The organism is Pseudoalteromonas sp. SWXJZ10B, from assembly GCF_015864475.1.
GTDB classification, from domain to species: Bacteria; Pseudomonadota; Gammaproteobacteria; order Enterobacterales; family Alteromonadaceae; genus Pseudoalteromonas; species Pseudoalteromonas arctica.
Window position 1 is genome coordinate 1 of sequence record NZ_JADYXD010000007.1, and the last position, 115,343, is coordinate 115,343.

At 39.3% G+C, this 115,343-nt stretch carries 108 protein-coding genes, 1 tRNA gene and 1 pseudogene (1 of these 110 running past the window's edge); 51 read left to right on the forward strand and 59 right to left on the reverse strand.

Features of this window, described 5'->3' with window-relative positions; translation table 11 throughout:
- Positions 1 to 245: 245 nt before the first annotated feature.
- The 8 genes and pseudogenes from I6F54_RS08345 to I6F54_RS08380 all read right to left on the reverse strand — a co-directional run bounded on the left by I6F54_RS08345 (position 246) and on the right by I6F54_RS08380 (position 8,149).
- Positions 246 to 1,079: pseudogene (locus tag I6F54_RS08345) on the reverse strand (sulfurtransferase).
- A gap of 3 nt (positions 1,080 to 1,082) precedes the next feature.
- A complete protein-coding gene (locus tag I6F54_RS08350) occupies positions 1,083 to 1,508 on the reverse strand; it encodes an adenylyltransferase/cytidyltransferase family protein (protein WP_004335499.1) in 426 nt (141 codons plus the stop codon).
- 76 nt (positions 1,509 to 1,584) lie between these two features.
- Positions 1,585 to 2,649, reverse strand: coding sequence for a CDP-glycerol glycerophosphotransferase family protein (locus I6F54_RS08355; protein WP_165727179.1), 1,065 nt, complete (start codon positions 2,647 to 2,649; stop codon positions 1,585 to 1,587).
- Between the two features lie 64 nt (positions 2,650 to 2,713).
- Positions 2,714 to 3,133 carry a group I truncated hemoglobin gene (locus tag I6F54_RS08360; protein WP_165727178.1) on the reverse strand — a complete coding sequence of 140 codons (420 nt, stop codon included), beginning with the start codon at positions 3,131 to 3,133 and terminating at the stop codon, positions 2,714 to 2,716.
- Positions 3,133 to 3,966, reverse strand: a complete 834-nt coding sequence (locus I6F54_RS08365) for a DUF3034 family protein (RefSeq protein ID WP_024606990.1) — start codon at positions 3,964 to 3,966, stop codon at positions 3,133 to 3,135. The genes I6F54_RS08360 and I6F54_RS08365 overlap by 1 nt, the downstream gene beginning before the upstream one ends.
- Positions 3,953 to 6,268, reverse strand: a complete 2,316-nt coding sequence (locus I6F54_RS08370; RefSeq protein WP_197140797.1) for a bifunctional diguanylate cyclase/phosphodiesterase — start codon at positions 6,266 to 6,268, stop codon at positions 3,953 to 3,955. Before I6F54_RS08370 ends, I6F54_RS08365 begins: the two co-directional genes overlap by 14 nt.
- Positions 6,261 to 6,923: a methylamine utilization protein gene (locus I6F54_RS08375; RefSeq protein WP_165727175.1), complete on the reverse strand. Its 663-nt coding sequence runs from the start codon at positions 6,921 to 6,923 to the stop codon at positions 6,261 to 6,263. The genes I6F54_RS08370 and I6F54_RS08375 overlap by 8 nt, the downstream gene beginning before the upstream one ends.
- Before the next feature lie 122 nt (positions 6,924 to 7,045).
- A complete protein-coding gene (locus tag I6F54_RS08380) occupies positions 7,046 to 8,149 on the reverse strand; it encodes a phosphoribosylaminoimidazolesuccinocarboxamide synthase (RefSeq protein WP_197140800.1) in 1,104 nt (367 codons plus the stop codon).
- A gap of 178 nt (positions 8,150 to 8,327) precedes the next feature.
- On the opposite strand from I6F54_RS08380, the gene I6F54_RS08385 reads away from it, so the two are divergent.
- Genes I6F54_RS08385 through I6F54_RS08400 form a run of 4 tightly spaced genes read left to right on the forward strand, consistent with a single transcriptional unit; the run spans position 8,328 to position 11,856 of the window.
- A complete protein-coding gene (locus I6F54_RS08385) occupies positions 8,328 to 9,401 on the forward strand; it encodes a CDP-glycerol glycerophosphotransferase family protein (RefSeq protein ID WP_197140805.1) in 1,074 nt (357 codons plus the stop codon).
- 9 nt (positions 9,402 to 9,410) lie between these two features.
- Positions 9,411 to 10,109, forward strand: coding sequence for an ABC transporter ATP-binding protein (locus I6F54_RS08390; RefSeq protein ID WP_197140808.1), 699 nt, complete (start codon positions 9,411 to 9,413; stop codon positions 10,107 to 10,109).
- Positions 10,106 to 11,341 (forward strand): ABC transporter permease, encoded by a 1,236-nt coding sequence (locus I6F54_RS08395; RefSeq protein ID WP_197140812.1) that lies wholly within the window; start codon positions 10,106 to 10,108, stop codon positions 11,339 to 11,341. Before I6F54_RS08390 ends, I6F54_RS08395 begins: the two co-directional genes overlap by 4 nt.
- Before the next feature lie 14 nt (positions 11,342 to 11,355).
- Positions 11,356 to 11,856: a DUF3299 domain-containing protein gene (locus tag I6F54_RS08400; RefSeq protein WP_007581943.1), complete on the forward strand. Its 501-nt coding sequence runs from the start codon at positions 11,356 to 11,358 to the stop codon at positions 11,854 to 11,856.
- A 77-nt stretch (positions 11,857 to 11,933) separates the two neighbouring features.
- Here the strand turns inward: I6F54_RS08400 and mutM are convergent, their stop codons facing one another.
- A complete protein-coding gene (mutM, locus tag I6F54_RS08405) occupies positions 11,934 to 12,743 on the reverse strand; it encodes a bifunctional DNA-formamidopyrimidine glycosylase/DNA-(apurinic or apyrimidinic site) lyase (protein ID WP_197140815.1) in 810 nt (269 codons plus the stop codon).
- Complete coding sequence (locus I6F54_RS08410; RefSeq protein WP_007581940.1) at positions 12,743 to 13,258, reverse strand: hypothetical protein; 516 nt, start codon at positions 13,256 to 13,258, stop codon at positions 12,743 to 12,745. Before I6F54_RS08410 ends, mutM begins: the two co-directional genes overlap by 1 nt.
- A gap of 118 nt (positions 13,259 to 13,376) precedes the next feature.
- On the opposite strand from I6F54_RS08410, the gene I6F54_RS08415 reads away from it, so the two are divergent.
- The gene (locus I6F54_RS08415; protein ID WP_024607080.1) at positions 13,377 to 14,303 is read left to right on the forward strand and encodes a manganese-dependent inorganic pyrophosphatase; all 927 of its coding nucleotides are present in this window, start codon (positions 13,377 to 13,379) and stop codon (positions 14,301 to 14,303) included.
- A gap of 135 nt (positions 14,304 to 14,438) precedes the next feature.
- On the opposite strand, the gene rpmG is transcribed toward I6F54_RS08415, so the two are convergent.
- From rpmG to radC, 3 genes are all read right to left on the reverse strand, one after another.
- Positions 14,439 to 14,594, reverse strand: coding sequence for a 50S ribosomal protein L33 (rpmG, locus tag I6F54_RS08420; protein ID WP_004335545.1), 156 nt, complete (start codon positions 14,592 to 14,594; stop codon positions 14,439 to 14,441).
- Positions 14,595 to 14,605: 11 nt separating this feature from the next.
- The gene (rpmB, locus tag I6F54_RS08425; protein ID WP_004335549.1) at positions 14,606 to 14,842 is read right to left on the reverse strand and encodes a 50S ribosomal protein L28; all 237 of its coding nucleotides are present in this window, start codon (positions 14,840 to 14,842) and stop codon (positions 14,606 to 14,608) included.
- Between the two features lie 274 nt (positions 14,843 to 15,116).
- On the reverse strand, positions 15,117 to 15,791 hold the full coding sequence (gene radC, locus I6F54_RS08430; protein WP_024598926.1) for a RadC family protein: 675 nt from the start codon (positions 15,789 to 15,791) through the stop codon (positions 15,117 to 15,119).
- Positions 15,792 to 15,935: 144 nt separating this feature from the next.
- Here radC and coaBC point away from each other — a divergent pair, with 144 nt between their 5' ends.
- The 3 genes from coaBC (at position 15,936) to I6F54_RS08445 (ending at position 20,736) form a co-directional block, all read left to right on the forward strand.
- Positions 15,936 to 17,129 carry a bifunctional phosphopantothenoylcysteine decarboxylase/phosphopantothenate--cysteine ligase CoaBC gene (coaBC, locus tag I6F54_RS08435; RefSeq protein WP_197140819.1) on the forward strand — a complete coding sequence of 398 codons (1,194 nt, stop codon included), beginning with the start codon at positions 15,936 to 15,938 and terminating at the stop codon, positions 17,127 to 17,129.
- Positions 17,130 to 17,239: 110 nt separating this feature from the next.
- Positions 17,240 to 17,827 (forward strand): nucleoid occlusion factor SlmA, encoded by a 588-nt coding sequence (gene slmA / locus I6F54_RS08440; protein WP_007581932.1) that lies wholly within the window; start codon positions 17,240 to 17,242, stop codon positions 17,825 to 17,827.
- A 140-nt stretch (positions 17,828 to 17,967) separates the two neighbouring features.
- On the forward strand, positions 17,968 to 20,736 hold the full coding sequence (locus tag I6F54_RS08445) for a S9 family peptidase (RefSeq protein ID WP_197140823.1): 2,769 nt from the start codon (positions 17,968 to 17,970) through the stop codon (positions 20,734 to 20,736).
- 69 nt (positions 20,737 to 20,805) lie between these two features.
- Here the strand turns inward: I6F54_RS08445 and I6F54_RS08450 are convergent, their stop codons facing one another.
- The 4 genes from I6F54_RS08450 to I6F54_RS20460 all read right to left on the reverse strand — a co-directional run bounded on the left by I6F54_RS08450 (position 20,806) and on the right by I6F54_RS20460 (position 27,508).
- A complete protein-coding gene (locus tag I6F54_RS08450) occupies positions 20,806 to 21,963 on the reverse strand; it encodes an ROK family transcriptional regulator (RefSeq protein ID WP_197140827.1) in 1,158 nt (385 codons plus the stop codon).
- Between the two features lie 74 nt (positions 21,964 to 22,037).
- Complete coding sequence (locus I6F54_RS08455; RefSeq protein WP_197140830.1) at positions 22,038 to 23,279, reverse strand: glycerate kinase type-2 family protein; 1,242 nt, start codon at positions 23,277 to 23,279, stop codon at positions 22,038 to 22,040.
- 10 nt (positions 23,280 to 23,289) lie between these two features.
- Positions 23,290 to 24,870 (reverse strand): sodium:solute symporter, encoded by a 1,581-nt coding sequence (locus tag I6F54_RS08460; RefSeq protein WP_197140834.1) that lies wholly within the window; start codon positions 24,868 to 24,870, stop codon positions 23,290 to 23,292.
- A 196-nt stretch (positions 24,871 to 25,066) separates the two neighbouring features.
- The gene (locus I6F54_RS20460; protein ID WP_166419670.1) at positions 25,067 to 27,508 is read right to left on the reverse strand and encodes a TonB-dependent receptor; all 2,442 of its coding nucleotides are present in this window, start codon (positions 27,506 to 27,508) and stop codon (positions 25,067 to 25,069) included.
- 196 nt (positions 27,509 to 27,704) lie between these two features.
- Here I6F54_RS20460 and I6F54_RS08470 point away from each other — a divergent pair, with 196 nt between their 5' ends.
- From I6F54_RS08470 to I6F54_RS08490, 5 genes are all read left to right on the forward strand, one after another.
- Entirely contained in the window at positions 27,705 to 29,006 is a 1,302-nt protein-coding gene (locus I6F54_RS08470; protein WP_166419669.1) for an MGH1-like glycoside hydrolase domain-containing protein, read from the forward strand.
- 16 nt (positions 29,007 to 29,022) lie between these two features.
- A complete protein-coding gene (locus tag I6F54_RS08475) occupies positions 29,023 to 30,000 on the forward strand; it encodes a carbohydrate kinase family protein (RefSeq protein ID WP_197140837.1) in 978 nt (325 codons plus the stop codon).
- Positions 29,997 to 31,196 (forward strand): AGE family epimerase/isomerase, encoded by a 1,200-nt coding sequence (locus tag I6F54_RS08480; RefSeq protein WP_197140839.1) that lies wholly within the window; start codon positions 29,997 to 29,999, stop codon positions 31,194 to 31,196. Before I6F54_RS08475 ends, I6F54_RS08480 begins: the two co-directional genes overlap by 4 nt.
- Positions 31,197 to 31,305: 109 nt before the next feature.
- Entirely contained in the window at positions 31,306 to 31,587 is a 282-nt protein-coding gene (locus tag I6F54_RS08485) for a hypothetical protein (protein WP_133120271.1), read from the forward strand.
- 45 nt (positions 31,588 to 31,632) lie between these two features.
- A complete protein-coding gene (locus tag I6F54_RS08490; protein ID WP_024608050.1) occupies positions 31,633 to 32,712 on the forward strand; it encodes a DUF4238 domain-containing protein in 1,080 nt (359 codons plus the stop codon).
- Positions 32,713 to 32,909: 197 nt separating this feature from the next.
- Here the strand turns inward: I6F54_RS08490 and I6F54_RS08495 are convergent, their stop codons facing one another.
- Complete coding sequence (locus I6F54_RS08495; RefSeq protein ID WP_197119674.1) at positions 32,910 to 34,094, reverse strand: NAD(P)/FAD-dependent oxidoreductase; 1,185 nt, start codon at positions 34,092 to 34,094, stop codon at positions 32,910 to 32,912.
- Between the two features lie 328 nt (positions 34,095 to 34,422).
- Between I6F54_RS08495 and I6F54_RS08500 the strand changes: the two genes are divergently transcribed.
- Complete coding sequence (locus tag I6F54_RS08500; protein WP_165727155.1) at positions 34,423 to 36,549, forward strand: S8 family peptidase; 2,127 nt, start codon at positions 34,423 to 34,425, stop codon at positions 36,547 to 36,549.
- Positions 36,550 to 36,653: 104 nt separating this feature from the next.
- Here I6F54_RS08500 and I6F54_RS08505 read toward each other — a convergent pair whose 3' ends face one another.
- The 7 genes from I6F54_RS08505 to rplU all read right to left on the reverse strand — a co-directional run bounded on the left by I6F54_RS08505 (position 36,654) and on the right by rplU (position 41,404).
- Positions 36,654 to 37,127: a peroxiredoxin gene (locus I6F54_RS08505; protein WP_197140844.1), complete on the reverse strand. Its 474-nt coding sequence runs from the start codon at positions 37,125 to 37,127 to the stop codon at positions 36,654 to 36,656.
- A 188-nt stretch (positions 37,128 to 37,315) separates the two neighbouring features.
- A complete protein-coding gene (gene galU / locus I6F54_RS08510; RefSeq protein WP_024593607.1) occupies positions 37,316 to 38,200 on the reverse strand; it encodes a UTP--glucose-1-phosphate uridylyltransferase GalU in 885 nt (294 codons plus the stop codon).
- A gap of 299 nt (positions 38,201 to 38,499) precedes the next feature.
- A complete protein-coding gene (locus tag I6F54_RS08515) occupies positions 38,500 to 38,877 on the reverse strand; it encodes a DUF3718 domain-containing protein (protein WP_007586082.1) in 378 nt (125 codons plus the stop codon).
- A 78-nt stretch (positions 38,878 to 38,955) separates the two neighbouring features.
- Positions 38,956 to 39,447 carry a type 3 dihydrofolate reductase gene (folA, locus tag I6F54_RS08520; protein WP_165727153.1) on the reverse strand — a complete coding sequence of 164 codons (492 nt, stop codon included), beginning with the start codon at positions 39,445 to 39,447 and terminating at the stop codon, positions 38,956 to 38,958.
- Positions 39,448 to 39,520: 73 nt separating this feature from the next.
- The gene (cgtA, locus tag I6F54_RS08525; RefSeq protein ID WP_007586086.1) at positions 39,521 to 40,678 is read right to left on the reverse strand and encodes an Obg family GTPase CgtA; all 1,158 of its coding nucleotides are present in this window, start codon (positions 40,676 to 40,678) and stop codon (positions 39,521 to 39,523) included.
- 140 nt (positions 40,679 to 40,818) lie between these two features.
- Positions 40,819 to 41,076: a 50S ribosomal protein L27 gene (rpmA, locus tag I6F54_RS08530; protein ID WP_002957747.1), complete on the reverse strand. Its 258-nt coding sequence runs from the start codon at positions 41,074 to 41,076 to the stop codon at positions 40,819 to 40,821.
- Between the two features lie 16 nt (positions 41,077 to 41,092).
- The gene (rplU, locus tag I6F54_RS08535; RefSeq protein ID WP_002957748.1) at positions 41,093 to 41,404 is read right to left on the reverse strand and encodes a 50S ribosomal protein L21; all 312 of its coding nucleotides are present in this window, start codon (positions 41,402 to 41,404) and stop codon (positions 41,093 to 41,095) included.
- 422 nt (positions 41,405 to 41,826) lie between these two features.
- On the opposite strand from rplU, the gene ispB reads away from it, so the two are divergent.
- A complete protein-coding gene (gene ispB, locus I6F54_RS08540) occupies positions 41,827 to 42,798 on the forward strand; it encodes an octaprenyl diphosphate synthase (protein ID WP_007586099.1) in 972 nt (323 codons plus the stop codon).
- A gap of 86 nt (positions 42,799 to 42,884) precedes the next feature.
- Here ispB and mdh read toward each other — a convergent pair whose 3' ends face one another.
- Positions 42,885 to 43,817 carry a malate dehydrogenase gene (mdh, locus tag I6F54_RS08545; protein WP_007586102.1) on the reverse strand — a complete coding sequence of 311 codons (933 nt, stop codon included), beginning with the start codon at positions 43,815 to 43,817 and terminating at the stop codon, positions 42,885 to 42,887.
- A 225-nt stretch (positions 43,818 to 44,042) separates the two neighbouring features.
- Between mdh and argR the strand changes: the two genes are divergently transcribed.
- Complete coding sequence (argR, locus tag I6F54_RS08550; protein ID WP_002957753.1) at positions 44,043 to 44,510, forward strand: transcriptional regulator ArgR; 468 nt, start codon at positions 44,043 to 44,045, stop codon at positions 44,508 to 44,510.
- Positions 44,511 to 44,517: 7 nt separating this feature from the next.
- On the opposite strand, the gene I6F54_RS08555 is transcribed toward argR, so the two are convergent.
- The 4 genes from I6F54_RS08555 to I6F54_RS08570 are packed head-to-tail and all read right to left on the reverse strand — an operon-like array spanning position 44,518 to position 49,151.
- A complete protein-coding gene (locus I6F54_RS08555; RefSeq protein WP_165727152.1) occupies positions 44,518 to 45,417 on the reverse strand; it encodes a Dyp-type peroxidase in 900 nt (299 codons plus the stop codon).
- Positions 45,418 to 45,465: 48 nt separating this feature from the next.
- The gene (locus I6F54_RS08560; protein WP_197140847.1) at positions 45,466 to 46,515 is read right to left on the reverse strand and encodes an ABC transporter ATP-binding protein; all 1,050 of its coding nucleotides are present in this window, start codon (positions 46,513 to 46,515) and stop codon (positions 45,466 to 45,468) included.
- Complete coding sequence (locus I6F54_RS08565) at positions 46,516 to 48,147, reverse strand: ABC transporter permease (RefSeq protein ID WP_197140851.1); 1,632 nt, start codon at positions 48,145 to 48,147, stop codon at positions 46,516 to 46,518.
- A complete protein-coding gene (locus tag I6F54_RS08570; RefSeq protein ID WP_197140854.1) occupies positions 48,147 to 49,151 on the reverse strand; it encodes a Fe(3+) ABC transporter substrate-binding protein in 1,005 nt (334 codons plus the stop codon). Before I6F54_RS08570 ends, I6F54_RS08565 begins: the two co-directional genes overlap by 1 nt.
- A 937-nt stretch (positions 49,152 to 50,088) precedes the next feature.
- Here I6F54_RS08570 and I6F54_RS08575 point away from each other — a divergent pair.
- Positions 50,089 to 50,604 carry a hypothetical protein gene (locus I6F54_RS08575; protein ID WP_165727149.1) on the forward strand — a complete coding sequence of 172 codons (516 nt, stop codon included), beginning with the start codon at positions 50,089 to 50,091 and terminating at the stop codon, positions 50,602 to 50,604.
- Between the two features lie 10 nt (positions 50,605 to 50,614).
- Here I6F54_RS08575 and I6F54_RS08580 read toward each other — a convergent pair whose 3' ends face one another.
- The 7 genes from I6F54_RS08580 to ampD all read right to left on the reverse strand — a co-directional run bounded on the left by I6F54_RS08580 (position 50,615) and on the right by ampD (position 60,427).
- Positions 50,615 to 51,295 (reverse strand): tRNA-uridine aminocarboxypropyltransferase, encoded by a 681-nt coding sequence (locus I6F54_RS08580; protein ID WP_024590630.1) that lies wholly within the window; start codon positions 51,293 to 51,295, stop codon positions 50,615 to 50,617.
- Positions 51,296 to 51,618: 323 nt separating this feature from the next.
- On the reverse strand, positions 51,619 to 53,043 hold the full coding sequence (gene lpdA / locus I6F54_RS08585) for a dihydrolipoyl dehydrogenase (RefSeq protein WP_007586124.1): 1,425 nt from the start codon (positions 53,041 to 53,043) through the stop codon (positions 51,619 to 51,621).
- Between the two features lie 175 nt (positions 53,044 to 53,218).
- Positions 53,219 to 55,138, reverse strand: coding sequence for a pyruvate dehydrogenase complex dihydrolipoyllysine-residue acetyltransferase (gene aceF, locus I6F54_RS08590; protein ID WP_197140863.1), 1,920 nt, complete (start codon positions 55,136 to 55,138; stop codon positions 53,219 to 53,221).
- Positions 55,139 to 55,148: 10 nt separating this feature from the next.
- Positions 55,149 to 57,815 (reverse strand): pyruvate dehydrogenase (acetyl-transferring), homodimeric type, encoded by a 2,667-nt coding sequence (gene aceE, locus I6F54_RS08595; protein ID WP_197140874.1) that lies wholly within the window; start codon positions 57,813 to 57,815, stop codon positions 55,149 to 55,151.
- Between the two features lie 90 nt (positions 57,816 to 57,905).
- On the reverse strand, positions 57,906 to 58,655 hold the full coding sequence (pdhR, locus tag I6F54_RS08600; RefSeq protein WP_008170672.1) for a pyruvate dehydrogenase complex transcriptional repressor PdhR: 750 nt from the start codon (positions 58,653 to 58,655) through the stop codon (positions 57,906 to 57,908).
- A 352-nt stretch (positions 58,656 to 59,007) separates the two neighbouring features.
- Positions 59,008 to 59,859 carry a beta-lactamase regulator AmpE gene (gene ampE / locus I6F54_RS08605; protein ID WP_197140883.1) on the reverse strand — a complete coding sequence of 284 codons (852 nt, stop codon included), beginning with the start codon at positions 59,857 to 59,859 and terminating at the stop codon, positions 59,008 to 59,010.
- A 13-nt stretch (positions 59,860 to 59,872) separates the two neighbouring features.
- A complete protein-coding gene (gene ampD, locus I6F54_RS08610; protein ID WP_165727145.1) occupies positions 59,873 to 60,427 on the reverse strand; it encodes a 1,6-anhydro-N-acetylmuramyl-L-alanine amidase AmpD in 555 nt (184 codons plus the stop codon).
- A gap of 421 nt (positions 60,428 to 60,848) precedes the next feature.
- Between ampD and nadC the strand changes: the two genes are divergently transcribed.
- From nadC to yacG, 8 genes are all read left to right on the forward strand, one after another.
- The gene (gene nadC, locus I6F54_RS08615) at positions 60,849 to 61,700 is read left to right on the forward strand and encodes a carboxylating nicotinate-nucleotide diphosphorylase (protein WP_197118238.1); all 852 of its coding nucleotides are present in this window, start codon (positions 60,849 to 60,851) and stop codon (positions 61,698 to 61,700) included.
- 483 nt (positions 61,701 to 62,183) lie between these two features.
- Positions 62,184 to 62,606: a pilin gene (locus tag I6F54_RS08620; protein WP_197140887.1), complete on the forward strand. Its 423-nt coding sequence runs from the start codon at positions 62,184 to 62,186 to the stop codon at positions 62,604 to 62,606.
- A gap of 210 nt (positions 62,607 to 62,816) precedes the next feature.
- Positions 62,817 to 64,013, forward strand: coding sequence for an O-antigen ligase family protein (locus tag I6F54_RS08625; protein ID WP_331458718.1), 1,197 nt, complete (start codon positions 62,817 to 62,819; stop codon positions 64,011 to 64,013).
- A gap of 86 nt (positions 64,014 to 64,099) precedes the next feature.
- A complete protein-coding gene (locus I6F54_RS08630; RefSeq protein WP_197140895.1) occupies positions 64,100 to 65,329 on the forward strand; it encodes a type II secretion system F family protein in 1,230 nt (409 codons plus the stop codon).
- Between the two features lie 536 nt (positions 65,330 to 65,865).
- Positions 65,866 to 66,759: a prepilin peptidase gene (locus tag I6F54_RS08635; protein WP_197140898.1), complete on the forward strand. Its 894-nt coding sequence runs from the start codon at positions 65,866 to 65,868 to the stop codon at positions 66,757 to 66,759.
- 1 nt (position 66,760) lies between these two features.
- Positions 66,761 to 67,402: a dephospho-CoA kinase gene (coaE, locus tag I6F54_RS08640; RefSeq protein ID WP_197140900.1), complete on the forward strand. Its 642-nt coding sequence runs from the start codon at positions 66,761 to 66,763 to the stop codon at positions 67,400 to 67,402.
- A 126-nt stretch (positions 67,403 to 67,528) separates the two neighbouring features.
- Positions 67,529 to 69,205, forward strand: a complete 1,677-nt coding sequence (gene pilB, locus I6F54_RS08645) for a type IV-A pilus assembly ATPase PilB (protein WP_197140903.1) — start codon at positions 67,529 to 67,531, stop codon at positions 69,203 to 69,205.
- A 59-nt stretch (positions 69,206 to 69,264) separates the two neighbouring features.
- Positions 69,265 to 69,495, forward strand: coding sequence for a DNA gyrase inhibitor YacG (yacG, locus tag I6F54_RS08650; RefSeq protein WP_076925028.1), 231 nt, complete (start codon positions 69,265 to 69,267; stop codon positions 69,493 to 69,495).
- A 75-nt stretch (positions 69,496 to 69,570) separates the two neighbouring features.
- Here the strand turns inward: yacG and I6F54_RS08655 are convergent, their stop codons facing one another.
- On the reverse strand, positions 69,571 to 70,062 hold the full coding sequence (locus I6F54_RS08655; protein ID WP_197140905.1) for a periplasmic heavy metal sensor: 492 nt from the start codon (positions 70,060 to 70,062) through the stop codon (positions 69,571 to 69,573).
- Between the two features lie 165 nt (positions 70,063 to 70,227).
- On the opposite strand from I6F54_RS08655, the gene I6F54_RS08660 reads away from it, so the two are divergent.
- Genes I6F54_RS08660 through I6F54_RS08670 form a run of 3 tightly spaced genes read left to right on the forward strand, consistent with a single transcriptional unit; the run spans position 70,228 to position 73,261 of the window.
- Positions 70,228 to 70,917, forward strand: a complete 690-nt coding sequence (locus I6F54_RS08660; RefSeq protein WP_101163286.1) for a response regulator — start codon at positions 70,228 to 70,230, stop codon at positions 70,915 to 70,917.
- Positions 70,895 to 72,310, forward strand: a complete 1,416-nt coding sequence (locus I6F54_RS08665; RefSeq protein ID WP_024590618.1) for an ATP-binding protein — start codon at positions 70,895 to 70,897, stop codon at positions 72,308 to 72,310. Before I6F54_RS08660 ends, I6F54_RS08665 begins: the two co-directional genes overlap by 23 nt.
- 3 nt (positions 72,311 to 72,313) lie before the next feature.
- On the forward strand, positions 72,314 to 73,261 hold the full coding sequence (locus tag I6F54_RS08670) for an alpha/beta fold hydrolase (RefSeq protein ID WP_166376415.1): 948 nt from the start codon (positions 72,314 to 72,316) through the stop codon (positions 73,259 to 73,261).
- On the opposite strand, the gene I6F54_RS08675 is transcribed toward I6F54_RS08670, so the two are convergent.
- Positions 73,221 to 74,087 carry a cation diffusion facilitator family transporter gene (locus tag I6F54_RS08675; protein WP_166376526.1) on the reverse strand — a complete coding sequence of 289 codons (867 nt, stop codon included), beginning with the start codon at positions 74,085 to 74,087 and terminating at the stop codon, positions 73,221 to 73,223. The two genes, I6F54_RS08670 and I6F54_RS08675, sit on opposite strands and share 41 nt — an antisense overlap.
- A 160-nt stretch (positions 74,088 to 74,247) precedes the next feature.
- Here I6F54_RS08675 and trmL point away from each other — a divergent pair, with 160 nt between their 5' ends.
- On the forward strand, positions 74,248 to 74,712 hold the full coding sequence (gene trmL, locus I6F54_RS08680; protein ID WP_007582820.1) for a tRNA (uridine(34)/cytosine(34)/5-carboxymethylaminomethyluridine(34)-2'-O)-methyltransferase TrmL: 465 nt from the start codon (positions 74,248 to 74,250) through the stop codon (positions 74,710 to 74,712).
- Between the two features lie 77 nt (positions 74,713 to 74,789).
- On the opposite strand, the gene gpsA is transcribed toward trmL, so the two are convergent.
- The 4 genes from gpsA to I6F54_RS08700 are packed head-to-tail and all read right to left on the reverse strand — an operon-like array spanning position 74,790 to position 77,041.
- Positions 74,790 to 75,797 carry an NAD(P)H-dependent glycerol-3-phosphate dehydrogenase gene (gene gpsA / locus I6F54_RS08685; protein WP_197140909.1) on the reverse strand — a complete coding sequence of 336 codons (1,008 nt, stop codon included), beginning with the start codon at positions 75,795 to 75,797 and terminating at the stop codon, positions 74,790 to 74,792.
- 3 nt (positions 75,798 to 75,800) lie between these two features.
- Entirely contained in the window at positions 75,801 to 76,286 is a 486-nt protein-coding gene (gene secB, locus I6F54_RS08690) for a protein-export chaperone SecB (RefSeq protein WP_166420933.1), read from the reverse strand.
- A 34-nt stretch (positions 76,287 to 76,320) separates the two neighbouring features.
- The gene (grxC, locus tag I6F54_RS08695; RefSeq protein ID WP_165740928.1) at positions 76,321 to 76,578 is read right to left on the reverse strand and encodes a glutaredoxin 3; all 258 of its coding nucleotides are present in this window, start codon (positions 76,576 to 76,578) and stop codon (positions 76,321 to 76,323) included.
- A gap of 31 nt (positions 76,579 to 76,609) precedes the next feature.
- Entirely contained in the window at positions 76,610 to 77,041 is a 432-nt protein-coding gene (locus I6F54_RS08700; RefSeq protein ID WP_007376037.1) for a rhodanese-like domain-containing protein, read from the reverse strand.
- Between the two features lie 279 nt (positions 77,042 to 77,320).
- Here I6F54_RS08700 and gpmM point away from each other — a divergent pair, with 279 nt between their 5' ends.
- From gpmM to I6F54_RS08725, 5 genes are all read left to right on the forward strand, one after another.
- The gene (gene gpmM, locus I6F54_RS08705) at positions 77,321 to 78,865 is read left to right on the forward strand and encodes a 2,3-bisphosphoglycerate-independent phosphoglycerate mutase (RefSeq protein ID WP_197140912.1); all 1,545 of its coding nucleotides are present in this window, start codon (positions 77,321 to 77,323) and stop codon (positions 78,863 to 78,865) included.
- A gap of 3 nt (positions 78,866 to 78,868) precedes the next feature.
- Entirely contained in the window at positions 78,869 to 80,008 is a 1,140-nt protein-coding gene (locus I6F54_RS08710) for a murein hydrolase activator EnvC family protein (protein ID WP_197140915.1), read from the forward strand.
- Positions 80,009 to 80,042: 34 nt separating this feature from the next.
- A complete protein-coding gene (locus I6F54_RS08715) occupies positions 80,043 to 81,308 on the forward strand; it encodes a S41 family peptidase (RefSeq protein WP_165741838.1) in 1,266 nt (421 codons plus the stop codon).
- A gap of 50 nt (positions 81,309 to 81,358) precedes the next feature.
- On the forward strand, positions 81,359 to 82,120 hold the full coding sequence (locus tag I6F54_RS08720) for a divergent polysaccharide deacetylase family protein (RefSeq protein ID WP_197140918.1): 762 nt from the start codon (positions 81,359 to 81,361) through the stop codon (positions 82,118 to 82,120).
- A gap of 145 nt (positions 82,121 to 82,265) precedes the next feature.
- On the forward strand, positions 82,266 to 82,829 hold the full coding sequence (locus I6F54_RS08725) for a hypothetical protein (protein WP_165741842.1): 564 nt from the start codon (positions 82,266 to 82,268) through the stop codon (positions 82,827 to 82,829).
- Between the two features lie 97 nt (positions 82,830 to 82,926).
- Here the strand turns inward: I6F54_RS08725 and rpoH are convergent, their stop codons facing one another.
- The 4 genes from rpoH to ftsY all read right to left on the reverse strand — a co-directional run bounded on the left by rpoH (position 82,927) and on the right by ftsY (position 88,054).
- On the reverse strand, positions 82,927 to 83,790 hold the full coding sequence (gene rpoH, locus I6F54_RS08730; RefSeq protein WP_007582838.1) for an RNA polymerase sigma factor RpoH: 864 nt from the start codon (positions 83,788 to 83,790) through the stop codon (positions 82,927 to 82,929).
- A gap of 314 nt (positions 83,791 to 84,104) precedes the next feature.
- Positions 84,105 to 85,091, reverse strand: a complete 987-nt coding sequence (gene ftsX / locus I6F54_RS08735; RefSeq protein ID WP_165727133.1) for a permease-like cell division protein FtsX — start codon at positions 85,089 to 85,091, stop codon at positions 84,105 to 84,107.
- On the reverse strand, positions 85,088 to 85,765 hold the full coding sequence (gene ftsE / locus I6F54_RS08740) for a cell division ATP-binding protein FtsE (RefSeq protein WP_007582842.1): 678 nt from the start codon (positions 85,763 to 85,765) through the stop codon (positions 85,088 to 85,090). The genes ftsX and ftsE overlap by 4 nt, the downstream gene beginning before the upstream one ends.
- A gap of 87 nt (positions 85,766 to 85,852) precedes the next feature.
- Complete coding sequence (gene ftsY, locus I6F54_RS08745) at positions 85,853 to 88,054, reverse strand: signal recognition particle-docking protein FtsY (RefSeq protein WP_442960971.1); 2,202 nt, start codon at positions 88,052 to 88,054, stop codon at positions 85,853 to 85,855.
- Positions 88,055 to 88,282: 228 nt separating this feature from the next.
- Between ftsY and rsmD the strand changes: the two genes are divergently transcribed.
- From rsmD to I6F54_RS08815, 14 genes are all read left to right on the forward strand, one after another.
- Positions 88,283 to 88,888, forward strand: coding sequence for a 16S rRNA (guanine(966)-N(2))-methyltransferase RsmD (rsmD, locus tag I6F54_RS08750; protein ID WP_166376409.1), 606 nt, complete (start codon positions 88,283 to 88,285; stop codon positions 88,886 to 88,888).
- Between the two features lie 145 nt (positions 88,889 to 89,033).
- Positions 89,034 to 89,249, forward strand: a complete 216-nt coding sequence (gene rpsU, locus I6F54_RS08755; RefSeq protein ID WP_002957797.1) for a 30S ribosomal protein S21 — start codon at positions 89,034 to 89,036, stop codon at positions 89,247 to 89,249.
- A gap of 19 nt (positions 89,250 to 89,268) precedes the next feature.
- Positions 89,269 to 89,715: a GatB/YqeY domain-containing protein gene (locus tag I6F54_RS08760; RefSeq protein WP_024590610.1), complete on the forward strand. Its 447-nt coding sequence runs from the start codon at positions 89,269 to 89,271 to the stop codon at positions 89,713 to 89,715.
- Positions 89,716 to 89,959: 244 nt separating this feature from the next.
- Positions 89,960 to 91,711: a DNA primase gene (dnaG, locus tag I6F54_RS08765; protein WP_007586534.1), complete on the forward strand. Its 1,752-nt coding sequence runs from the start codon at positions 89,960 to 89,962 to the stop codon at positions 91,709 to 91,711.
- 390 nt (positions 91,712 to 92,101) lie between these two features.
- Positions 92,102 to 93,949, forward strand: a complete 1,848-nt coding sequence (gene rpoD, locus I6F54_RS08770; protein WP_007586533.1) for an RNA polymerase sigma factor RpoD — start codon at positions 92,102 to 92,104, stop codon at positions 93,947 to 93,949.
- A gap of 67 nt (positions 93,950 to 94,016) precedes the next feature.
- Positions 94,017 to 94,898: a 50S ribosomal protein L11 methyltransferase gene (gene prmA / locus I6F54_RS08775; RefSeq protein ID WP_010553367.1), complete on the forward strand. Its 882-nt coding sequence runs from the start codon at positions 94,017 to 94,019 to the stop codon at positions 94,896 to 94,898.
- A 281-nt stretch (positions 94,899 to 95,179) separates the two neighbouring features.
- Positions 95,180 to 96,151: a tRNA dihydrouridine synthase DusB gene (gene dusB / locus I6F54_RS08780; RefSeq protein WP_010553368.1), complete on the forward strand. Its 972-nt coding sequence runs from the start codon at positions 95,180 to 95,182 to the stop codon at positions 96,149 to 96,151.
- A 19-nt stretch (positions 96,152 to 96,170) separates the two neighbouring features.
- The gene (gene fis, locus I6F54_RS08785) at positions 96,171 to 96,461 is read left to right on the forward strand and encodes a DNA-binding transcriptional regulator Fis (RefSeq protein ID WP_002957804.1); all 291 of its coding nucleotides are present in this window, start codon (positions 96,171 to 96,173) and stop codon (positions 96,459 to 96,461) included.
- Positions 96,462 to 96,652: 191 nt separating this feature from the next.
- On the forward strand, positions 96,653 to 98,239 hold the full coding sequence (gene purH / locus I6F54_RS08790; RefSeq protein WP_197140921.1) for a bifunctional phosphoribosylaminoimidazolecarboxamide formyltransferase/IMP cyclohydrolase: 1,587 nt from the start codon (positions 96,653 to 96,655) through the stop codon (positions 98,237 to 98,239).
- 106 nt (positions 98,240 to 98,345) lie between these two features.
- The gene (locus I6F54_RS08795; protein WP_007586523.1) at positions 98,346 to 99,167 is read left to right on the forward strand and encodes a class I SAM-dependent methyltransferase; all 822 of its coding nucleotides are present in this window, start codon (positions 98,346 to 98,348) and stop codon (positions 99,165 to 99,167) included.
- 15 nt (positions 99,168 to 99,182) lie between these two features.
- A complete protein-coding gene (purD, locus tag I6F54_RS08800) occupies positions 99,183 to 100,466 on the forward strand; it encodes a phosphoribosylamine--glycine ligase (protein ID WP_197119695.1) in 1,284 nt (427 codons plus the stop codon).
- 112 nt (positions 100,467 to 100,578) lie between these two features.
- Positions 100,579 to 103,119 (forward strand): EAL domain-containing protein, encoded by a 2,541-nt coding sequence (locus I6F54_RS08805; protein WP_197140924.1) that lies wholly within the window; start codon positions 100,579 to 100,581, stop codon positions 103,117 to 103,119.
- Between the two features lie 22 nt (positions 103,120 to 103,141).
- Positions 103,142 to 103,951, forward strand: a complete 810-nt coding sequence (locus tag I6F54_RS08810) for a DUF2797 domain-containing protein (protein ID WP_010553372.1) — start codon at positions 103,142 to 103,144, stop codon at positions 103,949 to 103,951.
- A 6-nt stretch (positions 103,952 to 103,957) separates the two neighbouring features.
- Entirely contained in the window at positions 103,958 to 104,251 is a 294-nt protein-coding gene (locus tag I6F54_RS08815; protein WP_007586512.1) for a hypothetical protein, read from the forward strand.
- A 13-nt stretch (positions 104,252 to 104,264) separates the two neighbouring features.
- On the opposite strand, the gene I6F54_RS08820 is transcribed toward I6F54_RS08815, so the two are convergent.
- The 6 genes from I6F54_RS08820 to I6F54_RS08845 all read right to left on the reverse strand — a co-directional run bounded on the left by I6F54_RS08820 (position 104,265) and on the right by I6F54_RS08845 (position 109,351).
- Complete coding sequence (locus I6F54_RS08820; protein ID WP_010553374.1) at positions 104,265 to 105,182, reverse strand: histone deacetylase family protein; 918 nt, start codon at positions 105,180 to 105,182, stop codon at positions 104,265 to 104,267.
- Between the two features lie 152 nt (positions 105,183 to 105,334).
- A complete protein-coding gene (locus I6F54_RS08825) occupies positions 105,335 to 106,876 on the reverse strand; it encodes a serine hydrolase (protein ID WP_165740632.1) in 1,542 nt (513 codons plus the stop codon).
- Positions 106,877 to 106,891: 15 nt separating this feature from the next.
- Positions 106,892 to 107,386 carry a gamma-glutamylcyclotransferase family protein gene (locus tag I6F54_RS08830; protein WP_007586500.1) on the reverse strand — a complete coding sequence of 165 codons (495 nt, stop codon included), beginning with the start codon at positions 107,384 to 107,386 and terminating at the stop codon, positions 106,892 to 106,894.
- 26 nt (positions 107,387 to 107,412) lie between these two features.
- Positions 107,413 to 108,051: a LysE family translocator gene (locus I6F54_RS08835; protein ID WP_197119700.1), complete on the reverse strand. Its 639-nt coding sequence runs from the start codon at positions 108,049 to 108,051 to the stop codon at positions 107,413 to 107,415.
- A gap of 11 nt (positions 108,052 to 108,062) precedes the next feature.
- Positions 108,063 to 108,836: a hypothetical protein gene (locus I6F54_RS08840; protein ID WP_007586497.1), complete on the reverse strand. Its 774-nt coding sequence runs from the start codon at positions 108,834 to 108,836 to the stop codon at positions 108,063 to 108,065.
- A 29-nt stretch (positions 108,837 to 108,865) separates the two neighbouring features.
- Complete coding sequence (locus tag I6F54_RS08845) at positions 108,866 to 109,351, reverse strand: CreA family protein (protein WP_165740633.1); 486 nt, start codon at positions 109,349 to 109,351, stop codon at positions 108,866 to 108,868.
- Between the two features lie 207 nt (positions 109,352 to 109,558).
- On the opposite strand from I6F54_RS08845, the gene I6F54_RS08850 reads away from it, so the two are divergent.
- On the forward strand, positions 109,559 to 109,888 hold the full coding sequence (locus tag I6F54_RS08850) for a 5-carboxymethyl-2-hydroxymuconate Delta-isomerase (RefSeq protein WP_002957818.1): 330 nt from the start codon (positions 109,559 to 109,561) through the stop codon (positions 109,886 to 109,888).
- Positions 109,889 to 110,198: 310 nt separating this feature from the next.
- Here I6F54_RS08850 and I6F54_RS08855 read toward each other — a convergent pair.
- The 4 genes from I6F54_RS08855 to I6F54_RS08870 form a co-directional block, all read right to left on the reverse strand.
- Positions 110,199 to 110,275 (reverse strand) — tRNA-Ile (locus I6F54_RS08855).
- A gap of 254 nt (positions 110,276 to 110,529) precedes the next feature.
- Positions 110,530 to 111,027 (reverse strand): hypothetical protein, encoded by a 498-nt coding sequence (locus I6F54_RS08860; protein WP_197119701.1) that lies wholly within the window; start codon positions 111,025 to 111,027, stop codon positions 110,530 to 110,532.
- Between the two features lie 378 nt (positions 111,028 to 111,405).
- On the reverse strand, positions 111,406 to 111,564 hold the full coding sequence (locus tag I6F54_RS08865; protein WP_002957822.1) for a YqaE/Pmp3 family membrane protein: 159 nt from the start codon (positions 111,562 to 111,564) through the stop codon (positions 111,406 to 111,408).
- Positions 111,565 to 111,636: 72 nt separating this feature from the next.
- The gene (locus I6F54_RS08870) at positions 111,637 to 112,203 is read right to left on the reverse strand and encodes a BON domain-containing protein (protein WP_007586486.1); all 567 of its coding nucleotides are present in this window, start codon (positions 112,201 to 112,203) and stop codon (positions 111,637 to 111,639) included.
- Between the two features lie 328 nt (positions 112,204 to 112,531).
- Here I6F54_RS08870 and I6F54_RS08875 point away from each other — a divergent pair, with 328 nt between their 5' ends.
- A complete protein-coding gene (locus I6F54_RS08875) occupies positions 112,532 to 113,200 on the forward strand; it encodes a LiaF domain-containing protein (protein WP_197140926.1) in 669 nt (222 codons plus the stop codon).
- Positions 113,201 to 113,238: 38 nt separating this feature from the next.
- Here I6F54_RS08875 and I6F54_RS08880 read toward each other — a convergent pair whose 3' ends face one another.
- The gene (locus I6F54_RS08880; RefSeq protein WP_165741552.1) at positions 113,239 to 113,655 is read right to left on the reverse strand and encodes a VOC family protein; all 417 of its coding nucleotides are present in this window, start codon (positions 113,653 to 113,655) and stop codon (positions 113,239 to 113,241) included.
- 276 nt (positions 113,656 to 113,931) lie between these two features.
- Here I6F54_RS08880 and suhB point away from each other — a divergent pair, with 276 nt between their 5' ends.
- A complete protein-coding gene (suhB, locus tag I6F54_RS08885) occupies positions 113,932 to 114,735 on the forward strand; it encodes an inositol-1-monophosphatase (protein WP_002957826.1) in 804 nt (267 codons plus the stop codon).
- A gap of 52 nt (positions 114,736 to 114,787) precedes the next feature.
- Here suhB and I6F54_RS08890 read toward each other — a convergent pair whose 3' ends face one another.
- Positions 114,788 to 115,343 carry the 3' portion of a substrate-binding periplasmic protein gene (locus tag I6F54_RS08890; RefSeq protein ID WP_166376400.1) on the reverse strand. 254 nt of this gene lie beyond the right edge of the window, so 556 of the gene's 810 nt are visible here — the last part of the coding sequence; its start codon lies beyond the right edge, outside the window; its stop codon occupies positions 114,788 to 114,790.

A 115,343-nucleotide genomic window follows, 5' to 3' on the forward strand; every position in this document is an offset into this window, starting at 1 on the left:
ATTCTGGTGTAAATCGACGTCTCATTTTATCTGCCTCTATTAAAAGTTAGAGGCGACAACTATCCTGACACAGGGGGCAAAGAGGTTTAGAGGCGCTGCGCTTTTAGAGTAAGCATTAGTTTTACCTTCTCATTTTCTTCTCTTTCACTTCTCCTTGTGAGTAATATTTTTAAATACTGTTATTCACAAAGAGGTTTAGAGACGCTGCGCTTTTAACGTGAGCAAGCTTTACATATCCAACACGTCTACTTTTCTCCCGTGGCGATGGGCAATGAATCACTTGCGCCCCACTCACTCCACGAACCATCATAAACGCTTAAATTACTGTAACCACACTCGGTAGCAAATCACGCTAAAACACAGGCTGTAATACCTGAGCCACAGCTAAATTGTAGCTGCTGCGCATCATCAACCACGTCATTAAATATCGCTTTAATTTCAGTAAGTGGTTTTGCTTCACCTTTATTGAGTAAATTCATAAAAGGTAACGAGCGACTATTTGGGATATGCCCGCTACGCATACCTTTTCGGGGTTCACTTTCTTCGCCTGTAAAACGCTTATAAGCACGTGCATCTAGCAATGCAGTGCTGGGCTCATCGATTACGTCAACCACTTGTTGGCTATTAATAAAATACGCAGAGTTATAGTTTGCCGTAAAATCACCTTTACCTGACGCTTTGCTATAACCTTGTTGTGTGGCGTAATCGCTCTCTAACCACTTTTTAAGGCCACCACTGAGTACTTTAACATTGTGATGCCCCATAGCTTTAAACATCCACCACGCTCTTGCTGCGCTAAATAAACCGCCATCTTCGTATACAACTATAAACGAGTCGTTATTTACACCTGCATTTTGCATCATGTGGGTAAACTGCTGCTCGCTGCATACCATACTTGGTAAGGGATTTGATCTATCGGCCAATTCGTTTTTTATGTCAAAACGTTTAGCGTTAGGCAGCATTGCTTGCGGCGAATAAGTACCCAAAACACCTGGGCGCAGCATACCTGCATCAAATATCACTAATGCAGGATTATTAAGTTGCTCGTGTAATTGCTGACAGCTAATTAGGTTTTTCATTAATTATTTAGCACTACATATTTTGTCTAATACGTTTCTTAATTTCGTACTAGATGTATGAGAGGTATAAGAGAAATAACATATTTCAACATTAAACTTTTTAAAGTCAGCTTCTATTTGGTTCCACTTATCGGTGCCCTTCCAATCATCACCCACGAACATTTTATCAAATTTTAAGTTGTTCCAGGCTTCTTCTTTGTCATAGTTAACCTGGGGAACAACTTCATCAACAAATTTTATTGCTTCAACTATTTCCATACGCTCCTGAAAAGGAATCACTGGCTCTTTATTTTTAGCTGACTTGCTTAACTCATCGGTAGTAATACCCACAATTAAGTAATCACACTCTAATTTGGCTCTTTTCAGAATATTTAAATGACCTATGTGGAATAAGTCAAAAACACCCGTTGTATATCCAATTTTTTTCATTTCTAAAGCCCAATTATAATTTAGAGTTTATAAATCCTTTTAGTAGTTCGATTACATCCAAATACTTTTGTAATAGTTATTTATTTTTTATTAAATATTGAACAATTCTGTTACTTGCTTTACCGTCCATTTTACCCGCTAACTTTTCTGATAAAGACAATCTAATATTAGCTAAGCTTTCTGGTTCAGCCAGTTGTTGTTCAACTAACTTTTTAAGGTTTTTATATTTTTTGGCGTGTATAGCAACATTCGCATACTCACCATAATCTTGATCCATTCGCTTTTTAAAACGATATGAAAATATTCCTTTGTATCCCCAACGCAACTTCAAAAAATCGCACCAAATGACCGGCTTGTTTAACAGAGCAAATTCAAATAAAGCTGATGATGCATCACTAATCAATAAATCTGCTTTATCTAAAAAAGGCACTAACGAATAATCTTCTACTTTTGCTAAATATACATTGGGATACGTTGACCAATGATCTAGCAATTTCACGTGTTTTTTGTAACGCTCTTTACTAATAGAAAAGTAATGAGGTTTTATTAAGATGTTGTAATCGCCAAAATGTTCCGGCCAATTTTCAGGAAATAACTCTAAGCTGCTTGGATAAAATGTAGGAGCGTATAAAATAGTTTGTTTTTTATTATCAAAGTTAGTTAATTCTAACGTGCCATCAATTTTTTCCTTATTGAAAATAGGGTCTAATTTGCAAAAGCCTACATCAACAAATTCATCATTTGGATACATTGATTTTAAACGGTTTAGTCTGTACTGACCTTCAACAAACCTAACTGTCATTGCTTGACTAGACTTAGTATAGTAACTTGATTTAGGGCCTATTCCATGTCCGAGCTGAGCGCTTTTAGATACTTTATGTAAGCGGTCTAGGTAACAAAAAGAGTTAGCAAAAAAAACCCAATCAGCTTTTTCATTTTCGTAATAAGCAATTGATTGTTGTTGTTCGTTAACCCAGATGTGCTCTAAGTCATAGTCATCTATAACACGCTGAATTAAATGTTCATGGCTATTTTTATAAAATACAAATTTACTTTTGATGCCATTTCTACATAATTCTTTATATACAGGGATATACTGAGGGAGATAGTAAAGGCTTTGTGTATCAAAAATTATATTCATATAGGATCACTATTATTTTTTCTTTATATTCTACCTTGAAAGGAGCATAACAAAAACAAAGTGATTACATTTTTATAATTTCACTACGAAGTGGCGCCATTCTAGAAAGAATATCGTTTTGTAAGCTATGGCTAATATTTTGCTCATTCATTGCATTTATAAGCAAATCAACAACATGATTAAAATCTTTCTCTGTAATATGCATACCAGTATGAATAGCCACCATAGAGTCGCCATCGTATGTACATGGGCCTTCTACTAACATGCACATATGAGTAATAAACCCTTGGCGAAAGTACGCTATATTACTGTGTTCAAAGTAATGAATTATCTGCTCGTCATTACCTATTTGATAGATAAAGCTATCAATAATTCTGCCTATCCCCGCTTTACCATCCAGCTTTTGATAAAGTGAGAGCTTAGTAGAGTTCGCGCACCCACTAAGCAACCCTAAACAAATCAAAAAAATACTAACGCTTTTCATTACCAATACCCTGTTACCGATAAATACCAACCTGTTTGATCGTCAGCCCCTGCAATGCTTCCTAAATCAAGGTAAGCCGCTGTCACACTTACGTGCTTATTAGGCATCCATGCTACAAATAAGTCTTTCCAATCTTGTTCGCCTAAGTTTAAGTTATTTGATTTTTGACGATACTCAACACCTACGGCTACTTCACGACTAAAAAATATAGCTGTGCTGCCTTCAAATAGCACTTTACCACTACCATTTTCTCCACCGTAGCCAAGCAAACCAAGTTGATTAGCTTCGCTGTATCGTGTAGTTACGTTCCAAAACCAGTTATAACCAGCAATAGCCCCTAAATGTAATTTACTAGCAGCAAGGTAGTAGTCAGTGCCGCTGGTATCTTCTGCGCCTACAAGCGTTGCAATACTGCCATCATCCAGTGATTTATGCTGAATACCTAAGCTAAGTTGTGGCCAATCACTGTAAACAATATCACCATATAAACGTATTTTAGCACCTGTAATTGATTGCTCTATTTCAGCATCAAGTGCTGGTACATCAAAGCGCTGTTGGGCATAACTAAGCTCAACACGATTAAATAAATTAAGTTGTGCACCACATACGTCAAGTGTGTAGTCGGTTACATCTGCGCGGCTACAAAAGCCATTTACCGAAAATTCATCATCACTTGCGTACCCAGCAAGTTGTGCCCACGGTACAATACCACCGCCGCCACTGCCTTCAATTTGAGAAACTCCCGGCGTAGCTAGCAGTTTTCCATTGCTTGCAATGCTCGGTACACTAATTATTAAAAACAAACTTGCTAATAAGTATTTAATTTTTTTCATAGTATTCCTCCAGCCATTCTTCTAATAGTTCTGCTTTTAAAGGCCTACTTAAGTAATAGCCTTGTGCATGGTCGCACTGCATACCTCTAAGTAAATTTAATGAGCCAAGTGTTTCAACCCCCTCAGCTACAACCGAGAAACCTAGCTGATGCCCCAACGTAATTGATGATTGCACTATAAATTGATCTTTTTGCGATTCATCAAGTTTTAGGATAAAGCACTTATCTAGCTTAAGCTCATCAATCGGTAACATTTTTAATCGACCAAGTGATGTTTGCCCTACACCATAATCATCTAATGATATTTTAACGCCAATTGCCTTTAGGTTTTCGAGCGCTTTAATACCTTTTTCTTCGTTTTCGATCATATCGCGCTCAGTAAGCTCAATAGTGATCAGCTTAGGGTCTACTTTGTACTTTTTAAGCGTACGAACTAATGCAGCATGAAAGCCCGGAAATGCTATATCTTGCGCAGATACATTTATTGCAGCCTGTAAGTTTATATTTTTAAACTGCCAATCAGCTACTTGTGCTACAACCGTATTAACAACCCACCCTGTAAGTTCAACAATAAGGCCCGACTGCTCAGCCAAGTCAATAAACAGTTCAGGATTAACCCAGCTACCATCTTTTCGCTGCCAGCGAATAAGCGACTCAACTTTATCTATTTTTTGCGTTTTCATGTGTAATTTTGGCTGATAGGTCATAAATAACTGACCATCATCATCACTAATAGCCTGCTTTAATTCATCAAGCATTATTAAGCGCTCTAAGTGCGCCTCGTCTTCACCATTTTGATAATAATGTATGCTCTCTTGTGTGTTTGCAGCACTTTCAACAGCAATTAGCACGCGGCGCATTAAGTCATCACTTGCAATTCCTTGCGTAGGATACTGCACAATGCCCGCACTAAAGCGTAAGTTAATTTTTAGTTTTTGAATGGTGTAGCACGCTTGTAATTGTGCCATTAAGCCAACAATACCGCTTTTGTGTTCGCGCGCTGCCGCAGTCGGAAACACAGTTAAAAACTCATCGCCGCCAATACGAGCATGAAAGCCCCCTAACTCATCCGAAAACTCACTTATCCTGCAAGCAACCGCCTTTAGGCAGTCATCACCAATGCGCGGACCGAGCTTATCGTTTATATGGCGAAGACCTTTGATGTCTATTGCAACGAGCGTGTACTCGGCTGATGAATCTAACTCTTCATCAAGCACCTCAAGCATGGCTGAGCGGTTATAAAAGCCTGTTAGGGAGTCGTGTCTGGCTTGAAAGCTAATTTGTTGCTCGCGCTGATTAATATCATTACCCATGCTATCAAACGCTGCGACTAGCGTGTCTATTTCGGTACTTTGCCTTCGCCCTTTAAATTCAAAAGCATAATTACCTTGTGCAAATTGCCTTGCTATTACAGCTAGTTGAGTAAGTGGCGTAGTTAAGTTATTTGCAAATATGCTGCTCGTAATAACACCTACAAACATAGTTAAAATAGCTAAAATAATAAGTGTAAAAAGAAGTTTTTCGAAGTCACTATAACTTTGTGTTAAATCGGCGCTCAGTAAAATAATTATAGGATGGGTCAACAACGATGGTAAATCTATATCTCGGTTACGATACACCAAATACTCACCAAAAAAACGCGATGTGGTTACGGTACTAAAATAGCTAACAGGTTCAAATTGCTCAGGGCGATTAGCTAATGAACTAATAACAATATCGTCAGCGCTACCTATAAAGCTCACATCCATGCCTGTTAAGCTTTTTAGTTCATGGGCTACATTGTCATCAATTTTAAAACCCACCAAACTATAGGCCACTGTACGTGGCGCTCTTACGGGTAATAAAATAATTTGGTAAAGCTCGTTATTTAGCACCACAAAACTAGACTCTTCTGGCGCACTTAAAAGCTCTTCCATTAACGGCTTTAAGTTATGTGCAAAAGCGTCTTCGTTAGTATTGGCGGAAATTAGCCTACCCGATAAATCAAGTAGCAGCATTAATTCGGCATCAATACGTTGGCTATGATTAAACAGCACACTGCTTATTGTCCCGGCATCCCGCGTTGCTACAGCTTGCTTAAAACCAAAGTCGGAGGTGAGTACTTTTGCTGCGGTTAGTAGTAGGCTTTCTTTTGATTTTAAATATTGCTTATAAACATTTTGCGCTACGGTAATGTCTTGATTTACTTTTTCTTCTTGAAACTTACTCGTAGACCACCAAAAACTAAACAAGCTGACCATAGTGGTTAATAACACTAAGCCAACACATAAAATGGTTATGCGATTTCGTAAACTATTAGTCATTACCAGCCTTAAACTTACTACCAAAGGTATTTCTAGGTGCTGGGGTCGATGTGTTTACTGTTATCTGTAACTGTTTTTGAGAACTAATTGTTATCATTTTTTTATTCTCCAATGGCGCTGTTTGTAAAGGGTGCCACACACTCACTTGTGCAGGCAGCGTATTAATAGGCAAACTAACATAGCCTTTTTTATCTGTTTTATATACGGATTCACTACTAGCTACATAGATATAGCCAACCATAGAGTCATGAATATTACACCCTAAAACAACAACCCCTTGTTGCTCAAACGTAATGGGCTCTTTTGGTTGCCCTGAATATAATCTTAGTTGAAAAGGCTTAGCTTGTGAAAAAGAATAAACATGATGGCGAATATTATCGCTGTTAGGAAAGTTAACTTTTTGACCCTGTTGTACAACTAATAATTCGGGTAAAAACTGCTTATGGACTTGATCCATTATAGCAATGGGCAAATTTGATGGTGTGGCTTGTTTGTCAGCAATATTAAGCTCAACCACTGCACCTGATAACTTTTGGCCGTGTTGATCTTCTATTACTAATTCAATATTAGCACTTAAAGCAAACTGACTAAAAAACAAACCTATAGCTAAAAAGTAACTGCTTTTTACAAATTTTTGCAATGCCCGCTCAAACATAACAACACCTAAATATTAATGTTAGGTTAAGTTAATTAGAGACGAGCACTAATTGCAAGAATTATAGCCCAGTAACTAAAAATAAAGACTTAGTTACTGGCTTTGTTAGCACTTAAGTGCTGCTATTTAACAATTAATCCGTAATCGTTATCTAAAATAGTAATTACTTCTTGGCGAGGATTCTCAGGGATCACAATATCTTTACCTACAATTTTACTCGCTATGCCAACATAGGTATTTGACACTTCAAGCATTACTGATTCAGGTAAAATATAATCTTTTGCTAACTGCTCACGCTCACTCATGCGATCTTTATTTAATAATACGTCGCTCTCTGGCACATTATTAATAAGTAATTGGCGAAAGCCTTCTTTAGAGTTTTCAACAATTTTACCGTTTTTGTATGCAGCTTCATCCCAAATACGCGATGAATCTGGCGTGCCTACTTCATCAATATAAATAAGTTGCTGTGCGCCATTTAAATCCTCTACATAACCAAACTCAAATTTTGTATCTACAAAAATCTGGTCAAGCTTAGCAAGTTCATCACTAATTAATTTAAAACCTTCAACTAACAGTTTTTCGTATTTTGTTACATCATCTGCCGATTTAAAGTTAAATACATCTAAGTTATTAGTAATGTTAGCGCGAGTAATATTTACATCATCAACGGCCGGAATATCGGCAACGCCTTCAATAATACCTTTTGTTGATGGCGTAATTAAAACGTTATCAAGCTTTTGGTTCGCTTTTAAATCCTCTGGCAAGTCAATACCACAAAAGTTACGTATGCCTTTGGCGTAATCGCGCCACATGCTACCCGTAATATATTGGCGAGCAATTGCCTCTACTTTTACTGTACTGGCTTTGCGTACAATCCACACATACGGATGCGGAATATCAACAATATGATTCCCCGCAAGGCCTGCCTTATCAAATAACTTAAACCAATGGGCTGCCACTGAGTTTAACGCTATACCTTTACCTGGTACGCCATTTAAACCATTTTCGCCTTGCCAAATGCAATCAAATGCAGAAATTCGGTCTGAAATAACCATAATCGCAAGCTCAGTACCTGTCGGTACTTGGTAGCCTTTGTCTTTAATTAATCGTGCGCTGTCTTCATCAGTTAACCAATAAACTGAACGAACTTTACCGCTGTGTACTTCACCTTTGGTACGAATGGGTAAATCATCGTTTACGTCTAAAACTTTATAGCTAGTCATGCTATCTCCGGGGTTAGGGATGCTCTTTGAGCAAAGTATGGTATGGGGTTATATGGGCTGTATAATAATCTAGCCAACCTCAAAGCTCAATCGGATGCTTAAAACAAATAAAGGCATATATTTATAAGCGAGTCGCAATGGGGTAAACTTAATGTGCCAACCAGCCTGAGGAGATAGCTTGAACTACTTAACTGCCACTAAAAATAAAAAATACTTGATGTATATTTCTCAAAATTATTCATATGCTATTTTGAGGCCTATTCAGGCTGCAATATTAGCTAATGGTGGTGAAGTGCGCTGGTTTTTACAAGGTTTGGCAGTCAATCCTAATTTTTTAAAAAAAGAAGAAAAACGGCTTAATACAATAGAAGATATTCACGAATGGAAACCCGATGCAACGTTTGCACCGGCTAATTTAATACCCACTTTTTTCCCTGGTATCAAAGTAGGTGTGTTTCATGGCTTTGATGCAGGTAAGCTAGATAAAAAAGGGAATAACGATCACCTTAAAGCTAGAGGTTGTTTCGACCTGTATTGTACGCAAGGCCCAAATACAACAATCCCATTTAAAGCCTTACAAAGAAAACTAGGCTATTTCAAGGTAACAGAAACTGGCTGGCCTCCTCTTGACCGATTATTTGATGGCATCACCGAAACGCCTTATACAAATAAATCAGACACCCGACCAACCTTATTAATCTGCTCTACATTTTCAAAGCGACTATCGCTTGCTCCAAAGCTATATGAGCAAATAAAACATTTTAGTGAAACCGGGAAATGGCGAATTTTAATGCAATTTCATCCAAAAATGCCAACTGAATTGGTGAACAAATATAAGGCATTAAGCAATCAAAATTTAACGTTTATTGAGACCGACGACGTAGTCCCTTTATTAAAATCAGCCGATGTTATGTTATGCGATACATCATCAGTACTTTTAATGTTTTTAGTCCAACGAAAACCTGTGGTCACCTTTTGTAATAATGCTCCTGAGGAACACCTACTTAATGTAACAGACCCTAATAAAGTTGAAGAAGCCTTAGAGCAGGCTTTCACGTACCCTAAAACACTTATGAAAAACATTGAAAACTATTGCCAAGAGCTTCATCCATATACTGATGGGCAGTCGAGTGAACGCGTAGTTGCTGCAACAAATGAGTTTTTATTAAGTGAAGATAAACTAAAACCTAAGCCATTTAATATTATTAGGCAATTTAAAACGCGCAGAAACCTCAATTATTGGAAATGGTAAAATAAAGTAATGATCAACCTAAAAAACGTAACTTTTAAGTGGCATAAAAGCGATAGCTCACCCACGCTCAACATAAAAGAGTTAGTTATAGAAAAAGGTGAGCATATTTTTTTACACGGTCCTAGTGGCTCAGGTAAATCGACATTGTTAGCGATTCTTGCTGGCATTAATACAGCCACCAGCGGTGAGGTATCAATTTTAGACCAAAACCTAACTACATTAAGCAATACTACCCGTGATATTTTTAGAGCGGATCACATTGGCTACATTTTTCAAAACTTTAACCTGCTTCCTTATTTAACCCCTATTGAAAATATAACGCTTGGGTGTGAGTTTTCAAAAAGCCGAAAACAAAAAATATTAAAGAAATCATCAAATAAAAACTCTGCCTTACAAAAAGAAGCGATGCGGTTATTAAATGCTTTAGGCCTTACTGAGCAGTATCACCATAAAGATGTAGCGACATTGAGTATTGGACAGCAACAGCGCGTTGCTGCAGCTCGCGCATTTATAGGCAGCCCTGAATTAATAATTGCTGATGAGCCCACATCTGCACTCGATACAAATAACCGTGAAAGCTTTATAAAGTTACTGTTTGAGCAGGCAAAGTTATCTAATAGTACGCTGGTATTTGTGAGCCACGATGAAACACTAAAGCCTTTATTTGACCGCTCCATTGACCTTATAAGCTTGCAGGAACAAGTATGATTCTCGCTAAACTTGCTTACAAAAGCTTATTAAACCGCCGCGCAAGTGTACTGCTTACATTATTTACTATCGCAATTAGTGTAACGCTACTTTTAAGTATTGAACGTGTACGAATTGATGCTAAAAGTAGTTTTAGTAATACTATTTCGGGCACTGATTTAATTGTTGGTGCACGTACCGGCGACATACAGTTGCTGCTTTCGTCAGTATTTAGAATCGGCCATACTAATAACGGCGTAAGCTGGAAAAGTTATGAATACATAACAAGTCAGCGAGGCGTAAAATGGAGCATACCTATAAGCCTAGGCGACAGCCATAAAGGCCAAGCGGTACTAGGCACAACACTTGATTACTTTAGCCATTATCGCTTTGCAAAAAAACAAAATTTAACCTTTAACAAAGGCCACCCTTTTGCTGCAATTAACGAAGTGGTGCTAGGTAGTGAAGTTGCAAATAAATTAGGTTATAAACTTAACGACTCTATTGTTATATCGCACGGTATGGGGAACACCAGCTTTCATCATCATGACGATAACCCATTTAAAGTCGTCGGTATTTTAAACCCTACTGGCACGCCTGTTGATAAAACGCTGCATATCCCTTTGGCTGCAATCGATTTAATTCACGGCGGTAAAGCGAGCCTTGAGCATGACGAACATAACAACCTAGTTGGGCATCCTAAACAAATTACAGCATTTTTAATGGGATTTAATTCGCCTTTGTACACACTACAAATTAGGCGCAATATAAATCAATATAAGCCAGAAGCCCTGCTTGGCATTATGCCAACCGTAACACTTAAAGAGTTATGGGAAATGCTCGCCATAGTAGAAAAGATACTGTTACTATTCTCAGCTGTTGTCGTGTTAGTAAGCCTACTTGGCATGCTAACGACATTGCTTGCAAATTTAAGTCAGCGTCGTCGCGAACTTGCTATATTACGTTCGGTAGGCGCTCGCCCTTGGCATTTATTTACACTTATAAGTATTGAGTCACTACTGACCACTTTACTTGGTTGCCTAGTAGGTAGTGTGCTTTACTATTTAGTTATTTTTTCAGCCGGCGGTTACTTACAAAGCCATGCCGGTATAAGCGTAAATATCACAATACTCTCTTACTATGAACTGGGCTTAATCGGCGTTATTATGGCAGCCGGTTTTATTATTGGCTTAATACCCGCTACTCGCGCTTATTTTTATTCACTCAGCGATGGTATGAGTATAAAAGCATAATTTTTAGGGATTTTATGACATTTTTTAAAACAGCTTTTCAGTACATTGCTGCTATTGGCTTATTATTTATAAGTGTAGCGAGTTATGCTAATCCACCAAAAGAAATTTTTTGGGAAGACTTAATCCCTAAAAACCACGTGCAAATAGACACTCAAGCACAAGCTAATCACGAAGGTAGTGATCAAAACTGGGTGCAACCCGATTTAGATGCACCAGTAGTAAAAGCACTTGATGGGCAATCGGTAAGCTTACCCGGCTTTGTTGTACCGCTTGAGGGCGATAGCGAAGTCATTACCGAGTTTTTACTCGTCCCTTATTTTGGCGCCTGTATACACGTACCACCACCACCGCCAAATCAAATAGTCCATGTAACAATTAAAGGTGGAGTACCAATAGATAGCCTATACGACGCAATTGTTGTAACTGGAATAATAAGTACTGAAACATGGTCGGGCGAAATAGCGCAGGTAGGATATAAAATGAAAGCGGTCGGTGTAGCACCGTTCGAGCTTTAAAATAAAGGGCCAGCTTTTAAAGCTGGCCCTTAAATATCATTAAATTTAGAATCGATAAAATTAAAATAACTAGATAACTACTTTTGGCAATTTGAGCAAAAAATAGTACTGCGCTGCCCCAATCTAATTTCTTCCAATTCGTTTTCACACGTCATACATGGCTTGCCTTTGCGCCCATATACTAATAACTCTTGAGCAAAATACCCTGGCTTACCATCACTTTGTGCAAAGTCTTTAAGCGTTGTACCGCCTTGCATAATGGCCGCAGCAAGCGTGTCTTTTATAATAGGGATAAGTGCTTGATAACGTTTGAGCGATACTTTTCCCGCTTCTCGCTTTGGATGTATACCCGCTTTAAATAACGATTCATTCGCGTAAATATTACCAACACCAACCACCACTGCGTTATCCATAATAAATTGCTTTACGGGTACTTTTTTATTGCGCGACTGTTCGTACACGCGTTTAGCAAAAAAGTCATCGGTAAGCGGCTCAGGACCAAGCTTAGAGAGTAGTTTATGCACTTCACCTGGCTCTTGCCATAAGCAGCAACCAAAGCGACGAGAATCATTTAAGCGCAGTGCTTTACAGTTACCAAAAATAAACTCTACGTGGTCATGCTTTTTAAGCGGCTCACTTTTATCTACAACACGTAAATTACCTGACATACCCAAATGTAAAATAGTGCTCCCAAGTTCACAGTGTAAAAGTAAGTATTTAGCTCGTCGTTCAATACTAGTAACAATTAGCCCTTCAAGTTGATACACGTCATCTGGCACTGGCCAGCGCATACTGGCATTGTAAATATTTACCTTTGTAACAACTTGGTTTTGTACGTGGGGAGTGATGCCCATTCGGCTCACTTCTACCTCTGGTAATTCAGGCATTAATTAGACTCACTTTGTGAAAAATCAAAACTAGGAAATAACTGCTGTGCAGTTTTTAAATCGAGTGCGAGTATTCGTTGGCTACTCTTTTCGAGTAAGTAATATTGCCCATCGCCTTTATAAAGCAAATAAACCCAAGGTAAACTCTCGCCAGCCAACTCAAATGTAGCAACATATAAAGGTGCATTAGGATTAAAAACAACAGATTCGTTAACACCCATTAACTGCGCGCTTTGCCATTGGTTAATTAAATCACTAAGTTGCTGCTCAGATGCTTGCCACACAAGCGGTATGTCTTTTTGTAGTGGGGTTGTACGCCAGCTTGTTCCTATTCGCTCAATTTTTTGATCAACAAATTGCAGTGTCAGTACAAAACTTTGCTGGGGGAGTACGGCTTGTAATGTTGGTTTATCCTCCCCTCCCAAAAGTTGCTTATGCCAGCCATTTAAGAAGAAGATCATAATCAACATCGAAAATATTATAACGTTGTTCCAACCTTTACGGCCCAGTCGCATATTAATACACCTAGTAAATTCAAGATTTTAAAGTGTAACTAAAACTTAATTGCGCTGTCTATATGTTAAAGGCCGCAGACTTTGTTAGAATATCGGCAAATTTAAAGGAGTTCCGTCAATGTCTATGTATGTAGTGGGCCATAAAATCCCAGATTCAGATTCTATTTGTGGTGCAATTGCACTGGCTTATTTAAAAAACCAAATCGATGAGCCTGCAATTCCAACTCGTCTTGGTGAAATTTCACCTGAAACTCAATTTATCCTTGATAAATTTGGCTTCGAAGCACCAGAGCTTAAATTAAGCTACGCGGGTGAAGATGTGTATATTGTAGATCACACAGAAAAAACACAAGCACCCGATGATATCGACCAAGCTCGCGTTGTTGGCGTGGTAGATCACCACAAATTAGGTGACTTAACATCATCTACCCCGCTTGAATGTTGGATTCGTCCTGTTGGTTGTTCAAACACCATTATTAAAATGATGTACGACTTCTACAGCGTAGAAATCCCTAAAGACATCGCGGGTATTATGATGTGTGCAATTTTAAGCGACACAGTCATATTTAAATCACCAACATGTACCACTGCCGATATTAAATGTGTTGAAGCGCTAGCTGAAATTGCAGGCGTAGAAGACTTTAAAGAACTGGGTATGGATATGTTCCGTGTTAAATCTGCGGTAGAAGACACACCAGCACGTGATTTAGTAATGCGTGACTTTAAAGATTTCAACATGAACGGTAACCTGGTAGGCATTGGCCAACTAGAAGTAATCGACCTTGCTGTTTTTGACGATATTAAAACAGACCTTGCAGCCGATATTGCTAAGCTAAAAGTTGAGGGCAACCGCCACTCGGTATTTTTACTGCTTACCGATATAATGAAAGAAGGCTCAGAAATGCTAATTGTATCTGACGATGCAAACTTAGTTGAGCAGGCTTACGGTGTAAAACCAGAGAATGATAAAGTATGGTTAGATGGTGTACTGAGCCGTAAAAAGCAAGTAGTACCACCACTACAAGATGCATTCACAAAAATATAATTGTGTTTTCATTTATTGATTTAAAAGCCTTGTTGGTTATGCCAACGAGGTTTTTTTATATCAATTCACTAATCATATTTTTAAAAACAAAAAACCCAGCCTAAGCTGGGTTTTTAAATTCTAAAAGAACTAAAATTACTTAATTTTAGCTTCTTTAAAAAGAACATGTTTACGAATCTTTGGATCAAACTTTTTGATTTCCATCTTCTCAGGCATGTTACGTTTGTTTTTGTCAGTAGTGTAGAAAAAACCAGTACCGGCAGTTGAAACTAAACGGATTTTATCGCGCATGATTCAGATCCTTAAACTTTAACGCCGCGAGCACGGATTTCTGTAAGAACCGTGTCGATGCCTTTTTTATCGATAATACGCATACCTTTAGTAGTAGTGCGTAATGTTACAAAACGTTTTTCACTTTCAACCCAAAAACGGTGTGTTTGTAGGTTAGGTAGGAAACGACGTCTAGTCGCGTTTCTCGCGTGTGAACGGTGATTACCAACCGCAGGACGCTTACCTGTAACTTGACATACTTTAGACATGTCTATATATCTCCAATAACTTCGCTCGAGCTTAATTTAATCTAAGGCCGTGTATTTCCGCCCTAGAGATAAATCGAAGGGCGCTCTTTATACAGCTTTTACAGGCAAAGATCAAACACTGATCTATCCAATCAGCTCATATATGTAAATTTGATAGCGGCTAATTATAAAGATCGAATGCCCTTAGGGAAAGTAAAAACTGCATTTAAATTAAACTAATTTGCCAAAACACGTTAAACAGCTCATTTTTAACACACTTCTGTATCTAACAAAGCTAAATCAGGCCTCGCTCGGCAAACGAAACACACGTTTCTCCGCCCACAATGATGTGATCGAGCACACTTATGTCGACCAATTGCAGTGCTTGCTGCAATTTATTAGTAATAAGTTTGTCTGCTTGGCTCGGTTCTGCAATACCACTTGGGTGATTATGTGCAAAAATAACAGCGGCTGCGTTATTTTTAAGCGCTGCTTTTACCACTTCACGCGGATACACACTGGCAGAATTAATAGTGCCATAAAAAAGTATCTCGTCTTTTACTAATCTATTTTGGCTATCTAGGTATAACACCATAAATACTTCTTGCTGCAAGCCTCGCATTTGAATTGTTAGGTAATCGTAAACTGAATTGGGTGAATTAAATACCGCGTCTCGTTGGCAACGCTCCTGCATATAACGCTGGCTTAGCTCTAACACAGCTTGTAGCTGTACATATTTAGCAGTCCCTAACCCCTTTTGAGAGCAAAACTCTTCAATACTGGCATTAAACAAATTATGCAGTGTTTTATTCTCGTTTAATAAATGCTGAGCCAACTCAATAACATTCATTCCCGGTAACCCTGTTCGTAAAAATATGGCAAGAAGCTCTGCATCGCTGAGCGCCTTAGCCCCTTTCGCGATCAATTTTTCACGAGGTCGCAGTGAGTTTGGTAGTGAAGTAAGTTGCATTATTCATCCTTGAGAGGCGAAAGTGTCTTATAAATGTAATGCAAATTTGAAATTTAGCCTGTTATTTCGAATTAAAAAACTTCGCTGTATGGGTAAAGATTTGTTATTTTAAGCCCAATATTTAATAAAAACTGATGAACATCCATGACTAACTTAACAAACAAAAAAATTGTACTAGGTATTACCGGCGGTATTGCAGCTTATAAATGTGCAGAACTCGTTAGGCGATTAAAAGACTCTGGTTGTGAAGTAAAAGTAGTTATGACTGAATCAGCTAAACACTTTATTACACCACTGACCATGCAAGCCGTTAGTGGAGAAACAGTCTCTGACTCATTACTAGACCCTTCTGCTGAAGCTTCAATGGGGCATATTGAATTTGCAAAATGGGCTGACTTAATTTTAGTTGCTCCAGCGACGTGTAATATTATTGCTAAAATGGCAGCCGGCATTGCTGACGACCTACTAACAACGTTACTGCTAGCAACGCCTGCAAAAGTAGCCGTTGCACCAGCAATGAACCAGCAAATGTATGCACACGCAGCTACACAAGCTAATTTGGCCACATTAAAAGCACGTAACGTACTTATTTGGGGCCCAGGTAAAGGTGAGCAAGCGTGTGGCGATGTAGGCGCTGGACGCATGTTAGAGCCACATGAGCTAGTTGCGCTATGTATAGCAAAAGAGCAACCGCTATTACTTGCAGGAAAAACAATTACAATAACGGCAGGCCCAACGCGAGAGCCTCTCGACCCGGTACGTTTTATATCAAATCACAGCTCTGGAAAAATGGGTTATGCACTGGCAGAAGCCGCTTTGCAACTCGGTGCAGAGGTTAATTTAATTTCAGGCCCTGTAAACATTAAAGCCCCTACTGGCGTAAACCTTATTAATATAGAAAGTGCAGAGCAGTTATTAACTGAGTCACTTACCTATGCACCACAATCAGATGCATTTATTGGCTGCGCTGCTGTAGCAGATTATCGAGCTGCAAACATTGCGACTCAAAAAATGAAAAAACAAGGCGACGAACTGACCCTTACTTTAACTAAAAACCCTGACGTAATTGCAGCTATTGCCAACCTTAAACAAAACCGTCCTTATACTGTGGGGTTTGCCGCCGAAACTCAAAATGTAGAAAGCTATGCTAAAGGTAAACTACAAAATAAAAATCTAGATATGATTTGCGCTAATGACGTATCAAAAAGTGGCTTAGGGTTTAATTCCGATCATAATGCTTTAACACTGTACTGGCATAATGAACAACTAGAATTACCAACAATAAGTAAAATAGAAATAGCTCGCAAGGTGATCGAACAGCTGGCTAAACATCTATAAAAGGCTGGAAACAAACTGAATAAAACATTAACATACGCCAATCATTTGAACAAAAAATGACTAGGGTTCTTAACTGCGCCACTAAGAATAACTAATAAAAAGGAATGTTCATGCCTGCGACAAAAAGAAGTAATCGCAAAGAGCAAATACTGCAAGCACTCGCACAAATGTTAGAAACTAATTTAGGACAACGTATCACCACAGCAAAACTAGCTGCTGAGGTGGGTGTGTCTGAAGCCGCGCTATACCGTCATTTTCCGAGCAAAGCGCGTATGTTTGAGGGCTTAATTGAGTTTATTGAAGATACCCTTTTATCTCGTATAAATATTATTATTGAAAACGAAAAAGAAAGCCAAACGCGCATTTATAACATTCTATTATTACTTCTAACCTTTGCTGAAAAAAATCCAGGCATTACTCGTATTTTAACTGGCGATGCTCTGCAAGGTGAGCAGGAACGTTTACGCGAGCGGGTACAAAGCTTGTTTGAAAAACTAGAAACTCAGTTTAAACAAGTACTTCGTGAGCGTAAATTACGTGAAGGTAAAAACTTTCAAAGTGATGAGCTTACACTTGCAAACTTTTTACTTGCCTACGTTGAAGGCAAAATGAATCAGTTTGTACGTAGCGACTTTAAAGCAAAGCCAAGTGTTCAATTTGAAAAACAATGGCTTGAGCTACAAAAAATTTGGCTGTAATGTTTGCTAAATTAATAAATTAAATACCAAAAAACGACCTACGGGTCGTTTTGTCGTATGTAGCTGCCATTTATCTGATCCGCTCGAATTGTGAGCCAAACTCGTTACAATGAAACAATGTCATAATACGAGAATCAATAATGAAAACAAAACTCACCTTATTAAGCACGGCACTCGTTGCCAGCTTAACTAGCACCGGCATACACGCCAAAGAATCGCTACAATTTAAAGACGTTTTTAGTTTTAAATCAGCTAAAAGCACGCAACTATCTGACAATGGTCAAGTACTCACTTTTAGTGCAACGCCGTATCGTGGAAATGCAACTGGCCAAGTTTACTCACTACAAAGCAATACTCTCATCGCAGAAGTAGAGCGCGGCACTAAACCTCATATTAATAAAGCCGCTAACTGGGTCGCTTTTACACAAGTACCTACATTACTTGAAAAAGAAACAACCAAAAAAAAAGACACACTTAAAAACAATCTGGTACTCGTAAACACACAATCAGGTGCCCAACAAAGCTTTGCTGATGTAAAAGATTACACATTATCTGATGACGGTATGTGGCTTGCTTATAGTTTAAATAAAAAAGACGATGACGCAAAAGTAGAAGATAAAACCGATAGCACTAAAAACGAAGTAGATAACGCTATCACGCCCGATAAAAAAGATAAGAGCTATGAGCTTGTTATCGTAAATTTATCTGATAAACGCACCCATACAATAGAAAACGTATTTAGCTATGCTGTTAACTCAGCTAACAGCCAGCTATTAGTGAGTCAAAGTTACAGCGATGGTAATAACAATCAAATAGCGTTAATTGAGCTAAGTGACTTTAATTGCAGCGTATTAATTGATGAACCAGGCGTAATCGCAAATAAAATAGCGTGGCACCCAACTGACAATATTGCAGCGTTTACATTGGGTAACTATGTAAATGATGACACGCGCCGTCGAAGCTACAGTTTACAGCTATATAAAAACGATAAACTTTCAACAATAGCCTCACCTGATAAAACATGGACCCTAGGTAAAACAGCATCCCTTAAATGGTCAGAAAATGGCGAGCGCTTATATTTTGAAAACCATCCAAAATTAGCAGCTAAAGTAAAAGCCAAAGAATATACCGACGAAGCCTCACTATACGATTTTGACACCATTCGTGAACACAAAGGTCTTAATGTATGGCACAACAACGATGCGCAAATAAAACCACGTGAAGAGCAGCAATGGAACGAAGTTAATAAAAATCGCCATTACAGTGCGGTGTATCACGTTAACTCGCAAAAAGTTGCGCAACTTAGTACACCAAACATGCCTGAGGTTGCACTAAACCCTCAGCGAGATGTGTCTTTACTTGGCTCATCTAACATCCCCTACCTAGAAAAAAAAATGTACGGCGGTTTTTTTGCTGATTACTTTGCAGTAAATATAAACACCGGTAAACAAACTCCAATTATTAGTAACTACCCGTTTAAACCGAGCCTTGCACCTAATGGTGAGTTTGCGGCTTATTTTAACGACAGCCAAATACAGTTAAAAGATTTAAAAAATAATAAAGTAACACCGCTTACAAAAGCGATTCAGGCAACCTTTGCTGATGATAAACACGACTACCCATCTACTCAACCTGGTTATGGTTTTGCAGGTTGGATGACCGATAGCAGCCAAGTGCTTGCTTATAGTAAATACGATATTTGGGCGTTTGATGTAAAAACTAAGCAAGCTAAACGCCTAACTAATGGTAAGCAAAGCAATACGCAGTACCGTGTTATTAAGCTTGATAAAACCCAAGTGGGCTTTAAAAAAGGCGATACATTACTTGTCTCTGCTATTAACTTACAAACTAAACAAAGCGAAGTTGCAAAGCTCGACTTAACCACTAACACACTAACTAAGGTGCTTAGCGGTAATAAACGCTTTGATATGGTTAAAAAAGCCAAAAAGGCTGACAAGTACTTATTTTCCTCGCAAACTTATAGCCAATTTCCTGATTACTACCAAACAGATTTTAGCTTTAGTTCACCAAAACAAGTGACCACCCTAAACCCACAAATTAGTAATTTTGCATGGGGCGAAAAGCCAGAACTAATAAGCTATAAAGGCTTTGACGGCGAAGATTTACAAGGCGTCCTAATAAAACCTGCGGGATATAAAAAAGGCGATAAAGTGCCTGTGGTTGTGTATTTTTACCGTTACATGAGCCAGCGTATGTTTGATTTTCCAAAAATGGAATTAAACCATCGCCCTAACTTCCCTATGTTTACCTCAAACGGTTATGCGGTATTTTTACCTGATATTCGTTTTGAAATAGGTCACCCGGGTAAATCGTCAACGCAAACCATGATAAACGCCACCCAAAAATTAATAGATTTAGGCATAGCCGACCCAGATAAAATAGGCTTACAAGGTCACTCTTGGGCAGGTTATCAAAGTGCGTTTATGATAACCCAAACAGATATGTTTAAAGCGGTTGTATCTGGCGCTCCAGTATCAAACATGACCAGTGCTTACAGTGGCATACGTTTAAAGTCAGGCCTTGCTCGTCAATTTCAATACGAAACAGGGCAAAGCCGTATTGGCAAAAACTTATTTGAAGCACCAGAGCTGTACATAGAAAACTCACCAGTATTTTTTGCAGACAAAGTTAATACGCCTATCTTAATAATGTCTGGCGACAAAGACGATGCAGTACCTTGGCATGAGAGCGTGCAGTACTACTTAGCTCTGCGCCGTGCAGGAAAAGATGCTACATTTTTACAATACGAGGGTGAACCACACCACTTGAAAAAGTTTCCTAATCAGGTCGATTTTTCAGTGCGTATGATGCAGTACTTTGATCATTACTTAAAAGGCAAACCGGTTGCTAAGTGGATGACACAAGGCGAGGCATTCGTTGAAGAGTAAATAACCCACACTAAAAAGCCGATATTGCATAAACAATATCGGCTTTTTTGTTTTTAAATTCCTCTTAAACTACAAACACAGCTCTCTAAATGGCAAAGTAGCTGCGCCAATTGATACCGGAAAATTATTAATATTAGATACCACCAACTTAGGCATTGGCCGCTTAGCGCCACGTCTAAATTGTGCATAAACCTCAGTACGTGCAATAACCTTTTCAGCCAATTCTTTTGGAATATGGCCACCAATAATAATCGCTTCAGCATCTAATAATGCAGAGCAACAAGTTGCCACTAAATCAAATGAGTCTTGAACTTTAAACAGCCACTCTTCAACGCCTGGCCAATCGGGGTCAAAGTTGTCGTGCAGATCGTAAATAGAAGTAACGGCTACGCCATTTTTTTTCAAAATACGTTTTAGTAATTCAAGATTAGGGTGCGCATACAATTTAGGCGGTAGCATGTCGCCAAGCTCACCTGCGTTTCCGTAGGTACCACGCAGTACATCGCCATTATTTACAATACCGCCACCAAATGCGGCCGATACAAACATATAAACAAAGTTTTTGTACTCACGACCAATACCAGCAACGCCCTCACCTGCAGCTGCGCCTGTTGCATCGTTAACAACCCAAGTAGGAAGCTGAAAATGCTGCGACACAATATCGATAATATCAACCTGCGACCACTCTTCTAGCATATGATGGGTATTCATTTTCCCATCCATTGAGCTAAAAAAGCCAGAGATACCCACGCCCATTCCTAGCACTTTTTCACTTGGGATTTCGCGCTCAGCGCTTATATCTTCCACCAGCTTTTTTGCACATTTAAGTACATTATTAATGCTCATATCCGACATTAGCTGCATATGGGTGTAAACCACCTTTCCCGTAAAATCCATTACGGCAATCGAAATAGCATCAAGCAAAATAGCTAAGCCAAAGGTAAATCCATAATCGGGGTTAAGGGCAATGCCAAACCCTGGCTTACCTTTTTTATTTGGAATTAGCGTATCGCTTTGCACAATTACGCCGTGCTGAGTTAACGACTTAAGTAAACGCGACACAGTTTGTTGTGGAATACGAGTGGCGCTCACAATATGGCTTTGTGTTACGCACTTCTCCCAAAACACCACTTTTATAATATCGCGCTCAATATCTTGAAATAGCTTTTCGCCTTTTCCAAGCTCAAAACCAGAGCGTAATAAGTTACTGTTGTTTAACGAAAACATAGGTATTAACCCTAACAAAATTGGAGCACAAGATTACGTGAAACCATTATAAAGAACAAGTAGGTAAACTGCGCCTATTCAATCACTATCACTCTAAAATCATTCACATTTGTGTTAGTTGGCCCAGTAATAATTAAATCATCAATTGCTTTAAAAAACTGATGGCTATTATGTCCTTCTAACTGTGCTTGAAGGCTCTCCCCAGCGTTTTGAGCGCGTGTAATTGTGGTGCTATTTATGTAAGCACCCGCTACATCTTTACTACCATCTACACCATCTGTATCACAAGCAAGTGCGTAAATACCAGCTTCGCCATTAAGTGCCTCAGCCAGCGCCATTAAGTATTCTTGATTTGGCCCGCCATCTCCATAAACATCAGCAACGGTGACGGTAAGCTCTCCACCGGAGAACAACATAACGCGCTTGCCTTGGGCTTTTTGCTCAAGAGCGATAGTCGCATGTTGCTTTGCAACTTCTTTAGCCTCGCCTTGAATATCATATCCTAGTACTTGGGTTTCCCAACCTTGATGCTGTGCAACACCTATAGCGCTATCAATAGCATGCTGCGCATTTGCAACAATAAAATACTCACCTGTAGTATCGGCAGCTCTTTCTTGCTCTGGTTTTAATAAATGCGCTTGAACCTCTTTAATTACCGGCCAATTGTACTTTTGTAAAATAGCCAGTGCATCGGCTTTTGTGCTGGCATCGCTAATAGTTGGGCCAGACGCTATATCACTTGGTTTATCCCCTACTACATCTGAAATAATGAGCGTAACGTAATCCGACTTAGCGGCCTGCGCTAACTTGCCGCCTTTAACAAGTGAGAGTTGTTTGCGCACAACATTAATTTCATCAACGCTTGCACCACTTCTCAGTAAAAATTGGTTAAGCTTTTGCTTTTGTGAAAAAGGTACATCATCAACAGGTAGGCACATCAACGACGAACCGCCCCCCGAAATAATAAACAAAATAGGAATATCAGCCGGATTATTTCTTACAAGCTCCAATAACTCTTTGCCAGCAGCTAAGCTGTTATCGTCTGGTGTTGGGTGGTTTGCACTAAGCACTTTAATTCGCCCAGTATCGCCGCTACTTTCGTATCCATAACGCGTTACCACTGCGCCAAAACATTTATCACCATAAAAGCGATTAACTTCGGCGGCCATTTCAGCGGCGGCTTTACCCGCCCCCACTACACACAACCCTTTGCTTGCATCTATATTTTCTAAATACTTACTCATGCAAGCACTCGGTTTACAGGCATTTACCGCAGTGGTAAATAAATCAATTAAAAACGACTTTTTAGAATCCATTAGTCACAGCTCACGAAAAAATTGAAGGAATAGCTAAACAAATTAATATCATCACAATAAACATGCTAAGTAGCATAACGATATCTTTGCCAGTTAAAATTGAGTTTGATACTGTCTCGGCATTTTGTACTTTTGTTACTTCGTTTACTTCTCGTGGAATTAAACGACTCGTAACATAAATAATCACAGTAGCGCTTACAAAACCGATAAAATTCCACCAAAACCAGAAAATATCAGGCGCAAATACCGACACCAACAAGTTAATTAATACACCACTAATTAAGCCAATATTGGCATGCAATGCAGCACTGCGTTTACTTAGTACAGCAACTAAAAATACCGCCAGTATTGGGCCATAAAATAACGAACCTACCTTGTTAATCGCTTCAATAATGGTTGGTGCAATATCGCCAGCAAAAAGTGATAGTACTAAGGTAATTGCGCCCCATGCTAAACCTAAGTATTTAGCTAACTTTAAGTAAGATGGTTGGTCGAGCTCTTTGTTAGATATACGGCTGTAGTCTTCAATACTTACGGCCGAAAGTGAATTAATCGCAGAGCTTAGTGACGACATCGCTGCCGACAAAATAGCAACAACTAACAAACCAATTAAGCCATGCGGTAGGTAATCTAAAATAAATATAGGCATCATCCAATCAGGGTTATCTGCTGGAATTTTTGCTAAAAATTCAGGGTTACTCATTGCCAGTGTGCCAACAATTAAACCCGACACACAATATAAAATGGTAATTGGGAAGCGCACTACGCCATTTGCTAAAATCATGTAGCGTAGGTTTTTAGGATCTTTTGCACTGAGCGCACGTTGCGCTTGCGTTTGGTCACACCCGTAGTAAGAGGCATAAAGTACCACACCACCAAAAATCATCGGTAAAAAGCCAAAGCCGTCACCGCTAAAACCAAATGAATCAAACTTAATCGCTTCTAATCGGCTCGAGTCAACATTACTAATAAACGAGTCAACGCCACCTAAGTGATAAAGCCCAAACCCTATACAAGCAATAGTCCCCAACACAATGATGATCATTTGAATCGCATCACCATATACTACGGCTTTCATCCCACCTTGCAGTGAATATAAAACAGTTATAACACCCGTTAGTACAATAGCTTGCCATGCTTCTATTCCCATGGTGCCTTGTAGAATAAGCGATACCGCGTAAATCATAATACCGGTGGCAAACGCACGACTAAATTGAAACACCACACTAATAAGTACACGAGTTGAGCGGCCAAAGCGCATCTCTAAATAATCGTAAATACTAACAATGCCGCTTTTATAAAGCTTGGGTAAAATAGTTGCTAAAATTAAAATCATCGCCAGCGGAACACCCAGCTCATACGAGAGCCATTGCATACCACCACCTTCACGCAAACCAACAAATGCAGGAGCCGAAATAAAACTAATAGCCGAAAGCTGAGTGGCCATTACCGACAAAGCCAAAGGTTTCCAACCTAAGCTTTTACCCCCTAAAAAGTAATCATTTTTATTGGTTTGTTCGCGTAGCATAAATCCCATTACCAATAAGGCACCAAGATAAAGAGCAACTATTGAAAAATCTAATATATTCATAATTAATTCGCGTATTCACAATATGAAAACACTGCGCCTTTTCAAAAATAAAATACCAAATGGCTACCTGCCCTTATCTTTTTAATAAACGAGCCTAGTCAAAAAGATAAACCTGTAGCTAACTTAGCTGAAAAATGCATCACAATGCAAAAAACCTATTAACCCCAAAGTGAGTTAATAGGCATAAAGCATTTATTTAAAAGTCGTATTTAACTCTTAAAGTAACGCGTCGTGGGAGAATCGGGCGACCTACAAAGTATGGATTATCTGCCGTTTGGCTATTGCCTAAACGTGGCGAACCTTCAGTAACACCGTCAGAATCAAACAGGTTAAATACCCCAACGCTTAAGCGGACTGTTTGCTCTGGTGCAACTTGCCAGTTATAACCTGCATCAAATCTAAATAAATGGAATGAATCAAGTTCTACAGAGTTTGCATCGTTAGCAAAGTTTTTACCTGTAAAGTTATGATAAATAGAAGCATCCCAGTCATCTGTGGTATAGCTTATAGATGTATTGAATAGTATTTTTGGTTTACGACGTAACTCGTTACCAATAATAGAAGGGTCTGAATCAAATTCAGTAAATTCGTGATCGGTGTAGGTCATGTTGGCATCAACAGCCCACTCATCGGTAATATCGTAACGACCTGTAAGCTCAACACCGGTTGCTTTAGTTGACTGCATAACTGGCAGCTCTAATACGCCACCATTACCATCGTTTACAAAGTCTACGCTGCGTCTATCTTTTAAGTCAGTTCTAAATAACGCAACACTGCCGCTAAAGTCGTTATCAAAAAACTTAACACCTAGTTCGCCCTGCTCTACAATTTCGGCTTCGTAGCTGGCAGGCTCGCCTAAGTCATTAAACTGAATACCTCTAATTTCTGGGAAGAAAAACCCGCGAGATGCATTGGCATATACATTTAAGTTATCTGTTAAGCGATATAACGCCGCACCCGATACAGCAAATTCAGACGTATCTACTTCACCGTAGGTCATTACACCACTACCGGTTGTGTTTACTTGTAAGTTAGATGCGAGTGATGGGTCATTATTTATTTGTACAACTTGGCTGCCTTCGCGGCTAATTTTGCCTTCAATTTCTTCGTAGCGAACACCAAAGTCAAAAATCCAATCGTCACTTTCCATTTGATCCGCTATATAAAGTGCACGGCGGGTAGCGCTAATGGTTTGGTTAGTATAAGAAATACCTGGCCCACTAATGCCATTTTGTGTGTATTGAATCTCGTCGCCATTAACATCGGTATACGTTAAGTCAATTAAGCGAGGGTTATTATTAAATTCACCTAAGTAAGTCGTAATAACGTTATCGTCGTCGGCTTCACTGTGAGAGAAAAATGTACCAACTGTAATATCATGGCTAAAATCACCTACATAAATACTTTTGATGATATTAAATTCTGCAGAAAAATCTTCAGCTGGGCGGTCGCGGTCTAAAATGCGGTTAGCAAATAGTAAGTCATCGCTTGCAAGTGCGATACCTGAATTAACATAAGAAAACTCAGCGCCGCTTGCATCACCTAAGCCACGGTTAGCTAAAAAGTCGTCTTGGCTTTCAGGTACATTAATAATACCGTCGCCATCTAAAAATAAATTAAATTCGTGTTGGTATTTAGCGTATTTACTGCGCATGTTGATAGCAAAATCGTTAGCGAGTTCTTTTTCAAACACCACTGAAACAGAGCCACCTTTAGTGACTACACCATCGCTGATTGGCGATTCATAACGACCATTTGCTGTATCGTACGTTAAGTTAGATACTTGCGCTGTTTGCAGTGATTCTACTTCACGACCATCGTTACCGATTAAGCGCTCACGGCTTTCGCCATCAAGTGGAATAGGTAAATAAAACTGAGCTTGGTCGTCAATGTACTGTCCGTAAACCGTAAATGAGCCAGAGCCATCATCAAATTCTTTACGAATATTACCACGTAACTGAGTACCTTTAGTCTCAAGGCCTGTATCTAAAGGGCCCTCGTCGTAGCGGTAAAAACCAGAAAGCGCATAATATAAGCCGTCTTCATTAAGTGGACCGCTCGTTGCAAAATCTAAGCGTGTACGCCCTTGGTCAGAAAGCTCCATTTGTACGGTACTTTGCGGATCGTCACTGCCCGTTTTAGAAATATAGTTAATAATGCCGGCCACAGAGCCTTGGCCAAATAAATTAGATACACCACCACGCACAAACTCTACGCGTTCAATACCCAGATCGTTACGGTAATACACATCAAACGCCGATGAGTTCAAACCAAAAACACTCAGTGTCGGTGAACCATCATACGACAGTGGCGTAAATTGAAACTGACCCGATGAAGGTAAGCCTCTTACTTGAAGGTTAGTAGCGACTTCACCGCCACCGCCTTCTACTTTAATACCCGGAATATAGCGAAGCACATCTGCTTGGCTACTTGAAGAAAGCTTTACCAGCTCGTCTTCGCTAATAGATGTTACTGATTGTGGAGTGTCTGAAATAACACGCCCTTTACTGGTACCAGAGACGATAATACGCTCAACGTTGTTAGCTTTTTTTGCTGTATCTGGTGCAGTTTCTTCTGCTGCATAAGCGCCCTGTGCAAGGCATAAAGATACAATAGAGGCGATCGTAGTTTTATTCACGGGTATTCTCCATTTGTGCTAGTTGTCTGTGTGTATTTACTTAGAGTGTGGCTAAGTAAAGCCGAAATAATCAAGTGAACATGTTAGTTTTTTGTTACTTCGAACAGGATTTAAGCACAGAAAAAAAACATTTACAACCCATAATGAGTGCTTTAATATTGTCCAAATCGAAAATAACACACAAAGAGCACCCAATATGACTACTATAAACAGCGGTAAAATTGACTCAGCAACGGCTTCATCGCTTGCAGACCTTGCTACTAAAACACTTATAGCAAACGACTTAGGTGGCTATACAGTACCAACACATGGCCTATACCCGTTTCAGTGGAACTGGGACTCAGCCATTACAGCGCTAGGTTGGATGAAGTCTGACGAAAGCCGCGCATGGCAAGAAATTGATGTGTTATTTTCAGGCCAATGGGATGATGGCATGGTGCCGCACATCTTGTTTCATAAAGATTCAGATACTTATTTTCCAGGTCCTGACGTATGGGGATCAGATAAAAAAATCAAAAGTACCTCTATTTCTCAGCCGCCAGTAGTTGCTACTGTAATGAAGGAGATGCTTGCCAGTGCGAAAGACAAAACACTTGCAGAACAAAAAGTTAAAGCATTATTTTCACAAGTAGTTGACTATCATTTATGGTGGTACAACGACCGAGATCCTGAAAGTACTGGTTTAGTAGTGACATATCACCCGTGGGAGTCGGGCATGGATAACAGCCCATCGTGGGATGACGCTCTTCAAGCTGTGCCATGTGTGGATTGGGAATATACGCGCCGTGATACAAGCCATGTAGACTCTTCTCAACGTCCACATAAAAGTGAATACGACCGCTTTTTATACCTTGTAGACTTTTTTAAACGCAACAACTTTGACAGTAAAGTAATTTACGAAACCAGCCCGTACAAAATGAATGACCTAGGTATTATTGCTATTTTGCACCGTGCAACCAAAGATTTACTCAAAATGGGTGAACAACTTGGTTTAAACGATGCCCGCACTGATTACTTAGCACAGCGTTTACAAAAAACAGAGCAAGCCATAAACACTTTATGGTGTGAGCAAAGTCAGTATTTTTATTGTCGTGATGTATTAACTAACAGCTTAGCGAAAGTTAAAACATCAGCCGCGCTATTAACTGTATATGCAGGCTTAACAAGCGATGAGCAAACTAAAATAATTAATACAGCCACTGAAGATTTTATTGAGTCGAGCCAATTTAGTGTGGCTTCTACCCACCCTAAAGAAGAAAAATACGAGCCACAACGCTACTGGCGCGGCCCTATTTGGTTACACATTAACTGGATGATAGCCACAGGCCTTAAAGAAGCCGGCTGTGTAACAACGGCTGAAAAAATTCAAGATGATACGCGCAACCTCGTTGTTAAGTCAGGCTACTACGAATACTTTAACCCAGAAACAGGCGCAGGCTGTGGTGGTAAAGACTTCTCGTGGACAGCTGCAATAGCATTACATTGGCTACTTGACTAACAACTAAGGCAAGATCATGAAACACACAATATGCTTTGGTGAAGTACTGGTTGATTTACTTTCAAATAAATTGAGCCAAAACAGCAACGAACACGAAGCGTTTACAAAGTTTGCAGGCGGTGCGCCTGCAAACGTAAGCGTAGCTATTGCAAAGCTAGGCGGTAATGCCTACTTTGCAGGAATGCTAAGCACTGATAGCTTTGGCGACTTTTTACATAACGCATTAAAAGAGCAAGGTGTAAAAACCGACTTTATGCGCTTTACTGATCATGCTAAAACGGCGCTTGCGTTTGTGTCACTTGATAACGACGGCGATCGTACGTTTGAGTTTTATCGTGATAACACCGCCGATCTGCACTTTAGTAATAATGACTTTAGTAGCGAATGGTTTGAGCAATGCGATATTTTTCATATTTGCTCAAACACGTTAACCGACGAAAACATCAGAAACACCACCGCTTACGGTGTTAAATTTGCAAAACAAAATAACTCAATTGTGAGCTTTGATATTAACTTGCGCCTTAATTTATGGCCTAGCAATGCCAACCCTCGCGAGCATATTTTACCGTTATTAAAAGACTGCTCAATAATTAAAGCCTCAAAAGAAGAGCTTGAATACCTTGCGGGTGAGCAATCGAGTGATGAATTTATTGCCCAAACACTGAGTAACGGCTGTGAGTTATTTGTAGTTACTGATGCAAGTAACCCAATGTATTGGTTTACTAAACACGGCAAACAAATGCTTATCCCTAAAAAAGTAACTATGGTTGATGCTACCGCCGCCGGCGATGCCTTTGTAGGTGGCCTATTATATCAGCTAGGCTTACAAGCACTTACACCTGTGAGCTTTAGTACGCTTTGTGAAAATAATTCAAAGCTAAATACTATTTTTGAATTTGCTTCATTATGTGGTGCCCACGCAGCATCTTACAAAGGGGCATTTAACTCCCTACCTAATGAAAAATCTCTAAATGATTTTAGGAGCGCACTATGAAAAGCACACCTGATAACTTTAAAAGCCATGAATTTTTAACGCAGCACATTAGCGACACGTTAGCGTTTTATGAGCCAAATATTGACGACGAACACGGTGGTTTTTACCAAAACTTTTCTGATAATGGTGAGGTGTTTGATAAACAAACGCGCCATTTAGTAAGCTCTACTCGTTTTGTATTTAACTATGCACGCGCGTATCAAACCTTTAATGACGAAAAGTATCTTAATCGTGTTAAGTCGGGGATTGAGTTTATTCGTAAGCATCACCTTGTTGAGCAAACTGGCGGCTACAACTGGTTATTAAAAATTGAAAACGGCCAAGCAACCGTACTTGATAACACTAACCATTGTTATGGCTTTGCGTTTGTTATTTTAGCGTACAGCTGGGCATACCGTGTGGGCGTTACAGAGGCGCGTGAATACCTCAACGATACATTTCAAACAATGGAAACACATTTTTGGGATGCAAAAGCCGGGTTATATAAAGATCAGCACAACAGCGACTTCACAAAGTGCGATTCATACCGTGGCCAGAACGCCAACATGCACACCTGCGAAGCACTTATTGCCGCCTATGAAGCCACAAAAGACGAGATATTTTTAAACCGTGCGCTTACTCTTGCCGACAACATGGTTAACCGCCAAGCTAATTTAATGGGCGGATTAATCTGGGAGCATTACGATATAAATTGGCAGGTCGATTTAGAGTACAACAAAAACGATCCTAAAAATTTATTTCGTCCGTGGGGCTTTCAGCCTGGTCATCAAACAGAGTGGTCAAAACTGCTTATGTTTTTAAATAAACATAAACCACAAAAATGGCTTATCGAGCGCGCTCAAGCATTATTTGATAACTCAATAGATGTAGCATGGGATAAAAAACACGGCGGTATTTGCTACGGTTTTGCACCTGATAAAACTATTTGCGATGACGATAAGTACTTTTGGGTTCAAGCCGAAACACTGTGCTGTGCAGCCTACCTTTATGAAACCACAGGTGATGAAAAATACCAGCAATGGTACGACAAAATTTGGCAGTATTCATGGCAGCATTTAGTTGATCATCAATACGGTGCTTGGTTTAGAATTTTAACCGTAGATAACAAAAAAATGGATACCGAGAAAAGCCCTATTGGTAAAACTGATTACCACACTATGGGTGCCTGCTTTGATGTGCTCGAACTATTAAAGTAACTATGTAGTTATAACTTTTACAGTATTGTGTAGACCTTTTAACCGCCAGTTTGGCGGTTTTTTTCTTAATGGGTGGCCAAAATCACTGTACCACTTGTATCTTGAGGTTTTGGATGCAATCTCATCAGAGAAACAAACTCAGGCTAAAAAAACTGGTAAGGCTCGTAAACGCTCTGTTAGCACTGACTTGGAGAGAATTAAAGAAGATAAATCAAAAGAAAAAAGGCTAAAAGATAAATACCGACATGAGTTAGATGTTGCTAATCAAAGGCTAGATGAAGCATATGCAGAGCAAACAATGCTGTTAACTGCGATGATGAATTTTCTAGATATAGAAGATAGAATTAGATTATTACGAGAATCAAAACCTAAGATCGTTAGCATTAAATAGCTAGAGGTTATTAATAATTGCCGCTACATTGTAGGGAAAATATAAATGAAAAAGATAACAAGGAAGCAGCACTTCGTACCCAGGTGTTTACTTAAAAACTTTAGCTATAACGATGGTGCTATTAATATATTCGATTCAACTAGGAATAAGTTACGGCCATCTAATGTTGGAGCTGAACTATTCGAGAATAACTTCTATGATAAAGACAACACGATCGAAAATTTTTTGCGTGATTATATTGAAGGGCCAGGCGCTCAGGCTTTAAAAATAATTACAAGGGAAGTTGATGGACAATTGGATTTTGAAGGGCGAGTAGACCTTCTTCGGTTTATTTTAGTTCAATTAAGCCGTACACCAAATGCATATTCTTCCTCGCTAGATAATATTGACAATTATTTTAATGAATTAATAAATCAATTAGGTCAATTAAATGGTTTTGATAAAGAAGCTCTAGACGGTATAAAAGTTTCTTTTGATAACCCAAAATATTTTCTTCAACTGCAAACACTGGAAGCAGCGCTCAAAGTGCCTCTTCTCTTAGATTTAGAGTGGCACATACTAATTAATGAAACAGCCACTGAGTTTGTGATATCAGATCATCCTGTGGTTCATTACAACTGGTATCTTCGTAACTTACACTCAATAGATATCAGTGGTTTGTCTAAATGTGGATTGCAAGTTTTCTTACCAATATCAAGCACTATTACCTTATGTTTATATGATAGTAAGATCTATAAAATGGGAGCTAAAAATAGTTCCTGTACCATAATTGAAAACTTACCAGATATACATCTGCTAAATGAACTTCAATTTAGGAGTCGAGGCTCATTTATTGTTTTTAGGTCTACAGATGACTCAAACTATGTTAAAAAAATGAGCGATAAGTTTCCAGCGAATAGCATTTATAGTAATACAGTAAAAGCCATAGCTCCCACAATTATTGGAAGGGAAGCTAAAAGTAAAATCACCCTCTGGCGTAAATCTTATATTTTTGATAGATGGTTGTCATTTTGCAAAGTTAAAAACAAGAAAAAAAGTCAGGATATAACCTGTTATGATCGAATACCTGAAGAATTAGCTAAACATGAACAATTCATTAAAGAAATGAGGTCAAAAAAAGAATAAAAATATGACTTATTTGCTTGTTTTTCAATCGCTATTTTATTGCTTTTATGACTTAAATTATGACTTTATTTTTAAGGAATAAAATACATTAAATTCAAGTGGTTAACTTTCAATCATATTTTAAATAATATTTTTTACCAAGGTTAAGGGGTGAAGCGATCACCCCAAGGTTACAAACTTTATTGTCTCTACACAACCTAAGCATACTGCCCACAAGCAAATCCACAGCTCCACGCATACTGAAAATTGTAGCCCCCTAACCAACCCGTTACATCGGTTACTTCGCCTATAAAGTATAGGCCTTTAGCTTTTTTAGCTTCAAAGGTTTTTGAGCTCAACTCGTCGGTATCTACACCGCCCAATGTTACTTCTGCTGTTCTATAACCTTCTGTGCCATTGGGTTTAATTTGCCACGCATGAATATAATTTACTAACTCATCTATTTGAGCATGTGTAAGCTGATTAATATTACAATCTGGTATCGCTTTGCTTTCGTGCAGTACTTCTATAAAGCGTTTAGGTAAAATAGTCGCAAGGCTATTTTTTAACGACTTTTGAGCTTGTGTTTCACGCCAATCAGCAAGTTGTTGCCTTAAATCTATTTCAGGTAATAGGTTTATAGTAACAGCCTGCCCTGCTCGCCAAAATGAGCTTATTTGTAATATTGCAGGGCCCGATAACCCTCGGTGAGTAAAGAGGATATTTTCTTTAAATACGGAGCCATCTTCGCTTGAAACTTCACATGGGATACTAATTCCCGAAAGTCCTTCAAAACGGTCTTTATCGTGCTGGTGCAAAGTAAATGGTACAAGTGCTGCCATGGTTGGTAATACATTTAACCCAAACTGCTCTGCAATTTTATAACCTATTGGTGTAGCCCCTAGTTTTGGCATGGTTAAGCCACCTGATGCTATAACTAACGACTCACAGCTTAAGGTTTCTTGCTCTGTGGTAACGCTATAGCCGGTTTCGGTTTTTGATACGCTGATCACTTCACTGCGTAGCTTTATATTTACTCCGGCCCACTCACATTCGGTTAGTAAAATATCAACAATGTCTTGTGCATTGTTATCGCAAAAAAGCTGGCCTAGTGTTTTATGGTGATACGCCAAGCCATGTCTGTCCACCAGCTCAATAAAGTCATGCTGTGTATAACGACTTAAGCATGATTTAACAAAATGAGAGTTTGTGCATAGGTAGTTATCCGGGGTTGCATTTTCATTTGTAAAATTGCAACGCCCACCACCACTTATTAAAATTTTACGACCTGGTTTTTTCCCCATATCAAGTACTGTAACGCTTCGGCCACGGTATCCAGCTTGCGCTGCACACATTAATCCTGCTGCTCCCGCACCTATTACAATTACATCTACTTGGGTCATTTATTTATCTCATTAAAAAATTTGCTCGATTATAGCAAAGTTTAATAGCTAACAACGCAGCATTTGAATTATTAGTAATAACACAACAAAAACACATCAGTAATAAGTGGGGAATAATTACCCTCACAATAAAACAATCCTTTATACTTATTTTTAATTTATATGACAAATACTAAACAACGAGTAAACCGCTAAAAACCTGGGTTATAACTAAATGAAAGAGGTACATAATAAATTGATATTTTAACCTGATTAACAGATCGTTTACTTTTGTTCCCGCATCGTGATCTTATATCACGAAATAATAAATAAAAATCTAGGGATAATTATGACAACTAGTAAAACTTTTAAAAGATGCGCAATTGCAATTACAGTTAGTACGCTTTTTGCAGCAACATCTGGCATGGCTCAATCAGTTTCAAGTTCAATGGCTGAAACATCGGCTAAACTACAAAGCCAAGGCAGTTTCGAAACTCAGTTCATTATTAAATATAAAAATAATAACGAAATGGCGAGCTTTTCAACTGCTGACGCAAACCCGTCTAGCATGAAAAAGCGCGCACAGAGCTTTGTTAAAAACTTCGCTTCTAAAAAAGGCAAAGTAAAAGCAAAATATATTCGTGCAATGGCACTTAATAACCACCACGTAATGCGTGCTGATAAAAAATTAAGTGCGGCAGAGGCCCAAGAGTTTATGCAAGAAATGGTTGATTCAGGCAATGTTGAATACATTGAAGTGGATCAAATGTTAAAGCCGTTTTCAACTCCTAACGATCCACGCTTTGATGACCAATGGCACTACTACGAGCAAGCCGGTGGTTTAAACTTACCTACTGCATGGGATACCGCAACGGGTAGCGGTGTAGTTGTAGCTGTACTAGATACGGGTTACCGCCCACATGCCGATTTAAATGCTAACATTTTACCGGGTTACGATATGATCTCTAACCTATCGGTAGCTAACGATGGCGGTGGTCGCGATAGCGATGCACGTGATCCTGGTGATGCAGTTGCTGCGAATGAATGTGGCACTAACGGTGCACAAAACTCTAGCTGGCACGGCACGCACGTAGCCGGCACAGTTGCTGCGGTAACCAATAACGGTGAAGGTGTTGCAGGCGTAGCTTATAACGCAAAAGTAGTGCCTGTTCGTGTACTTGGTAAGTGTGGTGGTTTAACCTCTGATATTGCAGATGGTATTATTTGGGCATCTGGCGGAAGTGTTTCAGGCATTCCTGCTAACTCAAACCCTGCAGATGTAATAAATATGAGTTTAGGTGGCAGCGGTTCATGTAGCTCTACAACTCAAAATGCAATTAACACCGCGCGTAGTAACGGCACTGTGGTAGTTATTGCTGCAGGTAACGATAACGATAACTCCGCAAACTACAACCCAGGTAACTGTAATGGTGTAGTAAACGTAGCATCAGTAGGTCGTAATGGCGGTCGAGCTTATTACTCAAACTACGGTAGCAATATTGATGTTGCAGCACCGGGTGGCGCGCAAAGTTTTGCAAACGACTCCGAGGGTGTTCTATCAACTTATAACTCAGGTTCGTCTACACCTTCAAGCGACAGCTACGGTTATTCGCAAGGTACATCAATGGCTGCGCCTCACGTAGCAGGTGTTGCGGCACTTATTAAGCAAGCAAAACCAGATGCAACGCCTGACGAAATAGAAAGTATTTTAAAATCAACAACCCGTTCGTTCCCTGCTACATGTACTAGCTGTGGTACGGGTATTGTTGATGCAGCCGCAGCTGTTGCAGCTGCAAGTGGCGGCACTACTCCGCCTACAGGCGGTGATAGCGAGCTTATTAATGGTGAAGCTAAAACAGGTTTAAGTGGGGCTGCAAATGCACAAGCGTTTTACACTATGACCGTACCAAGCGGTGCAACTAACGTAACATTCACTATGAGTGGTGGTACTGGTGATGCTGATTTATACGTACGTGCGGGCAGTAAACCTACAACTACTACCTATGACTGTCGCCCTTATAAAGGCGGTAATAGCGAAGAGTGTTCTATTGATAACCCTACTGCGGGAACTTACCACGTAATGCTTAACGGCTACTCTGCGTATTCAGCTGTGAGCTTGGTAGGTAATATTACTGGTGGTTCATCGTCTGGTGGCGGTACAGGCACTCCACAAGCAGGCGGCGGCACTATAAGCGATGTGACAGCCAATACTGGTCAGTGGAAACATTACACGTTAGATGTACCTGCAGGAATGAGTACGTTTACAGTAACAACGTCGGGTGGAAGTGGCGATGCAGACTTATTTGTAAAATATGGCAGCCAACCAACAACCACTACGTACGATTGTCGCCCTTATAAAAATGGCAACGCAGAAACATGTACATTTACCAATCCACAAGCAGGTACTTGGCACTTAAGCGTTAACGCCTATAGCACTTTCTCTGGTTTAACACTTAGCGGACAATACCAACCGTAATTTAAAATTTGAGCCGTAAATAAAAAACCGATGTTGTTTCCAACATCGGTTTTTAAATAGTAAGTAGCTGATTAATTAAAGCTAAAACCTACATTTTATTACTGTTATAGCTTCTCTAGTACTAATTCTGCACGGCTTACAACAAACTCTTTGTCTTGCTCTACAAATAAACCAGTTACTACTGCATTTTCAACAATCATAGCGTAACGCGTTGAACGTAAACCACCAAAACTAGCGGTATCTTTATCAAGCCCTAACGATTTAGTGAAACTTCCATCGCCATCAGCAAGCATTGTAATTTCTTGCGCGTTTTGCGAGTCGCCCCATGCTTTCATAACAAATGCGTCATTAACAGATACACAGTAAATAGCATCAACACCTTTTGCTTTAATTTTATCAGCAAGAGTAATAAATTCAGGTAGATGTGCATTTGAACACGTTGGTGTAAATGCACCTGGCACTGCAAATAACACGACTTTTTTACCTTCAAACAACTCTTTGTTTGTAAGAGATTGCATACCGTCGTCAGTTAATTGCGTTAACGTAACCGATGGTAATTCTTGGCATTGCTCAATCATGGTGGTTCCTTTAAAAGATCAATACAGAATAAGTAACAATCATACTACGTAACCTATTACAGTGTAGGTAAAGTGTAACTAACTTAGTAACCCAGAGTAGTCTAGCAAAGGTTTATAGACCGCGTTCACTACATTTTATGAAAACTATTTTAGCTTCTATAGTTTTCATAAAATTTATTGCTCTGTAGTTAAGGTAAATTCAAATCGTTTATAAAGCGAGAAAAGTCATTACCTAACTTTTTATCCCGCATGCTGTACTCGACAATTGCTTTTAAATAGCCTAACTTATCTCCGCAATCGTGAGAGCGACCACTCATATGGAATGCTTCAACAGTTTCTTGTGCCATTAATGCGTCAATAGAATCTGTAAGTTGTATTTCACCGCCAGCACCTACAGACGTTTTTGCAAGTAGAGGCCAAATATTCTTACTCAGTACATATCGCCCTACAACAGCAAGATTTGAAGGTGCTAAATCTGCATCAGGTTTTTCAACCATTGCTTTAATTGCAGCACTTTTACCTGGCATTAACTCAACACCGTTTATATCAGCAATACCATATTTACTAACGTCTTCTTTAGCTACTGGCTCAAGCATTATTTGGCTTGCTTGAGTTTCTTTAAAGCGTTTAATCATGGCCGCTAAGTTTTCAGTTTCTTGATCGGCAGTATAAGCATCAAGTATCACATCTGGCAGGAGCACTACAAAGTTATCGTCACCAACTATTGGCTTCGCACACAAAATAGCATGCCCTAGCCCTTTAGCTTCTCCTTGACGTACACTCATAATGGTGACATCAGGCGGACAAATAGAGCGAATCTCATCTAATAAAGCACGTTTAACACGTTTTTCAAGAGTAGCTTCTAGCTCGTAACTTGTATCAAAATGGTTTTCGATTGCATTTTTAGAGCTGTGTGTAACTAATACAATATCTTTAATACCGGCAGATACACATTCGCTGACAATATATTGAATTAGAGGTTTATCAACTATAGGGAGCATTTCTTTTGGAATAGCTTTTGTCATAGGGAGCATTCTCGTCCCTAAGCCTGCTACTGGAATTACAGCTTTCATATCTATCCTTAGTGATTAAGTTTGTAAATAAACTAGCAGATACAAAATAGATACCAGCTGAATAAAGTTACCTCTTTTGAAGGAGTAAATTTGAAGCTGCTTTTAAAGTGAAGACTCTACACTTTGGGAATATAAAATAGATAGGTAAATAGTGAACTTATTAATGATTTTGTTGGGGGGGGGGGGTGAGATTACATTAGCTAAATAAAAAAGCCTGAGATTGTTATTAATAACAACTTCAGACTAATCAATATTTAACAATACCTTACTGAAGGTAGAGTTATAAAACCTTTTTATAATTAAAGACCAGCGCGATCTTTAATCACTGCAATAAGTGGTGAGCTAGCAAAGTTGCCTTCAGCCCAAGCAATATCAGCACCATCTGTTAACGCACTTTTTGATAAGTTTTTAACTATATACTCACCAGTATCCACTGCATTACTAGCAACAGCATGACGTAATAAGTTATTACCATTACATTGTACTGCATCATAAATATTACGAATTTTTACACGAGAGCTTTTAAGCTTGCTGCGTAATCGGTTTTTATCGTCTGCCGCAATATATTCACAAATAGATACTGCTAATTGATCTTCAGCATTTGCAGGTGCTGTATACGAAAAAGAACTTACAGCGACAACAGCAGTAAGTGCAACTAGCTTTGGTAATTTAAACATGACAAACCCTTTATAATACTTTGTTCTTATATAGACTATCGAATATTATATCAATCTATCAAAAATTACGCAATAATGTTAATGTTCTTTATACAAAGTTACGAATTTATAACTAGATTTGTTTTTTTCATCAGGAAGGTTTTGTTGCTCTTCCTTCACGTTCCAATTAGCAACTTTATTGTAATCAGGAAACTGTGTATCGCCTTTAATATCTAAATCAATAAAGGTTAAATACAAGCGTTCTGCTTTTGGTAAAAATTGCTCATAAATATTACCGCCACCAATAATCATTACTTCTTCAACAGCACAAACTAGTTCTAGTGCGGCCTCTGGTGTGGTTACCACTTCAATACCCTGTGCAGTATATTCGCTGTTTCGAGTAATAATAATATTACGACGCCCGGGTAAAGGACGGCCTATTGACTCAAAAGTTTTACGACCCATGATCACAGGTTTACCCGTAGTTATTTTTTTAAAATGCTGAAGATCCGCAGGTAAATGCCATGGCATTTTATTATCTAGGCCAATTACACGGTTATTTGCCATTGCTGCAATCATTGAAATTATCATAATAAACACCTAGTACTTTATTCTTAAACAAAGAAAAAGGAGCATAAGCTCCTTTTTAATAAATTCTATTTAATTAACGCTCGTAGACAACTTCTACGTCGTAATCATCTTCATCCCAGTCGTCCCAATCATCATCATTGCCTTTACCTTTAGTGGCTTTTTCATGATAGGTATCCCACTTAAATTCAACTTCTTCATCTTCAACTTGTACAAACTTCTCTTTAGGCATGCTATCAAGTAGTGTCATTATGTTGTGGATTAAAGGTTGAGTATTAAGTTTATTAATTGCTGAAATGTGATAAATATTTTCAGTTTCGCCCAGCTCTTCTGCAATCGCTTCGCATAGCGCTTTTGCTTCATCTTCTGGTAATAAATCTATTTTATTAAACACTAACCAGCGTGGCTTTTCAGCTAATTTAGGGCTGTATTGGTGTAGCTCGTTAATAATCGAGAATGCATTATCAACAGGGTTTGAACCATCTACCGGCATTACATCAATAATGTGCAATAACACACGACAACGCTCTAAATGCTTCAAGAAGCGAATACCTAGGCCTGCACCATCAGATGCACCTTCAATTAGACCCGGAATATCGGCTATAACAAATGATTTATTTGCTTCTGGACGTACCACACCTAAATTAGGAATAAGCGTCGTGAATGGGTAATCAGCTACTTTTGGTCTTGCTGCAGATACACTGCGGATAAACGTAGATTTACCTGCATTTGGTAATCCTAGTAAGCCTACATCAGCTAATAATAGTAACTCTAACTTTAAGTTACGTACTTCACCGGGTGTGCCCAATGTTTTTTGACGAGGTGCTCGGTTAGTACTTGATTTAAAACGTGCATTCCCCAAGCCGTGGAAACCACCTTTTGCAACCAAAATTCGTTGACCATCTTGAGTTAAGTCGCCAAGTCCCTCTTGGGTATCAACATCCATGATGCGCGTGCCTACAGGCACCATAACAAATAAGTCATCGGCTTTTCGGCCTGTACAGTTACGGCTACGACCGTTAGTACCACGTTCAGCTCTATGAAAGCGCTCAAACTGATAATCAATTAGGGTATTTAAGTTTTCATCAGCTTGTAGATAAACACTACCACCGTCTCCACCGTCACCGCCGTCTGGTCCACCATCTGGAACATATTTTTCACGACGGAAAGACACGATGCCACTGCCACCGTCTCCAGCTTCTGCGCGAATTTCTACTTCATCTACAAACTTCATGATTACTCACTTTAGGGATTGGCTTGTTTAATAACTCTATTATATACCCAAGCCAACACAAATGCAGGCTTGGGTATATATTTTGACTGACTACAAAACAAAAAACCCCGCAAAGGCGGGGTTTTTAACTACCTTACTGATTACTCAGTTACGATAGTTACGTATTTACGGTTTAAAGGACCTTTTTGTTCAAACTGAACTTTACCATCTGCTTTTGCGAAGATAGTGTGGTCTTTACCGATACCTACGTTAGTACCAGGGTGGAAACGAGTTCCACGCTGACGAACAATGATGCTACCCGCTAGAACTGATTCGCCACCAAAACGCTTAACACCTAGGCGTTTGCTTTCTGAATCGCGACCGTTACGAGTACTACCAGCTGCTTTTTTATGTGCCATTTCTAAGTACCTCTAATTAAGCGCTAATGCTAGTGATTTTAACTTCAGTGAACCATTGACGATGGCCCATTTGCTTACGAGAATGCTTACGGCGTCTAAATTTAACAACCTTAATCTTCTCACCGCGACCATGTGAAACAACCTCAGCTGTTATCTTGCCACCGTTTACGAACGGTACACCGATCTCGATTTTCTCACCATCAGCAACTAAAAGTACTGAATCAAATTCTACTGCCGCACCAGTTTCAACGTCTAATTTTTCAAGACGAATCGTTTGACCTTCAGTCACACGATGCTGTTTACCACCACTTTGGAAAACCGCGTACATAATTAACTCCGTCTGTGCACCCTCAAATCGGCGCAACTAAAATATTCTTCGATAGGGCGCGAAGTTTACGCTAACGCGAAATAACTAGCAAGCCTATTTTGTAATTAAAATGAATAAAAAGTAGCTGCTTTGAGAGCAATTCAATATTTACCCCATTTTATATTAATTAGCCCTTTTGCCAAGCGCTTTTTAACTCTTAGTCGAAATAAATTAATGTACTCAAATATGACCCTCACAGCTTAATATCTAAGCACACCATAAACTGTATATTGATTATCAATTAATCAGTTATCTTGGCTAATTCAGTCTAAATTAAGTACTTTAATAGTGTTTTTTCAATCAATCGTCACAAAATATCGAGCTAGTGCATTTTTTGTTGTACAATCTGCGCCGTTCACACATAAAAATTGGCTCGGAGATCAATGGATATAAAAGCTATCCAGGCGTTAATCGAAAGCGATATGAATGACGTCAATCAACTTATACATGCGCAAATGCGCTCAGATGTGGCGTTAGTTAATCAGCTTGGTTTATATATAGTTAGCAGTGGCGGCAAACGCGTTCGTCCAATGCTGGCGATTTTAGCAGCCAAAGCGCTCGGTTATCAGGGTAAAGATCACATAACACTTGCAACAATTGTTGAGTTTATTCATACAGCAACGCTATTGCATGACGATGTTGTAGATGAATCAAACTTACGACGTGGCACACCTACAGCAAATGCTGAATTTGGTAATGCTGCTAGCGTATTGGTTGGTGACTTTATTTACACTCGTTCATTTCAGCTTATGGTTGGCCTTGGAAAAATGCAGGTTATGCAAGTACTTGCCGATGCAACAAACATTATTGCTGAAGGTGAAGTATTGCAGTTAATGAACTGCAACGACCCAGATACGACCGAAGCCAGTTATATGCAGGTTATTTACTCTAAAACAGCTAAGTTGTTTGAAGCAGCGACAGGCCTTGCTGCCATTATTACTGAGCAAGACCAAACTACGCTCGATGCACTAAACCTTTACGGTATGCATTTAGGGACTGCGTTTCAGCTAGTAGACGATGTACTTGATTACAATGCAGATGCTGAGCAGCTGGGTAAAAACATTGGTGATGATTTAGCTGAAGGCAAACCAACGCTTCCACTTATTTATGCTATGCAACATGGTAGCGAGCAGCAAACGCAGCTTATTCGTGATGCAATAGAGCACAGTAATGGTATGGAGCATTTAGAAGACATTCTATCGGCACTGAAGCAAACTAATGCGCTTGAATTTACAATGCAAAAAGCAGAGCTTGAAGCTGACAAAGCTATTGCCTGTTTAGACTTTTTAGCTGAGTCTGACTATAAGCAAGCACTCATAAGCCTTGCTCGTATTGCGGTTGACCGCGACCACTAGTTTTAACTAGTTACACAGTGTGACATTAATTCTGAGCAACAAAAAAGCCTGCAAATGCAGGCTTTTTTGTTATTCTACTTTGGCTATTACGCCATGAAATCAACACCTTCTTTGATGTCTTTTTTCAGTGTTTCAAGCATGTCATTTTTTGCTTTTGTTTCAAATGCGCTTAGTTCGCCGTAAGAAAGAATTTCTTCTACGCCGTTTTTACCTAAACGTACTGGGTGTGCAAAGTACTCTGCATCGCCATTTTCAACAGCAACGTAAGCGTAATCTACAACTTCTTCACCCTGTAGGCCTTTAACTAAAGACATACAAAAACGAGCAGCAGCTGCGCCCATTGATAATGTAGCTGAACCGCCACCGGCTTTAGCATTTACAACTTCAGTACCCGCATTTTGGATACGTGGAGTAAGTGCAGCAACTTCTTCATCAGTGAAAGAAACACCTTCAACTTGAGAAAGTAGAGGAAGAATGGTTGTGCCTGAGTGACCACCAATTACTGGTACTTTCACAGTTGCTACGTCTACGCCTTTAAGTTCAGCAACAAATGCTTCTGAACGAATAACGTCAAGCGTAGTAATACCGAATACGCGTTTAGCGTCGTAAGTACCTGCTTTTTTGAATACTTCAGCAACGATTGGAACTGTGCCATTTACTGGGTTAGTAATAATACCTACTAACGCTTTAGGACAGCTAGCAACAATGCCTTCTGCTAAAGTTTTGATGATACCAGCATTTACATTAAATAAATCAGCACGATCCATACCTGGTTTACGTGGCATACCCGCTGGGATAAGAACGATGTCAGAGCCTTCAAGCGCTTTGTTTAATTCGTCTGCGCCAAAGCCTGCTACTTTAACATCTGTTGGGATGTGAGAAAGGTCAACCGCAACACCTGGTACTACTGGTGCAACATCATAAAGTGATAATTCAGAGCCAGCTGGTAAGCCTGTTTTTAATAATAAAGACAACGCTTGGCCGATACCGCCTGCAGCACCTAATACAGCAACTTTCATTGGAATTCTCCGTAATTTGAGGTAGGAAACATTTGTGGCTCTTAAGATAATGAAATTAGCGACTAAAAACAAATTTATCCTGTCTATTTCAAGTATATTTTCGACCATAGTCGTAAACTTTTGTGATTTAACGCATCAAACTGGCAAGTTAACTAAACAACTGCTGCATAATTATTCATTTTTGTGTAGAATTTGCGGCATAAATAACAAAAACGAATAAAGACTATGCAACCACAAGATAAACAAGAAGCATTGGTAAAAGCATTTAAATCACTATTAAAAGAAGAAAATTTTGGCTCTCAAGGCGAAATAGTTGATGCATTAAAAGATCAAGGCTTTGACAATATAAGCCAAAGTAAAGTATCGCGCATGCTAAGTAAATTTGGTGCTGTACGCACACGTAACGCCAAACAAGAAATGGTTTACTGCTTACCAGCTGAAATGGGTGTACCTACGGCTAAAAGCCCATTACGCCAATTAGTAATCGACATTATGCACAACGAAATGATGATCATTATTCGTACCAGTCCAGGCGCCGCTCAGCTTATCGCGCGTTTATTAGATTCATTAGGTAAAGCAGATGGCGTACTAGGAACAATTGCAGGCGACGATACTATTTTTATCGCTCCTGCTAAAATATCTGAAATAGATGTAACACTTGAACGTGTTCGCATTTTATTTGATACGGTTTAATAGCAAACTAAATTTGTTTTAAAAACCCGACTGAAGGCGCAAAGAAAGCAGAACCCATATCGGCTTGAGTAAAATCAAGCCAGTGGTCGTAGCAATCACCTTCTCCTAAACGACTTTTAAGTACTTTTTCAAATGCAGTACCCGTACTAGCGCATGTAATTGATAACATTCCCTGCTCATACACATCGCCATAAGGCATGCTCTGATTTAATAATAGCGGTTGTCCGTCTTCGTCTTTTAGCTCACTACGTGAAGCATGGCTGGTTTCAATCGCGGGGATAATTAGTGTGTTATCAAGGCGCGTACGCCCCATTATTTGTTCTTGCTCACTCAATGATAAGTGCTGCCACATAGTTAAATCATGCTTATAACGCTGTACATGAATATAACTCCCCTGATCTTCAAAATTGCCAGGGTTACTAATTAAAGCCGTAGCGCGCTTTTTTCTTCCATGTGCGGTGTCGCCACCATAAATAAAACCATTAAAATCACGACCATCTAAAAAGCGAAAATTACGAATTTGCTCCACCAGCTCAACATCGGGGGCAAATAGTTTTAAAATTTGCAGCGCAAATAAATGGTTAACGTCTTCACGGTCAGAGCGAATTTGCACAAATAAATCGCACGGTTGTACGCTCATTTGATGATCGCTATGGTTTATATTAGGAAAGCTCTGTAATTCGCTTGGGATGTATTCAGGGAGGATATGCGGCCAATATTGCGCACCAATAGCAACCATACAAGAGAGCATTGATTCTGAAAATTGATCGCTAAATTCTTCTTCAATAGCGCTTACTTGTTTTAACTTTGCGCGAAGTGATTCATCTTGACCATCAAACACATTAAAAAATAAGTGCAAACCGTGTAAGTTTGCTTCAGCACAAATCCCTGATTGCGCTTGCGCCATTGTTATTCCTTAGTTTTATAGATAAAAACACAGCGAATAACAAATTAATTACGATTCGAAAAAATTCACCGTGTGAGGTTTTATTTTTATTATAACCTGCTCATTATTTTCAAATGACTGGCCATATTGTGCAGCAACTTCAATTTCTTGTTCATCAATAACAAGTGAATAAACATACGCCGAACCAATAAAGCGACGACTTATGATTGTAGCTCGCTTACTAAATTTGTCACTTTGGTTATCTGCCACTAATTCTATTTGATGGGGACGTACATATATAAGCCCTATGCTTACGTCATGCTTACTCTCAACATAAGATTCGACTAAACCAAATGGTGTTTTGTATTCAGTTGCTGTTAATACTTCTGCGCTCAAGTATATGCCTTGACCCAGAAACTCTGCAACCTCCTTTGAACATGGAGCTGCAAAAAGCTGCTCAGGCGTGCCTTGTTGCTCAATTTTACCGCGATGCATAATGGCAAGTGTATCTGAAAAGGCAAACGCCTCTTCTTTTGAATGTGTAACAAACACAGCAGATACTTGGGTTGCCTTAATAATTCGACGTATATCGGCAATTAATTCAAAGCGTACTTGTGTGTCGATATTTGAAAAGGGCTCATCAAGTAGCAATAAACTAGGCTTATAAGCTAATGCACGAGCAATAGCTACACGCTGCTGTTGGCCACCCGATAACTGATGCGGGAACCTGTCGGCACAGCCAATTAAATGTACCAGCTTAAGCATTTCATCTACGCGTTGCTGCTTTTGAGCTTTACTCATTTTACTAAGCCCAAATGCGATATTATTTGCCACCGTCAAATGCGGAAACAACGCATAGTCTTGAAACATCATGCCGATGTTACGGTGCTCAGGCGAGACAAACGATTGCTCATCACTCACTAATTTACCGTCTATAAAAATAGACCCTTGCTTAGCTTCAATTAAACCTGCAATCGCTTTTAACGTGGTCGTTTTGCCGCACCCACTCGCTCCGAGTAGACAAACAATTTCATCTTTACCCACTGTTAAATCTAAATCGTGAATAACCTTTGTACCGTTATAGTGATAGCTCACGCCTTGTAAAATTAAACTACTCATTTAACTACGCTGCTCCATAGAACGATTAATAAAATACAAAGGAATAAACCCAACAATAACAATAAATAATGCCGATATAGAAGCAAGCTCTAACTGCTCGTCACTCACATACTGAAATACATGAGTAGCTAAGCTTTCAAAATTAAACGGCCTGAGCAATAGCGCAGCCGGCAGTTCTTTCATGCACTCAATAAATACTAATAAAGCAGCAGTAAGCAATCCTCTTCGCAGTAAAGGTAGGTGCACTAAACGCAGTGTTTGTCCTTGGCTTTTACCCATTGATTGGCTTGCCATATCAAGTGATGGGCTAATACGTAAAAAACTCGACTCAATTGCTCCGTGTGCAATGGCGTAAAACCTAACAATATAAGCAATAATAATAGTAAGAATGCTACCTGTAAGCAGTAAGCCAATATCTAAATTATACGGCTCGAGCGCTGTGTTAATGGTGTTCTCTAATAATGTAAGTGGTAACAAAACCGCAATAGCGAGTACTGTGCCAGGCAACGCATATCCTGTGCTTGCTAAACGCCCAGGAATAAGCGGATACGTTTGCTTTGCCACACGCTGATAAAAAACGACAAAAATACTCAACGTAATCGTTATTAGGCTCACAACCCCAGCCACTTTTAAACTTTGCCAAGCGTAACTAAAAAACTCTACATTCCATGCTTTATCAAAGTAGGTAATGGCGTAATTTATAAGTACTGCAATAGGGATTACAAACGCGATAAATAAAATAAAGCTGCAAAATGCCGTTGCGAGCCAAGCTGACTTTCCTTTTAATACATAGAGAGATTCACTATTTACACTTGATTGGCGCTCAAATACCGCTTGGTTACGACGACTAAAGCGCTCTGCCATTAATGCTAAAAATAACAGTAATAACATCACACCCGATATTTTAGCTGCCGCTGTAAGTGAGTAATAACCAAACCACGTATCGTATACGGCAGTCGTTAATGTACTTACGGCAAAATAACTCACTGTTGCAAAGTCAGCCATGGTTTCCATACTTATAAGCGCAAGAGCCGCCACAATAGCCCCACGAGAGAGTACTAAGCTTACTTTAAAGAAACTTTGCCAAGGAGATAATCCCATTAACTGGCTAGCTTGTACTAATTTGAATGACTGCTCGCGAAGAGCCGTTTTAAAAATCAAAAATAAATACGGATAAAGCACCAAGGCAATCATAACGATGGCCCCGGGTAATGTACGTATATCAAAAAACCAATAGTCATTAGGCGATTGCCAGCCAAACCATTCTCTCAGCGCTATTTGCAGCGGGCCCGCATAATCTAATAAATCAGTGTATACATAGGCAATAATATAGGTGGGCATAGCAAGGGGCAGCATAAGTGCCCATTCAAACTGTTTTTTACCCGGGAAACTACAGTAAGCCGTTAGCCACCCAAGTGGCAAAGCTATGGCGCAGCTAAGGACGCAAACACCTAAAACAAGCAATACGGTATTGGTTATGTAATCCCAAAGCACGGTATCCCACAGGTGGGAAAACACCTCAGAGCTACCTTGTAGAGATTCAAAAAGAAGAAAAAACAACGGGGCCGATAGAATTAAGCCAGTCGACCACGCAAAGAGCTGCCATTTAGACAGCTTAAATTTATTAGTCATTAAAGATCGAACTTCACCTCATCAATTAGCTTAAGCGCTAACGGACGATATTTACTAATCTCATCAAGTGGCAAGCTGTCTTCTTTAAAACTCCCCCAAGAGGCAACCAAACTTGATAGTTCAACACCCGACTTAACTGGATACTCCATATTTAATGAGGCATACATGTTTTGTGCTTTGCTGTCGGTCATATATTCTATGAGCTTTAATGCATTTTCAGGGTTTTTAGCATATTTGGTAATAACCGCACCCGAAACATTTATGTGTGAGCCACGATTAGTTTGATTCGGAAAGTTAATATTTACGGCCTCAGCCCAACCTTTTTGCTCTTTATCTTCTAGCATTTTACCAAGGTAGTAACTATTACCTAATGCCAAGTTACATAAACCTTCTTTAACGGCTTTAACTTGAGCACGATCGTTACCTTGAGGTTTACGTGCTAAATTAACCTTAACATCTTCAAGCCACTCTTTAGTTTGCGCTTCACCATGATGTGCAATCATAGAAGCCACTAAACCTAAGTTATATGGATGTTTGCCTGATCGCGTACAAATTTGTCCTTTGTATTTAGGATCTGCTAAATCTTCATAAGTGAGCTTAGGTAACTCACCAACTCGCTCTTTTGATGAATACACATTACGCACTCGCTTAGTGAGCGCGACCCATTGGCCATCACCGTCACGAAAAGCTGCAGGCACGTTATTATTTACACTGTCACTTTTTATAGTTTGTGTTAATTTTAAATCTTCTAATTGAATAAGCGCACTAAAATTAGAGGTTAATACTAAATCGGCTTTACTGTGCTTACCTTCGCGTTTAACACGCTCAATTAACCCTTTTTTAGCAAAAACAACATTGGTTTTTATTCCCGTTTGTTTTGTAAAATCTTCTAAAATTGGCTGAATCAAAAACGGCTGACGAAAAGAATAGATATTAACAACGTCACTTGCAAAGGCTGGTGCCGATGCTGCTAATCCTAAAACAAGTGTAAATACTGTCTTCATTATTTCACCTAAATAATTGTTATTATCATTGAATTCTACCGCGCTCATTCAAAAAGTGCACACTTTAAATAAATGTAAATATGTAAATAACGCCCAAAAAGGAAATGCAGTGTAAGAGATGTCTCACGGATGTGACAGCTAATGAGTAAAAATCAAGATAAAAAACACACAAAAACAACCTAACAACCTGTATTAATTGAACTTTTACATTATTACTATTGCATAAATACTAATTGAATGTAGTTTTATCCCTATTTTAGTTGCTCTATTGCACTATAATTTACGCATCAACCAAGCAATGACGCTTATTGAGTAAAAGGAAATGGACTGCTTACTCAACCAACCAATGATTAGGTTACCAGGACAACACGGATTTTAGGACAGGCTCAGGATGAGTATCACAACGCGATGTTGTAAAAAGGACAGCGTCAGGAAGATGCGAAAAGGATAACAACACGGCTAAGTTGTTTAACAGGATGTTTAAGGAATAAATGGACAGGCCTTTAAGGCAACACAATGGATTGGTTAAAATAGGGATACACTAGGAAGTGTAATTAAGGATTTGGTAATAGTATTTACCCTACAGGATATTTAGGAATTTAAGGATACAGGCCCGGATGGTCTACATTACATAGAACTAAAAAGTAATATAGTAATAAACATGGATTAGTAAAAATTGGAGTTGATTAAGTTCAATTGCAGGATGCAGAAAATTAGAAGATTCCGCAAGCGCGCCTAGAGATAGAGCGCGCTTTTCTTTGCCTAAAATTTGGGTTTAGTAAAGCTCTAAGCAACTACCACTAACTTTTGCAGGGTAATACTGCATCCCAGCTAATCAATATTAATACCTTCAAATACTTTATTAATATTTTAAATTTCGCTAAGTTTTTCATTAATTGCGCCGATAACTAAGTAACGCAAGGATCATAAATACTCAATGGATATGAATTTTAAAACGCCGCAAAGCAATACCTTTTTATGTAAAGTATCAGACGCAAGTACAGCAAAACCAATTGGCGTTTTTAGTGCCCAAACTCCCAACGAAAATCCGTATAAAGCTTTATTTAGCCCCAAAGGTTATAACTTTTTAAATATGCCAATGAGTGAGTTTAAAAACATACTTAACGTAATTATCCAGTTAGAAAGCGATATTTCTATTAGTAAATGGGGTGAGGGTTCTCGACCTGATGAATTTAGTTATCAGCTTAATAGAATATCTAACGCTATTGCGACTACTCACTTTAAAGGAAAAACCGATATTAGCTGTTACTTTTTAAAGCGAGTCGAAGAGGCTAAGGATATGATTGGTGAGGACTGCACCTCGTTTATTCAGGCTCACAATAGCGTAAGCCAATTATATAATACGGTTTTACAATTAACATCTGAAGAAGGCTTCAGAGCAATTCAAAATAAAGCACTTGCTCACTTAAAAGAGCAGCAAGCTTTCGCTTAACTGCGTAAAACTACTCTTCTAGCGGTCGGCCTTTATTGCGCTTACCAAGCAAATACGCATCACGAAACTTAATAAAATGCTGTTCTAATTTAGAAGATGCATCCATTTCTCCCGCAAGCGCTAGCACCATAATAGCCACTTCAGCAGTGCCTAGTTGATGCGCATGAGGGGCAACACGTAATCGGTAATCAGATAGTTTATCAGCAGTAACAGAAAGTACAGGCAAGTTATCTAAGTATGGGCTTTTGCGAATCATTTTTTTAGCTTCACGCCAGGTACCATCTAAAAATATAAATAGCGGTTTTTTACCCTCTTCAATACTTATTTCGGTAATGGCCCTGCCCTCTTCTACATCTTCAGCAGGGAATACTACCATTGGCTGATATTGTGAATCGCTTATCAAAGCTAAAAGAGCGGGGTTAGGGTCTGTTCTATCCCATCTAAATGCGTGGTTATCTGGCACTATTTCAGCAATTAAGCGCCCAGTATTAGAAGGTTTAAAACTTTCATTGTGATACATTAATAAGCACACAGCTGCTTTACAATCTGCATGCTCAACACCTTTACAAATACAGTAGTGCTTAGCTATTAAGCATTGCTCACAGCGATCTAATTTACCGCCTCGAGCATTAAACTCTCGACGGGATTCACTTATTTGTTGAGCGCGTAATGCTAAAACTGAGTTTTTCACTGTATTTACCTTCAATTAATTAAGCGCGCATTGTAACGACTTATCGCTATTTAATCTTATATTTATAGTCATACCAACCTGCATAAATCTTTGATCAATTTAACGAATTAAATTGCACTATAACGTCGTTAAAAATTTTTTATTTAGAACAACTAGATACAAAAACTTTTGCCTAGTTCTAGCGTAATTTTCTTAACGTTAAATAGACCCCATATATAAGCAGATTGGTATCATTGAATTAATTCAACATCTCTTAAATTAAAAACCAGACATAAAAAACCCAACCGAAGTTGGGTTTTTCAAACAAATGCTAAAAAGTTAAATTACTTCTTTTTAACTGCTTTTTTGTTTGGTAAGTCAGTGATCGAACCTTCAAAAATTTCAGCTGCAAGGCCGATTGATTCATTCAATGTAGGGTGAGCATGAATAGTAAGCGCTAAGTCTTCACCATCAGCACCCATTTCAATACCTAAACCGATTTCGCCAAGCATTTCGCCCGCGTTAATACCGATCATAGCACCACCGATTATACGGCCACTTTCTTTATCAAAGATAAGTTTAGTAGAACCTTCAGTACGAGATGATGCAATAGCACGACCAGAAGCTGCCCACGGGAATACCGCAGTTTCAATTTTTAGGCCTTGCTCTTTTGCTTCTTTCTCAGTAACACCTACCCAAGCGATTTCTGGGTCAGTATACGCAATCGAAGGAATACATTTAGGGTCGAAGAAATGCTTCTGACCAGAAATAACTTCTGCAGCAACATGACCTTCATGAACCGCTTTATGCGCAAGCATAGGCTGGCCAACTAAGTCACCAATTGCAAAAATATGGCTTACGTTAGTACGTAATTGCTTATCAACATTAATAAAGCCACGCTCATCAACGTTTACGCCCGCTTTTTCAGCATCAAGTAAGTTACCGTTTGGAGTACGGCCAACTGCAACAAGCACTTTGTCGTAACGTACAGGTTCTGCTGGTGCGTTTTTACCTTCAAACGTTACGTATAAGCCATCTTTTTTAGCTTCAACACCAACAACTTTAGTTGAAAGCATTACGTTGAATTTTTTGCTTACGTATTTTTGGTAAATTTTGATAATGTCTTTATCAGCTGCTGGAACTAATTGGTCAGCAAATTCTACAACATCAATTGCAGAACCTAGTGCACGGTAAACCGTACCCATTTCAAGACCGATAATACCACCACCAAGTACAAGTAGTTTTTCTGGTACATCTTTAAGCTCTAGCGCGCCAGTTGAATCAATTACACGGTCATCTTGTGGGATGAAAGGTAAGTTAACTGGTTTAGAACCTGCTGCAATAATCGCGTTATCAAACGTGATAGTTGTAGAGTCTTTCTCGCCTTCAACTACTAAAGTATTGCTGCCAGTGAATTTGCCGTAACCAGATACAACTTTCACTTTACGCATTTTAGCCATGCCCTCTAGTCCACCAGTTAACTGGCCAACTACAGAATCTTTCCAAGTACGAACTTGGTCAAGATCGATCTTTGGTGCGCCAAAAGTAACACCATGAGATGACATTTCAGCTGCATCATCAATCACTTTAGCTACGTGTAAAAGTGCTTTTGAAGGAATACAACCAACATTAAGACATACACCGCCTAATGTTTCACGAGATTCTACCAATGTAACTTCTAAGCCCAAGTCAGCAGCGCGGAATGCCGCAGAGTAACCACCAGGACCACCGCCTAGTACAACAACTTGAGTTTTTAATTCGTTGCTCATGCTATTACCTTAATTGTTTGAACGGGACACTGCCCTAAAGTTTAACTGCCATGTTTCTGCAAGGCAGAAAGTGAGAGCAGATCACAAATTTGTGCAAAGATTGTATCATTGCAAATGGTAAAAATCCCAGCTAAAAACAACTGGCTGGGATTTGATTCTATTCATTGTCCAGCGATTACATCACCAATTGGCGAATATCGCTCATGTAACTTGCAAGAGTCACAGTAAAGCGTGCAGCTAAGGCTCCGTCAATAACCCTATGGTCGTATGACATAGACAGCGGAACCATTAGTTTTGGTTCAAACTCTTTGCCATTCCATTTAGGTTTCATTTCAGATTTAGACACACCTAAAATAGCCACTTCTGGTGCATTAACAATCGGCGTAAATGCCGTACCGCCAATACCGCCAAGGCTAGAAATAGTAAAACAACCACCTTGCATATCAGACGATGTAAGCTTACCGTCACGTGCTTTAACAGATACTTCCATTAATTCGCGTGATAGTTCAATAATGCCTTTTTTATCAACATCTTTAAACACTGGTACAACTAAACCGTTTGGCGTATCAACTGCAACACCAATGTTAATGTACTTTTTAAGAATTAAGCTTTCGCCGTCTGCAGAAAGCGATGAGTTGAATTTTGGAAATTCAGCAAGTGCTTTTGCAGCTGCTTTCATTACAAACACAAGCGGCGTAATTTTAACACCCAGCTTTTTCTTCTCGCTAAGCACATTTTGCTCTTTACGGAATACTTCAAGGCTTGTGATATCTGCTTCGTCAAACTGTGTAACATGTGGGATTTGCACCCAGTTACGGTGTAAGTTTTTGCCTGATAGCTTTTGAATACGAGACAGTTTTTGCTCTTCAATTTCGCCAAACTTAGCAAAATCAACTTTAGGCCATGGAATAAGACCAAGCTCGCTGCCACCAGCATTACTACCTGCAGATAATTGACCCGACTCAACTTGCTTAACTAGGTTTTTAACATAGTTTTGCACGTCTTCTTTAACTATACGGGCTTTACGACCAGTGCCTTTAACGTTAGCTAGGTTAATACCAAACTCACGCGCTAAACGGCGAACAACAGGTGATGCATGAGCATACGCGCTGTTTTCTGTGAAGCTTTCATTACTTGCTTTTGCAGGTGCTGCTTGAGCCGGTGCCGACTCAGTTTTAGCCGCAGCTGCAGGTGCTGATTTTTCAGCGGGTGCAGATACTGCTACTGGCGCGCTGCCTGCAACTTCAAATACAAAAATTAATGAGCCAGTCGATACTTTATCGCCAGCGGCTACTTTAATTTCTTTAACTGTACCTGCAAATGGAGCTGGTACTTCCATTGCAGCTTTGTCGCCTTCAACGTTTAAGATTGATTGATCTTCTTCAACCTTATCGCCAACTGCAACCATAATTTCAGTTACTTCAACTTCATCGCCACCAATATCAGGTACATTCACTTCTTTAGTACTTGGTGCTGCGTTTGCTGTTGAGCTAGCTGCTGGCGCTTCTACAGGAGCCGACTCTTTAGCCGGTGCTGCAGATTCACTTCCTGCTACTTCAAAAACAAACACTAATGAGCCTGTTTTAACTGTATCGCCAGCGGCGACTTTAATTTCTTTAACTATACCGGCAAATGGAGCTGGAACTTCCATTGCTGCCTTGTCGCCTTCAACGTTTAAGATAGATTGCTCTTCTGAAACGGTGTCGCCAACAGCAACCATGATTTCAGTTACTTCAACTTCATCATCGCCAATATCTGGTACGGTTACTTCTTTAGTTGAAGAACCTGTAGAAGCAGCAGGTGCTGCCTCTTCAGATTTAGCTGGAGCAGCGGCTGATGCTTTTTCTTCACCAGTGCTTTCACTCTCGCCTTCAAACAAAAATACTAAAGAGCCAGTTGTAACGGTGTCGCCAACGTTTACTTTAATTTCTTTAACTGTACCCGCTTGCGAAGCAGGTATTTCCATTGATGCTTTGTCGCCTTCAACATTTAATAATGATTGGTCCACATCTACTTTGTCGCCAACGCTTACTAATATTTCGGTTACTTCTACTTCATCGTCACCAATATCTGGTACTTTAATTTCAATACTCATTGCAAACCTCTTATGCGTACAGTGGGTTAAGTTTGTTAGTGTCGATGTTGAACTTTTTAAGTGCTTCAACAACTACTGACTTCTCAACTTCACCGCGTTTAGCAAGTTCAGATAACGTAGCAACAACAACGTAGCCCGCGTTAACTTCAAAGTGACGACGTAGGTTTTCACGGCTATCAGAACGACCGTAACCATCGGTACCTAACACTTTGTAGTTGCTGCTTGGAATGAATGAACGCGCTTGTTCTGCGTAGTTTTTCATGTAATCCGTTGCTGCAACAGTCACAGAGTCGTTTAATACGCTTGTGATGAATGCTGTTTTTTGCTCGCCTTCAGGATTAAGCATGTTGAAACGTTCAACATCTTGACCTTCACGCGTTAATTCGTTGAAAGACGTTACAGAGAACACGTCAGACGCAATGCCATACTCTTCGCTTAGAATCGTAGCGGCTTTACGCACTTCAGTCATAATAGTACCTGAGCTTAATAGCTGTACGTTGGCTTTTTTACCTTCGTAACTTTCAAGCTTGTAAATACCTTTACGGATACCTTCTTCAGCGCCTTCTGGCATAGCTGGCTGATGGTAGTTTTCGTTCATAAGCGTTAGGTAGTAGTAAATATTTTCTTGGTCATCACCGTACATACGACGAATACCGTCTTGTACAATAACAGCAACTTCAAACGCGTAAGTTGGGTCATATGAAATACAGTTAGGAACCGTATTAGCAAGAATATGACTGTGACCATCTTCGTGTTGCAAGCCTTCACCATTTAACGTTGTACGACCCGCAGTAGCACCTAATAAGAAACCACGTGCTTGTTGATCGCCCGCCATCCATGCCATGTCGCCAACGCGTTGGAAACCAAACATAGAGTAGTAAATGTAGAATGGGATCATTGGTAAATCGTTAGTGCTGTATGAAGTTGCAGCAGCAACCCATGACGACATTGCACCTAACTCATTAATACCTTCTTGAAGCACTTGCCCTGATACAGTTTCTTTGTAGTAAGAAACAATATCACGATCCTGTGGCGTATAGTTTTGGCCATGCGGATTGTAAATACCGATTTGACGGAATAAACCTTCCATACCAAATGTACGCGCTTCATCGGCAATAATTGGTACGATGTTTTTACCAATGCCTTTATCTTTTAATAAGATATTAAGTGCACGAACAAAACCCATAGTCGTAGAAATATCACGTTTTTGTTCTTCAAGTAGCGGCTTAAATGCGTCTACTTCTGGCAACGCAAGTTTTTCACTAAAACGTGGAATACGCTTAGGTGTATAACCTTTAAGTTCATCACGACGAGCATGTAGGTATTTATACTCAGGTGAACCTTCTTCAAGTTCTAAATAAGGTAGTTCTGCAAGTTGCTCTTCAGATACTAAATCATCAAGACCAAGGCGTGAACGTAAATGCGCAACATGCGACATGTCCATTTTTTTCACTTGGTGCGCAATGTTTTTACCTTCCGCTGCTTCACCCATGCCGTAACCTTTTACAGTTTTAGCAAGAATTACAGTTGGACGGCCTTTAGTGTCTTCTGCTTTTTTAAATGCAGCAAATAATTTTGATGACTCATGACCACCACGCTTAAGCGCGAAAATTTCGTCATCTGTCATGTCAGCAACAAGTGCAGCTGTTTCTGGGTAACGACCAAAGAAGTTTTCGCGTACGTACGCGCCATCTTTAGCTTTATATGTTTGGTAATCGCCATCAACAGTTTCGTTCATTAACTGTAGTAATTTACCCGTTGTGTCTTTAGCTAGAAGAATATCCCAACCGCTGCCCCACACTAGTTTAATTACGTTCCAGCCAGCGCCTTTAAACAAGCCTTCTAGCTCTTGAATAATTTTACCGTTACCCATAACTGGGCCGTCTAAACGCTGTAAGTTACAGTTAACTAAGTAACAAAGGTTATCTAATTTTTCACGTGCAGCAAAAGAGATTGCACCGCGTGATTCTGGCTCATCCATTTCACCGTCACCTAAAAACGCGTATACACGTTGGTTTTTAGTATCTTTTAAGCCACGACCATCTAAGTATTTTAAGAAGCGTGCTTGGTAAATAGACGAAATAGGACCTAAGCCCATTGATACCGTAGGGAACTGCCAAAATTCAGGCATTAACTTAGGGTGTGGGTACGATGGTAAGCCTTCGCCATCAACTTCTTGGCGGAAGTTATCTAGTTGTGCAGCAGATAAACGACCTTCAACAAATGCACGTGCATAAATACCAGGAGAAATATGACCTTGGTAATAAACTAAGTCACCACCGTCTACATCATTTGGTGCTTTAAAAAAGTGGTTAAAACACACTTCATAAAATGCAGCAGATGATTGGTAAGACGCCATATGGCCGCCTAAGTCGAGATCTTTTTTAGATGCACGTAGAACGATCATAATCGCGTTCCAACGTATAATTGAACGAATACGACGCTCAAGATTTACATCACCCGGGTAAGCAGGTTCTTGATCTACAGGAATAGTATTAACGTAGTTCGTGGTAATACCCGTTGGCATATCAACGCCGTCTAAACGGGCTTGCTCTAATACTTGCTCAAGTAAAAACTGAGCTCGTTCAACACCTTCTTCGCGCACAACTGATTCAAGAGCTTGTAACCACTCTTGTGTTTCTAGCGCGTCTACGTCAATTTTATTGACTTCAGACATATGGAGGTTTCCTTATGTTTAAAATACGAATATTGTTAATTTAATATCACAGCTACTTAATTTGTGTGTTCAAAGTAGTTATGTACTAACTTAATTTTGTTTAGTGCGTCTTAAACTACGTTCAATTCGCGAATGTTCTTTGCCTGCTTCAAGTAGTGCTTCTTCGATAAATGCTAAGTGCGCATTACTTGCTAAACGGGCTTGTTCTGGATTACCGTCAATAACGGCATCCATTAATAAACGCCTGTGCTCGGCTAACTGACTGCTAATATCTGACTTTTTTAATAAAACAGTTAAATTTTGCAATACATTTTGCTCAAGCAGCGCTTTCATGCCTCTTACTAAATGCAGTAACACCACATTATGCGAAGCTTCTGCCACGCTAAAGTGAAATGCATTAATTGCTTTTGCTTTTTGCTGTAAATCATCATTAACTAGGGCAATTTTATCAAAGCTTTCTTTCACTTTGCTAAAATCGTTGCTGGTCCCGCGCAGTGCCGCGTAGTAAGCAGCAATCCCTTCTAATGCATGACGAAATTCAAGTAAATCAAACTGCGACTCAGGGTGTTTACTAATCAAATCAAAAAGTGGATCAGTAAGCCCTTCTTCGAGCTGATTTTTTACAAACGTGCCGCCACCCTGGCGACGCGTAACTAAACCTTTCGCTTCTAATTTTTGAATTGCCTCACGCAGTGACGGGCGAGACACTTCAAATTGCTTTGCTAGTTCACGCTCTGGTGGCAACTTTTCACCTGGTGCTAACGAGCCTTCAAGAATCATGTTCTCGAGTTGCTGTAAAATAACATCAGATAACTTTGCTGCTTTGATCTTTAAAGACATGAATCAACGTCCGCGTTGTATAAATACCAAGAGCCCATAAAGCGGGGCTTTGAGTAGTATGATTTACCCAAAAGGTAAATTGGTCATACCAAAAATTTTCAATACGGTATCAAAAACCTTATTAGCTGTCAATTTACAGGTAACTTGAGCAATTAAAGTAGCGTAACGCATTTTGAACGAAGATTAAACAATGCGCAATTTACAAAAATTGTTATAACGTTAATAGGATGAAAACAATTGGTCTGACCAGAAGAAATTAGAATATTAGCTCTATTTTATTGTGTTTAAAAATTGCAGGAAGAGATTAAAGCACCTTACATTGCATAAGGTACTTTATTAAAAAGGTATTAACTTAAGACAGTCCACCAAATAATGTAAGTAGTGCTATAAGTACTAAGTAAAATAATACATTGCGCTTAACAAGCTTAATCATACAAGTGGCCTCGTAGGTACAGCCGTAATAACGCTTTTCAACTTGCTCTGCAGCCAGCGCAGTACATGTTACTACTTTTCGGTTTGGAGATTTAAAGTTAAGTACGTAACGTAGCCAACAGCTTGTGCCTTTATTAAAGTTACCTATTACTAAATAACCAAAGCTGGTAATACGTGCAGGTAACCAGTCGAGCCAAAACAATAATTTATGTATAAGTTTAAAACGCTTAGCAAATATTACTTTATGATCTTCTCGTACTAAATCAGCTAAAGTACGTACCAGTGCATATAAAACCGCACCTGGCGCGCCTAAAACAACGAACCAAAAAATAACCGCACAGTAAAATCTAAAGTTTACCCACGCCAATGTTTGCCCAAAGGTTTCGCCACCATCTTGATCATCAGTACGCTTTTGACCTATTTGCAACGCATATAAAGATGCAGCAGTACCATCATCTCGCGTTAACGCATTTAAGTACGACTTATATAAAGCACGCTGCTTAGCACAACCAAAGCAAACCAAAAGCACCGCGATATTAATGCCCAACTGCCACAAAACAAAATCAGATAAACAATAAATTAGTGCCATCGCAATCACAGGAAGTAAAAGCCAAATTAAAAAGCCCGGTGCTGAGCTAAATAAGCCCTTATCACCAAGTAATTTATTAGAGCGATTTAAATAACCATTTGCGTAATAACTTATCTGCCAGTAATTAGACCGAGCTCCTAAGCGCTCTAGTATTAATGCAATTATTATAGAAACTAAAATCATGGGAATAACTCTCTTAACTTAGTTGTTCAAGCATATTAAAAAACAATGGCCAATTAAAGCTACTGCCAGGATCTGTTTTACGCCCAGGGGCAATATCGCAATGCCCAACAATACGCGAAGGGGTAATTTTTGGATAGCGTTGCATTATAGATTTACTAATAATAGTTAATGTTTTGTACTGTGCTAAAGAATATGGAGCGGTGTCGGTACCTTCAAGCTCAATGCCAATGCTAAAGTTATTACAAGCACGTACCCCCACAAACTCAGATTGCCCTGCATGCCAAGCGCGCTTTTCAAAAGGCACGTATTGTATAACCTCACCGGTGCGCTTTATAAAGCAATGGGCCGATACACGTAAATTCTTTAAGTCACTAAAACTCGGATGAGCATTGCAATCAATGCTACCCATAAATAACTCATCAACGAAAGGTGTACCAAACTGCCCTGCTGGCAATGATATATTGTGAATCACCAATAAAGAAATATCAGCCTCATCAGGGCGCTCATCAAAATGCGAACAAGGCCGCTGCGCTACCGTACTTAAAACACCGTCTAAATCTATTTTCATGATACGTTTATTATATAAATATCAAGATATACATAGCACTGATGCTAATGGATTTATTAAAAAAATGATAGTAACAAGCGAGGTATAAAACCTCACCTACAAATAATTCAAACCCATACGTAGGTGCTAATTTACATCCGCTCATGTAACATAACTTTTGAAATTAAAAGCGAGATATAAAACCTCACCTACAGATAATTCAAACCCATACCTAGGTGCGAATTTACATCCGCTCATGTAACGTAACTGTTGAAATTAAAAGCGAGGTATAAAACCTCACCTACAGATAATTCAAACCCGCACGTAGGTACGAATTTACTTCAAGCGCTTATCTTTATATTGATGAAAAGGCAATCGCTTCTCTTTCTTTTATAAACATAGTAAAATTTGCTTAATTTATTAACGCTTATGAGCTTTTATTATGTCTATCCCGCACTCTTTAGTTAGCCAACTTGTCACTCTTGCACTCGACGAAGATTTAAATTATCAAACAGCTCAAGACGGAGATATTACCGCGCAGCTTATCCCTCAGAGCGAGCAAGCCAACGCCAAAGTAATCACTCGCGAAGATTGCATTTTTTGCGGAAAAGACATCATCCTTGAAGTATTCAAACAAGTAGACCCAAGCGTTAAGGTTAATGTACTTATAAATGATGGCGACGCAGTTAAAGCAAACAGTACATTATTTACCGCTATTGGCTCGGCTCGTTCAATATTAACCGCCGAACGTACTGCACTTAACTTTGTACAAACTTTATCAGGCACTGCAACTACTACAGCGCATTATGTAAAAGAGCTAAGCGGTACAACTACGCAACTACTCGACACACGCAAAACAATACCCGGTCTACGCGCTCTTCAAAAATACGCAGTAAAATGTGGTGGGGGTGCAAATCATCGCATTGGGTTATTTGACGCTTTTTTAATTAAAGAAAATCATATAGCGGCTTGTGGCACAATAAACAAAGCCGTAGCTCAAGCTAAACAAAACCACCCAAACAAACCAGTCGAAGTCGAAGTCGAATCACTCCCTGAACTTAAGCAAGCAATTGAAGCTGGCGCCGACATAATTATGCTAGACAACTTTAGCGTAGAGCAAATTAAGCAAGCTGTAATTTTAACCAACAAACGCGCAAAACTAGAGGTTTCAGGCAATATGACCCTCGAAACACTCAAAACTTATTCACAAGCCGGCGTCGATTTTATATCCAGCGGGGCGTTAACAAAAAACTTACAATCAATCGATTTATCGATGCGTTTTGAACAATTTTAAAGCAACAACTGCCAATTAATACCGCTAATCGATTGACAAGTTAAGTAAAAAAGCATTAAATAACCCGAAAGGCTTACTTTGTAACATTTTGTTAAATAAAATCGCTTTTTTATAAGAAGATACGTGCTAAATACTAAAATAAAATGGTAGACTAATTCTGTTGTACTATTTTATTTTAAAAGGTAGTCATAAATAACTAGTACCTTTAGTTTTTAAAGACATAATTAAAAACTAAAGCAACTAAACTACTTACTTTATGCCTATACTATTTGTTGCTACAACATGTAGTGCTCTTAGTAAACTTTTATAGCTAGTACTAAACATAATGAATTCACATACGGCTTTTGTGTTTCATACTCTAAAGCTAAAGTGTAATAAAATTAATTTTAAGTAAAACTGTAAAGTAAATCGGTTAAATTAAGTGAGGCATTTTGCCGCTTAAGTGATTTAAGTTACAAAAATCTATCCTTTAGGAGAGGAAACATGAAAACAATGACTCAAAAACAACAGGGTTTCACCCTAATTGAATTAATGATTGTAGTAGCAATCATCGGTATTCTTGCTGCAATCGCATTGCCTGCGTATTCAAACTACCAAGCAACATCTAAACTAACTGCTGGTTTGGCTGAAATATCAGCTGGTAGAACTGGTTTTGAAATAGCAAAAAACAATGGACTTGCAACTGCTCCTCCGGTTGCTGATATAGGTTTAAGTGCATCAACTAAAAACTGTGCTATTACTACAACAGCTACGACGATTGTTTGTACTATAGCAAATGCACCAACACAAATCTCAACTGCTGTTTTGACTTGGAGTAGAAGTACTGAAGGTACTTGGACATGTGCAACCAGTGGTATTGCTGCAACAAATAAAGATCTAGCACCTAAAAGTTGCCCACAATCTTAATCATTTTTTGATTACTAAAAGCGCCTAATTTGGCGCTTTTTTAATGCGTAAGAATCAGCATTCATGAATATAGTAAATATAATAAAATCATCGCTTATCAGCTTGTTTTTTCTGTGTACGCTAATACCTTTAATACCCATATTTTCCTACGATTACCATAATCACCAACGTATCATCCAAATAGCTTTTTTACTTTTCACGAGCCTTCTAGTGCTTACTGCTTTTTTAAGTAATAAAGAGCCTACTTTTAAGCTGGCACTAAACAAAAAAAATGGAATATTATTTTCGGTTTTTATCTTTTGTGGTTATTTATCTGCATTAATGAGTGCGGAGCAAAGCTTTAGCTTACTTTACACATTTCATATAAGTCTACTTATTTTAACTATGTGTTATGTAGGTACTATAAATAATAAAAAATCTATTTTATTTATTATTTATGCATTACTGATAACTCATACAGGCCTCATTTTAATATGCCTACTTAATATAATTTTTACGCTATCTGAACAACAGCCCTTAAACCCCTACATAATCTACTCCGGTTTTATTAACATTCGTTTTTTTAACCAAGTACAGGTGTTTATTCTTCCCTTTTTGGTGCTACTCCTAAAGTTTAAAAGCATTCAGCGTGTTGTATTTATTATTTTGTTTTTAAACTTATTACTTATATTTATTGGCCAAGCTCGTGGGGCTTTACTCTCATTTTTAGCTTTCTCTATTTTTGCTCTTGCTTTAAAAACCACATTAAAAAAACAAGTTTTTATCGGGTTACTCTGCTTTGTTTTAAGTTGTATTACTTTTTATGTTTTGGATTCATTAAATAGAGGAGGTACTGAAATACTACGCACATCCACCTCGGGCCGTATTGATTTATGGTTTAATACTCTTTCAAGCCTATCTTTAAAGCATTTATTTGTAGGCAATGGTCCTGGAGTGTTTGAAATGTCACTTGGGAGTTCAGCCCCTTTTAGTCACCCCCACAATTCATTAATTGAAATTTTAAATGAATGGGGTCTTATCGCCCTTATATGTATTTTAACCGCTGTTTTTACAACATTTAAAAAAGCGATAACACATTTAAAAAAGCATAAAAAAGACATCATTACTGAAAGCCTCTTTTATTCTTTTGCTATAGGAATTACATACTCACTGTTTTCTGGTGTGCATGTAATGCCGGTTTCGCAAACACTCTTATTTATAATGTGGGGGTTGCTACTTGGTAGAATCAATAAAAAAAGTATCCAAAGCATTCCCATAAATAAATACTTAAAAGCTTTAATAGCCATTTTATTTATTTTTGCATGGTACCTTTACTTACAAAAAGCGATAAGTATTTATAATAATATTGACCCTGATAAGGGCTACATTTACGGGCCTAGATTTTGGTCCGTTGGGCAACGATTTTAAAGCGTCCAACTTTTCTACCAAGAATCATTAGTTTAAGTTATGCTTGTAATAATGAAGTTTAAACCAAATTCAGCTGGGTACTCTTAATGGCAAAAAAACAACAAGATAAAGGCCTCGATACTTTTCAGTGGGTCGGTGTAAGTGCACGAGGGAAAAAACTTGAAGGCGAGCTTACAGGTAATAGTATTGCATTAGTAAAAGCCCAACTTCGTAAACAAGGTATAACACCTTCAAAAGTAAAGCGTAAAGCAAAACCATTATTTGGCATTCAAAGTGTTCAAAAAATAACGCCAAAAGATATCGCTCTCGTTACTCGCCAAATAGCAACTATGTTGATGGCGGGCGTTCCGCTAATACAATCAATTGAAATGATTGGCACCGGTTCGACTAATAAAAGCATCGGTAAACTAATGGAAACTATTGCAGATGAAGTAAAAGCGGGTCAGCCATTATCTACAGCGCTTAGAAAACACCCTCGCTATTTTGATGATTTATATTGCGACCTAGTAGCATCGGGCGAACAATCAGGTGCGCTTGATAGAATATTTGATCGTGTCGCTATTTATAAAGAAAAGTCTGAAGCATTAAAGTCAAAAATTAAAAAAGCAATGTTTTACCCTATTTCGGTATTAGTTATTGCAGGTATTGTTACCTCCATATTATTAATATTTGTAGTACCCCAATTCCAAGATATTTTTGCAGGTTTTGGTGCTGAACTTCCTGCATTTACTTTATTTGTAATTGGTATATCTGACTTTATGCAAGCGTATTGGTGGATGATTCTTATTGGAATGTTTGCTTTTGGATACGCATTTAAAGAAGCAAAACTACGAAGTTTAAAGCTCCGGGATGCTACCGACAGAACTATACTTAAACTCCCTGTTATTGGCATGATTTTAAATAAGGCAGCCGTTGCTCGCTATGCACGTACTCTTTCGACCACGTTTGCTGCGGGTGTGCCACTTGTAGATGCGCTTGATTCTGCTGCAGGCGCTTCAGGTAATGCTGTTTACCGTTATGCTATTTTAGATATAAAAGCAGAGGTTAGCTCTGGTAATCAAATGAACTGGGCAATGCGTAACTCAAAAATATTCCCTGATATGGTAATACAAATGGTCGCAATTGGTGAGGAGTCTGGCTCACTAGATGGCATGCTCGCAAAAGTAGCAACTATTTACGAGCAAGAAGTTGATGATGCAGTTGATGGCCTATCGAGCTTGCTTGAGCCACTTATTATGGCTGTACTCGGTGTACTTGTTGGTGGCTTGATTGTTGCTATGTACTTACCTATTTTCCAATTGGGCTCAGTTATTTAATACCATTGAGAAAAATATAAATACCTATTTAAAAACACACGTAGTCGCGATTTTATATCGCGCAATAATTGTAACAATCGCGGGGTAATAGCAACAGTCGCGGGTAAACCCGCTGCTACGGTGCCGTGGCATAAACCCCGTAGTCGTTTTTAATTACGATTTCAAATCGCGCAGCAATAGTAACAGTCGCGGGATAAACCCGCTGCTACGGTGCCGTGGCATTAACCACGTAGTCGCGATTTTACATCGCGTTTTTAATTACGGCTTTACATCGCGCAATAATGGTAACAATCTCGGGGTAATAGCAACAGTCGCGGGTAAGCCCGCTGCTACAGTGCCGTGGCATAAACCGCGTAGTCGCGTTTTTAATTACGATTTGATATCGCGCAGCAATAGTAACAGTCGCGGGGTAAACCCGCTGCTACGGTGTTGTGGCATAAACCGCGTAGTCGCGATTTTATATCGCGTTTTTAATTACGATTTTACATCGCACTGTTAATTGGTATTATTAAAAAATTTTAGTTTTAGGTAAACAAATGCAAAGTATTATAGAAGTAATGCAAAGCCAGTTGTGGTTTTATTTAACCACTATTGGCTTAATTAGTTTATGTGTTGGTAGCTTTTTAAATGTGGTTATTTATCGCTTACCGTTGATGATGCAACGTGAGTGGCAAAGCGAATGCAGATTACTGTTAGAAGATGAACTTACAGCTAATAAATCTAAACAAGCTAATATCAACGAGCCTTTTAACTTAGTAAAACCTAACTCTACCTGCCCTAAATGTAAAACTGCCATAAAGCCTTGGCAGAATATTCCTATTATTAGCTGGTTAATACTTAAAGGTAAATGCGCAAGTTGCAGTAACCCTATTTCTGCTCGCTACCCTGCTGTAGAGCTAATTACTGCCATATTAAGTTTAATTGCTGCCTATAGCTTTGGTGCGACCGAGCAAGCCCTTTTATATATTTTTGTAACGTGGATTTTAGTCGCGCTGACCTTTATTGATATTGATCACATGTTACTGCCAGACCAGCTTACATTACCACTTGTATGGCTTGCACTTATTGCCTCGGTAATGGGTTACACAATTACACCTACTGATGCCATTATTGGTGCTGCTTGCGGTTATTTAAGCTTATGGAGCGTGTTTTGGTTATTTAAGTTATTAACCGGTAAAGAAGGCATGGGTTATGGCGACTTTAAACTGCTTGCTGTATTTGGTGCTTTGCTTGGCTGGCAGTCATTACTCACTATTATTCTGCTTTCGAGCGTGGTAGGTGCCATTATAGGTATTGCACTATTAAGCATACAAGGTAAAGACAAAGCGACCCCTATCCCTTTTGGGCCTTATTTAGCGATAGCTGGCTGGATTGCAATGCTTTGGGGTAACCAAATTCAAGGCGCTTATTTTAATTTAATTGGCTATTAACGTGAGCGAGCAAATAACTAAAGTAAACAGCTGGGTATTAGGATTAACTGGCGGTATTGGCTGTGGTAAAACAGCCATTAGCAACATGTTTGAAGAGCTTGGTATTACAATAGTTGATGCCGATATAATTGCGCGTCAAGTAGTAGAGCCAAACAGCAAAGGTCTAAAAGCGATTACAGCCCACTTTGGTGAGCATATTTTATTGCCAGATGGCACATTAAATAGGGCAGAGCTTCGCGCAAAAATATTTACTAACAACAGTGACAAAGAATGGCTTAATTCACTACTGCACCCTCTTATTCGCGCAAAAATACTAGACGATTTAAATAATGCAACTAGCCCTTATGTTGTTTTAGTCGCTCCTTTATTGTTTGAGAATAATCTTGATAAGTATTGCGACCATACCTTACTTATTGACGTGCCAACCTCTGTACAAATAGCGCGTACAACAAAACGTGACAATACAAGTATTGAGCAAGTTAAAAGTATTATTGCCTCGCAAATGTCACGAGCCAATAAACAGCAAAAAGCGGATGATATTTTAAATAATGACCGCAGTTTAGACTTAGTGAATATAGAACTTGTTGAACTTCATAAAAAGTACCTACAATATGCATTATGTAACAAAACTAACTCACATTAACGCGGTCATAACTCACACAAACTCGTATTTTAGTTAGTAAAATCACAACAAAGAATGAAAGGTGATGTAATCCCCTTCTTTTTTCTGATAAATTGCTTACTATTGAAGGAATAAAGCAGGTGCGCAATGAATATTAACTCACCGTTATTGAGAAAATTTATAACCCTCGGCCGTATTGATGCCGACACGGTTAAAAACAAACAAAATGAATTTGCCTCAACAGCTGAGCTTATTTCTAAATGTGGAAAAATCGATAGTAAAGATTTAGCTGAACAATGTATTGATTTGTTTCGCGTACCTTATTTTGATTTAAAAGACTTTGATCCTACAAGAATCCCGGCCGACCTCGTAAAAGAAAAGCTAATCCGCAAGCACCATATTTTACCGCTTGTTCAAAAAGATCGAAAAGTTTATATAGCAGCATCAGATCCTACCGATTACGGCGCATTCGAAAACTTTGAATTTAGTACCGGTCTCTCATGCGAAATTGTTGTTGTTGACTACATTCAACTCGATGCCAAAATTGAGCAGTTACTAGATGCCACTGGCAGCCTAAATTTAACCGATGACGAATTTCAAGAATTTGCTGATTTAGACTCAGAAAGCCAAAGAGATACAGCACCACAAGATGACGATAAAGATGATGCGCCTATCATCGTATACATCAACAAAATTTTAATGGATGCCATTAAGAAAGGCGCCTCTGATTTACATTTTGAACCATACGAGCACAAGTATCGTATTCGCTTTCGTATTGATGGTATTTTGCATGAAGTGGCAAGCCCACCTAATACATTAGCTACCAAACTTTCTGCGCGTATTAAGGTTATGTCACGACTCGATATTGCCGAAAAACGCAAACCACAAGATGGCCGTATAAAACTAAAAATAACTGAACGTAAAAGTATCGACTTTCGTGTAAGTACTATGCCTACCTTATGGGGCGAAAAAATAGTAATGCGTATCCTTGATTCATCAAGCGCCATGCTAGGTATTGATGTATTAGGTTACGAGCCTGAGCAGAAAAAACTATATATGGATGCGCTTGCCCAGCCTCAAGGGATGATATTGGTAACAGGGCCAACCGGTTCTGGTAAAACAGTATCGCTATACACAGGTTTAAATATATTAAACCAGCCAGAGCGCAATATTAGTACTGCTGAAGATCCGGTTGAGATTAACCTCGAAGGTGTAAACCAAGTACAAATTAATATTAAAGCCGATATGACTTTTGCCAACGCACTGCGCGCATTTTTACGTCAAGATCCTGATGTAGTTATGGTAGGTGAAATACGTGACCTTGAGACTGCAGAAATATCAATAAAAGCAGCGCAAACAGGTCACTTGGTTTTATCAACATTGCATACAAACTCAGCGCCAGAAACAATCACCCGTTTATTAAATATGGGTGTACCCGCTTATAACGTAGCAAGCTCAATCAGCTTAATTATAGCTCAGCGTTTAGCGCGTCGTTTATGCCCTAAGTGTAAAACGCCAGAACAACTGCCGAGCGAAGAACTAACTCGCCAAGGATTCAGTACAAAGCAAATTGAAGAAATGACGTTATATACGCCTAAAGGATGTGATAGCTGTACCGATGGCTATAAAGGGCGTGTGGGTATTTACGAAGTAATGCAAATTACCCCTGAAATTGCTCAAATTATTATGCGCGGTGGTAACTCGCTTGAAATAGCTGAAGTTTCTCTTAAAGCGGGATTTAATAATTTACGCCTATCGGGTTTACGCAAAGCCGCCGATGGTTTAACGTCACTCGCTGAAATAAACCGTGTCACTAATATGTAAGTATATGGCTCTGAGCTATTGTCCTTGGAGCTATAAAGAAAAATTGTAGAGAGTAAATTATGCCTACTGTTGTAAACTGCCCGACCTGCAAAACTAAAGTTGAATGGTCAGAGCAAAGCCCATTTCGCCCTTTTTGCTCAAAGCGCTGTCAGCTAATTGATTTAGGTGAATGGTCGTTTGAAAATAATAAAATTTCTGCGCCAATCACCTCAGCTGAAGAGTTTAGCCAAGACATGATCGAAGATATTGAAGCTATGCTGGCTAAAAATGAAGATGACTTTTTTAAGTAATTTATCTACATTATGGCCTAAATACAAAAACCAGCATTACGCTGGTTTTTTAGTATTTAACCTATAATTAAACGATTAGTCTTTTTGCTTGCGCTGTTTCTTTTTGCCCATACGCTTTTGCATTTTAGAAAATTTCTCTTTTTGCTCCGCATTAAGTACTTGCATTACTTGGTGCTGAGTTTTAAGTTTAATTAAACCGAATAGCTCACCTTTTTCATGGCGTTCGTTTAACAATTCTTTTGCTGCATTTTCGTCAAATGTTGCCGCCGAAAGTAATGTATCCATTTTTGCTTTATGCGCTTCACGCATCGCTTTACGGGCTTCTTTATTGTCGCCACGTAATGCTTTCATTTGTGTTTTTTGCGCTTCAAAAATAGCCTTTAGCTTAGTTTGCTGCTCATCTGTTAGGTTTAATTTTTCAACGCCGCGATCAGAAAGTAAAAAACGAGCTTGAGAATGGCCTTGCTTATGCCCGTCGCCTTTAGCTAATACGCTACCAGCACCAAGAGTTGCTGTTGCTAAGCCACAGATAAGTACTAATTTTGAAAGTGTGTTTAATTTAGTCATAATCATTACCTTAATATTGGGTTGGTTGTGGCTGCTAAGCCAGTGAGTTAACTATACCTAACTCAACGCAAAGTAACGCAAAGCAGTGTAAAGGTTGTGTAAAGATTCACCTTTGCACTATTTAGCGGGTAAAATAACGCTATAAACAACTCTAAGGGTTTGTAAATGAAACTATTAATGATTGATGACGATACGGGCCTTTGTGAGCTATTAAGTGAATATTTAACTGCCCAAGGGTTTGAAATACAAAGCGTACACGACGGTGAGCAAGGCCTTAAACTAGCACAAGCAAATGACTACGCCCTTATATTGCTAGATGTAATGTTACCAACGCTTGATGGTTTTGAAGTGCTTAAACAACTTAGGCAAACAAAACTCACACCGGTAATAATGCTTACTGCAAAAGGTGAAGACTTTGACCGTATTTTTGGCCTAGAGCTAGGCGCTGATGATTACATTCCAAAGCCTTTTAATCATCGTGAATTACTAGCCCGCGTAAAAGCAATAACACGCCGTATTGAGCACATTAATAGCTTAAATGCAGCCACAACGAGTAAGTTACTCGTTAATGGTATTACTGTTAACCTTGCAGCGCGAGAGGCCTCAATCGACGGCTCTACACTGACTCTTACTGGTACAGAGTACGAAATACTCACGCTATTGTGTAAAAATGCAGGCGAAGTGGTTAGTAAAGAGCAAATTAGCGAAGAAGTACTAGGCAGGCGTTTAGCTTCTTTTGATCGCTCTATCGATATGCATGTAAGTAATATCCGTAAAAAAATAGCCGAGCATATTTCAGGTGAGCGAATTAAAACAATGCGAGGTACGGGTTATGTCTTTATCCAAGGCGAATAAAAGCACTTACTTTGCTTGGTTAAAACACCCTGGGCACTACCTGTTTTTTAAAGTATTTATTTGGTTTTGGTTAACTATAATCGGCACCGTAGCAGCGCTTATATTTTTAAGTAATATAACCGCTATTAATGCGGTATCTAACGAGCCACTTTATGGCCCAATGAAAAAAAACCTAATATATACCGCCAAAAGTATTGAGCGCACTGCTATTAAACATAAGCGCAGCCTAAGCGAAGTATTAGTACACCCTCGCCTATCAAAGCGTAAACTTTTATACTTAAGCGCAGCTCAAAGCGAGGACTCTCTTAGTAGTAAAGAGGTGCCAGAGAGCATCGACTTAAGTTTATTAAACTTCACTCAAAATATGTCACCGCAAATTATTTTCACTGAGAAATATCAAGCCTTCGGCCCTGTTAATATAAACGTGCCTGAAGGGAGTTTTTATCTTTATGAAATAGATATTAATCATCAACCACCGCTAATAATGCGCTTTAAGCTTATGCCTAATTGGATGAAAATAGTCATCGCAATTGTTGCCTCTCTTATTTTAAGCTTTGTATTTAGCCGTAACTTAATAGCCCCTATAAATAGCCTTAAAAAAGCGGCAATTAAACTATCAGCGGGTAACCTAAGCGCAAGAGCCGACATTTCTGTAAACCGAAAAGATGAGCTAGGAATACTAGGGCGAGATTTTAACAGCATGGCTAATCAGTTAGAGCTTTTAATTAGTTCACAAAAACGCTTATTAGCCGACATATCACATGAATTACGATCGCCTCTTACACGTTTAAAAATGGCTACCGGACTTGCACAAATGCAAGCTAACGACGCTAGCCAATCGTATTTATTACGCATAGAAAAAGAAGCTAACCAACTCGATAAAATGATTGCCGACGTGCTGCAAGTTTCTCGCTTAGAAGCAAAAAGCCAAGCGCTTTCACTGCAAAAACAATCATTACAAATAATTGTAGATCACGTTATTAACGATGCGCAGTTTGAAGCAAAACAAAATAATAAGCAGCTAAATATAGTGGGCGCTGTAGACGTAAACATTAATTGCGACGAAGGCCTTATTGCCAGTGCGCTTGAAAACCTATTACGCAACGCTATTAAATACGCAAATAATACAATTAGCATTACTCTAAAGCATGCTGATGCCATTTATATAGAAATATGTGACGATGGCTCTGGTGTGCCAGATGATCAACTGAGCAAGCTTTGCGAGCCCTTTTTTAGACAGTCAGATGCGCGGGATCGCGTAAGTGGTGGCACGGGTTTAGGTCTTGCGATTGCTAAAAATGCTATTACTGCGCATGGCGGCAGTTTAGTATTATCAAATAAAGAACTAGGTGGCTTGTGTGCTAATATAACCTTGCCATTAATAAAAGAGTAAACCATGTTTTATAGTAGTGAGCGTGAGCTTAAAAGTAATCAAATAACAATTAATAACTTTTATAAAAACACGCTAATTAAAGCTTATTTAGATACGCCTAACGGGCAATTATTTTATGCTTATGCCATACCTGAAAAAGCTCAAATTGCCATTGTTATCAGTTCGGGGCGCCTTGAGGGGTTAGATAAATATAAAGAATTGTTGTGGGAGCTTTGTAATAATAATTTTGCCGTGTTCATAGTCGACCACCAAGGACAAGGCCGCTCTTATCGCCACTTAATAAATAAGCATAAAGGCCACGTTAATCAATTTAACGATTACAGTGCCGATCTAAACTTATTTAATAAACACGTTGTGGATACTTATTGGCAGGGCAAAAAAGTGTTAGTGAGTCATTCAATGGGCGGCGCTATTGCTTTTGATTACCTTGCGCATTTTGAACACAATTTTAGTGGCGCGTTTTTATCAGCCCCGATGCTTGATATTTACACAAAAAACACACCAAAACCTTTAGCTAAATTAATAGCCAGTACCGCTACCCTTTTGGGTCAAAAAGACAACTACGCGCTAGGGCAAACCGATTATATACCCGATGAGTTTGCTACAAATGTATTAACCAGCAGTCCAGTGCGTTACGAGCTATTTAGGCAAACATATAAAGAAGAGCCATTACTACAGCTCGGCGGTGTTACTTACGGCTGGCTAAATGCGACATTTGCATTTATAACTTCGATGGATAGCTTAAGCGTAACTATCCCACTTTATATTGCCAGTGCGCAAAACGACGAAGTAGTCGATAACAATGCCCAATATAAATTAGCAAACAGACACGCAAATACAGTACTTAAAAGCTTTGAAGGCGCTAAACACGAACTGTTTTTTGAACGTGATGAAATACGCCAGCCATTGCTTAAAAGTTTGTATCAGTTTTGTGAGTCGGTGACGGCTTAGCAAGTACCGACAAAGGGTCGAGGTGGATCAGTATATCTACCTCAGACTCAAAACGTTCTTTAAGCATTGACTCCACTTCATCAGCTACGTTATGAGCACGTATTAAACTTAAATGATCATCAAGCTCTAAGTGCATTTGGATAAACTTAACTTTTCCGCCTTGACGAGTACGAATGTCATGTACGCCGTGTACATCTGCATGGGCTCTGGCTATATCAAATATGCTTTGCTTTTCATCATCTGGCAGCTCTTTATCCATTAAATGATCGGCGCTATCGCGAGCAATATCCCAACTGTTATAAAGCAAATAACCTGCTACACCTATCGCAAAAACCGGATCGGCATACAACACACCATAATAAGCTAACAAAATAGCCAATAGCACAGCGGCATTTAATATTAAGTCGCCTTTGTAATGTACTGAGTCTGCTTTAATAGCAATTGAATCGGTGTATTTAACTACTTTATTTTGCACAAATACAATGACCAGCGTACACGCAATAGCAAAAATACTTACCCATACACCCAATAATGAATGGCTTAACTGGATAGGATTAAATAAACGCTCAATACCATGAAAAGCAAGTAGGCAACCTGAGCCAGCAATAAACGCAGCTTGTCCAAGTCCTGCAAGTGCTTCGGCTTTACCGTGTCCAAACCGATGATCGTCATCTGCTGGACGCAGTGCGTAACCCAAAACTAAAAAGCTCATCGCGGTAGCTGTTATATCCATTAACGAATCCGTTAACGAGCCAAGCATTGAGGCCGAGCCCGAAGCAAGCCACGCCCATGTTTTTGCGCCAATCATTAAACTAACCATTACCATGGTAACAATGCTGGAAGTTTTAACCCAAAATTCGTAGCTACGGTTATGCACGTTTTAATCCGATAATTAGGAGTACTCAATAGTATGAGTATATCATTTTTTTGAAGGGTTTCGTGTATACTGAAAATCGTTAAACTACAGATTATTTAAAAGGCTCACTATGCTGGATATTGTTTTATACCAACCTGAAATTCCACCTAATACAGGTAATATTATTCGTCTGTGCGCAAATACGGGCTATGCACTGCATTTAATTGAGCCGTTAGGTTTTGAATGGGACGACAAACGAGTAAAGCGTGCTGGCCTTGATTACCACGAATTTAGCCATGTTCAACGCCATGCCTCATTTGAAGATTATCTTGAGAAGTGTAAGCCTAAAAAAATATATGCATGTACAACCAAAGGTAGCCAATTTCACCACGAAGCTAGCTACGAAGCCGGCGATTGCCTAGTTTTTGGACCTGAAACCCGCGGCCTGCCTGATGATATGATCCAAGCACTGCCAAAAGAGCAGCGTGTACGTATTCCTATGCAAGCCAATAGCCGCAGCATGAACTTATCAAACGCAGTAGCCGTGTTTGTTTACGAGTCGTGGCGCCAGTTGGGCTTTCCTAACGCGCAATAAGCACCTTATACCAAGCAACAAAGAACAAAAAACCGACATAACGTCGGTTTTTTAGTTTTAGTATACTTTGTATAAATTTATTCAGAACGCTGCTCTCGGCCTAATAGCGCCATTGCTGCTTCTTTCATGTCTTTATTTTCATAAAGCACTTTATAAATTTGCTCAGTAATCGGCATTTCAACACCGCTGCGCTGCGCGAGTAAATATACTTCTTTGGTATTTCTAAAGCCTTCAACTACTTGGCCAATAGACTCAATAGCAGCATCTACACTTTCGCCTTTACCTAGTGCTAAACCAAATCGACGATTACGAGATTGATTGTCGGTACAGGTGAGTATTAAATCACCAAGACCCGCCATTCCCATAAAAGTTTCTGGTTTTGCGCCCAAAGCACAGCCTAATCGCGTTAATTCAGCAAGACCTCGAGTGATCAGCGCAGTACGCGCATTAGCACCAAAACCAACACCGTCCGAAATACCGGCACCAATGGCAATTACATTCTTAACCGCACCACCGAGCTGTATACCAATAAAATCATCATTGTTATACACGCGGAATGAGCGGCCACAATGAAGTAAATCAGCTAGCTGCTGAGCAAATTCAGGCGACGTAGAAGACACTGAAATAGCTGTAGGTGAGCCCATCGCCATTTCTTTTGCAAATGTAGGGCCCGAAAGTACGGCAAGTGGAATATCATCACCCAATTCTTGCAAAGCCACTTCTTGCAACAAGCGCCCAGTATTTGGCTCGAGCCCTTTCGTTGCCCACGCAACTTTAGCACCCTTTTGCAATGCCGGTTTAATTTGCGCAAGTGTGTCGCCAAAAGCATGGCTTGGTACAACAACAAGTACAATAGCGCTGCTAGCAACGGCATTTAGTAAGTTAGCTTCAAGAGTAAGAGTGTCTGGGAAAGGAGCATCAGGTAAGTAACGTTGATTTTTCCGCTCAGCTGCAAGCGTGGCAACGTCGTCGCTATTTCTTCCCCAAAGTGTCACGTGGTGACCATTTCGGGCTAAACAAATAGCAAGGGCGGTGCCGTAAGACCCCGCCCCTAATACAGTAACAGCTGTAGTTGCTGTACTCATAGGTTATGCGTCTGCTGTAACCTGGTCAGCTTGCGCAGTACGTTGTTGCATGTATTGTGCAAACAGTGCGTCAAAGTTAACTGGCGCAAGGTTAAGCTGTGGAAAAGTACCACGGTTAACAAGATTTGAAACAGCTTCACGTGCATATGGGAACAACACGTTAGGACAAAATGCACCAAGCATGTGCGCAAGTTGCACTTCTTCAACTTCAGCAATAGTAAAAATACCTGCTTGTTGAATTTCACATAAGAACGCAGTTTCTTCACCAAGAGAAGCAGTTACAGTTAGTGCTAAAACAACTTCAAATACACCTTCGTCTAGTTTGTTAGAGCGTGTATCTAGGTCTAGCTTAACTTCTGGCGTCCATTCTTTTTGAAAAATGGCCGGAGAGTTTGGCGTTTCAAACGATACATCTTTAGTGTAAATACGTTGAATAGTAAATTGTGCACCGGCTTCTGCAGCTGCTACGTTTTGATTTTCTTCGTTCATTGTTATTCCTAACTTGTTCGTTATTATAATTAAATTAAGCGTTTAACTTAGCGTCAAGTTTACCTTGCGCTTCAATAGCCATCATGTCGTCGCAGCCACCGATATGTTCATCATTAATAAATATTTGCGGTACTGTGCTTGCGCCACCAGCTTTAGTAATCATTTCAGCACGTAGCTCTGGTTGTACACCAATATCATAATTAGTGTATTCAACGCCTTTGCTATTTAAAAGCGAAAGAGCACGCTGACAAAATGGACAATACGCCTTGGTGTATAAAACAACATTACTCATAATAAATCCTCTATCGGCCAAGCTAAACTGATTAGCGACCTGTTGTAGTTGGTAAGCTGGCAGATTGCCACGCACCCATGCCACCTGCTAATAAATAAACTCGTTCAAAACCAGCTTTACTCATAGCGGCTGCAGTACCTTGGGCAGTCATACCTGTAGTACATACAACTATAATGGGTTTAGTCTTGTACTTTTCAAGGCTTGAAAAGTCAGATTTTTTCGCATTCTCTGGGCTTAAGTGCTCAGCGCCAGAAATACGTCCTGCATTAAACTCTTTTTGTGCACGTATATCGATTACTTGGCCGTCATCACGGTTTATAAGTAACGTAAGCTGCTGAGGATTTATTTGACGAACAGCTGAAAACTTACTTTTTATCCAGCCACTAACAATAAGGAAAACAATACCAACCCAAGCAAGGCTTAAAATGGGATGATTTGTAATAAATTCAATATATTGATCCATTCTACTTCCACTATGAAATTATGTTTTAAAACGTGATGTTTTAAGGATTTTGTACTTTAGCCACGCAAGTATACCCAAACCAACCTAAAATGCGAGTTTAGGAGTACTTAGAAGCGTTTAAAAAACGATAAAGCCCCCCATATATAAAGTAAGTGAAAAAAATTAATATCTTGTTTTCAATGCTGATCCTAGCTTAAAAACACGGTATGCTAAAACCACGCTAATAAACCTTTTAGGTGCACAGTATCCATCAACAGATACTAATTTTCAGGAGCTATTATGACAGAGCATAAAAAACCACTGGTATTAATGATTTTAGACGGTTGGGGATACCGCGAAGATACGCAAAGTAATGCTATTCTTGCAGCTAACACACCGGTATTAGACAATTTATGGGCCACACGGCCACACACATTAATATCAGCTTCGGGTTTAGATGTGGGTCTTCCTGATGGTCAAATGGGTAACTCAGAAGTTGGCCATGTGAACTTAGGTGCTGGTCGCATTGTTTATCAAGATTTTACTCGTATCACCAAAGCAATTAACGATGGCGAATTTGATTCAACACCAGCCTTAGTTGAAAACATAGATAAAGCAGTAAAAGCAGGCAAAGCCGTTCATATTATGGGACTTTTAAGCCCAGGTGGCGTACATAGTCACGAAGATCACATTGTTGCTAGTATAAAACTGGCTGCAAAACGTGGCGCTAAAGAAGTTTACTTTCATGGCTTTTTAGATGGCCGCGACACACCTCCACGTAGCGCTAAAGCATCAATCGAACGTATTGAAGCATTGTTTAGCGAACTTAAATGTGGTCGTTTAGCGTCACTTATTGGCCGTTACTACGCAATGGACAGAGACAACCGTTGGAACCGAGTAGAAAAAGCTTACAATGTAATAGCTCTAGCCGAAGGCGACTTTAATTTTGATAACGGCGTAGAGGCACTTAATGCAGCCTACGAGCGCGACGAAAACGATGAGTTTGTAGCTGCTACAACTATTACACCAACAGGTGCAGAGCCAGCCGAAATTAACGATGGCGACACTCTAATTTTTGCCAACTTTAGAGCAGACAGAGCCCGCGAAATTACTCGCGCTTTTGTTGAGCCTGACTTTGATGGATTCGCAAGAAAAAGAACACCAAAACTTAGCGCATTTGTAATGATGACAGAGTACGCAGCTGATATAGATGCCCCTGTTGCCTTTGGTTCAACACCGTTAGTAAATGTACTTGGTGAGTGGTTTGAAAAAAATAACAAAACACAGCTTCGTATTTCAGAAACCGAAAAGTACGCACACGTTACATTTTTCTTTAGTGGCGGGCGCGAAAGCGAATTTGAAGGCGAAACACGCGAACTAATTCCTTCGCCGCAAGTAGCAACTTACGACTTACAACCTGAAATGAACTCAGAAATGTTAACCGACAAGTTAGTAGCAGCAATTAAAAGTGGAAAATACGATGCTATTATTTGTAACTATCCTAATGGCGACATGGTAGGTCACTCTGGCGTGTTTGACGCTGCAGTTAAGGCCTGTGAAGCGGTAGATAGCTGTATTGGACGTGTTGTTGATGCACTTGAAGAGTTTGGTGGTGAAGCACTAATAACAGCTGATCATGGTAATGCTGAGCAGATGGCAGACCTTAAAACAGGCCAAGCCCATACAGCTCACACTAGCGAACCGGTACATTTTATTTATGTGGGTCGCGATGCAGAGCCAATGCAAGGTAAAGCATTAAGCGATGTAGCCCCTACCATGCTTCACTTAATGGGCATGGAGCAGCCAAACGAAATGACTGGTACGCCTATCATGATGTTGAAATAACGCATGAATAGACGTATTAACCGGTTAATTAAGTGCGGTTTAATACTCACTTCATTAGTGACTGCATCTGCAGTTGCTAATGAAGATCGTACTAAAAAAGACTTATCAGAAGTTCAAAATGCACTTGAGCAAAGCCAAGCTGAGTATAACGCCCAAAGAAAAAAAATAGCGTCACTACAAAAAAACCTCAAAAGCCATGAACTCGATATAGCTAAAAATGCTAAAGCACTTAACATGGCAGAACAATCAGTAAGAGAAACAAAAACACAGCAAAAAGAGCTACAAAATAAAGCCGATGAGCTCGATAAAAAGCATACTCAGTTTCAAAAAGTCTTAGCCGCGCAGCTCAAAAGTGCCTACATGGCGGGTGGCGACGACTATTCTAAAATGCTGTTAAACCAAGAAGACACCGCAAAATTTGAGCGCACACTAAGTTATTACAACTACTTAAATAAAGCCCGTATTGAACAAATTGAAGATCTAAAAAACCTTCAACAACAAATAGCACAAAACCAAGAAGAACTTGTTAAAACTCAAGAAAAGCTAGAGCTTTTGTATGATGAGCAAAAAAGGCGCCAAACTGCATTGCTTAATGCGCAAAGTGAACGCCAAGCTAATCTTAAAAATTTACAAGCTCAGCTCAACAGCACCAAAAGCTCAATAAATTATTTAAAAGAAAACCAACAAACGTTAGTAACAACAATTGAAGAACTCGAAAAAGAAAAAACACAAAAAATTGAATTACTCGGCCTAAATAAAAGCAAGGGCAAATTAGATTGGCCGAGCAAAGGCAAGTTAGAGCACACATTCGGTCAACGTAAACATGGTGGTATTGATTGGAAAGGCGTATTAATTGGTGCAAAAGAAGGCACTAATATTAATAGTGTACATAATGGTCAAGTTGTATTCGCCGATTGGCTTAAGGGCTATGGCTGGGTAATTGTTGTAGACCATGGTGAAGGTTTTATGAGCCTATATGGTCATGCCCAAACACTGCTAAGAGATGTAGGCGACATGGTACGCGAAGGCGAAACCCTTGCTTTAGTTGGCCAAAGCGGCGGACAAGCTAGTTCTGGTCTATACTTTGAAATACGCCACAAAGGACGCGCAGTAAATCCTGTAAAATGGTGCAAACGCATTTAATTAAATAAATCGCTGCACCGCTCTGGAGCAGCTGATGACAACTAAAAAAACTGTAGTAACTACCATTGATCAAAAAAATACAGGCTTTTATATAAGTCTGTATTTGCTTGTATTACTAACCTTAATCGCTTTTTCTAGTAACGCACTAGCAAGCTCGATTAAAGATCTTAAAAGACAACAAATAGACGAAATACTCTTTAACATTCATGCCTACTATGTTGAAGATCTCACCTTACAAAATAGCCACCACATTAAATATAATAGCCAACAGTTTGAGCGTTTATATTCAAAGCTCGACTCTTACTCTAAGTACTTAAATGAGCACGAACTAACCTCATTATTTGATAACACAAATGGACGTTACACCGGTATCGGTATTGAGGTTAAAAATATCGACGAGAATATGACTATTGTTAATGTGGTTAATAACTCCCCCGCAAAAGCAGCGGGTATTTTGCCAGGCGATATTATTGTAAGTGTAAACAACCAAGCAGCCCAAAACCTTACAATCGATGAAGTAGCAACACTAATAAGAGACAGTAAATTTTCAAATATAGACCTAATTATAAGTCGTGATAACAATAAAAACCCACTCACGTTTCATGTAGCACGCCGCCAAATAAACCTCGAAAGCGTAACAAGCGAACTTCTAGATTTTGGTACTGGTTATATAGCTATCAATAACTTCTCTAACCACACATTACATGAGGTTGCTCTGCAAGTTGCTGCCCTGCAAAGCCACTTTGGTTACCCACTTAAAGGCTTAGTAATTGATTTACGTGATAACCCAGGGGGTACATTACAAAGCGCAGTAGCGGTATCAGACCTATTTTTACAAAGTGGCACTATAGTGACTACTAAAGGACGTTTTTACGATGCCAACCAAGCATTTTATGCAAAGCGTGGAGACATTCTAAAAAATGCCCCCATTGTTGTACTTATAAATGAAAACTCAGCCTCTGCAGCCGAAATACTTGCAGCAGCACTTAAAGATAATAAACGAGCAACCGTTGTTGGCAGTCAGTCTTTTGGGAAGGGTTCTGTACAATCGCTCATTCCGCTAGGTGACGGCAACACTGCATTAAAGCTCACTACTGCTAAATATTTTACGCCGCTAGGAAAGTCGATTGATGGGATAGGAATAACCCCCGATGTGGCTGTTAATCAAACAACCCTTTCACAAAGTAATAAAGCCGTTATAATAAAAAATGAACACGCTAACAGTAACGCGCAATTACTCTCGAGTAACTTAGCCGATTTACAGCTAGTTAAAGCAAAACAATTACTCAGCATGCAATAGCTTGTATAAGCTGTATAAATAAAGCTAAAAAGATAATAAAAACTATAAACGTGAAAATAATAAAATGGCTAATATTAGCTATTTGTTTTAGCTCAGCAACAATTAGCGCTAAGCAAATAGCAATAGTGATAGACGACATAGGCTATCATCAACGGGACTTAGAGTTCCTTTCCTTACCAGGGCAATTGTCATATTCAATTTTGCCCCATACCCCTTATTCGCAAATTTTTGCAACGCTTGCCAGTCAATCAAATAAAGAACTATTACTTCATGTACCTATGCAGGCTCTTAGTGGTAAAGAACTAGGACCTGGCGCGCTCACTTTAAATATGAATAAAGAGCAGCTTCAGCAAACTTTAGGAACAGCTCTCGCCAGTTTGCCGCAAGTTAAAGGCGTTAATAACCACATGGGCTCAGCACTTACGCAGCAAAGCCAAGCTATGAAGTGGACAATGGAAGTGCTTAAAAAGCGCCATTTATATTTTTTAGATAGCCGCACAACCGATTTAAGCCAAGCACAAAATGCTGCTAACTTTTTAGGTGTTGCCAATATTAGTCGCCAAGTGTTTTTAGATAATATAACTACACCAGAACAACTGCAGCTAAGGCTTGAAGAATTAAAACAACTAGCCACCATCCATAATTCTGCTATTGCAATTGCTCACCCCTACCCAGAAACAATCGAATTTTTACGTCATGCCTTACCCGAGCTAACTAAGCAAGGTTTTGAGCTCGTGCCGGTTTCGCAGCTGGTTGAGCGTAAATACATTCAGTTAGCGCAGGCTGAGGGTAAAGGGATTAGTGCTCGATGAGATGATGAGTGTCCAGACTTAGTCGTGAGGTATTTAAGTTAATATAATTTAAACTATTAAATGATATAATTATTCATAATAAAAACACTAGCTGCACCTCAGCTATTAAAGCTTGTAACCTCAAACCATAATTTAGGGATATCAATTGTTAAAAACAATTATTGCTGAAGCAAGGAATCAACCTATTTCATTTGTGGGCTCAATTGCGAGTATCATAGCAATAATAAATACCTTCTATGCAGTTCCTACTATTATTTTTGGATATAACTTAATACCCATTAGAATTAGTGTCGACTTGGTATTTGTTGCTTGTTTATTCTTCTTACTTGAAGGTTCACTTGCATCAGTATTTGGACGCATTTATATATACTTTTGTAGGAAAGGATCAGGCTACCCTCTTATGCTAATGTGCGTTAACGCCATTATTTCTGCAAGTGTTACTGGCTTTAATTGTATATGGATGTTTGTAAATACTGTTGAAAGCAATAACAAATATTCTGCATTTAGCTTTACAATGTTTATTGGTTACTTAATTTCTCTTTATTTCCTTCATTCTCACTGCCAAGCAGGGAAAACTAAAGATAACCTTCAGATAGACTGTGATAAGGATGAAATAGAAGAAAAATACACAAAGTGGTATTGGGTCTCATTTTTCCTCAATACATGTGCTTTCATATTTATCTTTATCTATTTAATTGATGGTATTTAAGGTTAATCTTCCCTTATTTTTTAGTTATTTGGTCTTCATAAAACAAAAAAGCCCCGCATTTTCATGCAGGGCTTTTAAATTTGCTGCTTGAGCAATATTAGCTCATAGCGCTTTGTAACTTTTTCATCGCTGTTTTTTCAAGCTGGCGAACACGTTCAGCAGATACACTGTACTTTTGTGCAAGCTCTTGAAGAGTCGCTTTATCATCCGACAACCAACGTGCGCTAACAATATCTTGTGAACGTTCGTCTAGTGTTTTAAGTGCGCTAAATAAACGAGTATGCGCTTGCTCTTTCCACTGTTCTTGTTCAACGTCGTCAGCTAAATCAGCTGCGCCATCTGTTAAATATTGTACTGGAGAGTACGTGCTTGTTGGTGCGTCGTCGTTATCGTCGCCCGTTAGGTCAAAGCCCATGTCTTGGCCGCTCATGCGCGATTCCATTTCACGTACTTCTTTTTCACTCACACCTAGCTCGCTAGCAACGGTACTAACCTCAGCTTGATTAAACCAACCTAAACGCTTTTTGTTTTTACGAAGATTAAAAAACAATTTACGTTGCGCTTTAGTGGTTGCAACTTTAACTATGCGCCAATTTTTAAGCACAAACTCGTGAATTTCGGCTTTAATCCAATGCACTGCAAACGATACTAAACGTACACCCACTGTAGGGTCAAAACGTTTAACCGCTTTCATCAGGCCTATATTACCTTCTTGAATAAGGTCAGCTTGTGGTAAGCCGTATCCCGAGTAGCCTTTAGCAATATGTGCTACAAAGCGTAAATGCGACATAATGAGTTGCTTGGCAGCACTAAGATCACCTTCTTCCTGAAGCTTTTTAGCAAGTTCTTGCTCTTGTTCAACTTTAAGCATAGGAATAGTGCTTACCGCTTGAAGGTAACCGTCCATGCTTGCGCTTTGTTGTCCGACTGTAAGTGCCATTGCGTATAAATCTTTACTCATTTTTCACCTCGGTGATAAACATTTGAAACTATCTTAGCACTCTTTCTTTAAGAGTGCTAACCCCAATTTAAAACTTTTTTAAAGTATAAATCAAGCAGTTTTTAGTATGTGTTTAGTCTACTACAAGCGACTGAATAAGTGATGAATTGAGGGGCTGCAGCAGGTTAACCTCGCTGCATCACCTTATTTACAACTCATTACTTCATGGGAGGATAGTACATAAATATGACAGTTTTAATAACAGGAGGTACAACCCAGTTCGGTACGATACGCATATCAAGCTGGGTTGGTTCACTTATAGTTTGCAGGATTGTTTATACTTTATCGGGTTCTATTTCTTTAATATATCGATTTACAGAAAGGTACGAGCCTACAAATCCTAAGCTTGTTGCAAGTAACACTAAAAAGCCGAGCTCATTAAGCGATAATCCAATTAACGAGAAGCTTGTTTGATACACCCCCGCTACACTACTCACAGCGCTTGAAAGCCACCACATCATTAATCCTACGCATATAAAGGCGAATAAACCACCTATTACACCATACCAAATACCGGTCCACAAAAATGGGGCATGTATAAAGGTGTTAGTTGCGCCGACTAGCTTCATTACTTGTATTTCTTCTTTTTTATCCATGATCGACAAACGGATGGTGTTACCAATAATAAGCGTCACTGAGGTAAGCAGTAATAATGCGATGGTTATTACACTTTCTTTCAGTAAATCTAGTAATGCATTTAAACGCTCTAGCCACGCTATATCGAGCTTACCAAAATCAACTTCACGTTCACTTTCTAATTTAGTTAGCAGTACTTTAGCGGCATTTGGGTGTCTGTGACGTTTTGTAGGAGTAACAAGTACCACATCAGGTAATGGGTTTTTATCTAAGTACTCTAAAGCTTGCCCAAAGCCAGATACGTCTTTAAATTCTGTTAGTGCTTTTTGCTTTGATATAAATTCAACGCTTTCCACTTCTGGATAAAGTGCTAAACGCTTTACTAATGTTTGCGTTTCTTGCTCGTTCATACTTTCTTTTACAAACAACGATATTTCACTCGCTTCTTCAAAACCACTACTTACTTGCTGTACGTTTTTAACAACGAGATAAAGTGTTGCAGGTAACGTTAGGCTCAAACCAAGTACAGCAATAGTCATCATAGATGCAAGCGGCGTACGCCACATTTCACCTAAGCTATGAACACCTTGGCGAAAAATATTAATAATGAAAAAATAGCTGCCAGCTAATACTGATTTTTTTTGCTTGTCGTTACTATTTTGACGACTTTTAAAAAGTAAACTCATAGTGCTCCCTCAGCGAGCGGATCTTGAAGCATGCGGCCATCTTTTAAGGTTAGACTGCGGTACTTCATACGTGCAACCAAACCTAAGTCATGCGTCGCTATAAGAACAGTGGTGCCGTGTTTATTAAAGTCCTCAAACAGCTTTAGGATTTCCATTGAAAGCTCAGGGTCTAGGTTACCTGTAGGCTCATCGGCTAACAGAATTGGCGGGGAATTTACGATTGCTCTGGCAATACCAACACGTTGCTGCTCGCCTCCAGAGAGCATAGACGGATGACATTTTATTTTGTCTATCAGGCCTACTTTATCAAGCGCACCATGAACACGTTTAGCTATTTGCTTATGGTGAGTACCCTCAATAATAAGAGGCAGTGCCACGTTATCAAAAATAGTATAGCGCTCTAGTAAACGGTGGTTTTGAAAAATAATACCTATATCACGGCGAGCATAAGGAATTTGACGCGAGTTTACTTTATTTAAATCAACACCGTTGATAAATACACTGCCTGCCGATGGACGTTCCATTAAGCTAATTAACTTAAGCAACGTACTTTTACCCGCACCACTGTGGCCGGTTAAAAAGGCAAGTTCACCCGGTTTAACATGAAAATTAACTTTTTCGAGGGCGCGGTGCCCTCCAGGATAAGTCTTACTTACTTGCTGAAAATTTATCATTTTTTTATTATGCCAATTCAATTAGTTTACTAATAAAATTGGTATTCCTCGCAATTAAAAAGGGAGCAAGCTCCCTCTTTTGGTAAATTAAACGTCGTCCTCATCTTGGCTAAATAACGCATCAATAAAGTCATCGCTTTTAAAAGCGCGTAAATCATCAATACCTTCACCAACACCAATGTAACGAATTGGAATATTAAACTTATCTGCAACCGCAAAAATAACACCACCCTTTGCAGTTCCATCAAGTTTTGAAAGCGTAATACCAGTTAAGCCAACGCATTGATTAAATAAGTTCACTTGGCTAATTGCATTTTGACCTGTGCCAGCATCAATGGTTAGCATCACTTCGTGCGGCGCATCAGGATCAATTTTTTTCATAACACGAGCTATTTTTTCAAGCTCCTGCATTAAGTTATCTTTATTTTGCAAGCGACCCGCTGTATCTGCAATTAACACATCTATATTACGTGCTTTTGCAGCTTGGAATGCATCAAAAACAACCGATGCACTATCTGCACCCGTATGCTGTGCAATAACAGGAATGCTGTTACGTTCACCCCAAACCTGAAGTTGCTCAACAGCAGCCGCTCTAAACGTATCGCCAGCAGCCAGCATAACCGACTTACCTTCGCTTTGAAATTGCTTAGCCATCTTACCAATAGTCGTTGTTTTACCAACGCCATTTACGCCCACCATTAAAATAACAAATGGCTTTTTATCTTTGGTAATTACTAAAGGCTGTTCAGCCGTTTTTAGCATCGCCGCCATTTCTTGTTTCATTAACTCATAAAGCGCATCACCATCTTTTAACTGCTTACGGTTTGCAGCATCAGTTAAGCTATCAATCAACTTCATGGTGGTATCAACGCCTAAATCGGCGGTGAGCAGCTGTGTTTCAAGATCTTCAAATAATTCGTCATCTATTTTTTTACCACTAAAAATAGATGCAAAACCAGAACCTATATTAACGCGAGTTTTTAACAAGCCCTTTTTAAGACGAGAGAAAAACCCTTCTTTTTTCGGCTTTTCTGCTTTTTTAGCTTCTTCTATTGCAAGTTCTTCTGCAATGCGTTCTTGCTCTAAACGCTCATTTTCTGCTTTTTCAGCAGTAATGCGCTCTTGCTCTAAACGCTCGTTTTCTGCTTTTTCCGCTGCAATGCGCTCTTGCTCTAAACGTTCGTTTTCTGCTTTTTCTAAAGCAATGCGCTCTTGCTCTAAACGTTCATTTTCTGCTTTTTCAGCTGCAATGCGCTCTTGTTGTAAACGCTCGTTTTCTGCTTTTTCAGCCGCAATGCGCTCTTGCTCTAAACGCTCATTTTCTACTTTTTCAGCAGTAATGCGTTCTTGCTCTAAACGCTCACTCTGAGTTTTTTCAGCCGCAATACGTTCTTGTTCTAAACGCTCGTTCTGAGCTTTCTCAGCAGTAATACGTTCTTGTTCTAAGCGCTCGCTTTCTGCTTTATCAGCAGCAATGCGTTCTTGCTCTAAACGCATTTGCGCTTCTTGTTCTGCTAAACGTTTTGCTTGATCTTGTCTTTGTGCTTCAGCATCTGCTTGTTCTTTTGCTAATAACTCAGCATTCGCTTGCTCTATTGCAAGCTTTTCAGCCTTTACAGCTTCATCCTTTTTTTCAAGGCGTATTTGCTCTAGTCGCTCAGCCTCTATTTTTTCTGCAGCCAATCGCTCTTGCTCTAACAGCATCTGCGTTTCTTGATCGGCTAAACGTTGTGCGTGTTCTTGTCTTTGCGCTTCTGCATCAGCTTGTTGTTTTGCAAGTAATTCAGCATTGGCCTGCTCAATGGCAATCTTTTCTGCGTTTTCAGCACGCTCTTGCTCTAAACGTTTTGCTTCAATTTGTTCAGAAGCAATACGCTCCAGCTCTAAGCGCTCTGTTTCGGCTTCTGCTTTTAAACGTTCAGCTTCAGCTTGCTCCTGTGCTAGCTTTTCTTGCTCTGAACGTTTAGCTTCAATTTTTTCAGCAGCAATACGCTCCTGCTCTAAGCGCTCTGTTTCGGCCTCTGCTTTTAAACGTTCAGCTTCAGCTTGCTCCTGTGCTAGCTTTTCTTGCTCTAAACGTTTAGCTTCAATTTGTTCAGCAGCAATACGCTCCTGCTCTAAGCGCTCTGCTTCGGCTTCTGCTTGTAAGCGTTCAGTTTCAGCCTGCTGCGCAAGCTTTTCTTGCTCTAGCTTCTGCGCTTCTTCTTGCGCTAATGCTTGTTGTTTATCAGCGGCTGCTTTTTGCTCTGCTTCTTTTTTATCTGACTTGCCAAAACCGAGCCACGACATGAATTTACTTTTTTTTGTCATACTTGCTAATAACCACTTATAAAAATCTGATAAACTAAAATTTGAAATAGCTTGGCAATGCCCAGCAATAGTTGCTAATAAATACAACCATTCAAAACGTAAGTGTTCAATAGTAACACTTTTAATACGGTTGAAAAATGAAGCTACACGTAATCACCCATAATATTATCTGAGCTAGATACCATATACCATTTTTTAGTGAGCTAAATGAGAAAAAAAACAACGCAAAATAAAGCTACTAACAAGCCCAGTGATGGCTTTATTAGAGTGATTAGTGGCCAATTTCGAGGCCGAAAACTCCCTGTTAAAAATGTAGAAGGCTTAAGACCTACTACCGATCGAATTAAAGAAACTGTATTTAATTGGCTAATGCAAGATACGCGTGACACAAATGTACTTGATTGTTTTGCAGGTTCTGGTGGGTTAGGATTTGAAGCGCTATCTCGATTTGCTAAAAACGCCACATTTATCGAGCTCGACTCGTCAGCTGCCAAGCAATTAGAACAAAACATTAGCACTTTAAAGCTCGACAACGCATACGTTAAACATACTAATTCACTCTCCTTTTTAGAGCAAAAAAACACAAACGAAGCGTTTAATCTTGTATTTGTTGACCCACCATTTCGTAAAGATTTAGCGCAAACAACCTGCGATTTATTAGAAAAAAACCAATGGTTAAGCGATGATGCATTAATTTATGTTGAAGTAGAAACAGAGTTAACCACCTTCAAGAACCCGAGCAACTGGTTGTTAATTAAAGAAAAAAAGGCAGGCCAAGTGTTTTGCAAACTCTACCAGCGCCAATCAAATTAATACTGTTTTACATGATGCGTTTCTGTTAATATTGTCCTTTACATGTGGTGTTGCTTCGGATTACAATACCGCACCATTTTTGAACCACTTGATCAATGTTTGATCAACTTGAGCAACGCTCATAATTTAGGTAGGTGAATTTTTAATGCCAGTAATTAAAGTAAGAGAGAACGAACCGTTTGACGTAGCACTTCGTCGCTTCAAGCGTTCATGTGAAAAAGCAGGAATCCTTTCAGAAGTTCGTCGTCGCGAGCACTATGAAAAACCAACAGCTGAGCGTAAGCGTAAAAAAGCTGCTGCAGTAAAACGTCACATGAAAAAACTTTCTCGTGATAACGCACGTCGCGTTAAATTATACTAATATATTAGGTCTTGTATAAATGAGCCTTTTAATAACGCTAAAAGATGCGCAAAAAGATGCGATGAGAGCTAAAGACAAATTACGTCTTAACCCTATTCGTATGGTACTTGCTGCAATCAAGCAACGTGAAATTGACGAGCGTATAGAACTAGACGACGCAGGTATTACCTCCGTTATAGTGAAGCTTGTTAAACAACGTCGTGACTCTTACACTCAGTACAAAGATGCTGGGCGTGATGATTTAGCTGATATTGAAGCCAATGAAATAGTGGCACTTGAAACTTTCTTACCTCAAAAATTGAGTGAAGAAGAAATCATTGCTCTCATTGATGCGGCTATTGCTGATACTAACGCAGCAGGTATGCAAGACATGGGTAAAGTAATGGGTATAATCAAAAGCAAAGCCGAAGGTCGTGCCGATATGGGCAAAATCTCTGGTTTAATTAAGCAACGATTAACTGCCTAATACTCCCACATACATTAAAGTATGATTGAAGTGAACCGAGCCTTGCGCTCGGTTTCTTTGTTTTTAACTTTGATAAAAAGTACACCTACTAGGTTACTTTAAAATGAAATTTTTTATAGCTTCCCTATTTATTTTGCTATCATTTTGGTAAGTTAAAGCACGCTATACTTTGCATCAAGCAAGTATAAAAAAGTAAATTTCATATTCGTTATTCTTCTTATTATTTCAGGACTGTATTTTACTAATGGCTGGAAAGATCCCACGTAACTTTATAGACGATTTACTTGCCAGAACCGATATTGTCGACCTGATAGACTCAAAAGTAGGTCTAAAAAAAGCAGGTAAGGATTATCAAGCTTGCTGCCCATTTCATAACGAAAAATCGCCCTCATTTACCGTATCGCAAGACAAACAGTTTTATCATTGCTTTGGTTGTGGTGCTAATGGTAATGCTATTTCGTTTGTAATGGAGTATGAAAAGCTTGAGTTTGTAGATGCTATTGAAGAAATAGCAAGCATGCTTAACTTAGAAGTACCTCGAGAACAGGGCACAAACTCAGCACCAGAACGTACTGCTGCGCAAAAGCGCTCTGATTACGATTTAATGCTTCATACTGCGCGCTTTTATCAGCACCAATTAAAACACCACAGTAATTCTGCCGCCGTTATTGAATATGTAAAAGGCCGTGGTTTAAGTGGTGAAACAGTTAAAAAGTTTATGATTGGCTACGCTCCCAGCGAATGGGATGGATTATGTCTTCAGCTTGGCCGTAATAAAGAACAAAAAGAGCAATTAGTTGAATTAAAGCTAGCTTCAGAAAAAACACCAGGCAGACAATTTGATTTTTTCCGCGACCGATTAATGTTTCCTATTCGCGATAAACGCGGACGCGTTATTGCATTTGGTGGGCGTGTAATGCAAGCCGACCAAGGGCCAAAATATTTAAATTCGCCAGAGACCCGAATTTTTCATAAAGGCTTTGAGCTATACGGACTTTATGAAGCAAAGCAAGCCCATAAAAAACTTGAGCATGTAATGGTTGTGGAAGGTTACATGGATGTTGTTGCCCTAGCCGAGCAAGGGATTGAATATGCCGTTGCATCACTAGGTACCGCAACAACAAGCGAGCACATGCATACGCTGTTTAGAACAACAGATAAAGTAATCTGTTGTTACGATGGCGACAGAGCTGGCCGTGATGCAGCTTGGAGAGCGCTTGAAAACGCACTTCCTTATTTAAATGATGGTAAAGCACTGCAATTTACTTTTTTACCCGATGGCGAAGACCCAGACTCTCTTGTACAAAAAGAAGGTAAGGAGCAATTCGAATTGCGCCTAAGCCAAGCAGATGACTTTACCAAGGTATTGTTTAATAAATTAAGCCAAGAAGTTGATTTAACACTCGACTCAGGAAAAGCTAAATTACTCAGTGCAGCACTTCCATTAATTGAAAAAATCCCAAGTGAATTTTATCAAGAAAACATTCTTGAACAATTAGGGCGTTTAATCGGAAGAACACGTGAGCAATTAAATAACCGTTTGAAAACACCAAAGCAACAGCATTCGATTGAACGTAAGTTTAAAATAACACCAATGCGTCAAGCGATTGGTATTTTAATTCAACACCCTAACTTAGCTAAAAATGTGCCATATTTACCTGAACTCGCACAAATGAATATTGCTGGTATAGGGCTATTATTACGCTTACAAGAGCAAGCTTTAGAAAAAGAAAGCATTACCACAGCGCAACTACTCGAATTTTTTAGAGGAACTGAAGATTACGAGCCCTTAATCAAGCTTGCAACGTGGCAACACGACATAAATGAAGAGCGTTTAGAGACGGTTTTTAAAAATACTTTCAAGTTTATTGAAGATCAGTGTTTAAATTATCGACTCGAGACCCTATTAATAAAGGACAAGACTCAAGGCCTTAGTAGCGACGAAAGACTTGAGTGTCATTTGTTAATGACAGCGTTAAAAGCCACTAACAGTTAGGGTCTGTTTATCTTTCGAGGTTAAGTTTACAGCAGTGTGTTTGGTATTTAGACAAGGCAGAGCCTATGTAGTGTGGTTATTCCACATAAATAGGCGATAACGCAGCATAAATGCCGAACACGCGCTGCCCTTTGGGTTCGTCCCAAGGGAGGTTTACTCTTTGTTGCCCGGTTTTGACTTAGCCCACTAGGTTACAAACCTGGCGCCGCGATTAAACCACCCTTGGATAGAACAAACTTTAATCCTGAAAGGCCAACAGACCCTAGTCAAAATTGATTTAAACTGTTATACTGTGCTATTCACTGCGTCACATTATTCTAGTTGGCTTTAATGCAAACTACATGATGGCGCCTGTTGTATCAACTTATCAGAGTGGAAGAAACAATCTCTATGGATCCAACTCCTCAGTCACAATTAAAACTTCTGATTCAAAAAGGTAAAGAGCAAGGCTACTTAACTTTTGCAGAAGTAAATGATCACCTTCCACAAGACATTATAGACTCAGATCAAGTAGAAGATATCATAAGCATGATTAATGATATGGGTATCAAGGTTAGCGAAAACGCGCCTGATGCTGATGAATTAATGATGCAAGAAACAACGACAGACGAAGACGCAGCTGAAGCTGCCGCTGCAGCCCTTGCGACTGTAGAAAAAGAAATCGGCCGTACAACGGATCCGGTTCGCATGTACATGCGTGAAATGGGTACTGTTGAACTTCTTACACGTGAAGGCGAAATTGTAATCGCTAAACGTATCGAAGAAGGCATTAACCAAGTACAGATTTCTGTTGCAGAGTACCCTGAAGCAATCACTTACCTGCTAGAGCAGTGGGATAAGTTTGAAGCTGAAGAAATGCGTTTAAGCGATATCATCGTTGGATTTATCGATCCTAATGAAGATACAGCGCCAATTTCAGCAACTAATATCGGTTCAGAATTAAGTGCTAAGCAACTTGATGACGATAAAGATGACAAAGATGATGCTGATAGCGATGACGAAGATGAAGAAGAAGTAGACACAGGGCCAGATCCTGAAGAAGCGCGCATTCATTTTGAAAATTTACGTGATTTATACAATAAAGCACGTGATACGTTTGAAGCTAAAGGTCGTTCGCATCCTGAATCACAAGCCGCCATTTTTGAAATTGGTGAGCTTTTCAGAACCTTTAAATTAATACCTAAACAGTTTGACCGCATGGTAAATAACATGCGTGAAATGATGGATCGTGTTCGCGTTCAAGAACGTCTAATCATGAAACAAGCTGTACAAATTGCTAAATTACCGAAGAAAACATTCGTTAAGCATTTTGCTAATAACGAAACTGACGCTTCATGGGTTGATTTAGAAATTTCAGGTAACGAAAAATACTCAGCTAAACTTGAAGAAGTTAAGCCAGAAATCATTCGTAGCATTAATAAACTATCTGTTATTGAACAAACAACAGGTTTAAGCATTGAGCGTATTAAAGACATTAACCGTCGAATGAGCATTGGTGAAGCGAAAGCACGCCGTGCGAAAAAAGAAATGGTTGAAGCTAACTTACGTCTTGTAATCTCAATTGCTAAAAAATATACAAACCGTGGCTTACAATTCTTGGATTTAATTCAAGAAGGTAACATTGGTCTGATGAAAGCAGTTGATAAGTTTGAATATCGCCGTGGTTATAAGTTCTCTACTTATGCTACGTGGTGGATACGTCAAGCAATCACTCGCTCTATTGCTGACCAAGCAAGAACAATCCGTATTCCAGTACATATGATTGAAACGATTAATAAACTTAACCGTATTTCTCGTCAAATGTTACAAGAAATGGGTCGTGAGCCAAATCCAGAAGAATTAGCAGAACGCATGATGATGCCTGAGGATAAAATCCGTAAGGTACTTAAGATTGCTAAAGAGCCAATTTCAATGGAAACACCAATCGGTGATGATGAAGATTCTCACTTAGGTGACTTTATCGAAGATACAACTATTGATTCGCCAATCGATTCGGCAACAATGGAGTCTCTTCGTGGCGCAACTAACGATGTACTTGCAGGCCTAACAGCCCGTGAAGCTAAAGTACTACGTATGCGTTTTGGTATTGATATGAATACCGACCACACCTTAGAAGAAGTAGGTAAACAGTTTGACGTAACACGTGAACGTATTCGTCAAATAGAAGCGAAAGCGCTGCGTAAATTACGCCACCCTTCTCGCTCAGATTTACTGAAAAGCTTTTTAGACGCTAAATAATTTAGCGCTACTATATAAACTAAAAAGGCCGCTATAGCGGCCTTTTTTCTATTTGAAGGAAATAATCATGGCTTGGATCCAAATTCGTATTAACGCCAATGCTGCAACAGCAGATGCAGTAAGTGACCTATTAATGGAAGCGGGTAGTGCTTCAGTAACCTTTATTGACGCAAAAGACACCCCTATTTACGAACCCAAAATTGGCACCGTTGTATTTTGGGCTGATACAACAGTAATTGGCTTGTTTGAAGCTAATCACGATATGAATGAAGTCGTTGCGTTATTGAAACGCCATGATGAACTAAAAGACAATTTAGTATACAAAATAGAGCAGCTTGAGGATAAAGACTGGGAACGTGAATGGATGGATAACTTCCACCCTATTCAATTTGGTGAAAGGCTATGGATTTGTCCAAGCTGGCGCGACATTCCAGATCCTGATGCAGTAAATGTACTGCTTGACCCTGGCCTTGCTTTTGGTACGGGCACACATGCAACAACGGCCTTATGTCTTAAGTGGTTAGAAAGCCAAGATCTAACAGGTAAAACGGTTGTTGATTTTGGTTGTGGCTCAGGCATTTTAGGTATTGCAGCTATAAAACTAGGCGCAGAGCGCATGATTGGGATTGATATTGATCCTCAAGCGCTTGAGGCAAGCCTCGATAATGCTAACCGTAATGGCGTTGCAGACAAACTCGAAGTATACCTTCCAGAAAACCAACCTGAGTTTACCGCCGACATAGTAGTGGCAAATATATTAGCCCAGCCACTTCGCGAATTGCACAGTGTAATTTTAGGTTTACTAAAGCCTGGTGGAAAAATTGCCATGTCGGGTATTTTAGAAGAACAAGCACAATCAGTTGCTGATATTTATGCACCATTTATTGAACTAGATGACATTGCCGTTGAAGGTGATTGGACTCGAGTAAGTGGCACTAAAAAAGCGTAATAAACTGCATAACCAAATTTAGAGCATTAACTCAAAACCTGCATGTAAAGCCTGTATTTAACAGGCTTTACTATTTTTTTACATATTAAAAGTTTTCTGATTATTGTGTAAAAAATAAAACTTGTATAAATTTCAAACAAATCAACCTACTTGTCATGTGGTTATCAAATGTCAATACGAAAAGGGCAAAAAAAAGTTACTTTTGTTCAATTTATAGCCTTTGATTTTTGTGAAAAAAACCGTAAACTTAGCGCCCCTTGAAAAGAGGCCTATTGAATATAGTGCGTATCGGTAAATACCAACTTGAGAATAATGTAATTGTCGCGCCAATGGCTGGCATTACAGACAGACCATTTAGACAACTTTGCCGTCGTTTAGGCGCAGGGCTAGCTGTTTCTGAAATGCTATCGTCTAATCCTAAGGTTTGGAAAACGGAAAAGTCGATGAACCGTATGGATCACAGCGGTGAGTCGGGTATACGCGCTGTGCAAATTGCAGGAGCAGATCCTGAGCTTATGGCGCAGGCCGCACAATTCAATGTTGCTAACGGTGCACAGATCATAGATATCAATATGGGGTGCCCAGCAAAAAAAGTGAACAAGAAACTCGCAGGCTCTGCCTTATTACAGTTTCCTGAACTTGTGGAAGAGATTATTGATGCAGTCGTTAATGCTGTTGATATACCTGTGACACTTAAAATCCGTACAGGATGGGATCCGGATAACCGTAATGGTGTAGAGATTGCGAGAATAGCTGAACGTTATGGCATTGCATCACTTGCTGTACATGGGCGTACGCGCGCATGTATGTACAAAGGTGATGCTGAGTACGCCACGATTAGGGATATAAAACGTTCAGTGTCGATTCCTGTTGTTGCCAATGGTGATATTACATCACCAGAAAAAGCAAAACAGGTTTTAGACTATACGGGTGCAGATGCCATTATGATTGGCCGAGCCGCCCAAGGTCGCCCTTGGATATTTAGGGAGATAGACCACTATTTGCGAACTGGGGAACACTTACAGCCGCCTGCTATTGCAGAGGTGCGCAGTATTTTAATGGAGCATTTAACAAACCTCCATCTGTTTTACGGTGAGCCAATGGGAGCGCGAATTGCTCGCAAACATGTATCTTGGTATTTGCAAACCCATGACAGTGATGGTCAGTTTAGGCGAGTATTTAATGCGCTCGACAACCCACAAGCACAGGTCGTCGCATTAGAGCAATACTTTAAAACACTAGCAGCTAACTAAGAAAGAAAGAGACTTAATAATGTTCGAACAAAACGTGACTTCTCCATTTATCACTAACCCTCATGTTCAGTCACACGAGAAACCGCAGCCATTGCGTGATGCAGTAAAAAAAGCTGTTCACCACTATTTAAAGCAGCTTAACGGTCAAGATGTGCAAGACGTTTACGACCTTGTTCTTTCAGAGCTAGAAGCGCCATTACTTGAAGAAGTGATGACATATACACGTGGTAACCAAACTCGTGCAGCAATTTTACTAGGTATCAACCGTGGTACTTTACGTAAAAAGCTTAAAAAATACGGCATGAACTAATATGCTGGCTGTGATTTATCACAGCTAATTATTAAAAAAGCACCCTAGGGTGCTTTTTTTATGCCCGTAGTTTAATAGCCGAGTTGCAAAATGCTCACCCTCATCGGCGCTTTATAAGTCGTTTTTTGAGTTGTAATCAGTTAAAATGCCCGCTTCTAAGCTAGCTCATTAACTGAGGAAATCAAACTACAATGGATACTCATCGTCCCATTCGTCGCGCACTATTAAGTGTGTCTGATAAAACCGGTATTGTTGAATTTGCCCGCGCACTAGAAGCGCAAGGCGTTGATATATTATCAACTGGCGGTACATGTAAACTACTTGCTGATAACGGCATAAAAGTGACTGAAGTATCAGATCACACAGGCCACCCTGAAATCATGGATGGTCGCGTAAAAACTCTTCACCCAAAAATTCACGGCGGCATATTAGCCCGTCGCGGACAAGATGAAAGCGTAATGGCAGATAACAACATTTCTGCTATCGACATAGTTGTAGTTAACTTATACCCCTTTGCGAATACAGTCGCTCAAGAAAACTGCAGCCTTGAAGATGCTATTGAAAATATTGATATTGGCGGCCCTACAATGGTTCGTGCAGCCGCTAAAAACCACAAAGACGTAACAATCGTGGTAAACGCGAGTGACTACGACCGTGTTATTAGTGAAATGCAAAACAATAATGGCTCTACTACATATAAAACACGTTTTGACTTAGCGATTGCAGCTTACGAGCACACTGCCGCATACGATGGCATGATTGCTAACTACTTCGGTAAAATGGTTCCTGATTACACCGAGGAAGCTGCTGTAGAGACTAAATTCCCACGTACTATCAATATGCAGTTCACTAAAAAGCAAGATATGCGTTACGGTGAAAACTCACATCAAGATGCTGCTTTTTATGTTGAAAGTGACATTGCTGAAGCATCAGTTGCAACAGCAACTCAGCTGCAAGGTAAAGCACTGTCATTTAATAATATTGCAGATACCGATGCAGCACTTGAATGTGTTAAAGAATTTGACGTACCTGCGTGCGTAATTGTAAAACATGCTAACCCGTGTGGTGTTTCAATTGGGGACAATATTCTACAAGCATACGAGCGCGCTTTTAAAACAGACCCTACATCAGCATTTGGTGGCATTATTGCCTTTAACCGAGAGCTAGATGCAGCAACTGCACAAGCAATTGTTGATCTTCAGTTTGTTGAAGTAATTATCGCACCTAGTATTTCGAGCGACGCTGCAAAAATTGTTGAAGCTAAAAAGAACGTTCGTTTATTAGAATGTGGACAGTGGACAGGTAAAGCAGCTGGCCAAGATATTAAACGCGTTAACGGCGGTATTTTAGTTCAAGACCGCGATTTAGGCATGGTAACGCAAGGCGACTTAAAAGTTGTTTCTAAACGTCAACCTACAGAGCAAGAACTTAAAGATTTACTGTTTTGCTGGAAAGTCGCTAAGTTTGTTAAATCAAACGCAATTGTTTATGCCCGTGACGGTATGACCATTGGTGTAGGCGCAGGCCAAATGAGCCGCGTATACTCAGCTAAAATTGCAGGCATAAAAGCTGCAGACGAAAACCTTGAAGTTAAAGGTTCAGTTATGGCGTCTGATGCGTTCTTCCCATTCCGTGATGGCATTGACGCAGCAGCAGCCGCTGGCATTACTGCGGTAATTCAGCCAGGTGGCTCAATGCGTGATGAAGAAGTGATTGCAGCTGCTGATGAAGCTGGCATGGCAATGGTACTTACTGGTATGCGCCATTTCCGCCACTAATCACACAAAGGGTTAAACGTTGGTTTAACCCTTTTTGTTTGCTATAAATTCACGTATTCTGATTATTCAATAACCTATTTAAAATTATAATGTGAAGGAACAAACAATGAAATTTGCGCTAAAATCGCTACTTGTAGCCACACTAACGATGACATCGACTATGGCGCTTAGCCATAACCACGAATCGAGCCTTGAGCATGCACTTCAATCAAGCGAACGTAGCGCTAAAAACAGCGTTCGTGACGAATATCGTCACCCGGCTCAAACACTTGCATTTTTTGGCTTTAAACCAACTATGACGGTTGTTGAAATTGCGCCAGGCGGTGGTTGGTATAGTGAAATTTTAGCGCCAGCACTAAAAGAGCAAGGCACTTATTATGCCGCGCACTTTCCTGCTGATTCATCAGTTGGCTACTACCAACGCTCTCTTGCGGGCTTTAAACAAAAAGTAGCTGAAGATGAGCGCTTTAGTAGCGTTAAAATTACTGAGTTTGCACCTGTAACACATTTAGATATTGCGCCAGCTGGCAGTGCCGATATGGTTTTAACTTTTCGTAATGTGCATAACTGGTATATGGGCAAAGATAAAAGCGGTGCATTAAGTGCATTCCAAGCTTTTTATAAAGCCCTTAAACCAGGTGGTACATTAGGTTTAGTTGAACACCGTTTAGCTGAAGAACGTGCTGACGAAGATCAAAAAACATCAGGTTATATGAAGCAGAGCTACGTAGTAGACCTTGCTAAACAAGCTGGGTTTGAATTAGTAGCAAGCAGTGAAATAAATGCAAATCCAAAAGATACAGCCGATCACCCTAAAGGTGTATGGACGCTACCACCAAGCTTAAGACTCGGCGAACAAGATGCTGACAAATATAAAGCCATTGGTGAAAGCGACCGCATGACGCTGAAATTTAAGAAACCGCTTTAAATAGGAATTTTCGCCATGAATGTTTTAGTCATTGGCAGCGGCGGCCGCGAACACGCACTTGCGTTTAAAGCCGCTCAAAACACCAAAGTAAATACTGTATTTGTAGCCCCTGGTAATGCAGGTACTGCACTTGAACCAAAACTTGAAAACGTAGCAATAAACGTTGACGACTTAGAGGGTTTACTTAGTTTTGCACAGCAAAATAAGGTAGAGCTTACTATTGTAGGTCCAGAAATACCGTTAGTACTGGGTGTTGTTGATAAGTTTCGTGAACATAACATGGCTATTTTTGGCCCAACGGCAGGCGCAGCCCAGCTTGAAGGCTCTAAATCGTTTACTAAAGATTTTTTAGCACGCCACAATATTCCATCAGGCGATTATCAAACGTTTGAACAAATTGACCCAGCCCTAGCTTATTTAAAAGAAAAAGGCGCGCCAATTGTTGTAAAAGCAGATGGTTTAGCTGCAGGTAAAGGCGTAATTGTAGCAATGACGGAAGCCGATGCCGAAGATGCTATTCGCGATATGCTTGCGGGTAATGCTTTTGGCGATGCGGGAAGCCGTGTTGTTATTGAAGAATTTTTAGAGGGTGAAGAAGCGTCTTTCATTGTAATGGTTGATGGCAAAAACGTATTACCATTTGCTACCAGTCAAGACCATAAACGCGCTTACAATGGCGATGCCGGTCCTAACACGGGTGGCATGGGTGCATACTCACCTGCGCCAGTTGTTACGGATGAAATCCACCAGCGTATTATGAACGAAGTGATCTACCCTACGGTAGAAGGCATGGCAAGCGAAGGCCATCCGTACACCGGCTTTTTATACGCAGGTTTGATGATTGACGAAACAGGTACCCCTAAAGTAATTGAGTACAACTGTCGCTTTGGCGACCCTGAAACTCAACCAATGATGCTACGTTTACAATCAGACTTAGTTGAATTGATTGAAGCTGCTAACCGTGTAGAACTTGATAAAACAACGATTAAGTTTGACCCACGCGCAGCCGTTGGTGTTGTACTTGCAGCTAAAGGTTACCCTGGTGATTACCCTAAAGGTGATGCAATTTCGGGGCTAAAAGTTGATTACCCTGCGGGTGAAAAAGTGTTTCATGCGGGTACTAAGCAAAGTGGCAATGACGTTGTAACCGCAGGCGGTCGCGTATTATGCGCAACAGCACTTGGTAACACTGTTACGCAAGCGCAGCAGCGCGCCTATGAGCTTGTTAAACAAATTAGCTGGGATGGTATGGAATATCGTACTGATATAGCTTACCGTGCTATTGCACGCGAGCAATAGCCTGTAATACCTATTCATTGGTATAACCAGTTAATTTAACTACAAAAGCGCAGTTTATCTGCGCTTTTTTAGTGCTACACTAATTAAAAGGTTTTTTAAAAGTAAATTAACGTTGGAACTAAGAACTTTACGTTACCATGCAATTGCTGTTGCCATACTGATATTTATATTTTTTATAATCAGTACATTGGCATCAAACCTTGTCGTGCCTACACGATATACAATTGATAAAACGGCTCCAATGTACCTCGATTACGCCTACTATATTGACGAAACCAAAACTAAAACATTCGATACCATCATTAACCAACCTGAATTACTTACTCATCAACCATTTTCAGATGTTCCATGGAGTTTTAGCCAGCAAAACTATTGGTTGTTTCTTGATTTAGAAAATAAAAGCCTTAACAAGCAAAATGTTGTGGCACATTTTGACAACCCTATGGTCGATCACCTTACGGTTTATCGCCTCGATAAAAACAACAAACTAATTGAAACATATAAACTCGGCGATAAAGAAGAAGCCCTCTCTTTGTTTGAATACAGCGTACCGCATATTCGTTTTTTAGTAGAAAGAAAATCGTCACAGCGCCTAGTAATGAAAATAGACACAGTCGGCATAAGTAAAACACCTGTAAACTTATATCGTGATAAAGAGTTTATTGACTTAGTGCGCTCTCAAACTGGGATCTGGGGTATTTTTGTAGGCGTGCTATTGATGGCTGCGCTTTATAACTTGGTGCTTTATTTTGGCATAAAAGACCGTGTTTATTTAATTTATATTGGCTATATCATTAGTGCGTTAACCTTATTGGGTGCAGTGCTTGGTTTTGGATTTTATTTATGGCCAGTGCAATGGCAGTTATATATTCACGAAAAAGTCATATTTTTTAACTACGCAATATCATTTTTCACTCTCGCCTTTTGTACTATGTTTTTACGCTATCACAAGGACAATTGCTGGCGATACAAAATGAGCGTAAAACTGCTTTTGTTTATGTCAGTAATGGCTATAGCTAGTCTATTTATTCCTGAGTACATTGCAGCCCCGTTGTTTTTTTGTGTAATGGCACTTTTATACGTTGTTTGTATTATTTTAATTTATAACAAGCTACGTAGCGGCTTTAGGTGGGCTAAGTTTTATGTACTTTCGTGGATACCGCTGATATTTGGTGCGGTAATACAGCCTATGGAGCTCACTGGCTTTTTGGCTTATAGCTTTACCTCCCGCCATGCCTTTTTAATGGCTATTTTGTGCGAAGTTATTTTAATGGCAATGGCGTTAGCTGACCGAGTAAGGTATCAGCGCGAACGTGCGCTTTACCATGCCACGCACACACAACAAACAAAGTTACTTAATAGCTCCAAGCTAAAACAAGCATTTATGGCGCTACAAAGCCAAAACCGCTCAACAACTTTATGTTTAATAAAAATACGTCACTTTAATTCGCTCAATACAATTATTACCTCTTCTCAGGGCTACACACTTATAAAGCATGTAGCCAAAGAGCTTGAATTAGAACTCAGCCATGAACGCGAATTTACAAACCTCGAAACAGATTTAAACACCAGCCCACGCTTAGCCGATTTAAGCAGTGGCGTATTTGCCTGTATTTCTACTAAAACACAAAACCAAGAAATGCTAGAAGCACTACTGACTAAAATAATTAGCAGCCTACCAAAACAATATGAAATTAAAGGGCTAAACCTGCAGCTTAGTTACAGTATAGGTATTAGTAGTGCAGGTAAGAGTAACGACTTTGAATATTGGTTAAAGCGTGGTTATTTAGCGCTTAAAAAAGCAAAAGGTAGCGTTAATCAAGTTGGGTCATCGTCAAACGGTAATAATCTAATGATGGACGTTGCTCTAGCCGCTAAGCTGCAACACGCCATCAAAACAAATCAACTGGCACTTTATTACCAACCTCAAATAAACTTATTAAGTAACCACGTAAGTGGTGCTGAAGCTTTATTACGTTGGCCCGACCCAACTTACAGCAACTTATCAATTGAAGAACTAATAATACTTGCTGAGCACACAGGCATTATTAACGAGCTAACACTGTGGGTAATAGAGCAAGCCTGTAAAGACATAGTCAAGCTTACAAAAAATGGCTATAACGAGCACACAATTAGCGTAAATTTAAGCGCTAAAAACTTAACTATAAATAATTTAGCCGAAAAAGTAGAAAATATTTTAATTAAATACCAAGTGCCGGCACAGTTACTTAAATTTGAACTAACCGAATCGGCCTTCGTCGATAGCCAAGATGCACTTATAAAGTTAGTTGATGAGCTAACCGCATTAGGTATTAAAGTAGTACTGGATGACTTTGGGACAGGCTATGCGTCACTTAGCTACTTAGTCAATTATCACTTTAGTGAACTTAAAATAGATAAGTCATTTGTTTTTGATTTACCTAATAACCCTACTCACCAGGTTATTGTACAAACAGCCATTGATATGGCGCATAACCTCAATTTATCAATAACAATTGAGGGGGTAGAAACCCAGGAAATCCATCACTTACTCAAAGATATGAACGCTGACTACGCCCAAGGTTATTTATACGCAAAAGCACTGCCTTACACCGACTATTTACACTTCTTAAAAAGCCAATATAGCTTAAAAATGTTAGACTCCTCTTTTTAACATCTTTAGGGGCCAAGTAAAGATGCAAGGCACACTGCGTAAATTAAAATCGAGCTTAACCGAACCAGTACAATATCACTTACCTGTAGGTGAACACCTAGTAGACTTAAATGCATTTATAGGTAAGGAGCTTACGCTTACCTTTAGTGGCACTATTTTATGTTCTAACTGCGGTAAAAAAACCAAAAAAAGCTATTCTCAAGGTCACTGTTTTGTATGCATGCGCAAGCTCGCTAGTTGCGATATGTGTATTATGAAACCAGAAACCTGCCACTACGATCAAGGCACGTGCCGAGAGCCACAGTGGGGCGAAGAAAACTGCATGATCCCACACTATGTATATCTCGCTAACACCTCAGGGTTAAAAGTAGGTATTACCCGCCACACACAAATACCAACTCGTTGGGTTGATCAAGGCGCGACTCAGGCATTACCTATTTTTAAAGTGCAAACTCGCCTGCAATCAGGTTTAGTGGAAGTTGCATTGGCTGAATTTATTGCCGATAAAACGAATTGGCGCAATATGCTAAAAGGTCAAAACGAAGCAATTGACTTAAAAGCAGCTGCAGCCGAGCTGATCCCACAAATTAGTGAAAAGCTAAACGAGCTCAGTGAATTATTTGGCGCAACAGCAATAGAACAACTTGATGAAGATGTGGTTGATTTAAACTTTCCAGTAACCGAATACCCAACAAAAATCAGCTCATTTAACTTTGATAAAGACCCTGTTGTAAGTGGTGTTTTACAAGGTATTAAAGGCCAATACTTAATTTTTGAAAAAGGCGTTATTAATATTCGTAAATTTACGTCTTATGAAGTAACCGTAGGCTAACGGGCTATGTTAAACAGCTACCCACAGTTATTGGTTATTTATAATGAGCTTGAGATAGCCCATAACCGCCAAGAGCAACAAGAGTGCTTACACAGCGTTATGCAAAGTGAACTAAGCGATGTGCGAGTACTTAATAAGCAAGGTGACTACCTTAATTTACAAGGCACTGCTTGCCCTGAATTGAATGGCGAGCAACTAGCACAGCTTGTTACAGCTTACTTATTAAATGAAGGACAATGCTGCCTTGGTAAAATCAAAACCCTAAGCACAGCGCAGGCGTTTGATTTATTAGGGCTATAAACACTCTCTTTATTTAGATATCAGTAAGCACTTTTATATGCGCTACAGCACTGCGACCTAAAGCTGATAGCGCATAGCCACCTTCTAAATACGAAATAACACCTTTGCAGCCGCCCTCTTTAGCAACACCACATAGTTGCTCGGTAAGCCAAATGTAGTCATCCTCTACAAACTTTAAGCTCGCCATATCATCTTCTAGGTGTGCATCAAACCCTGCGCTTATAAAAAGTAATTCAGGCTTAAACGCTTTTAATTTTGGTAACCATTGCCCAGTAAATACCTCTTTTAGGTCATCGCCATTGCTGGCAATTGGCAAAGGAGAATTAACTATATGGCTATTATTTTTAACCGCTGTATTTGGGTAAAACGGATACTGAAATAACGAACAAAGCAGTACGTTTTCGTCATCAATAAAAATGTCTTGTGTGCCATTACCATGGTGTACATCAAAGTCAGCAATCGCAATCCGCTTAATCCCTTTGCTTTGTGCGTACTTAACGGCAATAGCTAAGTTATTAAACACACAAAACCCAGATGATGAATCTTTATTAGCATGATGCCCTGGCGGGCGCACAGAACAAAAAGCAGCATCGAGTTTATCAGCAAGTATTTCGTCAACAGCTAACAATCCGGCACCTACTGCCCGCTCAATCGCTTTAAACGAATCGGGGCACAACCACGTATCGCCATCTAAATTAGCGAGTCCTTCGGTTGGTAGTGTAGTTTCTACGTGTTTAACTAAAGCCTCATCGTGAGCAAGTAAATAATGCTCACGCTCGGCCTTAGGTGCCTGCAGGTGTGTTAAGCCAACATCTACACCGCTGGCTAATAACCTGTCGGTAATTGCATCTAAGCGCTCTGGGCACTCAGGATGGTCGTCTATCATTTTATGTTTACGGCAATGAGGGTGTGAAATAACTGCAGTACGCATAAAATGCTCCTAGCCAAAGTAAATTGAGTATTTAATATAACAAAGCCACCTAATGGTGGCTTTGCGACTTTGGTGTATATCGACACTTTAAATATCGACACTTTAAATATCGACACTTTAAATATCGATACCTTGAATATCAATGTTATTAGCTATTTTGCTTTTAAATGTAGGTTTCTAAAATCAAAGCTAAAGTCGGTAATTTGTGTTGATACTGCACGCATTTTAGCGCTGTTTACACGGTTTTGTGAGCTCATTTCAAAACGAATAAACGCATCCGCTTCAAGCAGCTTTTCATCCCACTTAACTATAAATGTATTACCAGTGTAATGCTCAAGTGTGCCTTTTAAGCGCTTAGTATGCGTAAAATCAATATGCAATTTACTATCAAGCTGCTCAATAATTACATCGCCATACCAATCATCATGTAATGTACCGGTGTAATTAATGTTTGGTAATTGTGGTTGGTAGTCAGCGGGGGCTTCTGGTTTTGCATTAGCGTACGCCTGTTGTTTACCTTCAAAATGACTTTTAGCTAAATCCTCTACCCAGTCTTTATCTTCGAGCTCAAGTGCATCTTCAAGTACTTCATGGGTTACTGCCGAAAGTGCACCGAAAGCTTGTTGATTAGATAAAATAACAATACCGAGTTTTTTCTCAGGCAATAAAGTAACTTGCGATACCATCCCTAAAATACCACCGCCATGACCTAGCTTTTTAAAGCCGTGGTAGTCTTCAATACTCCAACCTAACCCATAACCCCTAAACTGCTGATGATACGATTCAAACGCACTTTTAGACGCCATAGACGTAATATGTGGGTGCCACATTTGCGCTTGTTGCTTTTCGCTAAACAGCTGCTCGCCACTTGGCATTTTACCGCCTGCTAATTGCGTACGAAGCCATTGGCTCATATCGCTTACACTTGAAGCAATGGCACCTGCACCTCTAAAATCTTCTAAGTAATTCACAAAAAATGGATGAAGCGTGCCATCCATAGGAATATGACCTGTCGCCCAGTTTTTATTACTTTTTGGAATACGTGAAAATCCCGCGCGTGAGTTATCCATGTGCAGCGGCTGTAATATATTTTTTTCGATGTAATCGTTCCAGCTGATACCCGACACACGTGCAACCACCTCACCAGCGGTAACAAACATCAAGTTGTTATAAGCGTATTTACTACGAAAACTGCTCGCTGGTTTTAAATACTGTAATCCCGCTAAAATTTCATCAACTGACTTATCGGTACTTGGCCAAATCATTAAATCGCCCTGCCCTAGCCCCAGCCCACTGCGGTGACTTAATAAATCACGAATACGCATTTCGCGTGTTACGTATGAGTCGTATAATCTAAACTCTGGTAAATGATCAATTACGCGGTCATCCCAGCTTAACTTCCCCTCATCAACCAACTTGGCAAGCGCTGCTGTTGTAAACGCTTTCGTGTTTGAAGCAATACCAAACAAGGTGTCTTTGTTTACTTTTTTGTTGGTATCGAGATTAGTTACACCAAAGCCTTTAGCAAATATTACTTTATCGTTTTCAACAATGGCGACTGCCATACCGGGTACGTCAAAACGCGCCATTGACGCTTTAATAACGTCGTCAATTTTGTTGGTATCAACTTGTGCCCAGCTACTAAACGAAGTGCCTGCTAGTAGTGCAATTGCGGCAAGTTTGGTTAATTTCATATCAATCCTATTTTATTATTTTTGATGAACTGCAAATTCAATTGCTGCGCGCTCTTGATTGGTATCGCTTTTTTGTGCGCGATTTAATATCGCATCACTGTATTCTTTTGGTACGCCCGCTTCAAGTGATCCGCGATGAACGTGTTTTATGTACCAATCGTATGGGAGTACATCGCTGTCATGGGTATTAGCTATATAACAATGTGCAGTTACAGTCTCACCCGTTAGAAGCGTTGGGGCTATATCTACGCAGTCGTAACCTACGCCCTCAATACCATCTAAAATAACTTTTTCATCTTCATTAAGCTCATAAATAACGCCGTAAACCAGCGCGCCTTCTTTATCGCTTGGGCAAATACTGCATTTGCCAGAGCCATCTTTAAATAGCATATCAAAAGTTAGCTCGTAACCTTTAAGTACCGCTGTTCCTACACGCTTTACATTAGGTAAGCGCGCTAACAAACGATTAGATGACATATTGGAGCCAAACGAAAAATTATATAACGGCATTTTATCTCCTGTACTTTTTAAATAAGTTAAATAACAACACGTACTGCAAGAGCAATTAAAATAACGCCAATTCCACGGTCAAACCAATAACCGCGTTGTTGGAAAAAACCCCTTACATTATTTCTAGAAAGTATTATTGAAAGCATTGAAAACCACGCCCAAGTAGCCAATGCCATGTACACACCGTAACCGATCTGTACGCTAGTCGGTGTTGTTGGGCTAATCACGAGTGTAAATAATGACATAAAAAATAACGTGGCTTTTGGGTTTAATGCATTTGTGAAAAAGCCGCGCCTAAAAGCAAGCCAAACAGGTTCCTCTTGAACGGTTTTGTTTTCAACATCTTTTGCAGCCTCGCCTTCATTACTTGCTGGAGGTTTTGCAGCTCTGAGTGCTTGTACGCCTAAATAAGCTAAATATGCACCGGCAAGATACTTAAGCGCCATAAATAAACTAGGCGATTGCGTTAAAATAAGCGCAACACCTAAAACGCAATAGGCAACGTGCAGTAAAATAGCAGCGCCAACACCGGCGCTTGTCCACAATGCATTGCGCCTTCCTTGTTGCACACTTTGCTTAAGTACTACGGCAAAGTCAGGCCCTGGGCTTGCTACTGCAAAAAAATGAGCAATAACAATCAGTAAAAATTCATCTAAGTATTCCACGCAGATCCTTGCTAGTTTGGCGAATAAGCTAATAACAGCGGGTTAGCCGAGTTATTTACCAATGCTTTAATTTCTTTTTGTGCTTTTTTAAACTGACCACGTAAATGCGGCTTTAAATGTTTTTTAGACACTTTATCGTTTTTAAAGTAACTAATCAGGGCATGCATAAATACCGTATGTGTTTCACTTAACTTAGCTTCACGGTTAGCGTATGGATTATAACAAGAGCCACAACCGCCTTTAAACTGATACACCGTGTTGCTCATCATCACACCAAATCCTAAAAAACAGGCAAGTGCATCGGCAGCTTGTGGTAAATACTCCCTACCGCCTGGCGGTAGCACCCCAACGTGATGAATAAGTATGGTGGCCAGAGTACCCGCATAACTTGCCACTAAATCTTGTGGCTGATTAATCTGATTAGGATTAAAAGAGATACTGACCTTATGGCTTGGCGGCACAATTAAATGGCTGCCTTCGCCACGTATTTCATCACTAAATTCAAAGTGCGGAAAAACTTGCGGTTGTAACTGCTGAGGTGCGACTAATTGAATAGGCCATGCATTCATACCCGCGTAATTAGTAACGCGGGTAAAAACATTACTCGCCATTTCCTCAATGCTCGATACCGAATCAGGGAAAAAAGTGGCCGTTGGCAGTATTATTTGAGTGTGCTTTGTAAAGAACTCAGCATCAAAATTTTCTACAGCCCAAATAAATGTATCAATAAGCCATTGCTGCTCTTGATCTTCCAATAAAGGTGCCGATTTAAATAAAGCTAACATAAGGTGCTCTTATAAGTTTTAGTGCTAGTTTAGTTTTTTTGTGTAAGCGCCCAATCCCACGCTTGAGTATTGTATAGCGGCACTGTTGATAGTGCATGGTGGTGGCTACCACTGGATTCTTTAGTTGAATACGATAAGTACAATAAAGTACGATTCTCAGCATCGTAAATACGGCGCACTTTTAGTGATTTAAATAATATACTTTTAGATGATTTGAATATCACCTCGCCCGACTTGCTGCGGTCTATTTTTTGTAGCTGCTGCGCTGTAATAGGACCCGTTTGACGACATGCTATAGACATATCAGACGGATCAGAAAAGTCCAAATTAGCCTCTATATGACTAATATGACAAGTAACGCCTTCAAGGATTGGATCTTGCTGCGAATTAACCACAACATCTTTAGTTGTAAATAACCCCAAACTTACCGATGCAACATCGTCAGAGCAAGCACTTAATGTAATAACTGCACCTGTAAGTAAAGCTAAACGTTTAAATTTTTGTGGTAATTTCATACTTATCCTTAATTAATATATAAGTAACTTGGCACCTACGTTACTAAGCGAAGGTTCACCTGTTTGTTTTTATACTAACATCAAAAATAAATACGACTAAATTAGTTTAAAGTAAAGATTTTAGATAGCTCAGGGTTTAGCGAACCCTGTTGTATTTGATACAATTAACTCTCGCTCATGCAGTAACTCATAATAGGAAACGCCTAAATGCCGCACATTATTATTGAACACTCAGAAGACCTCCCTGTTTTACCACAAGTACTGGTAGAAAAAATTCACACTACCGCTTTCGAAAGTAACTTATTTGAATTAGAAACCATCAAAACACGCGCTATTGCTTATCAGCAATATCAACTTGGCGCAGGAAAATCAGGGTTTATACATATCGCGGTACATATTTTAGCGGGACGCTCAATTGAGCAAAAACAAATGTTAAGCGAACTATTACTTTCATGCTTAAAAACATACTGCAGAGCATCAGACAGTTTAAGCGTAAATATTTACGATATTGAGCATGAGATATACCGTAAAAATTAGTTAACTCTTGTAGTTTTGAGCAATAGAAGTAAACACTAGCAAGTAAAAAGCCCCAATAGGGGCTTTTTTTGTATTCTGAAATCAGATGCAGCTCATTATTATTTACAAGACAGAGCATGAATAGCGTCCGATCTAACGCTGGAATTTAATAGTGCATTCGCACTCTTTCAAATTTAAGAAAGCTTAGCTTAATCTATGGATTAACTTTATTTAAATTATACTTATTATTAGGGGTAGATAAAGAATAATAAATTACACGATATTAAATTCATATAGCATTAAATAATTTGAATAGGTATTTTTTGGAAAGTGGTGGCCCCTCCCAGACTCGAACTGGGGACCTAACGATTATGAGTCGTGTGCTCTAACCAACTGAGCTAAGGGGCCAACTTTTATATAACTGCTAGGCAGTTAATTTTTGAAGCGTTCAGTCACAGAGCGACTAAAGCGGGTTGCAGTATAAAAACTTTTTAGGTGCTTGTCACTACCAAACACCTTTATTTTAACAATCAGTAAGCTAACTGCTTAAATAGTAATCTTTTAGGTGGGTATAAGCATAAAATACAAGATATTTCCCATGATATTCTCTGCATTAAATTATAACCCCCCCCTCCCACATGTAGTCTTTTATATTTAACGCTCTACTTTTTAAGTAAAGCTAACATATATGTGTAGGCATACAAGGCTGTAAAAAATATGCTTGGGGCTACTGTAAGTGCCAAATTAGGTGTCTGATTAATTACATTCACCATAATCACTAAGCTCGATTGAACACTAATCGGAATAATAGGCGCAAAAAGTACACCTGCTATTTTTTTGTTACCTAAATACGATGCGCTAGAGTTAATTGCATTATTGAAGCTTTGTCGTATTGCTACGTTTTGTGGTGTTTTAGAATGAAACATACAAATAATTGGAGTTACAAACGCAAGCGTTACATAACTAGACTTATACTTGTTGACGACCTTTTCTAAAATAAAAGTAAAAAACAGCGTTACAAATCCACTATACAAACCTTGTACTAATGCAGCTTGAAGCGTGACCGATTTAGCAATATCTGCCGAACTGTTTGCCCAGTAGGCCCAGCTAAAATAAAAAACGAATGACACAACGCCTGACAGTATAAGTCGAATATTCAATTAGCTACCTCAATATGCGTAAAAGCTTGGTGTAATGATAACACTAGAAGTGATGGTAATATTGTCACTAAATAATAGAGTAATTAATCGCGTATTGTAGATATATAAACAAACTAATATTAAAGATTTCCTAAATGGCATCAATACAGAATCAGAACACTACTGTTAGTTAGAAAGCTTAATTGAAGTAAACAATGGTTTGGCTGAGGGAATGTTGGGAGTGAGTTACAAGAAATAAATCACTTAGTTTGAGTAAATTAAAAATTAGATTTTGATAAAAAATATTTACTTTAAAAATTAATATTGTGAGCCGAACAGTACTGGGGCACTTTTATCATTAGGCCTCAGTAGTCGGCTTACACAATATATAATCTGTCATTATTTTTTCGCAATAATGTAGATTGCATGTATTAACCCTGGGAAATAACCTAGCAGTGTTAATAAAATATTTAACCAAAAGTGCATACCTAAGCCAACTTGCAAAAATACACCTAATGGCGGTAATAAAACTGAAAGTATTATACGAATAATATCCATGACTAAACTCCATTTAAATTAAGCATTAAAAAGGCGTAAAGCCCAGTGTTAGTGGGCCTTAACTATACTGTACTATTCAGCAACAATAGCTAGTTTATCAACTACGTCACGAACATCTTCAGCATTTTTAGCAATTTTAACTGCTAGTTGTTTTTCAGCTTCAGACTCTACTGAACCGTTCAGAGTTACAATACCGTTGTCGGTATCAACATCAATGTCTGTACCACCTACTTCTGAGTCAAACAGGAAGCGAGTTGTGATTACAGTGGTGATTTTAGCGTCCGTTAGGTCGTTATCATCATCGTCCATCATGTCATTGCTTTTATCTTTGGTATCCATGCTTTTAACAACAGTAAGGCTGTTATCAACATCAGATACACCATCTAGGCTAAGTACAAGTTCTTCTGCTAGCTCTTTATCAAGCTCGCTATTAACTTTACCTGTAAGTACTACTTTGCCATTTTTTACATCAGTGTTAATGTCAAAGTTGTTTAGATTAGTGTTCATAAGTAGAACTGTTTCTGCCTTACCATCAATCCAAGCATCTTTACTTTCGTTTTCCCAGCTGTTTGCTTGGGCACCCATAGCCGTAGTACCAAGAACTAGAGCTGCGATAATAGACTTGTTAAATGTTTTCATAATCTTTCTCCTTTTGATTAAAGACACTTTAACTAATGCGAGCTTTGGGCCAACTTTATTTATACTTAAATTTCAATAGGTTGAGTTTACTTTGGAGTGAGGCATTATCTATAGTTGTGTAACTATTTACAGGCTACTCGGTAAAAATTTCTCAAATAGTGAAAATAGCTAGATAATTGCATTTTTGGTTAATCTATCGTTAATATAACAAAATAAAAAACATCATTATAAATTAACCTACTGATAATTAGGGTGATTATATTTGGTGCGTGCTTTGCATACAAACATCAAGAGCAGTATCAATAGTAAATACAATAAGGAATGCCCCATGTCTGTAAAAGTTGAAGACCGCCCAATAGAGCAAGTACGCGAACAAGTAATTGACCAATTAATTTATAATTACAGTCATGGGGTTATTTCTGTTGATGCATTTGAGAGACGTTTAGATGACGCGATGGATGCACCTAACAACGAAGCACTTTTAGCCTTAGTAGAGGATTTAACACTTAATACAGACCAGCAATATAAAGCAGAAAAACAATCGCAATTTTCTCCACATTATAGTGCACAGCAAAACAGTGATGATGATTTTACATTACGCAGTATTTTAGGCTCTAACGAACGAAGCGGTCAGTGGGTTGTCCCAAAAAATATATATTTAAGTAACTTTATGGGATCGGTGGTACTTGATTTTACTGATGCCATTTTTGCGCATCAAAATGTAACTATTCACGTTAACTGTATTTTTGGTAGCGATGAGATTTACGTACCAGAGCATGTAAATGTAGTGTCTAAAATGTTTTGTATTTTAAGTAGCCTTGAAAATAAATCGGTATCACTTAACAAACGCCAAGGTCCTACTATTCATATTGAAGGAAAGGCAGTTATGGGATCGGTTGAAGTAAAAATAAAGCGCACAATTAAAGAAAAATTTATGAGCTTTGCAAATGAGCTAAAAACCCAGTTTGGCACGGGTAATAATAACCGCTCACTATAATTGAGTAGCAGCACTTTAGCGTGCTGCTTAGTATTTTATTATAAATCGTTATTTCGCTCGCTTGGTATATCACTTAAATACTCTACAAACTCAACTTCAAACCCTGCAGGATCAATAAAGTAGACATTCTTTCTGAAAGGATTCTCGCTACCTTGCTTGCTTACTGTAAAACCCACTTTATTTAAGCGCATTACTACTGCGCTTAAATTATTAGTTACATAAGCAAAGTGTGCAAAACCAATTTGATGGCCCGATAAGTTTCTGTTTTCACCCTCACCATGACTGCTTATCGCAATGTAATGCGTGTCATCTCCAAAGTGTACCCAGCGTCTTGGTTTTCCATGCCAATCGCCTCTGCCCTCACTTCTGACTGACCAATGCGGAAATACAGCTTGGTAAAATTTAAGCATACTATTTATATCACTCGCGACTAAGTTTACGTGCTCTAAATACATAATGTTGTCCTATCAATTAAGTTAGGGGCACGATAAAACCTCAAGCTAACTTTAGGTAAAGCGTTATTTAAAATTAATTCAATTTAATTAACACACAAAGGAACATAGTGACTTATTAATTGCTCATTATTATTTTTTAAAAATATAGACACTTTTCAATCTTGTATAAAAAACAAACATAAGTATTTGGGGTTTATTGTTTACTTTATGTCAAAAGTCGCTAAAATACGCCGGCTGAAATATATAAACGTTCTTTTACAACCCAAAGGTAATACCATGCATCCAATGTTAAACATTGCGGTTCGCGCTGCGCGCAACGCAGGCAAAATTTTACTTCGCGCAAGTGAAGATTTATCAAAAGTTGAAGTGCAACAAAAAGGCGCTAACGACTTAGTAACTAACATTGATAAAGAAGCCGAAGCCGTAATTCGTGACACTATTTTACAGTCTTACCCTACTCACTCTATTGTTGGTGAAGAATTAGGTGAGCATAAAGGCAAGGATGATGATTACCAATGGATTGTAGATCCTATCGATGGAACAACTAACTTCATCAAAGGTATCCCTCATTACGCGGTTTCTATCGCACTTAAAGTTAAAGGTCGTTTAGACCAAGCTGTTATTTATGATCCAATTCGTGGTGAGCTTTTCACTGCATCTCGCGGTCAAGGCACTCAGTTAAACAGCAAACGTCTACGTGTTAGCAAAACTACGGTTCTTGCAGGCACTGTACTTGCTACTGGTTTCCCTTTCAAAAACAAAAACCACATGGATGCATACACTGAAGCGTTTAAAGCATTGTTTGTACACACTGCAGACATTCGCCGTGCAGGTTGTTCTGCTTTAGATATGGCATACGTTGCAGCTGGTCGTGTTGATGGATTTTTTGAAATTGGTTTAAAACCTTGGAACTCTGCTGCAGGCGAACTTATGGTTAAAGAAGCGGGCGGTATGGTTGTAGATTTCGCTGGTGGTAATAACTATAACCACAGCGGCAATATTATCTGTGGTTCACCAAAATTGACTCAAGCAATTATTCGTGAAATTCGTCCAGTATTAACTGAGTCGTTACTTCGCTAATTGCTGCTATTAATAGCATGCTAAAAAGGAGCTCAGGCTCCTTTTTTTGTGCCTAAAAATAAGGGTTATCGAGCTTAATCTCTATCGTTTTGCCTTTTGTATAAGGTAGTGTATTTAAATCCTTTGCGAAGTATTCATTAAATAATGCGTCAAATTCACCGCTTTCCTGCATCACTATTAATCCCTCTTCAACAGCCTTTGCTAATTCAGGTTTACTCTTAGTCACAAAGTAATAAATACCGGTTGGATAACTTATGTATAAATTAGGCACGATTACTAAATTACTTTGTTTGTTTTCAACAAGCTCAGAGTTAACCTCAATAAACGAACGAGGAAAGTAATCTATTCGTCCACGGCTCGTTAAAGTGAACATGGCTTGGTAGTTAGTAAGCGGTCTTACATGTAATCCGTTATAGGACATTATTCTTGTATCTGGCCAGTTGTGCCCTTGTACAGCCGAAAACGTAGCTAGCTGCTCAATATTTTTTACCTTTTTAAAGCGCGCCAAGTTTTGCTTATTAGTTAATAAAGCTCGCTTACCTATATAGCCTTTAAATAGTGGTATTTTTATCGCCAAAGCAAGCGCCTCTCGCTCTGGACTGCTCATA

Coding starts and splice junctions, on each gene's coding strand:
- cgtA (WP_007586086.1), bottom strand. CDS start 40,678: ATGAAGTTTGTAGATGAAGTAGAAATTCGCGCAGAAGCTGGAGACGGT.
- I6F54_RS08400 (WP_007581943.1), top strand. CDS start 11,356: ATGACATTTTTTAAAACAGCTTTTCAGTACATTGCTGCTATTGGCTTA.
- I6F54_RS08570 (WP_197140854.1), bottom strand. CDS start 49,151: ATGAAGACAGTATTTACACTTGTTTTAGGATTAGCAGCATCGGCACCA.
- I6F54_RS08410 (WP_007581940.1), bottom strand. CDS start 13,258: ATGCGACTGGGCCGTAAAGGTTGGAACAACGTTATAATATTTTCGATG.
- I6F54_RS08360 (WP_165727178.1), bottom strand. CDS start 3,133: ATGAAAAGCGTTAGTATTTTTTTGATTTGTTTAGGGTTGCTTAGTGGG.
- I6F54_RS08710 (WP_197140915.1), top strand. CDS start 78,869: ATGAATAGACGTATTAACCGGTTAATTAAGTGCGGTTTAATACTCACT.
- I6F54_RS08370 (WP_197140797.1), bottom strand. CDS start 6,268: ATGACTAATAGTTTACGAAATCGCATAACCATTTTATGTGTTGGCTTA.
- ftsX (WP_165727133.1), bottom strand. CDS start 85,091: ATGAGTTTACTTTTTAAAAGTCGTCAAAATAGTAACGACAAGCAAAAA.
- I6F54_RS08825 (WP_165740632.1), bottom strand. CDS start 106,876: ATGAAATTAACCAAACTTGCCGCAATTGCACTACTAGCAGGCACTTCG.
- I6F54_RS08480 (WP_197140839.1), top strand. CDS start 29,997: ATGAAAAGCACACCTGATAACTTTAAAAGCCATGAATTTTTAACGCAG.
- rsmD (WP_166376409.1), top strand. CDS start 88,283: ATGAGAAAAAAAACAACGCAAAATAAAGCTACTAACAAGCCCAGTGAT.
- I6F54_RS08865 (WP_002957822.1), bottom strand. CDS start 111,564: ATGGATATTATTCGTATAATACTTTCAGTTTTATTACCGCCATTAGGT.
- I6F54_RS08460 (WP_197140834.1), bottom strand. CDS start 24,870: ATGAATATATTAGATTTTTCAATAGTTGCTCTTTATCTTGGTGCCTTA.
- I6F54_RS08450 (WP_197140827.1), bottom strand. CDS start 21,963: ATGTTTTCGTTAAACAACAGTAACTTATTACGCTCTGGTTTTGAGCTT.
- I6F54_RS08390 (WP_197140808.1), top strand. CDS start 9,411: ATGATCAACCTAAAAAACGTAACTTTTAAGTGGCATAAAAGCGATAGC.
- I6F54_RS08810 (WP_010553372.1), top strand. CDS start 103,142: ATGCAAGGCACACTGCGTAAATTAAAATCGAGCTTAACCGAACCAGTA.
- ampD (WP_165727145.1), bottom strand. CDS start 60,427: ATGAAAATAGATTTAGACGGTGTTTTAAGTACGGTAGCGCAGCGGCCT.
- ispB (WP_007586099.1), top strand. CDS start 41,827: ATGGATATAAAAGCTATCCAGGCGTTAATCGAAAGCGATATGAATGAC.
- ftsY (WP_442960971.1), bottom strand. CDS start 88,054: ATGTCGTGGCTCGGTTTTGGCAAGTCAGATAAAAAAGAAGCAGAGCAA.
- I6F54_RS08655 (WP_197140905.1), bottom strand. CDS start 70,062: ATGACTAAATTAAACACACTTTCAAAATTAGTACTTATCTGTGGCTTA.
- I6F54_RS08495 (WP_197119674.1), bottom strand. CDS start 34,094: ATGACCCAAGTAGATGTAATTGTAATAGGTGCGGGAGCAGCAGGATTA.
- aceF (WP_197140863.1), bottom strand. CDS start 55,138: ATGAGTATTGAAATTAAAGTACCAGATATTGGTGACGATGAAGTAGAA.
- ampE (WP_197140883.1), bottom strand. CDS start 59,859: ATGATTTTAGTTTCTATAATAATTGCATTAATACTAGAGCGCTTAGGA.
- gpsA (WP_197140909.1), bottom strand. CDS start 75,797: ATGAGTACAGCAACTACAGCTGTTACTGTATTAGGGGCGGGGTCTTAC.
- I6F54_RS08760 (WP_024590610.1), top strand. CDS start 89,269: ATGAGCCTTTTAATAACGCTAAAAGATGCGCAAAAAGATGCGATGAGA.
- I6F54_RS08700 (WP_007376037.1), bottom strand. CDS start 77,041: ATGGATCAATATATTGAATTTATTACAAATCATCCCATTTTAAGCCTT.
- I6F54_RS08845 (WP_165740633.1), bottom strand. CDS start 109,351: ATGAAATTACCACAAAAATTTAAACGTTTAGCTTTACTTACAGGTGCA.
- I6F54_RS08850 (WP_002957818.1), top strand. CDS start 109,559: ATGCCGCACATTATTATTGAACACTCAGAAGACCTCCCTGTTTTACCA.
- I6F54_RS08875 (WP_197140926.1), top strand. CDS start 112,532: ATGTCTGTAAAAGTTGAAGACCGCCCAATAGAGCAAGTACGCGAACAA.
- fis (WP_002957804.1), top strand. CDS start 96,171: ATGTTCGAACAAAACGTGACTTCTCCATTTATCACTAACCCTCATGTT.
- I6F54_RS08870 (WP_007586486.1), bottom strand. CDS start 112,203: ATGAAAACATTTAACAAGTCTATTATCGCAGCTCTAGTTCTTGGTACT.
- rpsU (WP_002957797.1), top strand. CDS start 89,034: ATGCCAGTAATTAAAGTAAGAGAGAACGAACCGTTTGACGTAGCACTT.
- suhB (WP_002957826.1), top strand. CDS start 113,932: ATGCATCCAATGTTAAACATTGCGGTTCGCGCTGCGCGCAACGCAGGC.
- I6F54_RS08820 (WP_010553374.1), bottom strand. CDS start 105,182: ATGCGTACTGCAGTTATTTCACACCCTCATTGCCGTAAACATAAAATG.
- I6F54_RS08505 (WP_197140844.1), bottom strand. CDS start 37,127: ATGATTGAGCAATGCCAAGAATTACCATCGGTTACGTTAACGCAATTA.
- rpoD (WP_007586533.1), top strand. CDS start 92,102: ATGGATCCAACTCCTCAGTCACAATTAAAACTTCTGATTCAAAAAGGT.
- galU (WP_024593607.1), bottom strand. CDS start 38,200: ATGAAAGCTGTAATTCCAGTAGCAGGCTTAGGGACGAGAATGCTCCCT.
- nadC (WP_197118238.1), top strand. CDS start 60,849: ATGTCTATCCCGCACTCTTTAGTTAGCCAACTTGTCACTCTTGCACTC.
- I6F54_RS08635 (WP_197140898.1), top strand. CDS start 65,866: ATGCAAAGTATTATAGAAGTAATGCAAAGCCAGTTGTGGTTTTATTTA.
- I6F54_RS08560 (WP_197140847.1), bottom strand. CDS start 46,515: ATGAGTAGTTTAATTTTACAAGGCGTGAGCTATCACTATAACGGTACA.
- I6F54_RS08670 (WP_166376415.1), top strand. CDS start 72,314: ATGTTTTATAGTAGTGAGCGTGAGCTTAAAAGTAATCAAATAACAATT.
- I6F54_RS08660 (WP_101163286.1), top strand. CDS start 70,228: ATGAAACTATTAATGATTGATGACGATACGGGCCTTTGTGAGCTATTA.
- purH (WP_197140921.1), top strand. CDS start 96,653: ATGGATACTCATCGTCCCATTCGTCGCGCACTATTAAGTGTGTCTGAT.
- I6F54_RS08575 (WP_165727149.1), top strand. CDS start 50,089: ATGGATATGAATTTTAAAACGCCGCAAAGCAATACCTTTTTATGTAAA.
- argR (WP_002957753.1), top strand. CDS start 44,043: ATGCAACCACAAGATAAACAAGAAGCATTGGTAAAAGCATTTAAATCA.
- prmA (WP_010553367.1), top strand. CDS start 94,017: ATGGCTTGGATCCAAATTCGTATTAACGCCAATGCTGCAACAGCAGAT.
- folA (WP_165727153.1), bottom strand. CDS start 39,447: ATGATAATTTCAATGATTGCAGCAATGGCAAATAACCGTGTAATTGGC.
- secB (WP_166420933.1), bottom strand. CDS start 76,286: ATGAACGAAGAAAATCAAAACGTAGCAGCTGCAGAAGCCGGTGCACAA.
- rpmB (WP_004335549.1), bottom strand. CDS start 14,842: ATGTCTAAAGTATGTCAAGTTACAGGTAAGCGTCCTGCGGTTGGTAAT.
- I6F54_RS08445 (WP_197140823.1), top strand. CDS start 17,968: ATGAAAACAAAACTCACCTTATTAAGCACGGCACTCGTTGCCAGCTTA.
- I6F54_RS08565 (WP_197140851.1), bottom strand. CDS start 48,147: ATGACTAATAAATTTAAGCTGTCTAAATGGCAGCTCTTTGCGTGGTCG.
- dnaG (WP_007586534.1), top strand. CDS start 89,960: ATGGCTGGAAAGATCCCACGTAACTTTATAGACGATTTACTTGCCAGA.
- rplU (WP_002957748.1), bottom strand. CDS start 41,404: ATGTACGCGGTTTTCCAAAGTGGTGGTAAACAGCATCGTGTGACTGAA.
- I6F54_RS08515 (WP_007586082.1), bottom strand. CDS start 38,877: ATGTTTAAATTACCAAAGCTAGTTGCACTTACTGCTGTTGTCGCTGTA.
- I6F54_RS08500 (WP_165727155.1), top strand. CDS start 34,423: ATGACAACTAGTAAAACTTTTAAAAGATGCGCAATTGCAATTACAGTT.
- I6F54_RS08380 (WP_197140800.1), bottom strand. CDS start 8,149: ATGACTAGCTATAAAGTTTTAGACGTAAACGATGATTTACCCATTCGT.
- mutM (WP_197140815.1), bottom strand. CDS start 12,743: ATGCCTGAATTACCAGAGGTAGAAGTGAGCCGAATGGGCATCACTCCC.
- slmA (WP_007581932.1), top strand. CDS start 17,240: ATGCCTGCGACAAAAAGAAGTAATCGCAAAGAGCAAATACTGCAAGCA.
- I6F54_RS08715 (WP_165741838.1), top strand. CDS start 80,043: ATGACAACTAAAAAAACTGTAGTAACTACCATTGATCAAAAAAATACA.
- radC (WP_024598926.1), bottom strand. CDS start 15,791: ATGCAACTTACTTCACTACCAAACTCACTGCGACCTCGTGAAAAATTG.
- coaBC (WP_197140819.1), top strand. CDS start 15,936: ATGACTAACTTAACAAACAAAAAAATTGTACTAGGTATTACCGGCGGT.
- rpoH (WP_007582838.1), bottom strand. CDS start 83,790: ATGAGTAAAGATTTATACGCAATGGCACTTACAGTCGGACAACAAAGC.
- I6F54_RS08620 (WP_197140887.1), top strand. CDS start 62,184: ATGAAAACAATGACTCAAAAACAACAGGGTTTCACCCTAATTGAATTA.
- I6F54_RS08630 (WP_197140895.1), top strand. CDS start 64,100: ATGGCAAAAAAACAACAAGATAAAGGCCTCGATACTTTTCAGTGGGTC.
- I6F54_RS08795 (WP_007586523.1), top strand. CDS start 98,346: ATGAAATTTGCGCTAAAATCGCTACTTGTAGCCACACTAACGATGACA.
- aceE (WP_197140874.1), bottom strand. CDS start 57,815: ATGTCTGAAGTCAATAAAATTGACGTAGACGCGCTAGAAACACAAGAG.
- I6F54_RS08815 (WP_007586512.1), top strand. CDS start 103,958: ATGTTAAACAGCTACCCACAGTTATTGGTTATTTATAATGAGCTTGAG.
- pdhR (WP_008170672.1), bottom strand. CDS start 58,655: ATGTCTTTAAAGATCAAAGCAGCAAAGTTATCTGATGTTATTTTACAG.
- I6F54_RS08490 (WP_024608050.1), top strand. CDS start 31,633: ATGAAAAAGATAACAAGGAAGCAGCACTTCGTACCCAGGTGTTTACTT.
- I6F54_RS08470 (WP_166419669.1), top strand. CDS start 27,705: ATGACTACTATAAACAGCGGTAAAATTGACTCAGCAACGGCTTCATCG.
- I6F54_RS08830 (WP_007586500.1), bottom strand. CDS start 107,386: ATGCCGTTATATAATTTTTCGTTTGGCTCCAATATGTCATCTAATCGT.
- lpdA (WP_007586124.1), bottom strand. CDS start 53,043: ATGAGCAACGAATTAAAAACTCAAGTTGTTGTACTAGGCGGTGGTCCT.
- yacG (WP_076925028.1), top strand. CDS start 69,265: ATGCCTACTGTTGTAAACTGCCCGACCTGCAAAACTAAAGTTGAATGG.
- rpmG (WP_004335545.1), bottom strand. CDS start 14,594: ATGCGCGATAAAATCCGTTTAGTTTCAACTGCCGGTACTGGTTTTTTC.
- I6F54_RS08675 (WP_166376526.1), bottom strand. CDS start 74,087: ATGGTAATGGTTAGTTTAATGATTGGCGCAAAAACATGGGCGTGGCTT.
- I6F54_RS08415 (WP_024607080.1), top strand. CDS start 13,377: ATGTCTATGTATGTAGTGGGCCATAAAATCCCAGATTCAGATTCTATT.
- I6F54_RS08455 (WP_197140830.1), bottom strand. CDS start 23,279: ATGGATTCTAAAAAGTCGTTTTTAATTGATTTATTTACCACTGCGGTA.
- I6F54_RS08555 (WP_165727152.1), bottom strand. CDS start 45,417: ATGGCGCAAGCGCAATCAGGGATTTGTGCTGAAGCAAACTTACACGGT.
- I6F54_RS08665 (WP_024590618.1), top strand. CDS start 70,895: ATGTCTTTATCCAAGGCGAATAAAAGCACTTACTTTGCTTGGTTAAAA.
- rpmA (WP_002957747.1), bottom strand. CDS start 41,076: ATGGCACATAAAAAAGCAGCTGGTAGTACTCGTAACGGTCGCGATTCA.
- I6F54_RS08840 (WP_007586497.1), bottom strand. CDS start 108,836: ATGTTAGCTTTATTTAAATCGGCACCTTTATTGGAAGATCAAGAGCAG.
- purD (WP_197119695.1), top strand. CDS start 99,183: ATGAATGTTTTAGTCATTGGCAGCGGCGGCCGCGAACACGCACTTGCG.
- mdh (WP_007586102.1), bottom strand. CDS start 43,817: ATGAAAGTTGCTGTATTAGGTGCTGCAGGCGGTATCGGCCAAGCGTTG.
- I6F54_RS08475 (WP_197140837.1), top strand. CDS start 29,023: ATGAAACACACAATATGCTTTGGTGAAGTACTGGTTGATTTACTTTCA.
- I6F54_RS08365 (WP_024606990.1), bottom strand. CDS start 3,966: ATGAAAAAAATTAAATACTTATTAGCAAGTTTGTTTTTAATAATTAGT.
- pilB (WP_197140903.1), top strand. CDS start 67,529: ATGAATATTAACTCACCGTTATTGAGAAAATTTATAACCCTCGGCCGT.
- trmL (WP_007582820.1), top strand. CDS start 74,248: ATGCTGGATATTGTTTTATACCAACCTGAAATTCCACCTAATACAGGT.
- ftsE (WP_007582842.1), bottom strand. CDS start 85,765: ATGATAAATTTTCAGCAAGTAAGTAAGACTTATCCTGGAGGGCACCGC.
- I6F54_RS08395 (WP_197140812.1), top strand. CDS start 10,106: ATGATTCTCGCTAAACTTGCTTACAAAAGCTTATTAAACCGCCGCGCA.
- I6F54_RS08375 (WP_165727175.1), bottom strand. CDS start 6,923: ATGTTTGAGCGGGCATTGCAAAAATTTGTAAAAAGCAGTTACTTTTTA.
- I6F54_RS08880 (WP_165741552.1), bottom strand. CDS start 113,655: ATGTATTTAGAGCACGTAAACTTAGTCGCGAGTGATATAAATAGTATG.
- gpmM (WP_197140912.1), top strand. CDS start 77,321: ATGACAGAGCATAAAAAACCACTGGTATTAATGATTTTAGACGGTTGG.
- I6F54_RS08350 (WP_004335499.1), bottom strand. CDS start 1,508: ATGAAAAAAATTGGATATACAACGGGTGTTTTTGACTTATTCCACATA.
- grxC (WP_165740928.1), bottom strand. CDS start 76,578: ATGAGTAATGTTGTTTTATACACCAAGGCGTATTGTCCATTTTGTCAG.
- I6F54_RS08355 (WP_165727179.1), bottom strand. CDS start 2,649: ATGAATATAATTTTTGATACACAAAGCCTTTACTATCTCCCTCAGTAT.